Source organism: Rhodococcus sp. IEGM 27 (assembly GCF_033142305.1).
Taxonomy (GTDB): domain Bacteria; phylum Actinomycetota; class Actinomycetes; order Mycobacteriales; family Mycobacteriaceae; genus Rhodococcus_F; species Rhodococcus_F oxybenzonivorans.
On record NZ_JAWLSG010000001.1, the window covers coordinates 1,087,866 to 1,200,876 of the forward strand.

110 protein-coding genes and 5 pseudogenes (2 of these 115 only partly in view) are annotated in these 113,011 nt (G+C 65.7%); 59 read left to right on the forward strand and 56 right to left on the reverse strand.

What is annotated here, in order from left to right; translation table 11 throughout:
* Window positions 1–1,174: the 5' portion of a cytochrome P450 gene (locus R4P95_RS05110; RefSeq protein WP_109326883.1), read on the reverse strand. Its footprint begins 83 nt before the window's first position; only the first 1,174 of its 1,257 coding nucleotides appear in the window; it begins with the start codon at window positions 1,172–1,174; its stop codon lies beyond the left edge, outside the window.
* 160 nt (window positions 1,175–1,334) lie between these two features.
* Between R4P95_RS05110 and R4P95_RS05115 the strand changes: the two genes are divergently transcribed.
* The 3 genes from R4P95_RS05115 (at window position 1,335) to R4P95_RS05125 (ending at window position 3,762) form a co-directional block, all read left to right on the forward strand.
* Window positions 1,335–2,498, forward strand: a complete 1,164-nt coding sequence (locus R4P95_RS05115; protein ID WP_213573746.1) for a steroid 3-ketoacyl-CoA thiolase — start codon at window positions 1,335–1,337, stop codon at window positions 2,496–2,498.
* A gap of 8 nt (window positions 2,499–2,506) precedes the next feature.
* Window positions 2,507–2,998, forward strand: coding sequence for a nitroreductase family deazaflavin-dependent oxidoreductase (locus tag R4P95_RS05120; RefSeq protein ID WP_317743762.1), 492 nt, complete (start codon window positions 2,507–2,509; stop codon window positions 2,996–2,998).
* Window positions 2,999–3,099: 101 nt separating this feature from the next.
* Complete coding sequence (locus R4P95_RS05125; protein WP_213573750.1) at window positions 3,100–3,762, forward strand: GNAT family N-acetyltransferase; 663 nt, start codon at window positions 3,100–3,102, stop codon at window positions 3,760–3,762.
* 78 nt (window positions 3,763–3,840) lie between these two features.
* On the opposite strand, the gene R4P95_RS05130 is transcribed toward R4P95_RS05125, so the two are convergent.
* The 9 genes from R4P95_RS05130 to R4P95_RS05170 all read right to left on the reverse strand — a co-directional run bounded on the left by R4P95_RS05130 (window position 3,841) and on the right by R4P95_RS05170 (window position 12,750).
* The gene (locus tag R4P95_RS05130; protein ID WP_213573752.1) at window positions 3,841–5,460 is read right to left on the reverse strand and encodes an acyl-CoA synthetase; all 1,620 of its coding nucleotides are present in this window, start codon (window positions 5,458–5,460) and stop codon (window positions 3,841–3,843) included.
* 14 nt (window positions 5,461–5,474) lie between these two features.
* Window positions 5,475–6,731: a hypothetical protein gene (locus R4P95_RS05135; protein WP_397517659.1), complete on the reverse strand. Its 1,257-nt coding sequence runs from the start codon at window positions 6,729–6,731 to the stop codon at window positions 5,475–5,477.
* The gene (locus tag R4P95_RS05140; protein ID WP_397517669.1) at window positions 6,725–7,240 is read right to left on the reverse strand and encodes a nuclear transport factor 2 family protein; all 516 of its coding nucleotides are present in this window, start codon (window positions 7,238–7,240) and stop codon (window positions 6,725–6,727) included. The genes R4P95_RS05135 and R4P95_RS05140 overlap by 7 nt, the downstream gene beginning before the upstream one ends.
* 92 nt (window positions 7,241–7,332) lie before the next feature.
* Window positions 7,333–7,551, reverse strand: a complete 219-nt coding sequence (locus R4P95_RS05145; protein ID WP_213578301.1) for a ferredoxin — start codon at window positions 7,549–7,551, stop codon at window positions 7,333–7,335.
* Entirely contained in the window at window positions 7,551–8,903 is a 1,353-nt protein-coding gene (locus R4P95_RS05150; protein WP_317743766.1) for a cytochrome P450, read from the reverse strand. Before R4P95_RS05150 ends, R4P95_RS05145 begins: the two co-directional genes overlap by 1 nt.
* Window positions 8,903–9,685, reverse strand: a complete 783-nt coding sequence (locus R4P95_RS05155; RefSeq protein WP_317743768.1) for an SDR family oxidoreductase — start codon at window positions 9,683–9,685, stop codon at window positions 8,903–8,905. Before R4P95_RS05155 ends, R4P95_RS05150 begins: the two co-directional genes overlap by 1 nt.
* Complete coding sequence (locus R4P95_RS05160) at window positions 9,678–10,904, reverse strand: cytochrome P450 (RefSeq protein ID WP_317743770.1); 1,227 nt, start codon at window positions 10,902–10,904, stop codon at window positions 9,678–9,680. The genes R4P95_RS05155 and R4P95_RS05160 overlap by 8 nt, the downstream gene beginning before the upstream one ends.
* Window positions 10,905–10,910: 6 nt before the next feature.
* A complete protein-coding gene (locus R4P95_RS05165) occupies window positions 10,911–11,471 on the reverse strand; it encodes a TetR/AcrR family transcriptional regulator (RefSeq protein WP_213578302.1) in 561 nt (186 codons plus the stop codon).
* Between the two features lie 64 nt (window positions 11,472–11,535).
* On the reverse strand, window positions 11,536–12,750 hold the full coding sequence (locus tag R4P95_RS05170) for a cytochrome P450 (protein ID WP_317743772.1): 1,215 nt from the start codon (window positions 12,748–12,750) through the stop codon (window positions 11,536–11,538).
* Window positions 12,751–12,835: 85 nt separating this feature from the next.
* On the opposite strand from R4P95_RS05170, the gene R4P95_RS05175 reads away from it, so the two are divergent.
* Window positions 12,836–13,438, forward strand: coding sequence for a TetR/AcrR family transcriptional regulator (locus R4P95_RS05175; RefSeq protein WP_317743774.1), 603 nt, complete (start codon window positions 12,836–12,838; stop codon window positions 13,436–13,438).
* 34 nt (window positions 13,439–13,472) lie between these two features.
* Here R4P95_RS05175 and R4P95_RS05180 read toward each other — a convergent pair whose 3' ends face one another.
* Together R4P95_RS05180 and R4P95_RS05185 are read right to left on the reverse strand one after the other, a co-directional pair.
* On the reverse strand, window positions 13,473–14,711 hold the full coding sequence (locus R4P95_RS05180; RefSeq protein WP_317743775.1) for a hypothetical protein: 1,239 nt from the start codon (window positions 14,709–14,711) through the stop codon (window positions 13,473–13,475).
* A 12-nt stretch (window positions 14,712–14,723) separates the two neighbouring features.
* Complete coding sequence (locus R4P95_RS05185) at window positions 14,724–15,533, reverse strand: hypothetical protein (RefSeq protein WP_317743776.1); 810 nt, start codon at window positions 15,531–15,533, stop codon at window positions 14,724–14,726.
* 176 nt (window positions 15,534–15,709) lie between these two features.
* Here R4P95_RS05185 and R4P95_RS05190 point away from each other — a divergent pair, with 176 nt between their 5' ends.
* Window positions 15,710–16,129 carry a hypothetical protein gene (locus R4P95_RS05190; protein WP_249354020.1) on the forward strand — a complete coding sequence of 140 codons (420 nt, stop codon included), beginning with the start codon at window positions 15,710–15,712 and terminating at the stop codon, window positions 16,127–16,129.
* Here R4P95_RS05190 and R4P95_RS05195 read toward each other — a convergent pair.
* Window positions 16,090–17,022 carry an SDR family oxidoreductase gene (locus R4P95_RS05195; protein WP_317743777.1) on the reverse strand — a complete coding sequence of 311 codons (933 nt, stop codon included), beginning with the start codon at window positions 17,020–17,022 and terminating at the stop codon, window positions 16,090–16,092. The genes R4P95_RS05190 and R4P95_RS05195 overlap by 40 nt on opposite strands.
* 113 nt (window positions 17,023–17,135) lie before the next feature.
* On the opposite strand from R4P95_RS05195, the gene R4P95_RS05200 reads away from it, so the two are divergent.
* From R4P95_RS05200 to R4P95_RS05220, 5 genes are read left to right on the forward strand one after another with little or no spacing between them, the layout of a single operon-like run.
* Window positions 17,136–18,605, forward strand: coding sequence for an aldehyde dehydrogenase (locus tag R4P95_RS05200; protein WP_213573770.1), 1,470 nt, complete (start codon window positions 17,136–17,138; stop codon window positions 18,603–18,605).
* A 47-nt stretch (window positions 18,606–18,652) separates the two neighbouring features.
* Entirely contained in the window at window positions 18,653–19,405 is a 753-nt protein-coding gene (locus R4P95_RS05205; protein WP_213573772.1) for an SDR family oxidoreductase, read from the forward strand.
* Window positions 19,406–19,410: 5 nt separating this feature from the next.
* Window positions 19,411–20,283: an NAD(P)-dependent oxidoreductase gene (locus R4P95_RS05210; RefSeq protein ID WP_317743951.1), complete on the forward strand. Its 873-nt coding sequence runs from the start codon at window positions 19,411–19,413 to the stop codon at window positions 20,281–20,283.
* Entirely contained in the window at window positions 20,280–20,672 is a 393-nt protein-coding gene (locus R4P95_RS05215; protein ID WP_213573774.1) for a carboxymuconolactone decarboxylase family protein, read from the forward strand. The genes R4P95_RS05210 and R4P95_RS05215 overlap by 4 nt, the downstream gene beginning before the upstream one ends.
* A complete protein-coding gene (locus R4P95_RS05220) occupies window positions 20,669–21,331 on the forward strand; it encodes a class I SAM-dependent methyltransferase (protein ID WP_213573776.1) in 663 nt (220 codons plus the stop codon). The genes R4P95_RS05215 and R4P95_RS05220 overlap by 4 nt, the downstream gene beginning before the upstream one ends.
* On the opposite strand, the gene R4P95_RS05225 is transcribed toward R4P95_RS05220, so the two are convergent.
* The 6 genes from R4P95_RS05225 to R4P95_RS05250 all read right to left on the reverse strand — a co-directional run bounded on the left by R4P95_RS05225 (window position 21,307) and on the right by R4P95_RS05250 (window position 27,199).
* Entirely contained in the window at window positions 21,307–22,395 is a 1,089-nt protein-coding gene (locus R4P95_RS05225) for a prenyltransferase (RefSeq protein WP_213573778.1), read from the reverse strand. The genes R4P95_RS05220 and R4P95_RS05225 overlap by 25 nt on opposite strands.
* On the reverse strand, window positions 22,392–23,132 hold the full coding sequence (locus R4P95_RS05230) for a class I SAM-dependent methyltransferase (RefSeq protein ID WP_159919249.1): 741 nt from the start codon (window positions 23,130–23,132) through the stop codon (window positions 22,392–22,394). The genes R4P95_RS05225 and R4P95_RS05230 overlap by 4 nt, the downstream gene beginning before the upstream one ends.
* Window positions 23,126–24,373, reverse strand: coding sequence for a glycosyltransferase family 4 protein (locus R4P95_RS05235; RefSeq protein WP_317743778.1), 1,248 nt, complete (start codon window positions 24,371–24,373; stop codon window positions 23,126–23,128). Before R4P95_RS05235 ends, R4P95_RS05230 begins: the two co-directional genes overlap by 7 nt.
* Before the next feature lie 87 nt (window positions 24,374–24,460).
* Window positions 24,461–25,324, reverse strand: coding sequence for an LLM class F420-dependent oxidoreductase (locus tag R4P95_RS05240; RefSeq protein WP_213573782.1), 864 nt, complete (start codon window positions 25,322–25,324; stop codon window positions 24,461–24,463).
* 151 nt (window positions 25,325–25,475) lie between these two features.
* Complete coding sequence (locus tag R4P95_RS05245) at window positions 25,476–26,390, reverse strand: SDR family oxidoreductase (protein ID WP_317743779.1); 915 nt, start codon at window positions 26,388–26,390, stop codon at window positions 25,476–25,478.
* Entirely contained in the window at window positions 26,387–27,199 is an 813-nt protein-coding gene (locus R4P95_RS05250; RefSeq protein ID WP_317743780.1) for an SDR family oxidoreductase, read from the reverse strand. The genes R4P95_RS05245 and R4P95_RS05250 overlap by 4 nt, the downstream gene beginning before the upstream one ends.
* A gap of 62 nt (window positions 27,200–27,261) precedes the next feature.
* On the opposite strand from R4P95_RS05250, the gene echA20 reads away from it, so the two are divergent.
* The 4 genes from echA20 to ipdC are packed head-to-tail and all read left to right on the forward strand — an operon-like array spanning window position 27,262 to window position 30,745.
* Window positions 27,262–28,038: a (7aS)-7a-methyl-1,5-dioxo-2,3,5,6,7,7a-hexahydro-1H-indene-carboxyl-CoA hydrolase gene (echA20, locus tag R4P95_RS05255; RefSeq protein WP_213573787.1), complete on the forward strand. Its 777-nt coding sequence runs from the start codon at window positions 27,262–27,264 to the stop codon at window positions 28,036–28,038.
* A 3-nt stretch (window positions 28,039–28,041) separates the two neighbouring features.
* On the forward strand, window positions 28,042–28,929 hold the full coding sequence (gene ipdA, locus R4P95_RS05260; protein ID WP_317743781.1) for a cholesterol ring-cleaving hydrolase subunit IpdA: 888 nt from the start codon (window positions 28,042–28,044) through the stop codon (window positions 28,927–28,929).
* A complete protein-coding gene (gene ipdB, locus R4P95_RS05265; RefSeq protein ID WP_317743783.1) occupies window positions 28,926–29,687 on the forward strand; it encodes a cholesterol ring-cleaving hydrolase subunit IpdB in 762 nt (253 codons plus the stop codon). The genes ipdA and ipdB overlap by 4 nt, the downstream gene beginning before the upstream one ends.
* Window positions 29,684–30,745 (forward strand): (3aS,4S,5R,7aS)-5-hydroxy-7a-methyl-1-oxo-octahydro-1H-indene-4-carboxyl-CoA dehydrogenase, encoded by a 1,062-nt coding sequence (gene ipdC, locus R4P95_RS05270; RefSeq protein WP_317743784.1) that lies wholly within the window; start codon window positions 29,684–29,686, stop codon window positions 30,743–30,745. The genes ipdB and ipdC overlap by 4 nt, the downstream gene beginning before the upstream one ends.
* A 96-nt stretch (window positions 30,746–30,841) precedes the next feature.
* Here ipdC and R4P95_RS05275 read toward each other — a convergent pair whose 3' ends face one another.
* Together R4P95_RS05275 and R4P95_RS05280 are read right to left on the reverse strand one after the other, a co-directional pair.
* Complete coding sequence (locus R4P95_RS05275) at window positions 30,842–31,123, reverse strand: DUF2277 family protein (protein WP_109326834.1); 282 nt, start codon at window positions 31,121–31,123, stop codon at window positions 30,842–30,844.
* A gap of 99 nt (window positions 31,124–31,222) precedes the next feature.
* Window positions 31,223–32,446: a glycosyltransferase family 87 protein gene (locus tag R4P95_RS05280; RefSeq protein WP_317743785.1), complete on the reverse strand. Its 1,224-nt coding sequence runs from the start codon at window positions 32,444–32,446 to the stop codon at window positions 31,223–31,225.
* Between the two features lie 222 nt (window positions 32,447–32,668).
* Here R4P95_RS05280 and hutU point away from each other — a divergent pair, with 222 nt between their 5' ends.
* From hutU to hutG, 3 genes are read left to right on the forward strand one after another with little or no spacing between them, the layout of a single operon-like run.
* Window positions 32,669–34,342 carry a urocanate hydratase gene (gene hutU / locus R4P95_RS05285; RefSeq protein ID WP_213573797.1) on the forward strand — a complete coding sequence of 558 codons (1,674 nt, stop codon included), beginning with the start codon at window positions 32,669–32,671 and terminating at the stop codon, window positions 34,340–34,342.
* Window positions 34,343–34,351: 9 nt separating this feature from the next.
* Window positions 34,352–35,557 carry an imidazolonepropionase gene (gene hutI, locus R4P95_RS05290; RefSeq protein ID WP_317743786.1) on the forward strand — a complete coding sequence of 402 codons (1,206 nt, stop codon included), beginning with the start codon at window positions 34,352–34,354 and terminating at the stop codon, window positions 35,555–35,557.
* Between the two features lie 2 nt (window positions 35,558–35,559).
* Entirely contained in the window at window positions 35,560–36,507 is a 948-nt protein-coding gene (hutG, locus tag R4P95_RS05295; RefSeq protein WP_213578307.1) for a formimidoylglutamase, read from the forward strand.
* Here the strand turns inward: hutG and R4P95_RS05300 are convergent.
* Complete coding sequence (locus tag R4P95_RS05300) at window positions 36,477–36,953, reverse strand: hypothetical protein (RefSeq protein ID WP_317743952.1); 477 nt, start codon at window positions 36,951–36,953, stop codon at window positions 36,477–36,479. The two genes, hutG and R4P95_RS05300, sit on opposite strands and share 31 nt — an antisense overlap.
* A gap of 5 nt (window positions 36,954–36,958) precedes the next feature.
* On the reverse strand, window positions 36,959–37,543 hold the full coding sequence (locus R4P95_RS05305; RefSeq protein ID WP_317743787.1) for a TetR/AcrR family transcriptional regulator: 585 nt from the start codon (window positions 37,541–37,543) through the stop codon (window positions 36,959–36,961).
* A gap of 92 nt (window positions 37,544–37,635) precedes the next feature.
* Here R4P95_RS05305 and R4P95_RS05310 point away from each other — a divergent pair, with 92 nt between their 5' ends.
* On the forward strand, window positions 37,636–39,033 hold the full coding sequence (locus tag R4P95_RS05310) for a cytochrome P450 (RefSeq protein WP_213573803.1): 1,398 nt from the start codon (window positions 37,636–37,638) through the stop codon (window positions 39,031–39,033).
* A gap of 43 nt (window positions 39,034–39,076) precedes the next feature.
* On the opposite strand, the gene lhgO is transcribed toward R4P95_RS05310, so the two are convergent.
* The gene (gene lhgO / locus R4P95_RS05315; RefSeq protein ID WP_317743789.1) at window positions 39,077–40,282 is read right to left on the reverse strand and encodes an L-2-hydroxyglutarate oxidase; all 1,206 of its coding nucleotides are present in this window, start codon (window positions 40,280–40,282) and stop codon (window positions 39,077–39,079) included.
* A gap of 42 nt (window positions 40,283–40,324) precedes the next feature.
* Between lhgO and R4P95_RS05320 the strand changes: the two genes are divergently transcribed.
* The 12 genes and pseudogenes from R4P95_RS05320 (at window position 40,325) to R4P95_RS05375 (ending at window position 49,907) form a co-directional block, all read left to right on the forward strand.
* Window positions 40,325–40,597 (forward strand): helix-turn-helix domain-containing protein, encoded by a 273-nt coding sequence (locus R4P95_RS05320; protein ID WP_208962680.1) that lies wholly within the window; start codon window positions 40,325–40,327, stop codon window positions 40,595–40,597.
* 80 nt (window positions 40,598–40,677) lie between these two features.
* Window positions 40,678–41,247, forward strand: coding sequence for an ATP-dependent Clp protease proteolytic subunit (locus R4P95_RS05325; RefSeq protein WP_213578309.1), 570 nt, complete (start codon window positions 40,678–40,680; stop codon window positions 41,245–41,247).
* A gap of 59 nt (window positions 41,248–41,306) precedes the next feature.
* The gene (gene hypF, locus R4P95_RS05330; protein WP_317743790.1) at window positions 41,307–43,613 is read left to right on the forward strand and encodes a carbamoyltransferase HypF; all 2,307 of its coding nucleotides are present in this window, start codon (window positions 41,307–41,309) and stop codon (window positions 43,611–43,613) included.
* A gap of 45 nt (window positions 43,614–43,658) precedes the next feature.
* Window positions 43,659–44,420, forward strand: coding sequence for a HypC/HybG/HupF family hydrogenase formation chaperone (locus tag R4P95_RS05335; RefSeq protein ID WP_317743791.1), 762 nt, complete (start codon window positions 43,659–43,661; stop codon window positions 44,418–44,420).
* Entirely contained in the window at window positions 44,417–45,088 is a 672-nt protein-coding gene (locus R4P95_RS05340) for an SIS domain-containing protein (RefSeq protein WP_109326813.1), read from the forward strand. Before R4P95_RS05335 ends, R4P95_RS05340 begins: the two co-directional genes overlap by 4 nt.
* Window positions 45,085–46,185, forward strand: a complete 1,101-nt coding sequence (gene hypE, locus R4P95_RS05345) for a hydrogenase expression/formation protein HypE (RefSeq protein WP_213573811.1) — start codon at window positions 45,085–45,087, stop codon at window positions 46,183–46,185. The genes R4P95_RS05340 and hypE overlap by 4 nt, the downstream gene beginning before the upstream one ends.
* A 25-nt stretch (window positions 46,186–46,210) precedes the next feature.
* Window positions 46,211–46,483 carry a HypC/HybG/HupF family hydrogenase formation chaperone gene (locus R4P95_RS05350; protein WP_109326811.1) on the forward strand — a complete coding sequence of 91 codons (273 nt, stop codon included), beginning with the start codon at window positions 46,211–46,213 and terminating at the stop codon, window positions 46,481–46,483.
* Window positions 46,484–46,499: 16 nt separating this feature from the next.
* Window positions 46,500–47,627: a hydrogenase formation protein HypD gene (hypD, locus tag R4P95_RS05355; protein WP_109326808.1), complete on the forward strand. Its 1,128-nt coding sequence runs from the start codon at window positions 46,500–46,502 to the stop codon at window positions 47,625–47,627.
* 5 nt (window positions 47,628–47,632) lie between these two features.
* Entirely contained in the window at window positions 47,633–48,406 is a 774-nt protein-coding gene (locus R4P95_RS05360) for a DUF6390 family protein (RefSeq protein ID WP_317743793.1), read from the forward strand.
* Between the two features lie 242 nt (window positions 48,407–48,648).
* Window positions 48,649–48,948 (forward strand): annotated as a pseudogene (locus tag R4P95_RS05365) (ArsR/SmtB family transcription factor); the annotation flags it as partial.
* Window positions 48,949–48,966: 18 nt separating this feature from the next.
* Window positions 48,967–49,449 (forward strand): SRPBCC family protein, encoded by a 483-nt coding sequence (locus R4P95_RS05370; protein ID WP_213578311.1) that lies wholly within the window; start codon window positions 48,967–48,969, stop codon window positions 49,447–49,449.
* Window positions 49,449–49,907: an SRPBCC family protein gene (locus R4P95_RS05375; RefSeq protein WP_317743794.1), complete on the forward strand. Its 459-nt coding sequence runs from the start codon at window positions 49,449–49,451 to the stop codon at window positions 49,905–49,907. Before R4P95_RS05370 ends, R4P95_RS05375 begins: the two co-directional genes overlap by 1 nt.
* A 51-nt stretch (window positions 49,908–49,958) precedes the next feature.
* Here the strand turns inward: R4P95_RS05375 and R4P95_RS05380 are convergent, their stop codons facing one another.
* Together R4P95_RS05380 and R4P95_RS05385 are read right to left on the reverse strand one after the other, a co-directional pair.
* Window positions 49,959–51,257, reverse strand: a complete 1,299-nt coding sequence (locus tag R4P95_RS05380; RefSeq protein WP_213573817.1) for an MFS transporter — start codon at window positions 51,255–51,257, stop codon at window positions 49,959–49,961.
* Window positions 51,254–52,615: an MBL fold metallo-hydrolase gene (locus R4P95_RS05385; protein ID WP_317743953.1), complete on the reverse strand. Its 1,362-nt coding sequence runs from the start codon at window positions 52,613–52,615 to the stop codon at window positions 51,254–51,256. The genes R4P95_RS05380 and R4P95_RS05385 overlap by 4 nt, the downstream gene beginning before the upstream one ends.
* Window positions 52,616–52,702: 87 nt before the next feature.
* Here R4P95_RS05385 and R4P95_RS05390 point away from each other — a divergent pair, with 87 nt between their 5' ends.
* The 3 genes from R4P95_RS05390 (at window position 52,703) to R4P95_RS05400 (ending at window position 55,279) form a co-directional block, all read left to right on the forward strand.
* Entirely contained in the window at window positions 52,703–53,365 is a 663-nt protein-coding gene (locus R4P95_RS05390; protein ID WP_317743795.1) for a metalloregulator ArsR/SmtB family transcription factor, read from the forward strand.
* Window positions 53,366–53,443: 78 nt separating this feature from the next.
* Window positions 53,444–54,724: an MFS transporter gene (locus tag R4P95_RS05395; protein WP_213573823.1), complete on the forward strand. Its 1,281-nt coding sequence runs from the start codon at window positions 53,444–53,446 to the stop codon at window positions 54,722–54,724.
* Window positions 54,725–54,868: 144 nt separating this feature from the next.
* Window positions 54,869–55,279 (forward strand): RidA family protein, encoded by a 411-nt coding sequence (locus R4P95_RS05400; RefSeq protein ID WP_317743796.1) that lies wholly within the window; start codon window positions 54,869–54,871, stop codon window positions 55,277–55,279.
* Between the two features lie 166 nt (window positions 55,280–55,445).
* Here the strand turns inward: R4P95_RS05400 and R4P95_RS05405 are convergent.
* The 3 genes and pseudogenes from R4P95_RS05405 to R4P95_RS33515 all read right to left on the reverse strand — a co-directional run.
* Window positions 55,446–55,691: pseudogene (locus R4P95_RS05405) on the reverse strand (transposase); the annotation flags it as partial.
* A gap of 87 nt (window positions 55,692–55,778) precedes the next feature.
* Window positions 55,779–56,210: a hypothetical protein gene (locus tag R4P95_RS33510; protein ID WP_397517657.1), complete on the reverse strand. Its 432-nt coding sequence runs from the start codon at window positions 56,208–56,210 to the stop codon at window positions 55,779–55,781.
* Window positions 56,211–56,329: 119 nt separating this feature from the next.
* The gene (locus R4P95_RS33515) at window positions 56,330–56,743 is read right to left on the reverse strand and encodes a hypothetical protein (RefSeq protein ID WP_249354690.1); all 414 of its coding nucleotides are present in this window, start codon (window positions 56,741–56,743) and stop codon (window positions 56,330–56,332) included.
* On the opposite strand from R4P95_RS33515, the gene R4P95_RS33520 reads away from it, so the two are divergent.
* Window positions 56,648–56,875: a hypothetical protein gene (locus R4P95_RS33520; RefSeq protein ID WP_397517676.1), complete on the forward strand. Its 228-nt coding sequence runs from the start codon at window positions 56,648–56,650 to the stop codon at window positions 56,873–56,875. The two genes, R4P95_RS33515 and R4P95_RS33520, sit on opposite strands and share 96 nt — an antisense overlap.
* Before the next feature lie 17 nt (window positions 56,876–56,892).
* Here R4P95_RS33520 and R4P95_RS05420 read toward each other — a convergent pair.
* The 13 genes and pseudogenes from R4P95_RS05420 to R4P95_RS05480 all read right to left on the reverse strand — a co-directional run bounded on the left by R4P95_RS05420 (window position 56,893) and on the right by R4P95_RS05480 (window position 70,453).
* Window positions 56,893–58,076 (reverse strand): annotated as a pseudogene (locus R4P95_RS05420) (thiolase family protein).
* 128 nt (window positions 58,077–58,204) lie between these two features.
* Window positions 58,205–58,519: a Dabb family protein gene (locus R4P95_RS05425; protein ID WP_213573832.1), complete on the reverse strand. Its 315-nt coding sequence runs from the start codon at window positions 58,517–58,519 to the stop codon at window positions 58,205–58,207.
* A 93-nt stretch (window positions 58,520–58,612) separates the two neighbouring features.
* Window positions 58,613–59,260, reverse strand: coding sequence for a CoA transferase subunit B (locus tag R4P95_RS05430; RefSeq protein WP_213573834.1), 648 nt, complete (start codon window positions 59,258–59,260; stop codon window positions 58,613–58,615).
* A gap of 2 nt (window positions 59,261–59,262) precedes the next feature.
* A complete protein-coding gene (locus R4P95_RS05435; protein WP_317743799.1) occupies window positions 59,263–60,054 on the reverse strand; it encodes a CoA transferase subunit A in 792 nt (263 codons plus the stop codon).
* Between the two features lie 68 nt (window positions 60,055–60,122).
* Window positions 60,123–61,412: a phosphopyruvate hydratase gene (eno, locus tag R4P95_RS05440; protein WP_317743800.1), complete on the reverse strand. Its 1,290-nt coding sequence runs from the start codon at window positions 61,410–61,412 to the stop codon at window positions 60,123–60,125.
* Between the two features lie 2 nt (window positions 61,413–61,414).
* On the reverse strand, window positions 61,415–62,419 hold the full coding sequence (locus R4P95_RS05445) for an aminoglycoside phosphotransferase family protein (protein WP_317743801.1): 1,005 nt from the start codon (window positions 62,417–62,419) through the stop codon (window positions 61,415–61,417).
* Complete coding sequence (locus R4P95_RS05450; RefSeq protein ID WP_213573843.1) at window positions 62,416–63,423, reverse strand: C-terminal binding protein; 1,008 nt, start codon at window positions 63,421–63,423, stop codon at window positions 62,416–62,418. Before R4P95_RS05450 ends, R4P95_RS05445 begins: the two co-directional genes overlap by 4 nt.
* Window positions 63,420–64,277 (reverse strand): fumarylacetoacetate hydrolase family protein, encoded by an 858-nt coding sequence (locus tag R4P95_RS05455; protein WP_213573845.1) that lies wholly within the window; start codon window positions 64,275–64,277, stop codon window positions 63,420–63,422. The genes R4P95_RS05450 and R4P95_RS05455 overlap by 4 nt, the downstream gene beginning before the upstream one ends.
* A 62-nt stretch (window positions 64,278–64,339) precedes the next feature.
* Window positions 64,340–64,876, reverse strand: a complete 537-nt coding sequence (locus R4P95_RS05460) for a VOC family protein (RefSeq protein WP_213573847.1) — start codon at window positions 64,874–64,876, stop codon at window positions 64,340–64,342.
* Window positions 64,877–64,913: 37 nt separating this feature from the next.
* Window positions 64,914–66,119, reverse strand: coding sequence for an acyl-CoA dehydrogenase family protein (locus R4P95_RS05465; RefSeq protein WP_213573849.1), 1,206 nt, complete (start codon window positions 66,117–66,119; stop codon window positions 64,914–64,916).
* 134 nt (window positions 66,120–66,253) lie between these two features.
* Entirely contained in the window at window positions 66,254–67,534 is a 1,281-nt protein-coding gene (locus R4P95_RS05470) for a bifunctional 3,4-dihydroxy-2-butanone-4-phosphate synthase/GTP cyclohydrolase II (protein ID WP_317743802.1), read from the reverse strand.
* On the reverse strand, window positions 67,531–68,046 hold the full coding sequence (locus tag R4P95_RS05475; protein WP_213573851.1) for a flavin reductase family protein: 516 nt from the start codon (window positions 68,044–68,046) through the stop codon (window positions 67,531–67,533). The genes R4P95_RS05470 and R4P95_RS05475 overlap by 4 nt, the downstream gene beginning before the upstream one ends.
* Before the next feature lie 121 nt (window positions 68,047–68,167).
* Window positions 68,168–70,453, reverse strand: a complete 2,286-nt coding sequence (locus tag R4P95_RS05480) for an ATP-binding protein (RefSeq protein ID WP_213573853.1) — start codon at window positions 70,451–70,453, stop codon at window positions 68,168–68,170.
* Between the two features lie 222 nt (window positions 70,454–70,675).
* On the opposite strand from R4P95_RS05480, the pseudogene R4P95_RS05485 reads away from it, so the two are divergent.
* A pseudogene (locus R4P95_RS05485) lies at window positions 70,676–71,311 on the forward strand (Tn3 family transposase); the annotation flags it as partial.
* A gap of 166 nt (window positions 71,312–71,477) precedes the next feature.
* Here R4P95_RS05485 and R4P95_RS05490 read toward each other — a convergent pair.
* The 3 genes from R4P95_RS05490 to R4P95_RS05500 form a co-directional block, all read right to left on the reverse strand.
* Entirely contained in the window at window positions 71,478–72,476 is a 999-nt protein-coding gene (locus tag R4P95_RS05490) for an NADPH:quinone oxidoreductase family protein (RefSeq protein WP_213573855.1), read from the reverse strand.
* A gap of 192 nt (window positions 72,477–72,668) precedes the next feature.
* Window positions 72,669–73,409, reverse strand: coding sequence for an NADPH-dependent F420 reductase (locus tag R4P95_RS05495; protein WP_317743803.1), 741 nt, complete (start codon window positions 73,407–73,409; stop codon window positions 72,669–72,671).
* Window positions 73,410–73,565: 156 nt separating this feature from the next.
* Window positions 73,566–75,014 carry an MFS transporter gene (locus tag R4P95_RS05500; RefSeq protein ID WP_317758242.1) on the reverse strand — a complete coding sequence of 483 codons (1,449 nt, stop codon included), beginning with the start codon at window positions 75,012–75,014 and terminating at the stop codon, window positions 73,566–73,568.
* 152 nt (window positions 75,015–75,166) lie between these two features.
* Between R4P95_RS05500 and R4P95_RS05505 the strand changes: the two genes are divergently transcribed.
* Together R4P95_RS05505 and R4P95_RS33525 are read left to right on the forward strand one after the other, a co-directional pair.
* Window positions 75,167–75,769 carry a TetR/AcrR family transcriptional regulator gene (locus tag R4P95_RS05505; protein WP_213573861.1) on the forward strand — a complete coding sequence of 201 codons (603 nt, stop codon included), beginning with the start codon at window positions 75,167–75,169 and terminating at the stop codon, window positions 75,767–75,769.
* A gap of 23 nt (window positions 75,770–75,792) precedes the next feature.
* A pseudogene (locus R4P95_RS33525) lies at window positions 75,793–76,056 on the forward strand (hypothetical protein); the annotation flags it as partial.
* A gap of 354 nt (window positions 76,057–76,410) precedes the next feature.
* Here the strand turns inward: R4P95_RS33525 and R4P95_RS05510 are convergent.
* The 5 genes from R4P95_RS05510 to R4P95_RS05530 form a co-directional block, all read right to left on the reverse strand.
* Window positions 76,411–77,709 carry an aromatic acid/H+ symport family MFS transporter gene (locus R4P95_RS05510; protein ID WP_317743805.1) on the reverse strand — a complete coding sequence of 433 codons (1,299 nt, stop codon included), beginning with the start codon at window positions 77,707–77,709 and terminating at the stop codon, window positions 76,411–76,413.
* Window positions 77,710–77,791: 82 nt separating this feature from the next.
* On the reverse strand, window positions 77,792–79,024 hold the full coding sequence (locus R4P95_RS05515; RefSeq protein WP_317743806.1) for an alpha/beta hydrolase: 1,233 nt from the start codon (window positions 79,022–79,024) through the stop codon (window positions 77,792–77,794).
* Window positions 79,021–79,266 carry a hypothetical protein gene (locus R4P95_RS05520; protein ID WP_317743807.1) on the reverse strand — a complete coding sequence of 82 codons (246 nt, stop codon included), beginning with the start codon at window positions 79,264–79,266 and terminating at the stop codon, window positions 79,021–79,023. Before R4P95_RS05520 ends, R4P95_RS05515 begins: the two co-directional genes overlap by 4 nt.
* On the reverse strand, window positions 79,263–79,907 hold the full coding sequence (locus R4P95_RS05525) for a VOC family protein (RefSeq protein WP_159919199.1): 645 nt from the start codon (window positions 79,905–79,907) through the stop codon (window positions 79,263–79,265). Before R4P95_RS05525 ends, R4P95_RS05520 begins: the two co-directional genes overlap by 4 nt.
* A 22-nt stretch (window positions 79,908–79,929) precedes the next feature.
* Window positions 79,930–80,688: a maleate cis-trans isomerase gene (locus tag R4P95_RS05530; RefSeq protein WP_317743808.1), complete on the reverse strand. Its 759-nt coding sequence runs from the start codon at window positions 80,686–80,688 to the stop codon at window positions 79,930–79,932.
* 281 nt (window positions 80,689–80,969) lie between these two features.
* Between R4P95_RS05530 and R4P95_RS05535 the strand changes: the two genes are divergently transcribed.
* From R4P95_RS05535 to R4P95_RS05555, 5 genes are all read left to right on the forward strand, one after another.
* Entirely contained in the window at window positions 80,970–83,072 is a 2,103-nt protein-coding gene (locus R4P95_RS05535; protein WP_213573868.1) for a hydantoinase/oxoprolinase family protein, read from the forward strand.
* A gap of 11 nt (window positions 83,073–83,083) precedes the next feature.
* The gene (locus R4P95_RS05540; protein ID WP_317743809.1) at window positions 83,084–85,408 is read left to right on the forward strand and encodes a hydantoinase B/oxoprolinase family protein; all 2,325 of its coding nucleotides are present in this window, start codon (window positions 83,084–83,086) and stop codon (window positions 85,406–85,408) included.
* Between the two features lie 43 nt (window positions 85,409–85,451).
* On the forward strand, window positions 85,452–87,140 hold the full coding sequence (locus R4P95_RS05545) for a (2,3-dihydroxybenzoyl)adenylate synthase (RefSeq protein ID WP_317743810.1): 1,689 nt from the start codon (window positions 85,452–85,454) through the stop codon (window positions 87,138–87,140).
* 177 nt (window positions 87,141–87,317) lie between these two features.
* Window positions 87,318–88,901: an FAD-dependent monooxygenase gene (locus R4P95_RS05550; protein WP_317743811.1), complete on the forward strand. Its 1,584-nt coding sequence runs from the start codon at window positions 87,318–87,320 to the stop codon at window positions 88,899–88,901.
* Window positions 88,902–88,939: 38 nt separating this feature from the next.
* A complete protein-coding gene (locus R4P95_RS05555) occupies window positions 88,940–89,725 on the forward strand; it encodes a TetR/AcrR family transcriptional regulator (protein WP_213573876.1) in 786 nt (261 codons plus the stop codon).
* Between the two features lie 25 nt (window positions 89,726–89,750).
* On the opposite strand, the gene R4P95_RS05560 is transcribed toward R4P95_RS05555, so the two are convergent.
* From R4P95_RS05560 to R4P95_RS05570, 3 genes are all read right to left on the reverse strand, one after another.
* The gene (locus R4P95_RS05560; protein WP_317743813.1) at window positions 89,751–91,181 is read right to left on the reverse strand and encodes an aldehyde dehydrogenase family protein; all 1,431 of its coding nucleotides are present in this window, start codon (window positions 91,179–91,181) and stop codon (window positions 89,751–89,753) included.
* A gap of 216 nt (window positions 91,182–91,397) precedes the next feature.
* The gene (locus tag R4P95_RS05565) at window positions 91,398–93,005 is read right to left on the reverse strand and encodes an FAD-dependent monooxygenase (protein ID WP_317743814.1); all 1,608 of its coding nucleotides are present in this window, start codon (window positions 93,003–93,005) and stop codon (window positions 91,398–91,400) included.
* Window positions 93,006–93,045: 40 nt separating this feature from the next.
* Window positions 93,046–94,008 carry an MBL fold metallo-hydrolase gene (locus R4P95_RS05570; protein ID WP_317743815.1) on the reverse strand — a complete coding sequence of 321 codons (963 nt, stop codon included), beginning with the start codon at window positions 94,006–94,008 and terminating at the stop codon, window positions 93,046–93,048.
* 115 nt (window positions 94,009–94,123) lie between these two features.
* Between R4P95_RS05570 and R4P95_RS05575 the strand changes: the two genes are divergently transcribed.
* The 6 genes from R4P95_RS05575 (at window position 94,124) to R4P95_RS05600 (ending at window position 101,139) form a co-directional block, all read left to right on the forward strand.
* A complete protein-coding gene (locus R4P95_RS05575; protein ID WP_213573884.1) occupies window positions 94,124–94,660 on the forward strand; it encodes a MarR family winged helix-turn-helix transcriptional regulator in 537 nt (178 codons plus the stop codon).
* Between the two features lie 72 nt (window positions 94,661–94,732).
* The gene (locus R4P95_RS05580; RefSeq protein ID WP_213573886.1) at window positions 94,733–95,314 is read left to right on the forward strand and encodes a TetR/AcrR family transcriptional regulator; all 582 of its coding nucleotides are present in this window, start codon (window positions 94,733–94,735) and stop codon (window positions 95,312–95,314) included.
* Window positions 95,315–95,482: 168 nt separating this feature from the next.
* The gene (locus R4P95_RS05585; RefSeq protein WP_317743817.1) at window positions 95,483–97,441 is read left to right on the forward strand and encodes a primary-amine oxidase; all 1,959 of its coding nucleotides are present in this window, start codon (window positions 95,483–95,485) and stop codon (window positions 97,439–97,441) included.
* Window positions 97,434–98,867, forward strand: coding sequence for an APC family permease (locus tag R4P95_RS05590; protein WP_317743818.1), 1,434 nt, complete (start codon window positions 97,434–97,436; stop codon window positions 98,865–98,867). The genes R4P95_RS05585 and R4P95_RS05590 overlap by 8 nt, the downstream gene beginning before the upstream one ends.
* Window positions 98,868–98,875: 8 nt before the next feature.
* Window positions 98,876–99,397 carry a DUF5134 domain-containing protein gene (locus tag R4P95_RS05595; RefSeq protein WP_317743820.1) on the forward strand — a complete coding sequence of 174 codons (522 nt, stop codon included), beginning with the start codon at window positions 98,876–98,878 and terminating at the stop codon, window positions 99,395–99,397.
* 32 nt (window positions 99,398–99,429) lie between these two features.
* Window positions 99,430–101,139: an amidohydrolase gene (locus tag R4P95_RS05600; protein WP_317743822.1), complete on the forward strand. Its 1,710-nt coding sequence runs from the start codon at window positions 99,430–99,432 to the stop codon at window positions 101,137–101,139.
* Window positions 101,140–101,220: 81 nt separating this feature from the next.
* Here R4P95_RS05600 and R4P95_RS05605 read toward each other — a convergent pair whose 3' ends face one another.
* Both R4P95_RS05605 and R4P95_RS05610 read right to left on the reverse strand, forming a co-directional pair.
* On the reverse strand, window positions 101,221–101,490 hold the full coding sequence (locus tag R4P95_RS05605; protein WP_213578316.1) for a hypothetical protein: 270 nt from the start codon (window positions 101,488–101,490) through the stop codon (window positions 101,221–101,223).
* 97 nt (window positions 101,491–101,587) lie between these two features.
* The gene (locus R4P95_RS05610) at window positions 101,588–103,093 is read right to left on the reverse strand and encodes a PAS domain-containing sensor histidine kinase (protein ID WP_213573896.1); all 1,506 of its coding nucleotides are present in this window, start codon (window positions 103,091–103,093) and stop codon (window positions 101,588–101,590) included.
* Between the two features lie 198 nt (window positions 103,094–103,291).
* Between R4P95_RS05610 and R4P95_RS05615 the strand changes: the two genes are divergently transcribed.
* Genes R4P95_RS05615 through R4P95_RS05645 form a run of 7 tightly spaced genes read left to right on the forward strand, consistent with a single transcriptional unit; the run spans window position 103,292 to window position 108,926 of the window.
* Window positions 103,292–104,452 (forward strand): acyl-CoA dehydrogenase family protein, encoded by a 1,161-nt coding sequence (locus R4P95_RS05615; RefSeq protein ID WP_213573899.1) that lies wholly within the window; start codon window positions 103,292–103,294, stop codon window positions 104,450–104,452.
* A 28-nt stretch (window positions 104,453–104,480) separates the two neighbouring features.
* On the forward strand, window positions 104,481–104,858 hold the full coding sequence (locus R4P95_RS05620) for a hypothetical protein (protein ID WP_005255968.1): 378 nt from the start codon (window positions 104,481–104,483) through the stop codon (window positions 104,856–104,858).
* A gap of 5 nt (window positions 104,859–104,863) precedes the next feature.
* Entirely contained in the window at window positions 104,864–105,361 is a 498-nt protein-coding gene (locus R4P95_RS05625) for a nuclear transport factor 2 family protein (protein ID WP_317743824.1), read from the forward strand.
* Window positions 105,361–106,647, forward strand: coding sequence for an aromatic ring-hydroxylating dioxygenase subunit alpha (locus R4P95_RS05630; RefSeq protein WP_317743825.1), 1,287 nt, complete (start codon window positions 105,361–105,363; stop codon window positions 106,645–106,647). Before R4P95_RS05625 ends, R4P95_RS05630 begins: the two co-directional genes overlap by 1 nt.
* Entirely contained in the window at window positions 106,637–107,140 is a 504-nt protein-coding gene (locus R4P95_RS05635) for an aromatic-ring-hydroxylating dioxygenase subunit beta (RefSeq protein WP_317743827.1), read from the forward strand. Before R4P95_RS05630 ends, R4P95_RS05635 begins: the two co-directional genes overlap by 11 nt.
* Before the next feature lie 41 nt (window positions 107,141–107,181).
* Window positions 107,182–107,922, forward strand: a complete 741-nt coding sequence (locus R4P95_RS05640) for an SDR family NAD(P)-dependent oxidoreductase (protein ID WP_317743828.1) — start codon at window positions 107,182–107,184, stop codon at window positions 107,920–107,922.
* A gap of 44 nt (window positions 107,923–107,966) precedes the next feature.
* Window positions 107,967–108,926, forward strand: a complete 960-nt coding sequence (locus R4P95_RS05645; protein ID WP_317743829.1) for a PDR/VanB family oxidoreductase — start codon at window positions 107,967–107,969, stop codon at window positions 108,924–108,926.
* A gap of 16 nt (window positions 108,927–108,942) precedes the next feature.
* Here the strand turns inward: R4P95_RS05645 and R4P95_RS05650 are convergent, their stop codons facing one another.
* Window positions 108,943–109,563, reverse strand: coding sequence for a response regulator transcription factor (locus R4P95_RS05650; protein WP_007301658.1), 621 nt, complete (start codon window positions 109,561–109,563; stop codon window positions 108,943–108,945).
* A 223-nt stretch (window positions 109,564–109,786) separates the two neighbouring features.
* Here R4P95_RS05650 and R4P95_RS05655 point away from each other — a divergent pair, with 223 nt between their 5' ends.
* The 4 genes in view from R4P95_RS05655 to R4P95_RS05670 are tightly spaced (at most 6 nt apart) and all read left to right on the forward strand, a layout consistent with a single transcriptional unit that may run on beyond the window.
* Window positions 109,787–110,380 (forward strand): flavin reductase, encoded by a 594-nt coding sequence (locus tag R4P95_RS05655; protein ID WP_317743830.1) that lies wholly within the window; start codon window positions 109,787–109,789, stop codon window positions 110,378–110,380.
* A 2-nt stretch (window positions 110,381–110,382) separates the two neighbouring features.
* Window positions 110,383–110,676, forward strand: coding sequence for a DUF485 domain-containing protein (locus R4P95_RS05660; protein WP_317743831.1), 294 nt, complete (start codon window positions 110,383–110,385; stop codon window positions 110,674–110,676).
* A gap of 6 nt (window positions 110,677–110,682) precedes the next feature.
* Window positions 110,683–112,233 (forward strand): cation acetate symporter, encoded by a 1,551-nt coding sequence (locus tag R4P95_RS05665; protein ID WP_317743832.1) that lies wholly within the window; start codon window positions 110,683–110,685, stop codon window positions 112,231–112,233.
* Window positions 112,230–113,011: the 5' portion of an amidase gene (locus R4P95_RS05670; protein ID WP_317743833.1), read on the forward strand. It continues 496 nt past the right edge of the window; only the first 782 of its 1,278 coding nucleotides appear in the window; its start codon is at window positions 112,230–112,232; the stop codon falls past the right edge of the window. The genes R4P95_RS05665 and R4P95_RS05670 overlap by 4 nt, the downstream gene beginning before the upstream one ends.

Sequence of the window (113,011 nt, forward strand, 5' to 3'; positions counted from 1 at the left end):
GTCGCCGCGGATCTCCCAGCCTACTGATGTCGGGCAAGTGGTCTGCGATGGCATTGAAGATCAGGTCGATTTCGAGCCGGGCGAGGTTCGCGCCCAGGCAGAAGTGTGCGCCCGTTCCGCCGAAACCGACGTGCGGATTGTTCTCCCGCAGGATGTCGAACTTCTCGGGATTGTCGAAGGCGTCCTCGTCGAAATTCGCTGAGCCGTAGAGCATCACGACTCGCTGCCCCTTCTTGATCTGCACGCCGCCCAGCTCGGTGTCTTCGAGTGCGGTGCGCTGGAAGGAGTTGACCGGGGTGGCCCAGCGAACGATCTCGTCGGCTGCCGTCTTCGGGCGTTCCTTCTTGTAGAGCTCCCACTGATCGGGATGGTCGAGGAAAGCGATCATGCCGTGCGTGATGGCGTTGCGCGTGGTCTCGTTGCCTGCCACCGCCAGGAGAATGACGAAGAACCCGAATTCCTCGGGCGAGAGTTCGTTTCCGTCGATGTCCGCTTCGATCAGCGTCGTGACGATGTCATTGGCCGGGCACTTCTTCCGCTCATCGGCCATCTGATAGGCGTAACCGAGTATTTCCATCGACGCGGCCTGGGGATCGATGTCCAGTTCGGGATCGTCGTATCCGGTCATCTGGTTCGACCAGTCGAATACCTTGAGCCGATCTTCCTGCGGCACGCCGAGAAGCTCGGCAATGGCCTGCAGGGGAAGTTCACAGGCGATCTGAGTGACGAAATCACCGGCTCCCGATTCTGCGGCTTCCTTGACGATCTTCTCGGCGCGCTCGGTGAGTTCGTCCCGGAGGCTGTTGATCGCGCGAGGCGTGAATCCTCGGGCTACCAGCTTGCGGAGCTTGGTGTGCTCGGGTGCGTCCTTGTTGATGAGGATGAACCGCTGCATATCGATGTTCTCGCGAGGGATGTCGTCGGCGAAGCGGACGATCGCGGTGTTCTCGTGCGTGGAGAATACGTCACTGCGCCGCGAGACCTCCTTGACGTCGTCGAGTTTGCTGACCACCCAGTAGCCGTCGTCGTGGAAGCCACCGATCTCCGGCGGCTGCGGGTTCCACCAGATCGGCGCAGTCTTACGCAGCTCGGCGAACTCCTGGTAGGGGATGCGCTCTGCGTAGATGTCCGGGTCGGTGAAGTCGAAACCCTCTGGAAGATTGGGCTGCGCCACTGCTGTCTCCTGCCCTAGGCCATACACCACTTCGTGATGTGGAACACGTTCTACTAACATTGAAACACAAGCCAGGCGACTGGCAAAGGAAAGCTGGTCCGGTCCTTGCCACCATAGGAGAACCTGTTCTATTTTCTGAGGACAAGGAAAGGAGCCCGCCGTGGGCACACCAGTAATCGTCGAGGCAGTGCGTACACCCATCGGAAAGCGTGGTGGATGGCTGTCGGGATTGCATGCCGCCGAGATTCTCGGGGCCGTCCAGCGGGGAATCCTCGACCGCTCCGGTATCGACCCGGAATTGGTGGAGCAAGTGATCGGTGGATGCGTCACCCAGGCCGGTGCGCAGTCCAACAACATCACCCGCACGGCGTGGCTGCATGCCGGGCTGCCCTGGCAGGTCGGCGCCACGACGATCGACTGCCAGTGCGGATCCGCGCAGCAGGCCAATCACCTGATTGCCGGACTCATCGCGACCGACACCATCGACGTCGGAATTGCCTGCGGGATAGAAGCGATGAGCCAGGTCCCTCTCGGCGCGAACGTCGGCGAGAACGCTGGACCCCGCCGACCCGCCGACTGGGACATCGACATGCCCAATCAGTTCGAGGCAGCCGAGCGGATCGCCCGTCGCCGCGGGATCACGCGCGCAGACGTCGAGGCACTCGGTGTCCGTTCGCAGGCACGGGCCAAGCAGGCGTGGGACGAAGGCCGGTTCGATCGCGAGGTCCTGACGATGACGGCGCCCGTCGTCGACAAGGAAGGCAACGCCACCGGCGAAAGCCGAGTGGTCAGCCGGGACCAGGGCCTGCGGGACACGACCGCGGAGTCGCTGGCCACGCTGAAGCCCGTCCTCGAGGGCGGCATCCACACGGCTGGCACGTCCTCACAAATTTCCGACGGCGCGGCCGCGGTGATGTTGATGGACGAGTCCCGGGCGCGCGCGCTCGGACTGACACCACGCGCCCGTATCGTCGCCCAGGCCCTTGTCGGGTCGGAACCCGAGTTCCACCTCGACGGTCCCGTCCAGGCCACCGCGCGCGTGCTCGAACGCAGCGGGATGAAAATCGGCGACCTCGACCTGTTCGAGGTGAACGAAGCATTCGCCTCCGTACTTCTGTCGTGGGCGTCCGTCCACGGTCCCGACATGGACAAGGTGAACGTCAACGGCGGCGCTCTCGCGCTCGGGCATCCCGTGGGCAGCACGGGTTCCCGACTCATCACCACCGCGCTACACGAACTCGAGCGCACCGACGGGTCGACGGCACTGATCACGATGTGCGCGGGCGGCGCGCTGGCCACCGGCACCATCATCGAGCGAATCTAGGATCAGCCATGAACACACCTGCCCCTGCCCCAGCTCGACCGCGTGGCCTCGACTCCAAGTGGACGGTTTCCGTCATCAAGTGGATGTCGAAGATCAATGTCGTCCTGTATCAGCGGACGGGCGGGCGGCTGGGCAGCAAGTGGCGGGTGGGCAGTGCCTTCCCGCGCGGACTGCCCGTTTGCCTGCTCACCACAACCGGCCGCAAGAGCGGCGAACCCCGGGTCAACCCACTGCTGTTCCTCGAGGACGGCGAGCGCATCGTCCTCGTCGCCTCACAGGGTGGGCTGCCGAAGCACCCGATGTGGTACTTGAATTTGCGGAGCGATCCGGCGGTCACCGTTCAGGTGAAGTCGCGCGTGCTGCCGATGACGGCGCGTGTGGCCACCGCCGAGGAACGCGCGCAACTCTGGCCGCGGCTCGTCGACATGTATCCCGATTTCGACAACTACCAGGCCTGGACCGAGCGAACGATCCCCGTCGTCATCTGCAACCCACGATAAAACTGTATGTACCGCCGGGTAACGGATGCCATGTCCGGAGACTTCTTGCAGTATTGACCCCGTACGGAAGATGTACGACGGCCGAGGCGAGGAAAGCAGATATGACGACACAGGTTCAAGATCGGATACACGACCGTCGGGAGCTCACGGCAGCGCTTCTGCGCGCGCTCGAACGGCGACACGAAGTCCTCGATGCCATCGTCGACAGCAAGGATCATGCCGAGGCGCTCACCACCGTCGCCGGCCTCCTGGACACATCCGAGGCGTACGCGGAAGCCGTCCTCAATCTGACGTTCCGTCGCCTCACCAAGGAGGAACGCCTCCGCATCCAATCGGAACTCGAAGACCTCGACGCGAAGTTGGAGTGGACGGCGTCCGACCGCCCGGCGAGCACCGGGCGCAATTTCCGTCTGCGCCCGTTCACGCCCACCGACGAGGACGCCGAGTTGTTCCGCCGCCGCTGCGCCGAACAGGAGGAAGACGGCACTCCGTGGTCGCAGGAGCGGATCGAGAAGGAACGCGCGGAGGGTTTGAAGCGAATCGACGACGAGTCCGCAGCGTGGTTCGTCTGCGAGGACACCGCCGAAAATACTTCCGTCGGGTTGGTCTTCGGTGAGCTCACCGGACGCGAAGTCGACGTAGCCATCTGGGTAGCACCCGAGTGCCGCAAGAAGGGGTACGGCACCGCCGCCGTGAAGCACAGCAGGCAGGAACTGGCCGCCGAGTTCCCCGGCACGGTTCTGGTGGTTCGCGCACCGGCCTGACCCTGCACCGATGGTGGCACAGCGCGCACGCGCGCCGTGCCACCATCGGGCCGGAAACCTTCGGCGCAATCCGCGTGGTCAGCCGGACATGACGCGGTGGTCGGGGTCCCGCTGCTTGGTGACGCCCTGCGCCCAGCGGTAGTCCGGCTTGCCGCTGGGTGTTCGCTGCACAGCGTCTTCCACCCACAGGAGCCGCGGAATCTTGTACCCGGCGAGGCTCTGCCGCACGTGGTCTTCGAGGCCGTCGAAGTCGATTCCGGCACCGTCGCGCGGCTGCACGACTGCGGAGACGCGATGCCCCCAGCGTTCGTCCGGCACACCGATGACGATGGCGTCGTAGACGTCTCGGTACGCCTTCACTGCGCTCTCGACCTCTTCGGCGAACACCTTCTCACCGCCGGTGTTGATCACCATGTTGCCGCGCCCGAGGAGGGTGATCGAACCGTCCTCCTCGATGCGCGCACGATCACCGGTGACCACGACGGACTTGCCGTCGACCTCCCGGAAAATTTCCCTCGTCTTCTCGGGATCGTTGTAGTAACCGCGCGGGACGTAGCCGCCCTTGGCGAACCAGCCATCCTTGCCGGATCCGGGCTCGATGGGGCGATCGTCGTCACCGATCACCATGGCATAACGTCCGGCGGGTACCCGCGGCCCGCCTACTTGCTTCTGCCCCTTGGTCGCGAACCCGATTCCACCGAAACCGGTTTCGGAAGCGCCGATGGAATCCGACACCACCAGATTCGGGAACTCCTCGAGGAACGCATCCTTGATCACCGGGGAGAACAGCGCGGCACCCGACGCGACCACCGCGAGGCTCGACGTGTCGGTGCGCGAGGATTGACGAGCCTCGATCAGGGGACGTCCCATCGCATCTCCGGTGATGATGAGGATCTGCACCCGGTGGCGCTCGACCAGTTCCCAGGTTCGGTGCGGATCGAATTTCGACTCCAAAAGCACGGTGTTGCCGCTGAACAGCGCGGTGAGGGTGGGCATCATCGCCGCGGCGTGGATCAGCGGCGGCAACGCGAACCACAACGTCGGCTCGCCGTCGGACCCCACCCTGGACTGCTGGTATTCGTCTTCGATGGCCTCACCGGTATAGAAGTCGAGGCCGCCGGCGAGCACTCGCCAGATCGACTCGTGCGTCCACACGACACCTTTCGGACGTCCCGTGGTGCCGCCGGTGTACATGATGAACACATCGTCGTTGCTGCGCTCGCCGAAGTCCCTACGGCCGCTGCCGGACAGCGCTTCCTCGTACGGCACCGAGTCGCTGTGCACCCCGGCGCCGCCGAGGTCGTCCTCGACGACCACGGTGTACCGGATCTTCGGCAGCGACGGCAGGACTTCGGCGATCCGCGGCGAGTAGACCCGATGATGGACGACGGCTTCCAAGTCGGCATTGCCGTAGACGTAGGCGAGTTCGTCGCTGGTGTAGCGGTAGTTGATGTTGATGGGAACGGCCCGGATCTTGAACGCGGCCAGCAGTGTTTCCACCGTCTCGATTGAATTATGCAGGTGCACACCGATATGGGAGCCGGCGGTCAGGCCGGCCTCGAGTAGGTTGTGCGCCAAGCGGTTGGCCCGGTCCTCGAGTTCGCGGTAGGTGATTCGCCGTCCGGCCGCAATCAGCGCAACCCGGTCCGGCATGGCGTCGACGGAGTGTTCGAAGAGGTCTGCAAGGTTGTACGCCATGGACTTGTCCTCTTTCAGACGACAGTGAGGGGTAGCGGTATGCCACGGTCGGTGAAGGCGAAGTCGGCACCCGTGCTGAATCGGGTGAGCGCCACCTCCGACGCCTCCTTCGCGGGCGCCTCCCCCGTGACGACTTCCACGGTGAGCGCCGTGTCCGTCTCCTCGATCACCCGTGCGGAGAAGCGCGGCGATACCCCGCGCAGCAGTGCGTCGAGCGGTTCCAGATGTGCGCCGTCGATCATCGAGGGCCAGGCACCGTCCGCGTCGGAACCGCCGGCGCGCCGAATAGTGAGGAAAAGGCGATCGACGAGGGTGGTCGTGACCTCGACGTACTGGCGAGGATTGAACGCCGGGTGAATGGCGAGCACCGCTGCGAGTCCCTCGAGGTCGCCCGGCAGCCCGAGCGCGTTCCGGATCCGCTCGGAGGTGAGTCCGGCGATACCGGTGAATTGTCTGCGCGCAATGGTCATCGCCGACTCCTCATCGGTACGCGACCGCACTGCCAACAGGAATCCGAGGGTGAGCAGGTGCTGTTGCAGGCACACTTCCTCGGCCATCCGGACGAGGGCCGAATGGGAGAAGTCGGAGAACCGCAGATCGCTCAGAAGCGCATCCGAGTAGTCGTGGCGGCCGGGCCCGCGAGTGTCGATCGGCGACAATTCGACCGCCGTGGCCCTCGACCTGCCCAGCGTCACCAGACCCTCGGGCACCGGCGGTGGGGTATGTGCGTCGTCGATGGTCACGGTCCACTTGCAGTGGGGCGTGCGATCCGCCGGGCGCCGGGGCGGACGGTGGACCGGTCGCACCTGCGCGTGCGGGTTGGTGGCCAGCGCGGTCGCGTCGAAGGTCGGGTCCTCGATGTCGTGGCACATGGAGGTGACGTACTCGTCGCCCATCGGTTCGACGTCCATGAGGGCCCCACAGTGGTCCAGCCAGAATTCGCCGTGATCGTGGTCGATCACGCGGTAGCGGAAATCCATGAACTGTGGGGGCGCGCCGATGTCGAGTTGCAGACCCTTGAAGATGGTCACGACGCCATCACCCTCGAACGCCAGCGCGCGCTGCATCCGCTTGGTGTAGATCGGGCTCGCCGCCATCCACTCCTCGATCGCGACCTGCGTCATCCCCTCGCGTCCGAACGCGCCGATCAGGTGCGGCATGCCGGAGCGATCGATCAGATGACCACACAGCAGCAGTTCCGGCACCAGTACCGCGAGATCTTCACGGGACAGGTCCGCGAACGACGTGGGGACCCGCACGGCACTCACCACAACGGAACCGGGGCCTGACCCACCGGATACCACCCCGGAAGCCGGCCAGAGGTCGAGCGCGCGATCCGCGCGTTCATACCGTCGGACATCGCGTTGTTCGTGATCATCTCGAGGAACAGGGCGGAGACGTTGCCGAAGTCGAAGAAGTCACGCTGCCAGGACCATTGGAAGTTGCCGCCGTAGCGAAACCAGCTGCCACCGATCCCGTACACCTGGTAATGGGAGCCGTCCTCGCGGGTGCGATCGGAGACCTGTTTCCAGAACCCGATGACGTCGCCGCTGCGGTCATCGATGACGACCTTCTGATAGGGGTACTCCCAGCCCTCCAACCCCTCCATCTCCTGTCCGAGCGCGAGGTCTCGAATCTCGTCGCGTCCGACGGCCATGAAGTCGTCCTTGGGGCCGTAGTTCCATCCGTACGTCGCGTCCTCGGTGTACATCTCGGCGAGCGGCTTCCAGTCGCCGAGCGATTCGCAGCGCTTGTTCTCGTCGATCCACCGCTGCACCATCTCATCGAGCTCAGCGCGATCGAACTGTACCGCCGGGCCGATCCCCCGATCGGACTGTACCGCCGGGTCGATCCTTCGATCGAACTGTGACATCAGGAATCTCCTTCAGAAGTTTCATTGTCTTCGACGATCCGCAAGGCCTGCGTGGGACAGAAGCGCACGGCGCTCTCCACACTCGCGCGCAGCGTCTCGGGCGGGGCGGTATCCACAATCTCGACCTTCCCGTGCTTCGGCACGGTGAACACCTCAGGTGCCTCGAGCTCACACATGGCGTGGCCCTGGCACAGATCGAGGTCGGCTTCGACTTTCATCACTTGCTGCGCTTCCGGTACCTCACCGCACAAGGCTGCTGCAGCTGAACCACCATCTTGCTGTGGTCGTTGCGATATGTCTCCGACGGCTGCGCCATCTCGAATTCCCAGTCCTGCAGGAGGATGGAGAAGATCGCTTTGAGCTGCATCAAAGCGAATGCCGCACCGACGCAGCGGTGCCGGCCCGCACCGAACGGGATCCACGTCCACCGGTTGACGATGTCTTCCTGGTTCGGATCGATGTATCGCTCGGGGTCGAACGCGTCCGGGTTCGGGAAGTCCTCGGCCAAGCGGTTGGAGATCGCTGGTGTCGCGGCAACGAGGTCACCCTGCGTAATCTGGTATCCGCCTACCTCGAAGTCTGCCTGCGCGACCCGCAGCAGGATGATCAGCGGCGGATGCAGACGCAATGTTTCCTTCAGCACCGCCTCGAGTTTCGGGATCTGCCGCAGCGCCCCGAAGCTGATATCGGAGCCGTCGGCGTACAGATCGTCGAGCTCGCCCACGACTTGCTTGGCGTAGTCGGGGTGGCGAAGCAGTTCGATCAGCGTCCACGCCGCTGTGCCGGAAGTCGTGTGGTGGCCGGCAAACATCATCGAGATGAACATGCCCGTGATCTCGTCGGCACTGAACCGCTCGTTGCCGTTCTCGTCCTTGATCGAGACGAGGACGTCGAGCATGTCCCGGTCCTCCTTGCCCTGCGGAGGGTGGGCGATCCGGTCCGTCATGATGTCCTGGACGAGGGCGACCAGCTGCACCCGGGCCTCGTCCCGTCGCCGGAAGCTGTCGATATCTGCGTAGGGGTCGACGAACGCGATCGCGTCCGTTCCCTGCTCGAGTTCGTGGTAGAGCTGCGCGAAGCGACCGTCGAGTTGGTCCCGGAACTTCTTGCCGATGAGGCAGGCCGAGGACGTATAGATGGTGAGCTCCGCGAAGAACTCGAGGAGGTCGATCTCGCCCTCGTCGTCCCAGCGCGACACCATGCGATCGACCTCGTGGGCGATGGTGGCGGCGTGCCCCTTCATCTGCTCGCCGCGCAGAGCCTGGTTGTGCAGCATCTCCTTGCGTCGTTCGGGGCTGGCGTCGAACACGACACCTTCACCGAAGATCGGCTTCATGAACGGATAGGCCGCCTGCTGATCCAGGTCCTCGTCGCTCGAACGGAAGAAGAACTCGTTTGCTTCCGCCCCGGACAGCATGATGACGTTGCGGTCCACCAATTGGAAGGCGCCCACGTCGCCGCACTCCTCGCGCACCCGCCGCATCAGGGCGATGGGGTCGGTGCGCAGTTCCTCGAGGTGGCCGTGTTCGCGCTCTCCGCCGGAAACCCTCGGCGGCTGAGTCAGATTCATCAGGCATCCTTTCGCAGTGGCGCCTCGGGCTGGACTTCGATCAGCACCAGATGTGCTCCACGGGGCGCACTCACGGTGGCGACGACGGCATCAGCGATCGCGGACGCACGCAAGAAGTAGGAGTGGCGGGCGAAACCCCATTTCGCCCAGTCTTCGAGGACGGGTCCGATGACCTCCTCGGTGGTGTTCATCCCCATGGCGGTCTGGGTGGGCCCGGGACGCACGATCGACGCACGGATACCGGTGCCCTCCAGTTCCATCCGCATCTGCCTGCCCATCGCCTCGACGCCCGTTTTCGCAGCGTTGTAGGCGCCCATCCGCGGCCGTGGTGAGTCTGCGCAATCCGATCCGATCAGCACGAAATCACCGCGCTTGCGTTCGATCATCCCGGGGAGGATCCGATGTGCGAGTCGCTGCGCACCCACGAGGTGTACATCGACCTGCTTCAGGAACTGATCCGGATCCATCTCGTGGGCGGTGGAGAACTCGAGGTCCCCGGCGCCGGACAGCACGATCTCCGTCGAACCGAAGGTGCTCTCGGCCGCTGTCACGAAGTCGTTCACGGACGCCGTGTCCGTGACGTCGAGGAAGTGCGCGAAAGCCTCACCGCCGCTGCTTCGGATCTTGTCGGCGATGGCCTCGCATTCCGCCACTCGCCGCGCCCCGAGTGCCACGGGATGACCGAGTTCCGCAAGCGCATAGGCCGTGGCGGTACCTATCCCCGAAGAGGCACCGCTGATGATCGCAGGACGCCGCGGCGGATGGGGTTCGAACCTAGGCATGACGGACCTGCACTTTCAGTGGAAGCGAGGCGAAACCTCGAACGTTGGTCGAATGAACACGCACACAACTGCTTTCGTCCACCTCGAAGTTTTCGACCTTCTCGACCAGTTGCGTCAGAGCGATCTTCGCTTCGAGACGGGCCATGTGCGCGCCCAGGCAGAAGTGGGTGCCGCCGCCGAAGCTGGCGAGCTTGTTGCTGGTGTCCCGGCCGATCCGGTACTCGTCGGCATCCTCGAATACCGCGGGGTCGCGGTTCGCGGAACCGATGAGGATGAGCACCTTGTCACCCGCCGCAATGGTCGTGTCGCGGAAGGAGACGTCGACGGCCGCCGTGCGCGCCACCATCTGGCTCGAGGTGTCGTAGCGGAGTGTCTCCTCCACCCATTCCGGCACCCGGCTCGGGTCGCCGAGGACCTTGCGCGCCTCGTCCGGAAACCTCGAACCCCAGTACAGAGCATTGCCGAGCAGTTTGGTGGTGGTCTCGTTGCCCGCGACCACCATGAGGAACATGAAGGCGATGATCTCGTCGTCGGTGAGCCGGTCGCCGTCGATCTCCGCCTCGAGCAAGGCCGAGGTCAGATCGTCCGCGGGCTTCTTACGTCGCTCGGCGATCATGTCCGCGTAGTAGCCCACGAGGTACAGCGACGCCTCCATGGCTGCCTGGGGAACGTCCAGGACCCCTTCCTCCCGGTGCACCACCAGGTCGGCCAGTCGCCGCAATTCGGAACGGTCCGTCTCGGGGACACCCATCAGTTCCGAGATGACGTCCATGGGAAGCATGCCCGCGAACTCCGAGATCCAGTCGAATTCCCCGGATGCAAGGGCCGGGTCGAGGTACTTCGTCGTCAATTCTTCGATACGCCCGTGTAATTCATTGACACGCCGCGGAGTGAATCCCCGGGAGACCAACTGGCGCATCCGCATGTGCCGCGGATCGTCGAGCGCCAGGAACGACATCGTCTTGTACGCCTTCGGTCCGTAGGCCGCCGGATCGAGCGACACGCCATTGGCACTCGACAGCCGCGCGCTGTCCCGAAACGCCGCAACGACGTCCTCGTGACGCGAAAGAGCCCAGAAATCGAGTTCCGGGTTGTAGTAGACCGGCGCCTCTTCCCTCAGTCGGCGATAGGTGACGTAGGGATCCTCATGAAAGTCGTAATCGTAGGGATTGAACGTCACCGGATCGAGTGACGCTCCGGGGATCGACGCTGCGGTCATGTGCATTCACTCCAGGATCAGCTTGGCGGAAGTTTCCAGTCGATCTGCGAATTCGGTGTACGACCCGTAGCCCATTCCCGCGCGGACCAACCCACCCGCGTACAAGAGCTCCAGCGCCTCGAGTACATCCGGATCCGGGTCGCTGCCGAGCGCGTCGGCGAGTCGCTGCCGGATCTCGATGCCGATCCGCGTGCGCAGGTGCTCCACGTCGGGGTCACGGCCGAGCAGTGCGCTGGTGACGGCGCCGGCCAACTCGGGTTCGTCGGCGACCAACAGTGCGATGTGCCGCAGCACGGCCACCACACGTCCGGTCCGGTCGAGACCCGCGTCCGCCTCCTCGGGTGAAGCGGCGAGGCGGCGCCAGAACACCTCGGCGACGAGGTGCTCCTTGGAGGAGAAGTAGGTGTACGCCGTTGCCGGGGCGACGCCGGCGAGTCCGGCCACCGATCGAACGGTGAGACCGGCGAATCCCTCTGCCCGCAACACCTCGACTGCAGCCTTGGTCAGACGCTCGACAGTGTCTGCCTGCTTTTCGGTCAAACGGCGGCGGGTGGACTCGAAATTCATCTTACTGGACACGTGTCTGGACGCTACTACAGTTTGGTCGGCCTGGCAACGAAAAGCCCTGCATTTACTGCTCGCGCGGGAGAATACGTACGGGCATCTTCTTGATGCCGCTGATGAAATTCGACCGCAGCCGCGTTATGGGACCGGTCGGCTCCACGCGATCGATGCGGGCGGCCATCGTCTCGAACAGGATCCGCAATTCCAGCCGTGCCAGGTGCGCGCCGAGGCAGAAGTGGATTCCGCTACCCCCGAAGGCGACGTGCGGGTTGGGCGTTCGGGCGATGTCGAAACGGTATGGCGCGTCGAACACATCCTCGTCACGATTGGCACTCGGGTAATAGATGACCACCTTGTCGCCTGCGGCAACCGGTTGATCGCCGATCATTGCATCACGGGTGGCGGTGCGCCGGAAGTCCATCACCGGCGTGACCCACCGCAGGATCTCCTCGACCGCGGTCGCGGCAAGTTCCGGTTCGGCCTGCAACCGGCGCCACTGCTCGGGATGCTCGATGAAAGCTTGCATCCCGCCCGCGGTGGCGTTGCGTGTCGTCTCGTTCCCCGCGACCACGAGGAGAACGAAGAACATGTTGAATTCCATCTCGGTGAGGGTGTCACCATTCTCGTCCGGCTGGACCAGCTTGGTGACGATGTCGTCGCGCGGTTCGATGCGGCGCTGGGCCGCTAATTCGTTGGCGTACAGGAAGATCTCCATCGCCGCGAGCTCGCCGTCCGCCTGAGTGGTGGCGTACTCGGGATCGTCGAAGCCGATCATCCGGTTGGACCAGTCGTAGAGTTTGTCGACGTCCGACGAGGGCGCGCCGAGGAGGGCCGCGATCACCTCGAGCGGTAAGGGGGCCGCGGCGCGGCGCACGAAATCGACCTCTCCCGCGTCGAGTAAGTCGTCGACAATCTGCGAGCAGATGTCCCGGATGTGCGCCTCCAGCGACTTGACCATGCGCGGCGTGAATCCTCGGCTGACCAACTGACGCAATCGAGTGTGGTCCGGTGGATCCAGATTGACGAGCATGGCCGCTTGCTTCGCCCGGGTCTCGTCGTCGAAGTCGTCGATCTGCGTGGTGCCCACCGCGGAGGAAAACGTGGCGCTGTCCCGCGAGACGGCAACTACATCAGCATGTTTCGTCACCGCCCAATAACCGGCGCCATCCTCCTCGGGTTGCCAGTAGACGGGCTCGCTGTTACGCAGGCGGTCGAAAAATGCGTAGGGCACCCCCTCCGCGTAGAGGTCGGGGGATTTGAGATCAATCCGAGACGCGGTCATTCACTGCTCCTCGATCGACTAAATGAATGTGATGTGTATCAAACTACACACTTTCATTTATTATGGAAGCCCTTATGCTGAACCCATGGCGAGAGGGCAGAAAGAACCGATCCGGCGTCGCACACTGACGCGCGAGAAGGTCGTGGATGCGGCGATCGACATCATCGACGAGCTCGGGTGGGACCCCCTGTCGATGACGAGCCTCTCCGCCCGACTGGAGGTCGTCACCGCGTCGCTCTACAACCACGTCCGCAATCTCGACGACGTCCGCGGCGCTGTTCAGGTGCGCACCATGGCGGAACTCGGCGCGCACCTACGCGAGACCGCGATGGGCCGAACCGGTGTGGACGGCCTCCGGGCGCTCGTCGACGCGCACCGCGCCTGGGCGACCGAGCACCCGCATCGGTACCGGACACTCACCACAAGCCCGGTCGACAGGGACGCCTTCATCTCCGCAGCCCTGGACGCCAACATGGCACTGCGTACGATGCTGAAGTCGTGCGGTGTGCCGCCCGAAGACACTCTCGATGCGGCTGTCAGCATCTTCGCCGCCATGCACGGATTCGTCATGCTCGTGAACACCGATTTCCTCGGTGACGAGCTCGACCTGGACTCGATCTATGAATCCGTGCTGCGGGGAGCACTGTCCAGTATCGAGTGGCCGGAGCGAACGCGCACACCGTCCTGAAGGTGATCGGACGACGGCCCGACGTCCGGTTCCGTCAGGCGTCCTCCCACGGCTGGGTTCCCTGCCCGACCTCGTAACCGCGCTTCGGCCGGTTCAGGGTCTTGTCGGCCTGACCAACCTCGACCATGTCTTTCGCGATGGCCGTTCTCCTGGTGGCGTCGTCGACCCGACTGGTGATCGGGGAAAGTTTCTCGTCCAACGTCTCCTTCGCCTTCAATGCGGGATCGGACAAGAACTCCAGGTATTCCTTCAGCCGGTTGGTCAGCTCCTCGATCTCACGCACGAGAGTCATCACCAAATCGGCCACCTTGTAGATGGTGTGTGCGATCGATGCGACCTGCGCGGAAGTGCCGATGACCGGCACCTTCTTCACCAAGAATTTGAGTTTGTCCAAGACACCGTCCAAGCTCACCTCGGCCTCGAGTAGCTCGGCCAGCTTCTCGACCGCGGTTCTCACCGCATCCCTGATCTTGTCGGCCACCATCTCCAGGGCGAGGGCGAGGATGCGGCCGACGGGGCCTTCCCACTTCATCGCCGTACTCTGCAGGCGCGCATAGTCGTCGAATGCCACAGCCGCCTTACCGTCCCAGTACTCACCGACGCGATTGAGCCCGTCGTCCATGTTCCTGGCGGATGCTTCGAAAGCGTTCCCGGCGATCTTGTACGTCTCGCCGATTCGTTTCAGTTCGCTCCAGTTACCGCTGATCGGGGCCAGAACGTACTCGAGCGGATTCCATTCCTTTCCGGCGATCCGGGTGACGTTCTTGATGGATTCGTTCACATCCCCCAGCCAGCCCGCGGCCTCGGTGACGATCGCGCCGACATCCTCCTTGTTGGCCACCGGATCGTCCAGCTTGACTTCCTCGGGCTTGGGGTAACTGACCGGCGAACCGTAAGCCTCGGTGATACCGGGCATTTCGGCATACGATCCGAATTCGACCGTTCCGTCACCTACGTAACGGGTGTGGGCGTTGAGCGCGTCATAGTTCTTCGTTTCCTGGTCGTGGTACATCCAGGCGGCCTTGTTCAGCTCGACACCGGTGTCGACGTTCTGCTGCGCGATATCGGCCATGCGCGTTGTGGTGGCATCGGAAAGTACGCCGAACGGAGTCAGCAAGGAACTGATGATCGCACCCGAGAAGTCCGCACTCGGCGGTCCGTTCTTGCCGACGAAGTCGGCGATCCGCCGACTGTCCGCGCCGATCTCGTCGAAAGATTTGGCGAGACCTGCGATCTGACCCGGATTCGCATAGAAGAGTTCGGGCATGGTCATGTTCGCTACCTGTCATTCAGTCTTGTGCAGTGACGTGATGATCGTGTCGACATCCTGATCCGAGAGCGAATCGGGCAGACCCACATGATGTTCGATCATGAAGACCATCACCTCTGCGGTGGCATACGCCGGAGTGGCGACGATGTCGAATCCAGCCCGGGTGGGATCGCAGGAATGGTCTCGAGGGATGTCGGTGACTACGGCGGTGTAGCGGACCGCCGGACGGCCGGAAACCTGAAAGTCGACAGGACCCCGGATCTCAACCTTCGGCGTGCCGCCCGCATTATCAGAGAAGATTCGCTCCGCCTTACCGATCGCCTCTCGAGCGGCAGTGTCAGCATCCACACCATTGCGCCCAGTGGCACCGCTGATCGCTAGCCGAGAGCTCTTGTACTCCGGGCAATAGCGGTATCCGTAGTCGCTGACAGCTCCATAGCCGGCGATAGTTCCATCGTCGTCGCTCCAGCTCATTACCGAACTGTTGCTGGGACGCCAGTCGTCGGTGCCGGGGACGGTGTAGGTGAGTCCGAACTTGGTGGGAACCGGTTGGGGCTGACCGTCGGGCGCTTCGATCATCGGCGGCGGGAATTCCATCGATGGAAAGCCTGGCGGTAGCGGCGCGACCGTTCTGCTCGGGCCGGACGGGGGTGACGGCGCCCACGACGAAGCCGCCTCTTCCGTCGCCTGCGCGTCGTCGGCATACGGGTTGCCCACCCACATCACGATGGTCGTGACCGCAACGAGCGCGGCGACGGCCAGAACGATGTTCCTGAGCGGTTTAAGCACACCGTACTTCTCGAGAAGCTTGAAGAATCCCACCACCGGTGGAGGGTACCCTGTACGGGTTTGCCCGACGTCCCTAGCCTCAGCCGGGGTGACCGCAAGACGAAACGCTCATCGGTACGAGTCATATACCGCAGCAAGGGAAGTAACGATAAGCTTCGGCGCCGCGGTAACGCTGCGACATCATTTACGCGATCCAGCCAGGGGGGAAGAGTATGAAGGAACGGGATCTGGACCCCGCGGTGGAAGCGGCATTCCGCAAGCTGTCCGACGCGGCCGATCGCCTGGAATTTGTTCGCATCCGTACCGAACGCACAGAGGTCGCAGACCTTGTCGACGAACCAACCCCGGTCACCGACGGCCTGATGTTCGAGTTGGCCGCGATGCCGCATTCCTCACCCGAGCTGAAGACGTACGCCGCACGCGTCTACAACGGTGAATGCACTTGGCCCGAGATCGACCGTGCCTGGCCGCTGCCGCCCGAAGTCACCGAACTGAAGAACTCGCGATACTTCGCCTGGCTCTGGACGTCGTCGGCTCCGCCACCCGAGCCGAAGGGTGCCGCCGCCGTCGGCCCCAGCGACTGGCCCGACGACTACGACGAGTACCCGACGCCGAAGTCGTGGCTCGTGTGATTACCTGGATGCGACGAACCCACCAACTCCGCCAACTCGTCGAGCGACCACGGCGGCTCGGTCTCGTGGTCGCGGTAGGCCAGGACTTTCGGAGCCGGCCGGTCGAATCTGCCGACGAAACACCCTGATCCGGCGAAGATTCCGCCGGTGATTCCGGAAGCGAGATCGCTGGCCAGGAACACGTACAGCTGGGCGACATAGTCGGCGGGTGCCGGATGCAGCGAGCCGTAGCGGGTTGCGTCGTCGAGCATCCCGCGCCTGTGCAGTTCCTCGATGTGCTGCTCGTACTCCGCTCCCACGGACAGGCGGGTCTTGGCACCGGGGCACACGACGTTGGCGCGGACGCCGGACTCGGCCAGTTCGGCCGCGATGGCGAGGGTCAGGCTGTTGACCGCCCCCTTGCCGGCGGGGTATCCGGTTCCGCCGTAGTCGCCGAGGGACGCGAACGAACTCGTGTTCACGATCGCTCCGCGCCCCCGTTCGGCCATCAGGGGCGCCGCGGCCCGGCACGTGCGGAACGTCGCCGTCAGGTGCGCATCGACGAGTTCGCGCCACTGTTCGTCGGTGACGGTGAGGATGGACGACCCGGCAGGCTCCGCGACGCCGGCGCAGTTGATCAGCACGTCCACCTGGCCGAATGCACATTTCGCGGCGTCGACCAGCGCCTCCGCGACGCCGTCGGCGGCGGCCGAACCAGCCACCGCGATCGCCCGGCCACCGCCGAGCACGATCTCGTCGGCCACCTTCTCCGCCGCATCGGGATCACGGCCGTTGACCACCACGCCGGCCCCCTCGGCGGCGAGCGCGTGCGCGACGGCCCGGCCGATCCCCCGGCTCGAGCCGGTGACGACGGCGCCTCGCCCGTCCAGCCGTCTCTCCTCGCGTGAATTCATCGCACCTCCGTCGAACTTGTCATTGCGGCATCCAGTTGTTCAAACTATAGTCCAGACACATGTCCAGTTTTTAGGATCGCTGTGACACTCACCCGATTCGGAAGCGAAAATCCATGACTCTGCGCCCCACCGACAGCTCTGCTCTCCTGATCGACGGCAAACTGATTCCCGGTTCCGGCGGCACGTTCGAGGTGATCAACCCGGCCACCGAGGAGGTACTCGGGAGGGCCGCCGACGCCACCGCGTCCGACATGGACGCCGCGATCGCCGCGGCCCGGCGAGCCTTCGACGATACGACCTGGTCCCGCGACCACGCCTTCCGGGCGCGGTGCCTGCGGCAATTGCGCGACGCCCTGCTCGCCCACATCGAGGAATTCCGGGAAATCACGATCGCCGAGGTCGGCGCGCCGAGGTTCTTCACCAGCGGACCGCAGCTCGAGGGACCCGTTGCCGATCTCGGATACTTCGCGGGCCTGGCGGACAGCTATTCCTGGGAACAGGACCTGGGTGAGTCGACGACGATGGGAATCAAGTCGCACAGGCGGGTCCTGAAGGAGGCAGTCGGTGTGGTGGGCGCCATCACGCCGTGGAATTTTCCTCATCAAATCAATTTCGCCAAACTCGGCCCCGCACTGGCCGCGGGAAACACCGTGGTGCTCAAGCCCGCTCCCGACACACCCTGGTGCGCGGCGCTCGTCGGCACACTGATCGCGCAGGAAACCGATTTCCCGCCCGGTGTGGTCAACATCGTGACGTCGAGCGACCACTCCCTCGGTGCGCAGCTGTCGACCGACCCCCGCGTGGACCTCGTGTCCTTCACGGGCTCGACCGAAACGGGTAAGGCCGTCATGACGGCCGCCGCCCAGACCCTCAAGAAGGTATTCCTCGAATTGGGCGGCAAGTCGGCCTTCATCGTGCTCGACGACGCCGACCTGGCGGGCGCCTGCGCGATGGCGGCATTCACCGTGAGCACCCACGCCGGGCAGGGCTGCGCGCTCACCACCCGCTTACTCGTTCCGCGCGAAAGGTACGACGAGGCAGTCGAGGCCACCGCGCGCACCCTCCGCGGTCTTCCTGCCGGTGACCCCGACGAGCCCGGAACCATTTGCGGTCCAATCATCTCCGCACGCCAACGCGAGCGAGTCGAGGCGTATCTGCGTCTCGCGGTCGAGGAAGGCGGGACCATCGTGGTCGGCGGCGGCCGCCCCGGCAACCACGAACGCGGCTTCTTCATCGAACCCACCCTCGTCTCCGGACTCGACAACAGCGCGCGGGTGGCACGGGAAGAGATCTTCGGTCCCGTGCTCGTGATCATCCCCCATGACGGTGACGACGACGCCATTCGCATCGCCAACGACTCCCCCTATGGACTGTCCGGATCGATCTGGGGTACGGATCCCGCACGCGTGCAGCACGTGGTCGAGGGAGTGCGCACCGGAACGCTCGGCGTGAACGGCGGAATCTGGTACGCGGCCGATGCGCCGTTCGGCGGATACAAGCAATCCGGGATCGGCCGGGAAATGGGTGTCGCGGGCTTCGAGGAGTACCTCGAAACCAAGCTGGTCGCGGAACCGGCCCTGTAGTCCATCACCACACTTTCACCGCACTCAACTCAGGGAGACAAGACGATATGGGACGCTTCGACGGAAAGACAGCCATCGTCACCGGCGCCGCTCAGGGCATCGGCGAAGGATATGCCCGGGCGCTGGCAGCCGAGGGCGCCAACGTGGTGGTCGCGGATCTCAACGCGGAACTCGGCGAAACCGTGGCAAAACAGATCACCTCGGACGGCGGGGCGGCGGTATTCAAGGATGTCGACGTGTCCGACGAGGAGTCGGCGAAACAACTCGCCGAGTTCACCGTCGAGAAGTTCGGCGGCATCGACTATCTGGTCAACAACGCCGCCATCTACGGGGGCATGAAACTCGACCTCCTCATTACCGTGCCGTGGGACTACTACAAGAAGTTCATGAGCGTGAACTTCGACGGCGCCCTCAACGTGACCCGCGCGGTGTGGCCGCACATGAACAACGGCGGCGGCGGTTCCATCGTCAACCAATCGTCCACGGCGGCTTGGTTGTACTCCGGCTTCTACGGGCTCGCGAAGGTCGGAATCAACGGCCTCACCCAGCAGCTCGCCCATGAGTTGGGTGGCATGAACATTCGGGTCAACGCCATCGCGCCCGGACCGATCGACACCGAAGCCACCCGCACCGTCACCCCAGGAAATATGGTGGCAGACATGGTCAAGACCCTGCCCCTCAAGCGCATGGGAACACCTGAAGATCTCGTCGGGGCGTGTTTGTTCCTGCTCTCCGACGAGGCGAGCTGGATCACCGGGCAGATCTTCAACGTCGACGGCGGACAGATTTTTCGGGCATGAGCGCGATGGAGAACACGGCCCTGCTGTCCGTCGGCTACATCGGCCTCGGCAACATGGGCGCGCCCATGGCGAAGCGGCTGCTGGACCGCCCCGGCGGACTCATCGTGTGCGACACCCGGTCCGAGGCGCTGGAACCGTTCGGCAAGGCGGGCGCGAAGGTGACGTCGAGTCCGCGGGAGGTGGCCGAGAACGCGGACGTTATCTCCGTGACCGTGTTGAACGACGAACAGGTGCGGGACGTCGTCGTCCAGATGCTGGAGGTGGCCCGGCCTGGCACCGTCGTGGCGGTGCATTCGACGATCAGCGACGTCACTGCCGTCGAATTGGCGCAGTTGTGCGGTGAGCAGGGCGTCGAACTGGTGGACGCCCCGGTGAGCGGCGGCGCACCGGGCGCACACAAAGGCAAGCTCGCCGTGATGGTCGGCGCGAGTGACACGGCGTTCGAGAAGGTGGGGGAGCCGTTCGGGCACTGGGCGGAACTCGTCGTGCACGCGGGCGACGTGGGCGCGGGTACGCGCATGAAGCTCGCCCGCAACCTGCTGCACTTCGTGTCCTTCACGGCCGCGGCCGAGGCGCAGCGACTCGCCGAGGCCGCCGGTCTCGACATCACCGAACTCGGGAAGGTGGTCCGGCACACCGACGCGATCACCGGTGGCGCCGGCGCGATCATGCTCCGCGACAACACCGCCGCCCTCGACGAGAACGACAACTGGTACCCGATCATGTCCCACGTCCGAGACCTCGGCGAGAAGGATCTTCTCCTGGCGATCGGCCTCGGCGAGCGCCTCGACGTCACCCTGCCGCTCGCCCGGATCGCCCTGACCGGACTGGGGCCGGGGCTGGGCGTGGACAGCACAGCGACGAAGGAGCAGCGATGACCGACGACACCCGCACCCGCGGCCTGGCCATGATGGAGAAGGTCTACGGATTCGAGATGCAGGACGGTCCCGGCGCGCACTTCGCCGTTACCGCCGACCACCTCTTCGCCGACATCTGGGCGAGGCCCGGGCTCAGCATCCGCGACCGCAGGCTCCTCCTCCTCGGTGCGCTCACCGCGCAAGGTCTGGTCGATGTCGCGGAGATTCAGGTGGGCGCCGCCCTGCACAACGAGGAACTCGACGAGGAGCAGTTGCGGGAGATCGCCCTGTTTCTGTGCCACTACGTGGGGTGGCCGTTGGGTACGAAACTCGACGCCATGATCGGTGGGGTGCTACACAAGCGGAAGAAGGCAGCCAGAGCGGCCGCCCCGGATGCAGAGGCGACATGAGCACCGAACACCTGACACGAGACCTTCTCCGACTCGCCGAATCCACGCCCGGTTTCATGCCGGAGGACGAGGGCACCGCCCTCCACGAGGCCGCGATGCAGTACCTGACTCCGGGCGGGACCGGAGTCGAGATCGGTACCTACTGCGGTCGCTCCACGATCTACCTCGGGGCGGCCGCGAAGGCCCGAGGCGCTCGGGTGGTCACCATCGACCACCATCACGGCTCCGAGGAACACCAGCCGGGCTGGGAATACCACGAACCGGCCTTCGTCGACCCCCACACCGGTGTGCTCGACACCGTCGGCCGGTTCCGCCACACCATGGCCGACTCGGGGCTCGAAGAATACGTCGTCGGGGTGCTCGGCCGCTCCTCCACGGTGGCAACATTCTGGCGCACCCCCGTCGACTTCGTCTTCATCGACGGCGGACACACCTCGGAGGCCGCGAACGCCGACCTCGAGGGGTGGGCACCCTGGGTCGTCGTCGGCGGTGCACTCATCATCCACGACGTGTTCCCGGACCCCGCGGACGGTGGACGGCCGCCGTTCGAGATCTACGAACGTGCTCTGGCGACAGGTCAATTCAAGGAGACGTCCGTCACCGGGTCACTACGCGTTCTCGAACGGGTGGGCGGTCAGACGGGCGACCCGCTGGCGTGACAGTAGTCGCCACACCGATCTGCACCGATCGGTAGTCCCACCGGCGCCGCCGCGTCCCGGAAGATTCCGTGTCCGGGCGTGGTGCGCGACAGTGCGTCCGCCGCGAGAATCATCGCTCCACCCGTCCATGTGGTCTGTTCGACCGGCCAGCGTTTGCCGTCGCTGTAGACGAGCCCGGTCCAGTACGACCCGTCGGGATCACGCAGATGCTGCATGGCCGCGAACTGCTCGAGAGCGCGGGTGCGCTCGCCCATCGCGTCGAGGGCCAGCACCAGCTCGCACGTCTCGGCTCCGGTCACCCACGGCCGGTGGTCGACACACCGGATGCCCAGACCTTCGACGACGAAGTCGTCCCACCGCGACTCGATGCGCGCAGCCGCCGCCGCACCCCGCACGGCTCCCCCGAGAATGGGGTAATACCAATCCATCGAGTATTCGTCTTTGAGCGCAAACGACTCCGGATGCTGCCGGATCGCGTGGCCGAGGGTGTATTTGGCGAACTCCCACTCCGGTTGGGGGTCGTCGACCAGTCGCGCCAGCAACAACCCGCACAGCAGGCTGTGGTGGATGCTGGAGTTGCCGGTCAGCAGCGCCTCGGGGCATGCTTCGCCGCCGATTCCCCGGGCCCAGAAAATTTCACCACTCGGTTCCTGCATCTCTACGACGAAGTCGAGTCCTGCCCGCACCGAGGGCCACATGGAAACGGCGAAGTCCCGGTTACCGGTGATCAGGTAGTGATGCCACACTCCGACCGCGAGATACGCGCAGAAGTTGCTGTCGGAGTCGGCATTGTGGACCACACCGTCCCGGAACTCCATCGGCCACGAACCGTCGGGCCGCTGAGTACGGCGCGACCACTCGTACGCGGCCTCCGCCTCCTCGCGCAACCCGGCAGCGCCCAGCGCCATTGCGGATTCGACGTGGTCCCACGGGTCGGTGTGACCACCGGTGAACCACGGCAACGCGCCCGACGATTCCTGGGCAGCGGCGATCGACTTCGCTGTCTGCAGTACCTGGCTCTCCGACAACACGTTCGGCACCGACGGAACGTCGGCCGCTCTCACCGCGGCGCCCTCACCGCGCTCGGCCGGTTCGGCTTCTCCAAATAGAACACCACGCTCTTGCCGACCACGGGGTTGAGTACCTTCTCCGCGGTGCGAGTGAGCCAGGGCGCTTTCATCATGTCCCACACCAGCACCTGGTGGTAGGCCTTGGTGAGGGGATTGTCGTTGTTCTCCACTCCCACCGCGCATTTGAGCCACCAGTACGGTGAATGCAGGGCGTGGGCATGATCGCGGCCCTGTACTTTCAGCCCGGCCGCAGTGAGTTTGCCCGCCAACTCGTCGGCCCGATAGATCCGCACGTGCCCGCCTTCCACCTCGTGGTAGGCGTCGGACAGTGCCCAGCAGACCTTTTCCGGCAACCACCGCGGAACCGTCACTGCTGCAACACCACCGGGCTTGAGGATGCGCACCAACTCGGCGATGGCGCGATCGTCCTCGGGCACGTGCTCGAGAACCTCGGAGATGAGCACAGCGTCGAACGTGCCGTCCTCATAGGGCAGGTTCAGCGCGTCACCCACCTGAATACGCGCGTCGGCGCCCGCGGGCGCCTCCCCCACTTCGGCCATGGCCACGAACATCTTCTCGACGTCGGCCAGCTCGTCGGCGTTCTGGTCGAAGGCGATGACGTCCGCCCCTCGCCGATACAGTTCGAACGAGTGCCGTCCGGCTCCCGCACCGATGTCGATCACCTTGTCGCCGGGCTTCACGCCCAGCCGGTCGAAGTCCACGGTCAGCACAGTCGTTCTCCTCCACGGGTCTGCTGGATGGCATCGGCATAAGTCTCCGCGGTCTTCGCCGCCACCGCAGACCAGCTGTAGCGCTCGAGCGCCCGGCGACGGCCGCCGTCGCCCAGCCTGACGCGCCGCTCCGGGTCGTCGAGCAGCGCGCCCAGCACGTCCGCCAGTTCCTGCGGATCACCGGGCGTCACCAGGACACCGGCTTCTTCCTGAGTTCCCACGACTTCGGGGATGGCACCGGCGCGACTCGCGACGAGCGGCGTTCCGCAGGCCATCGCTTCAACGGCGGGCAGTGAAAAACCCTCGTACAGGGACGGGACACAGGCGACGTCTGCCGAGGCCAGCAGCGAAGCCAGTTCGGAGTCGTCGATGCCCGAGACCGTGCGCACCACGTCACCGATGGCGAGTTCGTCGATCAGCTTCTCGGTGACCCCGCCGGCCGCCAGTTTGGCGACGATAACCAGCTCGACGGAGCGTTCGGTGTGCACCTTCGCAACGGCTTCGAGCAAGGTCGACACGCCCTTGAGTGGCATGTCGGCGCTGGCGACACACACGATCCGCCCCGCGACCCGTGCATCGGCGCGCGGCTGGAACACCTCGGTGTCCACGCCGAGCGGAATGGTCCGCAAATGAGCAGGGGGCACGTCGAACTCCGCGCTGATGTCGTCGGCCGAAGACTGCGACACCGTCACCAGCACGGGAATCCGGCGGGCGACGCGCTTCTGCATACTCAGGAAGCCGTACCAGCGCCGGACTGTGACCTTGCGCCACCACTTGGCGGCCGCCAGGTCGAGTGCGCGGTCGCGGGTGATCGGATGGTGAATGGTCGCGACGACGGGCAGGCCGGCCTTCTGGAGCTGGAGCAGCCCGTAGCCGAGGCACTGATTGTCGTGCACGACGTCGAACTCGTCGGCGCGCTCACGCAGCAGTCGCGCCGCACGCAAGCTGAATGTGAGCGGCTCCGGAAAGCCGGCCGTCCACATGGTGGCCACTTCCAGCACATCGATGCTGTCGCGGAACTCCCGCGGGTGCGGCGTCCTGAACGGATCAGGCTCGCGGTAGAGATCCAGACTCGGGACCTTGGTGAGGGTGACCCGGGGGTCGACATCCGGGTACGGCTGACCCGAGAACACCTCTACCTGGTGTCCGAGTTCGACCAGTTCACGGCTGAGATGACGGACGTACACACCTTGCCCACCGCAGTGGGGCTTACTTCGATACGACAGGAGTGCGATGCGCACGGACTCCGACCTCTCCTCGAGCAGCAGACGGCAATACTAGAACACGTTCTCACATCTGAGTGTCCTCGTCCTATCCAACCGCACTACTCAGCGCAGCGCCGCCGACTCGCGCAAACCTTCGATCTTTCCGGCGAGTCGCCCGAGGTACGCGAGTACCTCCTCCTCGCTACGATCCGGAACTCCGTAGACGACCTCACTGACGCCGAGGTCTCGCCACCGGTGCAGCTTGTCGACATCTGGCTTCCCGTCGAGCACTACGATCCGCGGTTCGCCCGCCCGGCCCGCCTCACGCCACATTCGCTGAAGAGACCGGACACGATCGTCGATGTCCTGCTCGATCGGGGTGGTCATCCAGCCGTCGGCCGAACGCACGATCCACTTGAAGTTCTTCTCGTTGCCGGCCGCACCGACAACGACCGGCGGCACACGCGTCGGCTTGGGCCACGCCCAGCTCGGCCCGAAGGTGACGAACTCGCCGTCGTAGGAGGCTTCCTCCTGCGTCCACAGGGCCCGCATGGCCTCGAGGTACTCGCGCAGCATCGTGCGACGGCGGCCCGGCGGAACATGATGATCGGAGAGTTCATCCAGATTCCAGCCGTATCCGACACCGAGGACGACGCGGCCGCCGCTCAGATGGTCGAGCGAGGCGATCGTCTTGGCAAGCGTGATGGGGTCGTGCTCGACGGGCAGAGCCACCGAAGTCCCGAGCTCGATACGCTGGGTCACCGCGGCGGCCGACGCGAGCGCGACCCACGGGTCCAGCGTGCGCATGTAGCGATCGTCCGGAAGCGAAGCGTCGCCCGTCTGCGGATGGGCCGCATCACGTTTGATCGGAATGTGCGTGTGCTCGGGCACGTAGAAAGAGTCGAATCCATTGGCCTCGGCCCCCCGCGCGGCGGAGGCCGGTCCGATTCCGCGATCACTGGTGAACAACGTAATGCCGAACTTCACGAAATCTCCTAAGCCGGGAGGCATTTGCTTCTTGGGAGAGTAACTTCTGGACACCTGTTTAGCAAGGTGTCCAAACAGGATTCCGGATCTGCTGGCACCGGGACGATCGTTGCGTCTGACACAACGATCGTCCCGTTCGTACAGCTACAGATCAGGCGCCGTAGACCGGGACCGGGGTTTCGGCCTTGGCGAGCAGGCCGGTGACGACGGGGCCGATTTCCTTCGGCTCCCACCGCGCGCCCTTGTCCTGGGTGGGACCGTGACGCCACCCCTCGGCGACGGTGATCTTGCCGCCCTCGACCTCGAACACACGCCCGGTGACGTCCTTGGACTCGGCGCTGCCCAGCCACACCACCAGAGGGGAGACATTCTCCGGGGCCATCGCATCGAACCCGTCCTCGGGCGCCGCCATCGCCTCGGCCATGGCCCCGCCGGCGCCGATGGTCATCCGGGTCCGGGCGGACGGGGCGATGGCATTGACGGTGACGCCGTAGTTCTTCAGTTCCGCCGCCGCCTGAATGGTCAGCTCCGCGATACCCGCCTTCGCCGCCGCGTAGTTGCCCTGCCCGATCGAACCCTGCAGTCCGGCACCGGAACTGGTGTTGATGATCCGGGCGTCCACGGAACGCCCTGCTTTCGCCTCACCGCGCCAATACGCGGCCGCGTGCCGCAGGGTGGCGAAATGGCCTTTGAGGTGCACGCGCACCACGGCGTCCCATTCCTGCTCGCTCATCCCGACGAGCATGCGGTCGCGCAGGAAGCCGGCGTTGTTCACCAGCACGTCGAGGCGGCCGAAGTGCTCCAGTGCGGCCTTGATCAGATTCTCCGACCCGGCCCAGTCCGCGACATCGTCACCGTTGACGACGGCCTCGCCGCCGGCGGCCACGATTTCTGCGACGACCTGCTCGGCGGGACTTTCTCCCGTCGCCGAGCCGTCGAGTCCGGCGCCGATGTCGTTGACCACTACCTTGGCACCTTCCGCGGCGAAGGCCAGCGCGTGTGCGCGTCCGATACCGCGGCCGGCGCCCGTCACGATGACGACGCGACCGTCGACCAGTCCACTCATGTTCTCTCCTCGTTGATATTCGCCGCCGCTCCGGCGGGATCGGGGTCTGCTGCTGACAGGAAGGCCGGGCGCTCGCCGCCGCCGTGCACGGTCAAGGTCGATCCGCTGACGTAGGCGGCCAGTGGTGAAGCCAGGAACATCGCACAGTTGCCGACGTCCTCGGGGCAGGCCATGCGGCCCAGCGGGATCGTCTCCGCAACCGCCGCGAGTCCCGACTCACCGCCGTAGTGCAGATGTGCCTGCTCGGTGCGGACCATCCCGACGACGATCGAATTGACCCGCACCTTCGGCGCCCACTCCACCGCCAGACTGCGGCCGAGGTGATCGACACCGGCCTTGGCCGCCCCATAGGCAGCCGTACCGGGTGAGGGCCGTGAACCGCTGACGCTCGAGATGTTGACGATCGCGCCGCCTGAATCCTGGTTTTGCATCACCGCGTTGGCCACCTGCGACACCAGCAAGGGCGCGAGCAGGTTCAGTTCGACGATCTTGGAGTGGTACTTCGGGCTGGCCTCCGCGGCGAGTGCGTAGGGCGCACCTCCCGCATTGTTGACCAGAACGTCGAGGCGGCCGTGCCGTTCGACGATCCGGTCGACCATGCCCTGTACCTGCTCCGGGTCGCGGATGTCGCAGGCGATGAACTCCGCGATGCGACCGTCCGCTTCGACCGGGCCGTCCGCCGGCCTCCGCGCACAGGTCACGACCGTGGCGCCCGCGCGCAGGAAGGTGCGGCTGATGCCTGCACCTACTCCGCGAACGCCGCCGGTCACGAGCACCACCGTTCTGTCCATAGTGAAACGCGTTTCCATCGTGCTACCCTACCAAGCAATTGCTTGGTGCAGTAGCGAGGCCGCTCAAATGGAGGAAACACATGGGAATCCGGACTGACGACGAGCCCGGGGGCATCACGACAGTGACGGTCGACTACCCGCCCGTAAACGCCATCCCGTCGCAAGGCTGGTTCGAACTGGCCGACGCGGTACTGGCGGCGGGCCGCAACCCGAACACGCACGTGGTGATCCTGCGAGCCGAGGGCCGCGGATTCAACGCCGGCGTCGACATCAAGGAGATGCAGGCCACCGACGGCTACGACGCCCTCGTCGACGCCAATCGTGGGTGCGCTGCCGCGTTCGCCGCCGTCTACGACTGCGCCGTTCCCGTGGTGGTCGCCGTCAACGGGTTCTGCGTCGGCGGGGGCGTCGGCCTGGTCGGCAATGCCGATGTGATCGTCGCCTCGGACGACGCCGTCTTCGGACTGCCGGAGGTCGACCGCGGTGCACTCGGCGCCGCGACACACCTGGCGCGTCTCGTCCCGCAACACATGATGCGCACCCTGTACTACACGGCGCAGAACGTGACGGCACAACAACTGCAGCACTTCGGCTCGGTATACGAGGTGGTACCGCGCGAGAAGCTCGACGCCGCCGCCCGCGACATCGCCGGCAAGATCGCCGCCAAGGACACCCGCGTGATCCGGTGCGCCAAGGAGGCGATCAACGGGATCGACCCCGTCGACGTGAAGACCAGTTATCGACTCGAACAGGGCTACACCTTCGAACTCAACCTGGTGGGGGTCTCCGACGAACATCGAGACGAGTTCGTCGAGACCGGTAAGACCCGCTCCAACTCGAACAACAGGGAAGGCTGATACATGGCCACCAAGCGTGACAAGCGAGTGTCGCTGGACGACGTCATCGGCGAACTACGCAGCGGAATGACCATCGGCATCGGTGGCTGGGGTTCTCGGCGCAAGCCGATGGCTCTGGTGCGCGCGTTGCTTCGCTCGGATATCACCGACCTCACCGTCGTCACCTACGGCGGCCCCGACCTCGGCCTGCTGTGCTCAGCGGGCAAGGTGAAGAAGGCGTACTACGGATTCGTCTCACTCGACTCGGCGCCGTTCTACGACCCCTGGTTCGCGAAGGCCCGCACGGGCGGCGAGATCGAGGTCCGGGAAATGGACGAGGGCATGGTCAAGTGTGGCCTCGAAGCCGCGGCGGCACGGTTGCCGTTTCTGCCGATCCGCGCGGGTCTCGGTTCCGACGTCCGCGCCTTCTGGGGCGACGAATTACGCACCGTCACCTCCCCCTACCCCGACGCCTCGGGCAAATCCGAGACACTCATCGCGATGCCCGCACTGAATCTCGATGCGGCGCTGGTACATCTGAATCTCGGCGACAAGCACGGCAACGCCGCATACACCGGTGTCGACCCCTACTTCGACGACCTGTACTGCGCCGCGGCGGAGAAGCGGTTCGTCTCCGTCGAGCGAGTGGTGGAAACCGAGGAACTGGTGAAAACCGTTCCGCTGCAGAATCTCATCCTCAACCGCATGATGGTCGACGGTGTCGTCGAGGCACCCAACGGTGCGCACTTCACGCTCGCCGGCGACAGTTACGGGCGCGACGAGAAGTTCCAGCGGCACTACGCCGAATCGGCGAAAACGCCGGAGTCGTGGCAGAAGTTCGTCGACACCTATCTCTCGGGCAGCGAGGACGACTACCAGGCCGCCGTGAAGAAGTTTGGAGAACACGCATGAGCGAGACGATCACCGAGGTGACTCGCGCAGAATACTGCGCCATCGCCTGCGCCGAAATCTTCTCCGGTGCAGGAGAGATCATGGCCAGCCCCATGGCGATGCTGCCACTGATCGGGGCCCGGCTCGCCAGGCTCACCACCGAACCCGACCTGCTCATCACCGACGGTGAAGCCCTGATCTTCGCCGACACCCCGGCTGTCGGCGCCAAGGCACCGATCGAGGGGTGGATGCCGTTCCGGAAGGTGTTCGACGTCGTCGCATCCGGACGACGCCACGTCGTCATGGGCGCCAACCAGATCGACCGGCACGGCAACCAGAACCTGTCGGCGTTCGGTCCGCTACAACACCCCACGCGCCAGATGTTCGGTGTCCGCGGCGCACCCGGCAACACCATCAACCACCCCACGAGCTACTGGGTGGGCAAGCATTCGTCCCGGGTGTTCTGCGACAAGGTCGACATCGTTTCCGGAGTCGGCTACGACCAGGTCGATCCCGAGAACCCGGCGTTCCGCTTCCTGCACCTGCACCGCGTGGTGAGCAATCTCGGCGTGTTCGACTTCGGCGGACCCGGCCACACGTTCCGCGCGCTGAGCCTCCATCCGGGCGTCACCGCCGACCAGGTCGCGGAGAACACGTCGTTCGAGGTGGCCGGATTGGACGAGGCCGGGGTGACGCGCGAACCGACCGAAGAAGAACTGCACCTGATCCGCGAGGTCCTCGATCCTCGCAGCCTGCGCGACCGGGAGGTGACGGTATGAGCACGCTCCGAACGGCGTTGACGGAACTCGTCGGTGTCGAACATCCGGTGGTCCAGACCGGGATGGGCTGGGTGGCCGGACCGCGACTCGTTGCCGGTACCGCGAACGCCGGCGGACTCGGAATTCTGGCGTCGGCGACCATGACGTACGAGGAACTCGAGGCGGCCATCGCCAAGACCAAGACGTTGACGGACAAGCCATTCGGGGTCAACATCCGTGCCGATGCCACCGACGCCCCGCAACGCATCGACCTGCTGATCCGGGAGAAGGTGCGCGTCGCGTCGTTCGCGCTCGCCCCCAAACAGGAACTGATCGCGAAGCTCAAAGCGGCCGGCGTGGTGGTCATACCGTCGATCGGCGCGGCCAAGCACGCGAAGAAGGTGGCGTCGTGGGGCGCCGACGCGGTGATCGTGCAGGGTGGTGAGGGCGGCGGCCACACCGGACCGGTCGCCACCACCCTGCTGCTGCCCTCGGTGCTCGACGCCGTCGACATCCCCGTCGTCGCCGCGGGCGGCTTCTACGACGGCCGCGGACTGGCTGCGGCGCTGGCCTACGGCGCAGCAGGGGTCGCGATGGGCACCCGCTTCCTCCTCACCCAGGAATCGACCGTGCCCGACTCCGTGAAGCAGGAGTACCTGGCCAAGGGACTGCAGGACACCACGGTGTCGCGGAAGGTCGACGGCATGCCGCACCGGGTCCTCAACACCGAACTGGTCAACAGCCTCGAGCACTCCGGGAATGTGCGCGGACTCGTGGCCGCAGCCCGCAACGCGTCCAGATTCAAGGCGATGACCGGCATGAAATGGTCGACGCTCGTCAAGGACGGCCTCGCCATGAAGAAGTCCAGCGACCGCACCTGGCAGCAGATCATCATGGCCGCCAACACGCCGATGCTGCTCAAGGCCGGGCTCGTCGACGGCAACACCGCCGCCGGTGTCCTGGCGTCGGGTCAGGTAGTGGGGTTACTGGACGATCTGCCCACCTGCAAGGACCTCATCGACGGCATCGTTGCGGATGCCGTCAAACGCATCGACGCCCTGGGCGCACTGAGCTACTGACGTCGGCCTGCGGCGGCCTCTGCTCCAGCACGAACGGGACGTTCGTTCGATCCAACGCAACGTACGTCCCGTTCGTGCAGGTGAAGGGGGAAGGGATCAGCCGGCCGACGCGGCCTTCGCCTCGATCCGCGCCCGGACCTCCGGCCGTCGCAGCGGCGGCACGGTGGGGGGCGGCTGCTTCCGAGGTGGCAGCGCGGCCAACAGTGTGGTGGTGGCAGCGGTGACTATTGCCACGGCCTCCTCGAAGGGCTCGCGGTTGGCGTCCGACACTTTCTGAATCCCGCTGACCTTACGTACGTATTGACGCGCCGCCGCTTCGATCTCCTCCGCGGTGGCTGCCGGTTCGAGTCCGCGCAGTTCGGTGATGTTTCGGCACATGTTTCGACGATAGCGCGGCGCCCTCGACACCGGGCGAATGTACCGTTCGACGCATCTGAGGCGCTGAACGGTACATTCGCCCGCCGTCGGTAGGGGACTTCAGGGCCGGGCGGGTTCCAACGCGTCCTCGGACGCGGGCTCGACCGTCGCGATCGGGCTGACCGCGGTACGCGACCGCGCCGCCACGACTGCGGCGCAGAGAAGGACCACCCCAGCGAGGCATTGCGAGCTTCCGACCACCTCACGCACGGCCGACTCCACCCAGCCCGACGACGAGGACTGCAGTACGTAATTCGGACCGATCAAGAAGACGAGGGTTACCGTGCCGACCACCGGCCGCCAGCTGCGGTAGCGCGGCGCGACGAGGATCGGGATGAGAAGGATGCTGTACGCCCAGTGATGAGTGACGGCGAACGGCGCCGCGAGCAGAGATCCCAACGCGACGATGGACAACGCGATCACATGTTCCCCCGACCGGGTGAACCGGTGAGCCGACCACGCGACAGCTGCGACCACCACGACGACGCACGCCATCCACAGGACACTGGCGAGCCGGCCCTCGACTCCCAGCCGGGCGATCAGACCGGTGAGGGCCTGGTTGCGGAAGAAGTCCGGCGGGCCTGCGCGGCCGGTAGCGAAGAACTCGGTGGTCCAGAACCACACCGACGACTGGGGGAGGAGCCAGAAGCCGAGGCCGATGGTCGCGAGGATTGCAGCGAATGCACGCGCGATGGAGCGGTAATCCCGGCGGACCAGGAGCACCAGGAGAAACGCCGCAGGGGTGATCTTGACAGCCGCCGCCAGACCTATCGCGATGCCACGAAATCGGCGTGGGATCACGCCGGTGCAGTCGGCGACCACCAAAGCCATCAGGATGATGTTGACCTGCCCGAAGCCGAAGTTCGAGCGCATCGGCTCGAGCAGCAGGACCGGACCCAGCGACATCAGTGCGAGGAGGTCCGGACGCCGCATGTCGAGCTTGGCGAACACCACTCGCAGCATCCACCACACGAGCCCGATATTCAGGGCGCACCACAGCACCTGCAGAACCGCCGGGTCGAGTTCTGCCATCGGCGCGAAGAGGATGGCCGCGAAAGGCGCGTAGATGAATCGGAATCCGGAGCTGCTCGGGAAGTCCGCAGAGTAGAGCGGAAGGCCGTTGAGGAATGCGTAACCGGCGTCACGGAACACGGAGAGATCCATGAGGTAGCCCGTCGCCGCCTCGTACTCGCGGTAGGCCACCAGCGCGAGCGAAAAGACGGCTGCAAGGACCGCGACGGCGTGAAAGCCATATGTCCTGAACTTCGAGTCACTTCGTAACAAGGATCTGTTCTCTCATGATCGGCGTCGTCGTCAATGTCCTACCGTAGCGGTCCGTGACTCAATCGTGACAAAGTCAGGGTGATGGCGCCCGAAATGCCCGCTTCCGGCCACGTGCGCGTTCCGCCTCGCTCAGCAGAAACCCGTCCCCTTCGTTGCCCAGCGGGAGCACACTGCTTCTAGACCCACACTGACTCGAGACCATCGAAAGCTGGAGGGTGGACAGTGACGACGACGCCTTCGACTGCCGGGCCACGACGGGTGTCGGCACCCCGCGGGCCGGAACTCACCACGCTCGGCTGGCCGCAGGAGGCCGCGTTGCGGATGCTGATGAACAACCTCGATCCCGAGGTTGCCGAGCACCCCGACTCCCTCGTCGTCTACGGCGGGACCGGCAAGGCCGCGCGCAGCTGGGACGCCTTCGAGGCGATGGTCAGGACGCTCCGGACCCTGAAGTCGGACGAGACGATGCTGGTGCAGTCCGGGAAACCGGTCGGGGTGTTCCGCACGCACGAGTGGGCGCCCCGGGTGCTCCTCGCCAACTCCAACCTGGTGGGTGACTGGGCCAACTGGGAGGAGTTCCGGCGGCTCGAGGCACTCGGGCTGATGATGTACGGCCAGATGACAGCGGGTTCCTGGATCTACATCGGCACGCAGGGCATCCTTCAGGGCACGTACGAGACTTTCGGCGCGGTGGCCCGCTCCCGCTTCGGTGGCACGCTCGCGGGAACGATCACCCTGACCGCGGGCCTGGGCGGGATGGGCGGCGCGCAACCGCTCGCGGTCACGATGAACGAGGGCGTGGCGATCTGCGTCGATTGCGACGTCACCCGCATCGATCGCCGGATCGCACTCGACTACCTCGACGTCAAGGCCGCAGACATCTCGGAGGCGCTGGCTCTCGCGGTGGAAGCCCGCGACGCGAGGCGTCCCCTGTCCATCGGTCTGGAGGGCAATGCTGCCGAGGTGCTCCCCGAGTTGCTGGCCAGAAAGGCACCGATCGACATCGTCACCGACCAGACCTCCGCGCACGACCCGCTGTCGTATCTGCCGCTCGGAATGGACTTCAGTGACATGAAGAGGATGGCGGAGAAGGACCCGGTGACGTTCACCGAGGACGCCAGGGCGTCGATGGCCCGCCATGTGGCCGCGATGGTGGGGTTTCTCGATCGGGGCGCCGTGGTGTTCGACTACGGCAACTCGATCCGGGACGAGGCGCGCAAGGCCGGTTACGACCGCGCATTCGACTTCCCCGGATTCGTTCCCGCGTATATCCGGCCGCTGTTCGAGGAGGGGCGGGGACCGTTCCGCTGGGCCGCGTTGTCCGGTGATCCCGCAGATATCGCCGTCACCGACTCCGCGATCCTCGATCTCTTCCCCGACAACGAGCACCTGCGCCGGTGGATCACACTGGCCGGGCAGCGAGTGGCCTTTCAGGGTCTGCCCGCCCGCATCTGCTGGCTCGGGTACGGCGAGCGGCACCTCGCGGGTGTGCGGTTCAACGAGATGGTGGCCTCCGGTGAGGTGTCGGCGCCCATCGTGATCGGCCGCGACCACCTCGATTCGGGGTCGGTCGCCTCGCCGTACCGCGAAACCGAAGCGATGGCGGACGGCTCCGACGCCGTCGCCGACTGGCCTTTGCTCAACGCACTGCTCAACACTGCGTCCGGTGCGTCGTGGGTGTCGATCCACCAGGGCGGCGGCGTCGGGATGGGGCGGTCCATCCACGCCGGGCAGGTCTGTGTCGCGGACGGCACCGAACTGGCGGCGCAGAAACTGACGCGGGTGCTCACCAACGACCCCGGAACGGGAATCGTCCGGCACGTCGACGCCGGGTACGAACACGCCGCCGACATCGCCAGGGAGCGCGGTGTGCGCATACCGATGTCCGAAGGGTGAGGGTGCGTCGTGACGACGAACGCCGCCCGCTCGACGGTCCTCACCAACATCGGCATGCTGGTGACCAACGACCCGGGCGCCGGAGCCGGTCCGCTCGGACTGATCCGCGACGCGGCCGTCGTATTCGACGGTGGCACAGTGGCGTGGGTGGGGCCCTCGGGAACCGCCCCGAGCGCCGATACCGGACACGATCTCGGCGGCCGGGCCGTCCTCCCGGGTTTCGTCGAGAGCCACGCGCACCTGGTCTTCGGCGGCGAACGTGCCGAGGAGTTCGCCGCGCGCATGGCCGGGCACGCGTATGCCGCGGGCGGGATCCGCACCACGATCGAAGCGACACGATCCGCGACCGACGAAGAACTACAGGCGAATTCGCGTCGCCTTCTCGCCGAAGCGCTGCGGTCGGGCAGCACCACCGTCGAATGCAAGACCGGGTACGGCCAGACGGTCGGACACGAACTGCGCTGCACCCGGATCGCGGCGTCGCTCACCGACGAGGTCACATTGCTCGCCGCGCACGTGCCGCCGCCCGAATACGAAGGGCGCACCGACGACTACGTCACCATGGTGTGCGCAGAGATGATCGACGCGTGTGCAAGCGAGGCGAAGTGGATCGACGTCTTCTGCGAGAGAGGGGCATTCGACCGGGACCAGGCACGCGCGGTCCTCACTGCCGGGATGGAGAGAGGCCTGATCCCGCGGGTACACGGAAATCAGCTCGGCCAGGGACCGGGCGTCCAGTTGGCAGTGGAGCTGGGAGCCGCGTCCGTCGACCATGTCTGCTACACCACGCAGTCCGACCGTGACGCCCTGGCCGGAAGTTCCACAGTGGCGACTCTCCTTCCGGCAGCGGACTTCTCGACCCGGAACAAGTACCCCGACGCCCGCGCCCTGATCGACGCCGGGGTGACAGTGGCACTCGGCGCGGACTGCAATCCCGGGACGAGCTACACCACCAGCCTGCCGTTCTGCATCGCCCTCGCGGTGCGAGACATGCACATGACACCGGACGAGGCCGTCTGGGCTGCCACAGCCGGGGGTGCACGGGCACTGCGACGAGACGACGTCGGGGTGTTGCGTCCCGGCGCCCGTGCCGACGCCCTGGCCCTCGATGCACCGTCGTATCTGCATCTCGCCTATCGCCCGGGCGTCCCCCTGGTCACCGACGTGTGGCGCCGCGGCGTCCTCGCATACTCGGCCACCCGGTGCCGGCCGTGAACGTGCCCATTCCGGTGTCCACTCCCCCGCCGACCTGGTCGGGGCGAGTGGACGGCTCCACGTCGGAGCACCTGCGCTGGCATCAGGTGGTCACACCGTTCGATCCCGCAGCCGAACCGGGGGCGACCGTGCTTCTCGGTTTCGCGAGTGACGAAGGGGTGGCACGAAACAAGGGGCGGCGGGGGGCGGCGGGCGGACCGGACGCGTTGCGGTCCGCACTTTCCTCCATGGCGCTGCCCCACCCGATTCGGGCGTACGACGTCGGCACCATCGCAGTCGTCGATGATCGGCTCGAGGCCGGGCAGGAGGCGCTCGCGGCGGCCGTCGTCACCGTTCTCGACGCGGGTCACTTCCCGGTCGTCCTCGGCGGCGGGCACGAAATGGCGTACGGGACGTACCTCGGTCTGGCCCGGTCCGCGCTGAGAACCCCGGATCGGCGAATCGGAATCCTCAACGTGGACGCGCACTTCGATCTCCGCCCCGGTCCAGTGGCGACGTCGGGAACGCCGTTCCGTCAGATACTCGAGCGCGAAGGTGCCGCCGGAACCTCAGTGCAGTACTCGGTGATCGGCATCGCCCAGCCGAGTAACACGACAGCGCTGTTCGACACCGCCCGGCGACTCGGTGTGCGCTATCTGTCGGACGACGACTCGTTCGACCGGACAGCTTTGCGAGCGTTTGTCCTCGAATTCCTGGCGGGCGTGGACCTCGTCTACCTGACCATCGATCTCGACGCTCTGCCCGCTGCAGTCGCACCGGGAGTGAGTGCGCCCGCCGCGTTCGGCATTCCGGCCGAGACGGTGCAGTTCATCTGCGACACCGTTTCCGTCAGTGGAAAACTCGCCGTCTGCGAAGTGGCCGAACTCAATCCTGTCTACGACATCGACCAGCGCACCGCACGCACCGCGGCACGGCTGATTCACCGACTGGTGATCGGTCGGTCGAAATGACGCCGCAGGCGACGGTGCCGGTGACCGAAGAGGGCGTGCACCACGCGACCGATCAAGGGCGCCATCACGGCCATCGGAGTACGAAGTTCGAACGTGATCCGATCAGAAATCCGAGTACGACCGTCCTCGCACGGAGTAAGAGTGCGTTCGTGCTCCCAACGACGCATGCTGAGCATCGTCGACTTCTCGTGGAACCGTCGTCCCCGATCGAGCTCGGCAATGGTCAGGGCGTCGTAGTCGAAGGGCAGAATGCCGAACAGCTTGAGCCAGGCGCGGCCGATGGGGTCGCCCACGGGAACAGTGTCGATGGTGATCGACCCGGCGCCGCGGGGCAGACTCATCGTCAACCAGGGCCGCAACTCGTCGTTGATGCCCTCGGGGCTCACCACCCGGCCCCAGACCCGGTCCATGGGTGCATCAACAGTCGATTCTCGCTCGATGATCACGGGATTCATTCCGGCAACCCACCGAGCATGCCGGTCAGCGACCGCAGACAGAGGTCCCGAAGCTCGCTTTCGCGGATCGACGGATGATCGAGCCAATCCATACACACCGCCCGGACGAAGGCGATCCAACCGCGCACCGCGACACCGATGAGCTCACGGTCCTCCGCCGGTGGGTCGAGGGCGTCGACGATCCGGCGTTGCTGCGCGTCGAGTTCGCGCTCGACGATGGCCCGGATGTCGGCATCCGCCGACAGGGCACCGAAGTTGACCGCCCGCACGCCGTGTCGATGGCTGGCGACATGCTCGAGATACGCGTCGAGGCCCGCCGCCACCTGCTCTTCGACGGGTAACGACGGGTCGGGGGCAGTGGCCGCCAGAAGCCGTTCGGACTCGCGCTCGACGATGGCCGCGAAGAAGTCTCGTTTCGTCGGGAAGTAGTGGTACATCAACCCACGCGACACCTCGGCGAGCTCGGCGACCTCCTCGATCCACACGTCCTCGTACGGCCGGTCGGCGAACAAACGCGCGCCGATGTCGAGTAGCTGCGTCCGCCGCTGTTCGGGGTCGAGGCGGCGGCGGGCACTGGTCATGCTGACTCACGCTACTACTTGACACCGATTCAGTAAGGCGTACCTTGCGTACTAGACATCAATTCAGTAGTGCGTGACACACCGGGGGCAATATGAGCGTCGAATCACTTCGCGAGCGCGACACCGCGGCCATTCCTCATCCCCGCTGGCGACTACCGGTACTCGGTGACGTGCTCGGCATCAACATCCGCACTCCATTGCAGAATTCGATGGAGATCGGGAAGACGCTCGGGCCCATCTTCGAACGCGACGTCCTCGGTAACCGCTTCGTGTTCGCCTCGGGCGCTGACATGGTGGCGGAACTGTCGGACGAGTCCCGTTTCGCCAAACACCTCGCTCCCGGCGTCGCCTCCTTACGGGAGTTGGGCGGAGACGGGCTGTTCACCGCCTACAACCACGAGCCCAATTGGAGCAAGGCACACAACCTGCTCGCGCCGGCTTTCACGAAGCCGGCGATGCGCTCGTACCACCGTACGATGCTCGACGTCGCCGACGAGTTGACCCAGTACTGGGACCGCCGCACTGACGGCACACCCGTGGACGTGTCTTCGGACATGACCAAGCTGACCCTCGAGACGATCGGCCGCACGGGCTTCAGCTATTCGTTCGACTCGTTCGAGCGTCCACGTCCGCACCCATTCGTGCAGGCCATGGTGGGCGCACTCAGCCATTCGCAGCGGACGACGTTCGTGAAGACGTCCGCGCTCGGGCGTCTCCTGACGCGCCGGGCGGATCGCCGCAATGCGAGGAATCTGGAGTATCTGGCCGAAGTGGTCGACGAGGTGATCCGGGCCCGCCGAGGCAGCGGCGACGCAGGCCCTGAGGACCTACTCGAACTGATGTTGCGGGCGGCCAGGGAAGATCACCCCGACAAGATCGACGAGTTGAACATCCGTCATCAGGTGGTCACCTTCCTCGTCGCGGGACACGAGACGACTTCCGGCGCGCTGTCTTTCGCCCTCTACTACCTCTCTCGTCACCCCGAGGTGCTTGCGAAGGCCCGCGCCGAGGTCGACGAGGTGTGGGGCGAGGAGACACCGGAGTTCGAGCAGATCGCCAAATTGCGATATGTGCGACGAGTGCTCGACGAGTCACTGCGCCTGTGGCCCACGGCGCCCGCCTACGGCAGGGAGGCCACCGTCGACACCACTCTCGTCGGCAAGTATCCGATGAAGGTCGGCGACTGGGTCCTCGTTCTCATCCCCGCGCTGCACCGCGACCCCGTCTGGGGGGACGATCCCGAGGCCTTCGACCCCGACAACTTCTTGCCCGAACGCATCCGGTCGCGTCCCGCGCACGTATACAAGCCTTTCGGCACCGGCGAGCGTGCCTGCATCGGAAGACAATTCGCGATACACGAGGCCGTGCTCGTTCTCGGGACCATTCTGCGCCGCTATGACATCGTGGGTGATCCGGACTATCAGTTGAAGATCGCCGAGCGGCTCACCCTCATGCCCGAGGGCTTCACGCTCCAGCTGCGACGCCGCTGACCCTCCGACTGCCGCGGTGTGACGATCGGAGGGTCCGGCAAGCTCACCCCGTTGCGCGCGCGAGCGCCTCGTCGACGACATACTCCGCGATGGCAAGCGAGGACGTCGCACCCGGGGAGGGCGCGTTCCGGACGTGAATGACGCGGTGCGCCCCGGTGATGACGAAGTCGTCCTCGAGGCTTCCGTCGGCGTTCATGGCCTGGGCCCGTATCCCCCGGGGACCACGGGTGACGTCCGCGCGACGCACATCGGGCACGTACTTCTGCGCCTCCCGCACGAACGCCTCCGCACTGAGGACGGTGCGGGCTTCACGCACGGCTGCCGCTACGTTCCCTCGGGCGAACCGCCAGAACCCCGCGAATCCGATCGCCGACGCGGTATCGCGCACCGACCAGTCCCGCCGCGTGTACGCCTCCCTTCCTGGTGCAAGGAAAGCGTTCGGGCCGAGCATGATCCGGCCGTCGATCCGTTTCGTGAGATGGACGCCGAGGAACGGATAGCGAGGGTCCGGCACCGGATAGATCAGTCCCTTCACCAGCGACGAACGCTCAGGTTGCAACAGGAAGTAGTCGCCGGAGAACGGGACTACGCGCGGTGATCTCGACTCACCGGACAGTACCGCGACTCGGTCCGACTGCAAGCCGGCGCAGGTGATCACCAGATCGAACGACTCGGTCCCGCGGGAGGTGGTGACCACGGCCTCCCGCGCCCGGCTTTCCAGCCCCACCACTTCGGTCCCTAGTCGTACCCGCCCACCGGCCGCGCCGATGTCTCCGGCGAGCGCCTCCGCCACCGCGACGTAGTCGATGATCGCAGTTCTCGGGGAATGAATTGCGGCGACGCCGCGTGCGTGCGGTTCGATGTCCCGAATCGCGCCGCCGTCGAGCAACCGGACGTCCGGCACCCCGTTTGAAACGGCACGCTCGAAAATGGCGTTCATACGAGCGATCTCACTGGAATCGTGGGCGATCACCACTTTGCCGCATTCCTCGTAGCGCACACCCTTCTCCTGTGCATACTGCCGGAGCAGGGTGACACCACGCAGACACAGCCGGGCCTTGAGGCTGCCGGGAGTGTAGTAGAGACCGGCGTGGACGACTCCACTGTTGTGGCCGGTCTGATGGGCCGCGACACAGGTCTCCTTCTCGAACAGCGTCAACTCGAGGCCGTCGATCCGGTGCAGAAGTTCCCGGGCGACCGCCAGACCGATGATGCCGCCGCCGACGACGGCCGCACGAACTTTCGCCATGAGCACCCCTCCATATACCGCATTCGAGATATCATCGATGGTATGTCGACCGAACCTCGGCGCACTGCCTTTCCCGGATTGGAACACCTGTCCGGCCGGCGTCGAGCGCTCCTGGACGAATTGGTCGCCACCCGGCTCGAGCACGGACTGACCCAGACCGACATCGCGGCACAGATGGGCACGTCGCAGTCCGCGATAGCCCGCCTCGAGCGCGGTGACATCGATCCTCGGCTCTCGACGCTCGAACGGTATGCAGCGGCCGTCGGCCGGACTGTCGATTGGACGATCTCTGCACAACGGGAGTCATCACCATGATCTGGCCACCACCCTCACCGCCGCCCGTCCCGCCGTTCCACACACCGTGGCAACCGGATCCGCGGCAGCCACCCGCGCCGATGCACGTCACGTCGGTCCCCGCTCCCAGTTCCGACTGGCTCACCGAGCGCCTGTTCGATCAACGAATCGTGACGTTGACCGGCCGGCTCGACAGCGAGGCCACCAACCGCGCTGCTGCGTCACTCGCCCTGCTCGACGCATCCGACGACGGGCCGGTACAGGTGTGGCTGCGCAGCGTCGACGCCGATGTCGACGCGGCCGCCGCGCTGCTCGACACGTTGGATCTGATGAGCGTGCCGCTGCACGTCCACTGCCAGGGCGCCGTCGCGAGCGTAGCGGTCGCGCTCCTGTCTCCCGCCGAGAGGCGGACGGCAGCACCTCATGCCACCTTCCACCTCCGCGAACCGCGGACCACGTGTGCCGGCTCGGCATCGGACATCGCCACTGCCACCGAACACCACTCGCGGCAGCTACGCCGACTGCAGGGTCGTATCGCCGAATCCTGTGGACGTCCCGTCGACACGGTGATCGACGACATGCGCGCACACCGAATCCTCTCCGCGGACGAGGCGCGGGACTACGGGTTGATCGACATCGTCACCGGCGCTCGCGCCGCCGAAGAGGAGTAGCCGGGCGTCGCCACGCAGGCCTCTTGCGCCCGGGACCTCGACCGGAGAATCATCCGAGGATGACGGTCGAACGATCGCGCATCACGGTTCACGGGGTCGTGCAGGGCGTCGGGTTCCGCCCATTCGTCGCCCGCCTCGCCGATGACCTCGGTGTGAGCGGCCACTGCGGCAACGACGACGTCAGCGTGTTCATCGAGGTGGAAGGTCCCGCCGCGTCGCTGTCGGAGTTCACCCACCGGCTCCGCGCGGACGCGCCGCCGATGGCGGTCATCGTGGACGTGGCCGTCGAAGCGGTACCGCTGCGGGGCGACGACTCGTTCCGGATCATCGACAGCCGTCACGTCGCCGGTGCGAGAACCCTTGTCTCACCTGACGTGGCGACGTGCGCGGATTGCCTCCGCGAGCTGGGTGATCCGCAGGACCGCCGGTACCGCCACCCGTTCATCAACTGCACGAACTGTGGACCTCGTTTCACCGTGATCACCGACCTGCCCTACGACCGGCCCAACACGACGATGGCCGAGTTCCCGTTGTGTGAGCGGTGCTCGGCCGAGTATCGCGACCCCGGTGATCGCCGGTTCCACGCGCAGCCGGTCTGCTGCCCCGACTGCGGTCCGCACCTGTTCGCCGAAGTGGACGGTGAACGTCTCACGGGCGATGACACCGTACTGCTCGCCGTGCAGCGGGCGCTGCAGGGCGGGAGGATCGTCGCGGTCAAGGGTCTCGGCGGGTTCCATCTCGTCTGCGACGCTTCCGACAGCGCGGCGGTCGCGACCCTCCGCAAGCGCAAGCATCGGCCGGACAAGCCGTTCGCGGTGATGACGGCCGACCTTTCCGTGGCGCGGGAACTGTGCCGGATCTCCGAGTTCGAGACTGCCCTGCTGCAGCATCCGGCCCGGCCGATCGTCCTGCTGCGCAAGCACGACTCGACTTCCGTGTCCGAGGGCATCGCTCCCGGCATCGACGACCTCGGTGTGATGCTCCCCTACACGCCGCTGCACCATCTGCTGTTCGCGCGCATCCCGGGCGGCCGGGTGGCACCGCCGCGGACGCTGGTGATGACCTCCGGCAATCTCAGCGGTGAACCGCTGTGCTTCGACAACGACGATGCGCGCACGCGGCTTCGGAGTGTCGCGGATGTGTTCCTGATGCACGACCGCCGCATCGCCGTGCCGTGCGAGGACTCGGTGCTGTCGGTGGACGGGGACACCGTCCTGCCGATCCGGCGATCCCGCGGCTATGCACCACTGCCGGTCGTACTCCCGGAGCACAGTCCGGAGGTGCTGGCGGTCGGTGCCGAGATCAAGAACACCTTCTGCCTTACCCGGCAGGACTACGCCTTCTGTTCGGCGCACCTGGGCGACATGGGCAGTCTCGAAAGTCTGCGGGCGTTCGAGACGTCGGTGCAGCAGTTGACGCACCTCCACGGAATCTCGCCCGAGGCAGTGATCGCCGATGCGCATCCCGGATACTCGACCCATCACTGGGCGCAGCGGTACAGCGAGCTGACCGGCACCCGTCTGCACACCGTCCAACACCATCACGCACACGTCGCGTCACTGATGGCGGAACAGGGATTGCTGGGCACAACGGTGCTGGGTGTGGCCTTCGACGGCACCGGATACGGCTGCGACGGCACGGTGTGGGGCGGTGAAATCCTCCGCGTCGGCCCCGACGTGCTGAGCACCCGGCGTCTGGGACACCTGCAGCCCTTCTCCCTCCCCGGCGGTGATGCCGCCGTCCGCAACCCGGCGCGGGTGGCACTCGCCCTCCTGCACGAGGCCGGGATCGGGAACCTCGACGGACTCCCCTGCACAGACGCGCTGCCGGCAGCAGAACGCGCGGCGGTCGCGTCACAACTGGTGTCGGGCAGGGGCTGCGTCAGGACCACCAGCGCGGGCCGTCTGTTCGACGGGGTCTCCTCCCTACTGGGTGTTCGTCACCGCGTCACCTACGAGGGGCAGGCCGCCATCGAACTCGAGGCGCTCGCTCGCACCACCACTCACCCCGCCCCGCTCACCATGGACGTGGACGGCGACCAGATCGGGATCCATTCACTTCTGTCGGGCCTGATCGCGGGTGTCCACGGGGGGACGCCTCCCGCGGAACTGGCACTCGGTTTCCACCATGCCCTGGCCGAGGCCACCGCCACGCTCGTCGACCTCGCCGTCGCCACCACCGGCATTACCACGATCGGACTGACCGGTGGAGTCTTTCAAAACCGTTTATTCCTCGGTCTGTTGAGAGCACACTGGAAGAGCAGCGGTTATCGAGTCCTCACCCACCACCGGGTGCCTCCCAACGACGGAGGGCTCTCCCTCGGCCAGGCGGTGATCGGTGCCGCGGCGACCATGCGCGGACCGTGACGTCGGTAGCCCCGACCGACCGGCCCGGGGACGGGAGCGAAGTCAATGACGACAACCGAAGCGGGCGGCCACCTCGTCGACACGGACCTGTCGGCAGACCTTGCCGCCGCATCACTTGCCCTTGCGCGCAGATTCCACGACGGTGCGACGCTCTGGGTCATCTCACCTCAATGGGAGCCGCACGCCCACCACGTGGCGGTCGAATTCGTGCACCCGGTGATCATGGGAAAACGCGCGTTGCCGTCGGTCGCTCTCGTCGAGCCCGACCCCGTGGCGCAGTCCCGGGTGGCGAGCCGGCCCGGTGACGTCCTGCTGGCGGTCGCGTCGGCGGACGAACCTGCCGTCGTGGACGCGATGCGCCGCGCCCCCGCGTGGGGCGTCGAAACCCTGTGGATCGGGGCGGGACCGCGCCCACCCGCCGGAGCGGCGAACCACATCCTGTGGGTCGATTCCGACGACCCGATGGTCCCGGCCACCGGGCGATTCGTCCTGATGTACCACTTGTTGTGGGAGCTCACGCACGTCTGCTTCGAGCACTCGGGGCTGCTGAAACCCGACACCGAAGGGTGCACCCAGACCGGCTGCGTCACCTGCAGCGACGAGGGCCGTCTCGGCGAAGTGGTGCTGGAGCCCGCTGACGCACTCGGCCCTGCCCTGGTGCGCACCGCCACCGGTGAGGAATGGGTGGACGTCAGCGTATTGCCCGACGTGCGGCCGAACGACCTGGTCCTCGTCCATGCGGGCGCAGCTATCACCCGACTCGACGGCACAGAGCCCCGCCAAGCAGATCAGGAGAGGGAAGGATGACCACGCACGACTCCGAGAGCACCAACTTTCTCTACCCCTTCATCGACTCCGAGGAGACGGACGCGAAGAGCCTCCTCGACGACCTGGCTGCCTCGGCGCGTGGAAAAGCAGCTGAAAGCGCACGGCTGCAACGGGCCTCACTCGAGGAGTACGGCGAAGGCCTGACAGCGGCCGGCATCGAGATGGCCGACAGGTTTCGGCGCGGCGGCCGCCTTTACACGTTCGGCAACGGCGGCAGCTCCACCGATGCCGCGACCCTGGCGACCCTGTTCAGTCGTCCGGCGCGGGGACGCCCCGTCGCGGCCTGGTCCCTCGCCGCCGACCAGGCCGTGGTGACCGCATTGGCCAATGATGTCGGGTTCGATCTGATCTTCAAGCGGCAGATCATCGCCCACGCCCGGGATCGGGACGTGGCCATTGCGTTGTCGACCTCCGGCAATTCCGACGATCTGATGACGGCGCTGACCGAGGCGAAGAGCAGAGGTCTTCTGACCATCGGATTCGCGGGACACGAAGGCGGCCGGATGGCGGTTGCCGACTACTTGGACTATTGCTTCACCATCCACTCGCAGAGCATTCATCGCATTCAGGAAAGCCACGCGATGCTCGGGTACCGGTTGTGGTCCGTCGCCCAGGAACATCTCGCGAGACCGGGAGCGTATGCATGAGCACCACCGAACCCGCCACCTCGGCTCAGCGCGAAGACCGCGTACTCGAACGCATCGACAAGTTCCGTCAGCGTCGGCCGCGATTGCTGGACGAGGTGGTGACCCTCGCGCACGGGGCAGGCGGCAAGTCGTCGGCCGCGCTCGTCGATGCCGTCTTCGTGGAGGCGTTCCGCAACGAAGAACTGGAACAGCTCGGGGACGCCGCGGCCCTGGCACTGCCTTCCGGTGAGCGGCTCGCCTTCTCCACCGACTCCTACGTGGTGCAGCCGCGGCGCTTCCCGGGTGGATCGATCGGTCACCTCGCCGTCCATGGCACGGTCAACGACCTTGCGGTGTCGGGTGCGCGGCCGCAGTGGCTGTCGGCGGCATTCGTCATCGAGGAAGGCTTTCCCATCGCGGAGCTGAAGGAGATCGTCGCCGACATGAGTGAGGCGGCGATTCTGTCTGGAGTGCAGATCGTCACCGGCGACACCAAGGTGGTGGGCAAGGGTGCCGCCGACGGCGTGTACATCTCCACGGCGGGCGTCGGTGTGATCCCCGACGGCCGGCGGTTGTCGCCGGACCTCGTCCGGCCCGGCGACAAGGTGGTGCTGTCCGGCACCATCGGAGAACACGGAATGGCGGTCATGCTGGCGCGGGGTGACCTCGCGATCGAAGCGGACATCGCCTCGGACACCGCACCGGTGAACGGAGTGGTGGAAGCGCTCCTCGCGGCGGCGCCGTCGACACGGTGGATGCGCGACGCCACGCGCGGCGGTGTCGGAACCGTCTGCAACGAACTCGCCAAGGCCGCCCAGGTCGCCGTCATCGTCGACGAGGAAACCCTGCCGATCCAACCGCAGGTGCTCGGTGCCTGCGACATGCTCGGCATCGACCCCCTGTATGTCGCGAACGAGGGCAAGTTCGTGGCCGTCGTCGCGGCGGAGGAAGCCGAGGCCGCCGTGACGGCGATGCGGGCGCACCCCCGCGGAGCGAATGCCGCAATCGTGGGCGAGATTCTGAGGGAACCCCCAGGAATCGTCGCGTTGAGAACATCATTCGGCGGCAGCCGGATCGTCGACATGCTCGTCGGTGACCCACTCCCCCGGATCTGCTGAGAACCTCCCGGAGAGGAGAAACCCGATGTGCTTGGGAATACCCGGTCAGGTGGTCGACATCGTCGACGCCCAACAGCATCTGGCCAAGGTGGACGTGAACGGCGTCCAGAGAACGATCAGTGTTCGACTGCTCGCCGAAGACAACCTGGTGGTCGGTGACTGGGTGCTCGTGCACGTCGGGTTCGCGATGGCGAAGATCGACGAAATCGAGGCGCAACTCACCCTGGACCAGGTGCAGAAGATGGGCGCCGACTATGTGAACGAGATCGACGCGTTCAACTCGTCCGAGATCGCCTGAGAGTCAGAGGTAAGTGATGAAGTTCGTCGACGAATTCCGCGACCCCGCAGCGGCGCGAGCCCTGGTCAAGTCCATCACCGAGCTGGCCCGCGGTGACGAGTTCAAGTTCATGGAAGTGTGTGGCGGCCACACCCACACGATCTATCGTCACGGTATCGAGCACCTGCTGCCCGAATCGGTGGAGTTGGTGCACGGGCCCGGATGCCCGGTGTGCGTCATCCCCATGGGCCGCGTCGACGACGCGATGTGGCTCGCGGAACAGCCCGGTGTCATCTTCACCACCTTCGGCGACATGATGCGCGTGCCCGGCTCGAAGGGCAATCTCATCGAGGCCAAGGCGCGGGGCGCGGACGTCCGGTTCGTGTACTCACCGCTCGACGCCCTGAAGGTGGCCATCGACAATCCGGACAAGCAGGTGGTGTTCTTCGCGGTCGGCTTCGAGACCACGGCGCCGTCCACGGCCGTGACCCTGGTGCGGGCGCGGGCACTCGGGGTGACGAACTTCAGCGTGTTCTGCAACCACGTCACGATCGTTCCGCCCATCAAGGCGATCCTGGAGTCGCCGGACCTGCGGCTGTCCGGGTTCCTCGGCCCGGGGCACGTGTCCACGGTGGTCGGACTGCGCCCGTACCGCTTCGTGTCCGAGGTGTATGGCAAGCCGATGGTCGTCGCCGGCTTCGAGCCCCTCGACATTCTCGCCTCGGTGCACATGCTGCTCCAGCAGATTCGGGAGGGACGCTGCGAGATCGAGAATCAGTACAAGCGGGTGGTGCGCCCGGAGGGCAACGTGCAGGCGCTGAAGTTGATGGCCGAAACGTTCGAGCTGCGACCACATTTCGAGTGGCGGGGCCTCGGGTTCATCTCGCAGAGCGCACTGAAGGTGCACCGGAACTACGCGGAGTTCGACGCCGAGGAGAAGTTCTCGATGCCGGGCATCCGCGTCGCCGACCCGAAGGCATGCCAGTGCGGTGAGGTACTCAAGGGTGTCATCAAGCCCTGGGAGTGCAAGGTGTTCGGGACAGCCTGCACACCGGAGACACCCATCGGTACCTGCATGGTCTCCCCCGAGGGCGCCTGCGCCGCCTACTACAACTTCGGCCGGTTGCACCGGGAGACCGCGCAGCTGCTCGGGCAGCGAGCCTGACTGCCATGGTGTCGCTCGAACATTCGGTGCTGCCGGGGCACCGCCTGTTCGCGCAGTACGCGCACGCCCCGAATGCGCTCGGGTATTGCGGCCCTCCGGGTTCCGAGCGACTGCAGGCGCTCGCGTGCGGTCAGGCCACCGACGTCGATGTGCTCTCGCTGGCACGGCAGTTCAGCGGCGCCTGGCCGTATCAACAGGTGATCGCGGAACTTGCGGGCATCGCCGACCCCCTGGACGAGCGGGTGGTCCGTGCCTACTGGACGGCCGACGACCTGATCGACCGCATAGACCGAGCCCAGTTCGGCGCAACCCTCCTCGCGCGGCTGGCGTCGACAGCGGGACACTACTGGAAACACCTGACCGGGGAGCTCCTCGTCGAAGCGGCTCCGACTCACAATTTCCATGTCCTCGGCGTCTACCCGTGGTCGCGGCTACTCGACACGGGGATGCCGCAACCGCTGCACGTTCTCGACTCGTGCCGGATCAGCTGGGGCGACGTAGTGGGGTTCACGGCAGACCGGGCAGTGGTCCGTTCACGACCGCTGATGTTCGAGCACGGGCAGCTATTCCTCGGACCCGACCGGGAAGTGCCCGCCGACTACACGGTGCCCGAGGGAGCCTTCGTCCCCGATCTCGCCGTCGGCGATCGTGTGGCGGTGCACTGGAATTTCGTCTGCGACCGACTCCGCGCCGCCCAGCTCGACCGCCTCGAGCAGCAAACGGAATGGCAACTTGCGCAGACCAACCGGAGGTTGAGCACGACTGGTCACTCCGGGTAGCAGTCTCCTCTGTCGGTGAGGCATCGACTCGACTGAGTGGACCGTGGTCAACCGCGCGCCCCGCTCCTCTCCGCAACGAAAGCAACGGTGTTGTATATCGGTGCAAACGTAGCAAGGAGTGCTCATGTCGACCCACCGCTGCAACGCCGCATGAGCGTGTGCGCCCATCGGCGGTGCTGCGGCCGCCAGGTCACGGTGGATACTCTTGACAACCACGCTTCGTAAGCGAAGGCTTACCGTTCGTAGATACTTACCAAGCTGGAGATGAATGGGGCGCGCTCGCTGATCGGACGAGGCGCACGATCCTCGAGCGTCTGGCCGAGGGGCCGTGCGCGGTCGGTGAGCTCGCACGGGAGTTGCCGATCAGCCGGCCGGCGGTTTCGCAGCATCTGAAGGTGCTCAAAGACGCTGGGCTGGTCCGTGATCGGGCAGTCGGAACACGCCGCATCTATCACCTCGACCCGGCCGGTATCGGCGTGCTGCGCTCGCAGCTCGACCGGTTCTGGGTACAGGCCCTGACCGCATTCAAGGATGCGGTCGAACAACCCGCAGGAGAGGTCATGACACAAACACACGAGTCGGTGCGCAAGCAGGTCGTGGTGAACGCAGGTGTGGAGCGCGCGTTCGCGTTGTTCATCGAGCGATTCGATGCGATCAAGCCGCGTGAGCACAACATCATGGCGGTCCCGATCGCCGAGACCGTGTTCGAACCGAGGGTGGGCGGCCACATCTACGACCGCGGTGTGGACGGCACCGAATGCCGGTGGGCGCGGGTCCTTGCCTATGAGCCGCCGAACCGGGTGGTGTTCAGTTGGGACATCAACGGGCACTGGCAGATCGAGACCGACCCGGCCAAGACCAGCGAGGTGGAGGTCCGGTTCATCGCCGAATCCGATGATCGCACCCGGGTCGAGCTCGAGCACCGCAACCTCGAGCGCCACGGTCAGGGTTGGGAAGCGGTCCGCGACGGTGTCGAGCACGACGCCGGGTGGCCGCTCTACCTGCAGCGCTACCGTGGCGCCGTCGACAGTGAGCGGCACTGATGGCGCCGATCACGACCAGCATCGACATCGACCGTCCACCGGCGCAGGTGTTCGGCTACGTCACCGACCCGACCCGCTTCGCCGAGTGGCAGAAGGGCGTGGTCGGCGGTCACATGGACGCGAACGGGACCCCGCGGGTCGGCGAGAAATGCCGCACCACGCGCCGCATCGGGTTCGCCGAGCGCTCGGTGACCGCCGAACTCACGCACATCGACCCGCCGAGAACCTGGGGTGTGCACGGTGTCGACGGCCCGATCCGTGCCGTGGTGAAGGTGTCCGTCGATCCGCTCGATGCCGGGCATCGCTCGCGGGTGACGATCGCGGTCGACTTCGAAGGCCATGGGATCGGGAAGATTCTCGTGCCACTTGCTGTGCGCCCACAGGCCCGCAGGGAGATGCCACGCAATCTGGCCACCCTCGAGCAGCGTCTGGAATCGCAACCGGCACAGCCGAATTAGTGCGGACCCGCACTCGGCGGCTGACCCGAGGCGCATTTTCCGGTGAGGCGGTCAATCCTTCGACGCACGTCCGGTGCTGGTGTTGATGGGTCTGGGGTGGGTTTCGTACATGCGGGCGGCGACGGCGAGGGCGCAGGCGGTGCTGACGGCGGCGGCGGCCCAGAGGGCGGCGTGCATGCCCATCAGGTCGGCGACGATGCCGCCGGCGATGGCGCCGACGGCGTAGCCGCTGTCGCGCCAGACCCGGTAGATCCCGACGGCGCGCCCGCGCCAGGCTGGGTGCGCGACGTCGCCGATCACGGCGAGCAGGGTGGGGTAAACCATGGCGGTCCCGGCTCCGAGCAGCACCGTCCCCGCGGCCCACCCGAGGAAGGCGTCCGAGGTGGCGATCAGGGCGAGGGCCGCAGCTTGGAGGGCCATGCCGGTGGTGATCAGGTGTTTGCGGCCGATGCGGTCGGACAGGGCGCCGGTGACCAGCTGTCCGGTGCCCCACACACCGGGGTAGAGGGCGAACAGCAGCCCGATCTGGCCGGCGGGCAGGTCTGCGGTGGCGAACAGCAGCGGGAACAGACCCCAGGACAGGCCGAAGTTGAGGTTGTTGACCAGGCCGGCCTGGCTCGCCGAGGACAGCGCGGGTTCGGTGAAACTCGTTGCCGCGGCGATCTGCCGGTCGGTCAGGTCCGCGTGCAGGTGATCGTGCGCACCGTCCGCGCGGGGGATGTGCTGGGCGGCCTCGAGGCGCGCGTGGTCGCGGGTTTCGTGGATGAACACCCCGGACAGCAGCAGCGCGAGGGCGGTGTAGGCGAGTCCGAGCAGGAATGGGGCGGGCCGTAGCCCGTACTGTTCGGCGAGGTAGCCGGCCAGCAGTGAGCTGACGGCCACGGCCCCGTAGCCGGCGGCCTCGTTCAGGCCCATGGCCAGGCCGCGGCGGGCGGGGCCGACCAGGTCGATCTTCATCACCACGGTGGTCGACCAGGTCAGGCCCTGGTTGATACCCAACAGCACGTTGGCGGCGACGATCCACCACCAGTTGGGGGCGGCGATGAGCATCAGCGGGACGGGGATGGCGAACAGCCAGCCCACCAGCAGGACCGGTTTACGGCCGTAGCGGTCGGAGAACGTGCCGGCGACGTAGTTGGCGGCGGCCTTGGTGATCCCGAACGCGGCCACGTAGGTGAAGATGAACGTGTAACCGGTGAGGGCGAATTCGTTCGCTGCGAGCAGCGGCAGCACGGTCTGTTGCTGGCCGACCATGCCACCGACGAGGGCATTGACGGCGACGAGCAGGCTGAACTGGGCAAGGTTGGCGCCCAGGCCGAGTCGGATCGGCCGGGGCGAGGTGGGGCTCATGTGCCGGTCTCGAGGGTGCGGCCGGTGGCGGCGGCCCAGTCGTCGGGTCCGCCCTCGAGCACCGTGAGGTTTCGGTGCCCGGCGCGTTCGAGCAGGCTCGCGGCGCCCATCGCGCGTTCGCCGTGCCCGCACATCACCACGGTCGGTTCTCGGGGCAGGTCGTCGACCCGGCCCGGGAGGGCGCCGAGTTCGATGTGGACGGCGCCGGGCAGGTGCCCGGCCAGGTATTCGGGGCGTTGACGGATGTCGAGGACCCGAACATTGCCGACCCGGTCGGCGCCGGTCAGCGCGGTGGCGGTCACCTCGAGTTCCGCGGCGGTCCAGGCGGCGAGGCCGCCATCGAGTTCGCCGATCAGGTTGTCGTATCCGATTTTCAAGCCCTGCCATACGATCTCGTTCACGTCCTGGTCGGGGTCGCGGACGATGATCAGGGGCCGGTCGGCCGGGGCGAGCCAGCCCAGCCAGCTCGCGAACACCGGCCGCAGCGGGATCGAGAGGGCGCCGGGGATGTGGGCGGCCGCGAAACGGGCCAGCGGGCGCACATCGATCAGGGCGGCACCTTCGCCCAGTCGGGCCCGGACGGTGTCGACGGTCAAGGCCGGCAGCACCGGATCCTGGTCGAGGAGTGGAGGACCGACCCGGTTGATCTCGCCGAGCCGGAGGAAGTACGGCGGATAGCTGCCCAGGGACCCCAGCAATTGGTCGACGAAGCTGTCCTCGTCCCGGGCGGCGAGCAGCGGGTTGGTGGCACGCTCGCGGGCGATGGTGCTGGTGCGCTCGGCGCCGGGCGGGGCCGAGCAGAACGACCCCGCCCCGTGGGTCGGCCACACCGCGACCTCGTCGGGCAGCGCAGCGAGGCGCTGCAGCGAGGCGTACTGGGCGCGGGCGAGAACTTCGGTGCGATCCGGGCCGATCAGATCGGTGCGGGCGGCCGAACCCACGATCAACGATCCGCCGGTGAACACCCCGACCTCCTGCTCGCCGTCGAGGAGCAGGAACGACAGGTGCTCGTAGGTGTGCCCGGGCGTCATCAGCGCCCGCAACCGCAAACCGCCGAGGTCCACCTCGTCGCCGTCGCGCAGCCCGGTATGCGGAAACTCCCGGTCCCCGGCCGCCGAGGCCAGCACCCGCGTTCCGCCGGTGGCGCCGAGTTGATGGGCGCCGGAAAGGAAGTCGGCGTGCAGGTGGGTGTCGGCGGCGAACGCGACGGTCAACCCGCGGCGGGCGGCCGCGGCGTGGACCGCCCGCAGGTCCCGGCTGACGTCGACCACCAACGCCCGCCCGTCCCCCAGATCCACCAGATACGCGGAATTGCCGAGCCCCTCGTCGACGAGCGGCACCAGATCGATCCCGGCCATGGTCTTCTCCTGCCTCGACATGAGGGCATTCCGGGCGGAACACCCGATCCATGTTCTACACTATTCCAAAGATGATTGGAGAATGCTATGGGTGATCGGATCGCGAAGACGGAACTGTTCGACCAGTTCGCCCGGATCGGCAAGGCGCTCAGCAGCGGTAAGCGGCTCGAGCTGCTGGATCTGCTCGCCCAGGGCGAGCGCACCGTCGACGGGCTCGCCCGCGCAGCCGAGTTGGGTCTGACGACCGCGTCCGCGCATCTGCAAACCCTCAAGCAGGCCAATCTGGTCGCCACCCGCCGCGAGGGCACCAAGGTGTTCTACCGGCTCGCCGGTGCGGATGTGGCGCAGCTGTTCGCGCTGGTCCGCACGGTCGCCAACGACCACCTGCCCGATGTCGAGGCCGCCCGCACCGCCTACCTCGGCCCCGCCGACACCGAACACGTCAGCAAGGACCAACTACTCGAGCGGGCCCGGTCCGGGAAGGTGACGGTCCTCGACGTGCGTCCCCGCGAGGAATACCAGGCCGGGCACATCCCCGGCGCCGTGTCGATTCCGTTGGACCAGTTGGCCGATCACCTCGCCGACCTACCTGCGGATCAGGAGATCGTCGCCTACTGCCGCGGCGCCTACTGCGTGCTCGCCCACGACGCGGTCCGGCTCCTGACCGACCACGGCCGCCGCGCCTCGCGGCTGGCCGACGGCATGCTCGAGTGGCGGCTGGCGGCCCTGCCGGTCGACTCCCTGACCTGACCACACACCCGGCATCACCGAAAACTCCTGTCCCGGCCGCGTCTGTGCGGGCCCACCCCGAAACCTCCGAGGTGATCGATGAGTTCGCAGCAGAACCCGCAGCAGCGCCGCACACTGGCGGTCCTGGTCGGCGCCCAGGTGCTCAGCGGCGCCGGCCTGGCCGCCGGTATCACGGTCGGGGCGCTGCTGGCGCAGGACATGCTCGAGACCACCAGCCTCGCCGGGCTGCCCAGCGCCATGTTCACTATCGGCTCCGCCGCGGCCGCGGTCACTGTCGGGCGCATCTCGCAACGCCTCGGCCGTAGGACGGGCCTAACTCTCGGGTACGCGGCCGGCTCCCTCGGCAGCCTCGGGGTGGTGGCGGCCGCGGTCCTGGGCAACATCGCCCTGCTGTTCCTCGCCCTGTTCGTCTACGGCGCGGGCACCGCGACCAACCTGCAAGCCCGGTACGCCGGAGCGGATCTGGCGAGCGCGCACCACCGCGGCCGGGCGGTGAGCACGGTGCTGGTGGCCACCACCGTCGGTGCCGTCGTGGGCCCGAATCTGGTGACCGTGATGGGCGATCTGGCCACCCGGTGGGGCATCCCGGCGTTGTCCGGGCCGTTCGTGCTCTCCGCCGCCGCCTACGCCCTCGCCGCGCTGGTGCTGTGGGTGTTGCTGCGCCCGGACCCGCTGCTGCTGGCGCGGACCCTGGCCGTCGACACCCCCAACGCGGCCGTCGACGAGACCGCCCCCGCTGCGGAGCGGACCTGGTCCCCGGCAGTGGTACTCGGGGCGACGGTGATGGTGGTGACCCAGCTGGTGATGGTCGCGATCATGACGATGACCCCGATCCACATGCAGCACCACGGCCACAGTGTCGGTGCCGCCGGGATGGTCATCGCCGTCCACGTCGGCGCCATGTACCTACCGTCCCCGCTGTCTGGGTTGCTCGTCGACCGCCTCGGACCCCGGCCGGTCGCCGCCGCCTCAGCGCTCACCCTGCTCGCCGCCGGGATCACCGCAGCCGCGGTACCGGCATCGTCGGTGCCCGCCCTCGCCCTCGCCCTCGGCCTGCTCGGCCTCGGCTGGAACCTCGGACTGGTCAGCGGCACCACGATCATCACCGACGAGGTCCCGCTGACCACCCGGGCCCGCACCCAGGGCACCGTCGATCTGTGCATCGCCGTCGCCGGGGCCGGGGGCGGGCTGACCTCCGGGATGATCGTCGCGGCCACCGACTACACCGTCCTCGCCGTCACCGGCGGAGTGATCGCGCTGAGCATCGTGCCCGCCCTCGCCCTGTCAGCCAGAATGAAGACGAAGACGAATCCGCTGACACCGGCGAACGAAACGGCAACCGGCAGCGCGCCGCGGTAACCGGTGGGCGGGCCTCAAGTGGCGTCGAAGTTCGATCCCCTTTTTATCGACATCACTTCTGACCGGCGGATTCGGTACGTCGCAAGCGTCGACAACTCGTGTCGAGAAACTATGTCGAAACCTGCGCTCTGCGAGACTGTGACCATGAGCGACGACATGCACATCGAGCTGATTCGACCGTCGGCGTTGACGGCCAACGTGCCCTACGCGTACGCGGCGAGGACCCAGCAGCCATCCAGGCTCGTATTCACCGCTGGTGCCTGCCCGCTCGATGAGGCCGGCGCCACGGTAGCGGTTGGGGACATCGCAGGTCAGGCCGAACAAGTGATGCTCAATCTGCGCGCCGCGCTACACGCCGCTGGTGCCAATCTGCCCGACGTGGTCAAGACGACGGTCTACGTCGCCAGCAACGCACGAGCGGACCTGGTGACGGCGTGGGATGTCGTCAGCCGCCACTTTGGCGATCACGACGTGCCCAGCACACTGCTCGGCGTTGCTGTACTCGGCTACCCGGACCAGCTTGTCGAAGTCGAGGCGATCGCCGCGCTTCAATAGCGGAACGCTCACCGGCACGTCCCGAAAGCCGGCCCCTGACCGAAACTCGCTGACCAGCACAAACCCGATAGCCCCGTCCGGTGCTGATTTCGCTTTCGGGGCGGGCAGATTCTCACTGTCGTTGCAACACAAGCCTATTGAAATCTGGGTCTTCCCAGCTCACGGGTTACGTTACCGCAGTCGGCATCGCGAGTTCCAGCGCAGTGCGTCGCCGGTGAGCGGTGGCCCGTCGCTCGGCATTGAATACCGTGGCGGGAGTTGCGTACTCCAGGTTCTTCCGTGGGCGAGTGTTGAGCTCACGTGTTACCGACCGCACATGAGCGTGACTGTGCACCGAAAGATCGGTGCCCTTCGGGAAATACTGTCGAGTGAGCCCGTTGAAATTCTCGTTCGCACCCCGTTGCCACGGACTGGAACGTTCGGCTGATCAGCGCCGCCACCGAAGCCCGGAACCGGTTCGAGGGCATGTTCCTGACCCCCACACAGGCCCGCGCACTGCTCAAAGTTCCGCAGTTCCACGTTCACGACAAACCCCGAGGCGTTCCTCACCTGCAACTACGATCCAGCTAAATCGCTCTGCCACCCGGATCGCGCTCACCCGTCCGGCCGGTCGAAATCCCCGGCGATCGACCGGTGCGATCCGTCCTGCGCGAACATCGCGCGCACCGACACCCACATCGCCGCACTGCGCAGCGAGATCGCCCGACTCCGCGACGAAATCGTCGAGCCGGCCACCCCGATGCCGCTGCGTGAACGCCTCCGTCAACGAGCAGCCCACCTGAACAAACTCGTCGAACAGCACGAGAAGACCCGCATCACGAACCGCGAGGAGACCGACGTTGACCGATGACGACGACCGACGTGCCATCACCGCGGCCATGCAGCGCCTGTTCGCGGGAACACCGCTGCGGTCGTCGGGCAAGCTGGACATCGTCACCCTCGCGCAAGAAGCGGGGGTGAAGCGAAACAAGCTGACCCACAAGCACACCGACCTCAAGGATCTCTTCTACGCGCAAAGACGAACCCGCGACGGCATCCCCGACAACGAGGTCAAGCTCCGCGAGCAGATCGCCACCCTGCAGAAGTCGAACCAGTCGCTGCGAGACGAACGGGACCGCTACCGCCTGACCAGCGAAACTTTCGCTCGCGCATTGCACGTACTGACCATCGAGAACGACAACTTCCGGCGAGACGCACGCAACCGGTCCCCCCACGCATCGCGCCGCTCGGGCCATCCGCGCCTGGTCGATAACCTCGAGCCTGGAACGTCGCAACCAGGTACGAAGTAACCACAGAGTGCTTGTCGGTGAGGCGGCGACGGTTCGGGCGGTGCCGTGTGCTCCGATCGGGCTTCTTTCCCGTGCCTAGATGCCCATACACGGTGGTGCGCGGCACCTTCAGCATGTCCGCGATCTGCGCGACGGTGTGCTCGCCCGCGTCGTAGAGGCGCTGTGCGAGTTCGATCTGGTCGGGCTGAGCTTCGAGGGCCGGCCCCCTTACCGCCGACAACATGCCGTACATGGCGCAGTCCTCGGCGGTGGCAGTGTCGCGTTACCCACATGTGTCAATCAACGTGTTGCCGGGCCAGGCGTCTGAGCTGGATTCGCAGCACATCAGTGCACACGACGTAACAGCGCGGCGAGGGCTTGGCCGCCGCCGATGCACATGGTGACAATACCTAGCTCTAGATCGCGTCGCACCAGATCTTTGGCAACACGCAAGGTCAGAATGGCGCCGGTGGCGCCGACGGGGTGGCCAAGTGCGATCGCACCCCCATAAGGATTAGTCTTCTCCGAATCAAGTTTGGCGTCGCGGATTACCGCGACCGCCTGAGAGGCGAATGCCTCGTTCAACTCGATGGTATCGATGTCGGCGGCGGTGGTGCCGGTCTGCTCGAACAGTTTGGCGAGCGCCAACGCCGGTGCTAGCCCATCAGCTCCGGCTCGAGGGCAGCGGTCGCGACCGACTCGATCGTTGCCAGCCCGCCCAACCCCCTCTCCCGGGCAACGGATCCACGAGAAAGTACCAGCGCACCTGCCCCGTCGTTGATGCCCGAAGCGTTGCCGGCGGTGACGGTCCCACCGGCCTCGAAGGCAGGGCGCAGCGTGGCCAAGGTTGCGACAGTGGTGCTGGACTTGGGATGTTCGTCGGTGGTGATGGTGACAGGATTGCGACCTCCGACCTGGACTGGAGTGATCTCCTCGTCGAACACGGCTCGGGCACGAGCGGTAGCGGCGCGGCGCTGCGATTCGGCCGCGAACTCGTCCTGCTGTTGACGGCTGATTCCGTACTTGCGTGCAACGTTCTCGGCGGTGATACCCATGTGTATGCCGTCGAAGGGGTCGGTGAGCATGCCGACGGTGCCGTCGACGAGCGTCCGATTCCCGAGTTTGTAACCGGTGCGGGCCCCGAAGTCGTAGAAGGGCATGCGGGACATGTTCTCGTTACCCCCGGCGACGGTGAGATTGGCTCCACCCCAACGTATCTGCATCGCAGCGGACCATACAGCCTGCAACCCTGAGCCGCACAACCGGTTGACGGTATGGGCAGGGACCGAAACCGGCAGTCCAGCGGACAGAGCGACACGGCGAGCGTTGTAAGCATCCGCCCCCACCTGACCAACACAGCCCATCACCACTTCGTCGATGTCCTCGGGCGCGACGCCCGCGCGGACAAGGGCGAACTTGGTGGCGGTGGCGCCGAGTTCGTGGGCGGGTACATCGACGAACACGCCACCGAAGCTGCCAACGGGGGTGCGGGCACCGTCGACGATGACGACAGATTCCTGAGTGGTCATGTCTAGTATCTTCCGATCTTGTTTGTTGCAGGTGTATCCGCCGGAGCCCGAGCTGTTCGGGCATCCGACGTGCTGAGTGCTGTGAGTCGATGACGTGAGTTACGGTATGTAACCGTCCGAGGTCGTCTTTACGGGTGGGTGGTCGCCGGAACGTCGAACTGTACCGATGACTTCTCTGCGAGGTAAGGCTGGACGAGTTCCGCATTGAGCCGGACGTGTGCTGGTGCGGCGAGGTATGCAGTGAAGGCGTCGTGGTCCCGGAATATGGCGGTGACGGCGTAGTCGGCGGTGGTTTCTCGCAGTCTTAGATCCTTTCCGTGCCAGTAGGATTCGATTCCCTGGCATGCTGACGCGAGTTTGTCGAGGGACGCGGACAGTGCGGTGAATACATGCTCGGGAGTGTCGTGGGTGAAGGTCAGTGTGATCACGTGGCCCATCGGCATTTTGCGGTCCTTGTCTGGAGAAAGTGGGAGGAGGGAGATGCCCGGATCGGCCCGACTCGGGCATCTCCCTCGGTTCGCGCCGGCGACCGTCGCCTAGGACAGCGGCGCACCGGTCGCGGCACGAACCTGTTCTGAGGTGACATCGGGGGCGCATTCGCGCAGCGCCAGCCCGGTGTCGGTGATATCGAGGACCGCCAGGTTGGTTATGATGCGGTTGACCACGCCCTCGCCCGTGAGTGGCAGGGCGCATTCCTCGACGATCTTTGGGTTGCCGTCCCGGTCGGTGTGTTCCATGAGCACGATGACCTTGCGGGCACCGTGCACCAGGTCCATCGCCCCACCCATGCCCTTAACCATCTTGCCCGGGACCATCCAGTTCGCCAGGTCTCCGGATGCAGAGACCTGCATTCCGCCGAGTACTGCGGTGTCGATGTGTCCGCCGCGGATCATCCCGAACGAGGCGGCCGAATCGAAGTACGACGCACCGGGGTTGACGGTAACGGTTTCCTTGCCGGCGTTGATGAGATCGGCGTCGACGTGCTGCTCATCCGGGTAGGGCCCGGTACCGAGAATTCCATTTTCGCTGTGCAGGGTTACTCGTACACCCGCCGGCAGAAAGTTCGGGATCAGCGTGGGCAGTCCGATCCCGAGGTTGACGTACTGTCCCGGCGCGAGTTCTTGGGCCGCGCGGGCCGCCATCTGTTCGCGGGTCCAGCCTTGGGTTTGCACTACTGCGGTCATGGTCAGTCCTCCTTGCCGGCACGGACGGTACGTTTTTCAATGTGTTTGTCCTGCGGGCCTGTGTGCACGATCCGGTCGACGTATATGCCCGGCAGGTGCACCTGAGCAGGGTCGATGACCCCAGGTGCGACGAGTTGCTCGACCTCGACAATGCAAAGTCGTCCGGCCATCGCTGCGAGGGGATTGAAGTTCTGTGCTGCCTTGTTGAAGACCAGGTTGCCTTCGGTGTCCCCGATGAGGGCGTGAACAAGCGCGTAATCCGCGGTGATCGACTCCTCGAGAACGTATCGCTTTCCAGCGAACGTCCGGGTTTCCTTCGGCGGGGAGGCGAGCTCAACTGACCCATCTCGTGCGTAGCGCCACGGCAGTCCGCCGGCAGAGATCGGGGTTCCGACTCCGGCCGGTGTGAAGAAGGCTGGGATGCCAGCGCCGCCGGCTCGGAGTTTCTCGGCCAGGGTGCCTTGCGGGGTGAGTTCCACCTCGAGTTCTCCGGAGAGATACTGGCGGGCGAACTCTTTGTTCTCGCCCACGTATGAGGCGATCATCCGCCGGATCTTGCCGCGGGTGAGCAACAGATCCAGTCCGTGTCCGGTGGCTCCGCAGTTGTTGGATATCACCTCGAGATCGGCGACGTCCGTGTCCGCGAGGGCGGCGATCACCGTGTCCGGTACCCCGGCGAGACCGAATCCACCGACCGCGAGCGAGGCTCCGGAGGGGATGTCGGAGACCGCGTCGGCCGCGGACACCACCACCTTGGGTCCGGTGAGTACTGTCGTTGATCCTTGTGCAGCCATTGTGTGATTTCCCTTTCCGGTCGAGCCGGGACGTTTGCGTGGTAGGCCCTTCTTGTGCTGACAGTCGGTCACACAGGGTCCGGCGCCAGCGCTCCAGCCCCCGCGTACTGGGCCGATGACCCCAGTTTCGCTTCGATCTCGAGTAACCGATTCCATTTGGCGGTTCGCTCCGAGCGGGTGGTCGATCCGACCTTGATCTGTCCCGTGCGCCAGCCCACCGCCAGGTCGGACAGCCACGAATCCTCGGACTCACCCGATCGGGCGGAGAGCACCGTGGCGACGTTGTGTTCTCGTGCGAAGTCGACGACCTCGCGCGCCTGCGAGAGGGTGCCGATCTGATTGGGTTTGACCAGAACAGCATTTGCTGCGCCGCGGTCCACTCCCTGTGCCAGTCGCTGGGGATTGGTCACGAACAGGTCGTCACCGAGGAGCTGGGTGGAGGGAAGAGCTGCTTGTGCCTTGGGCCAATGGTCCCAATCGTCTTCGGACAGGATGTCTTCGATGGACACGATCGGGAAGTCCGACGACCATGCTTCGAGTTCGGCGATGAGTTCGCTGGAGCTCAGGTGCCGGTTCTCGGAGGCGAAATGGTAGCGGGCCGAGTTCACGTCGTAGAACTCGGTGGCGGCGACATCGATCGCGATCGCGGCCTGTGCTCCGAGATCGAGGCCGGCCTTGGCGACGCCGCGCGCGAGAAACTCCAATGCCGCACGGTTGGACGGCAGTCTCGGGCCCAGTCCGCCTTCGTCGGCGACGAGCGCGACATCGTATCCGGCATCCTCGAGCACCTGGGCGGTGCCGCGACGCACTCGCCAGGCGAATTCGATCGCCTCGTGGAAGCTGTCGGCGCCGACCGGGACGACGAGGAAGTCCTGGATGTCGACCGCTCCGTCGGCGTGGGCGCCACCGGAGATGACGTTGACCATGGGCAGCGGAAGCAGGGGGTCGTTTCCGATGTGGGCGTAGAGGGGCAATCCGGCGGCTCGGGCAGCGGCTCGGGCTGAGGCGATCGACACCGACAAGACGGCATTCGAACCCATCGTCGACAGGTGGGGTGTACCGTCTGCCTCGCGCAGAGCGGCGTCGACGGCTCGTTGGTCGGTGGCGTCGATCCCGCAGACGGCGTCGCGCAGTGTGGTGTTGGCGTTCGCGACCGCGTAGGTTACGCCTTTTCCGCCGTACCGGATCCCGCCATCGCGTAGTTCGACGGCTTCGTGGGTGCCGGTGGAGGCACCCGACGGCACGATCGCCGTGGCCGCGGTCCCGTCGTGGAGGGTGACCTCCGTGGCCACGGTCGGATTGCCGCGGGAATCGAGGGCCTCCCAGGAGAACACCGATTTGATTCGGGTACCGGACATGGTCAGTTCCTCCAGAGAAGGTCGAAGGTGGGGCGGGGATGAAGTAGTACCTGCCGAGCGATCTGGAGCGCCTGCGCCCGGGCGGCCGGGGACAGGTAGGTCGCCGGCGACTTACCGTCGACGCGGGCGAGCAGGAGGCACCCGATCTGCCGCAGCAGGTGGTCGCGGTCGAGTTCGGGCAATCGAGGCTGGGGGTGGGTGAGGTAGGCATCGAGGAATGCTCGTGCCAAATCCCGGAATTCGTGGGCTGCGGACGGAGTGTGCAGTGCCTTGCACACGAAATGCGCCAGCATGAAGGCCACGTCGAAGGTCGGGTCACCGATGTGGGTTACCTCCCAGTCGATGATCCACAACCCGTCGGCACCGGTGAGGATGTTCTTCGGCGAGAAGTCCCCGTGGACCAGACACATCCGGGTGGCGAGCATATGGTCGACGGTGGCCTCGATCGCTGGGGCGAGGTCGTGATGGTGGGCGCTCGTCCATCGGTAGAACGGGTCGACTCTGAGTTCAAGGAAGGCGTCGGTGTCGGCGAACGTGTTTCGCATGACCGGGTTGTCGCTGGACTCCGCGTGGAGGGTGGCCGACAGTCGTCCCAGAACTGCGCCGATGTGGGGCGCGACCTGTCCTGCGAGCAGGTCGGTCTTCCATTCGGTGAAGTCCCGTGGGGCTCGGGCGAGGGCCATCAAGTGTCTGTCCTCGTCCAATGCCAGCATCGGCGGCACGTGGTGCGGCAGTAGCGTGCCTGCGGCGTCGATCGCGTGTGCCTCGGTGATAAGGCGTTGTGGGGAGGCATACCAGTCGGCCTCGACGCGAAGTTTGGGAAGCGCACGCTTGACGACGACGTCTACTCCAGGACCGGAGACGGCCAGGACGTCGTTGGACACTCCCCCCGACAGCGGTGCGATGTCGAGAGGCGTGTCCTCGTTGGCGAGGCCGCGGTCGATCAGGAAGGCCGTCACCTCGTCAGCAAGCCCGGTCGTGGTGTTATCGATGGGGTGAATGGTCATGTCAGCGCCGTGTTCCGGGTCGAGAAGCGTGCGTGTGGGGAGTCGATCACCTGGGCGTTGACCACATGCGAAGGTAGTTCGCCGCGCAGCACGGCGGCGACATTCGTTGCTGCCGTGCGTTGCAGGTCTGCGACGGCTTCGTCGGAGATGAATGCCGCGTGTGGCGTCAGGATCACGTCCTGTCGATGGCGGAGCGGATGGTCCTTCCCGGGAGGTTCGGTGGCCATCACATCGAGTGCGGCTCCGGCCAGGGTATTGCGTTCGAGCGCGTCGAGCAGGGCTGATTCGTCGATGAGTGCACCGCGTGAGGTGTTGATCACCACGGCGCCGGCGGGAAGCAACCCGAGTTCGCGGGCTCCGATGATGCCTGTCGTGGCCGGGTTCGCCGGCAGATGGAGGGACAGGATGTCGGCGCAGGCGAGAAGCTCGTCGAGCGTACGGGTGAACGTCACCCCGGCGTCTTCCCTCTTGCCGGCCTGTGACGGTGAGAACGCCACGACGTTCATCCCGAAGGCCTGGACCCGGTGGGCTACAGCCCGCCCGATGGCTCCGAAGCCGACCAGCCCGACAGTTCTGTTTCGGAGCCGTTTGAGTGCGCCGAATTCTTTGTTGTCCCAACCACCGGTGGCGGTTTGCTGCGCGAACTGCGCGACTTTACGTGTGTGTCCGAGGATCAGGGCGAGGGTGTGGTCGGCGACTTCTTCGGTGCAGAACTCGGGAACGTTGGACACGATCACGCCGAGCCGGGTGGCGCATTCGACGTCGATGTTGTCGAGTCCGACCCCGTAGCGGCCGACGGTACGGCAGGATCGTGCTGCTTCCAGGACTCGAGCGGTGACCGGCTTCCAGCAGGTCAAGATCGCGTCGACGTCGGCTGCGAGGTCGACGAGCTCGTCTTCGGTTCCGGTGTCGGCCACGACGAGCTCCGCACCTACCCGGGCGAGGATCTCACGTTCGATGTCGAGGGTGGGCCAGGAGTAGTCCGTGACCAGGATGGTGCTCATGCGTGCGCCGGTTCCGGTCCGGAGAAGGTGTGGCTCATCTGCCCGATACCGGTGATCCAGCTTTCGATGACGTCGCCCTCGCGCAGGAAACGTGGCGGGTTCCAGGCGGTGCCGACGCCGGAGGGTGTTCCGGTGAAGATGAGGTCACCCGGGGTGAGGGTCACGATTCCCGAGATGTATTCGATCAGCTGGCCCACCGGGAAGATGAGGTCGCTGGTGCTCGAGTTCTGTACCTCTTTGCCGTTGAGCAAGCTACCCAGGGCGATGTTGTTCCGGTCGTCGAATTCGTCAGGAGTGACCAGGACGGGGCCGATCGCGGAGTATCCGGGGAAGGACTTGCCGAGGCCGAATTGCGGGTGCGATTCGGGACGCTGCTGCACGTCCCGGTCGGAGAAGTCCTGGCCGATGGTCACTCCGGCGACATAGTCCCACGCATCGTCGGCGGAAACCTTGTGGGCTTCGCGGCCGATCACGATGACTGCTTCGACTTCCCAGTCCACGCGGGGTCCGGACAGTGCGATGGTGGTGCCCGGTCCGGTCACCGAGGTGGGGAACTTCGGGAACACGAGCGGGTATTCGGGGACGGGCCAGCCCGCCTCGGCGACATGCTTGGCATAGTTGACGCCGATACCGAATCCCTGCAACGGTGTCGGGCTCGGTGCCCCCAACTGGTCCTGACGAAGGTCACCGGCGGACGCGAACGATGCGGACTGTGCCCATTCGCTGAATTCCTGCCACACGTGGAAGAGGGCGGCGATGTCGGCGGGGAATCGGCCGCTGCTGGCTTGTTCGATGTCGAGTGCTTGGTCACCGGAGATGAGTACGGCGCGGTTGTTTTGGTTCGCGATCTTCATGAAGTGCCCTCTGAGCAAAAGTTGGATAGGGAATAGGTACGCGCGTAGGCGCAGTGAGACGGTTACGACGTCGCTGTCGTCGTCGGTCTCTTGATCAGTTCGGAGTCCGGTTCGCCGGCCTTGCGGCGGGCGATCAGGTCTTCCATGTTGAACTCGATGCCGATGGGGTTGGCGGCGAACTCGGGGCCGAACATGAACTCGTTCGCCTCGTCGACGGTGTCGTACACGTCGACCTGCATCTCGGCTTGGTTTCCGTCCGGATCCCGGTAGTACAGCGACAGGGTCGGTCCATGGTGGATCTGCCACCAGGGGGTGATGTCCTCGTCGCGGAGTCGTTCGTAGGTGGCGATCAGGTCGGCGAGGGTGGCATAGGTGAATGCCACGTGGTGCATACCGAGCGTGTCGGGATCGTGCGGTTTGTACCCGTCGGCGAGGTTCGCCAGGGCCAGCCGGTGGTGTTCGTCGTCGTAGGCGAGGAAACAGATGCGGTCGTTTCCGTACTGGACCTTGGCCTCGAGAACGTTGAGCCACCAATCGCGGAGCCGGGGAACGTCGTTGGTCTGGAACACCACGTGGGCCAGACGTTCGGGCGAGGGCATGAGGACCTCCTGTATCGGGATGGAATGGAATGGATTGTCAGAGAAGCGTTGTGGGGAGCTCGTCGACACCGAGCAGAACCTTGCCGTGCACCTCTGCGGCGGTCTCGAACAGCGCGAAGGCGTGCCGGCTGGCGGCTTCGCTGTCGCGCCAGATCCGCTGAAGGGGGTTGGCGTTCGCGAACGATGAGGCGCCGTGCGCAGAGACCAAGGTGCGGATCGCTTCCCGTGCGGTCTTGATGGCGTAGGCATTGGCCACCCTAATGCGGGTCCGGTCGGCGAGCTCGAGTGTGCGTCCGGCGGCGACAGTGGTTGTGACCTCGTCGCAGAGGGTGTAGACGAGTGCGCGGGCGGATTCGATCTGCGCGGCGGCTTCCGCGACGGCCAGCTGCACCGTCGGCGCGTACGTCTGCTGTTCGTAGCTCGAGTACGCGATGCCACGGCGGCCGGCTTTTTCGATCACCAGGTCGAGGGCGGCCCGTGCCAATCCCAGTTGTGGGCCGGCGAGGATCAGACATCCGGGAGCGAGGAACGGGGCCTGGTAGAGAGATTCGTCGGTGAACGGAGTCGGCAATCCGTGCACGGCCGAGGCGCCGAGGGCAAGGACGCGGTGTTCAGGCACGAAGACGTCGTCGAGAACGACGGTGTTGCTTCCGGAACCGGACATCCCGGCGACGAACCACGTCTCCTCAATCGAATAGTCGGACACAGGAATCATGCCGAACCCAACATCGGGGTTGCCATCGCTGTCGGTGAGCGGAAATCCCACCATGGCCCAGTTCGCGTGCCAGCTGCCCGAGGCGAAGCCCCACTTGCCGGTCACCCTCCAGCCCCCATCGACCTTGGTGCTCGATCCGGAGGGGGTGAACACCCCACAGGTGCGGGCGCCGCCTGCCGTGCCATAGATTTCCTCCTGGGCCTGTTCGCCGTACAGTCCGACGAACCAGTTACCGATGTTGAGCAGGCTGAACGCCCATGCAGTCGACCCGTCACCGCGCCCGAGCGCTTCTTCGATCGCGATCCAGGTGCGGAAGTCGGCTTCGAATCCGCCGTGACGTCGGGGCACCGAGACCCGGAAGAGCCCGGCTTGGTCCATGGCATCGATGTTGTCCTGGTCCACGCGACGGTGTTCTTCGGTGGAGACCGCGTTCTTCTGCAGCAGCGGGATCAGAGCTTCCGCGCGGGAGACCAGTTCGGTGTGATCGATAGCGTTGTCAGAGGTGGTGGTTTCGACGACGGTGGTCATGGTTTTCTCCAGGGTGGGGCGGCGAGGGACGCCGGAGGGGATCTGTTGGGAGCCGTGTCGGTTACTGCCGCCGCGGGTGGCGACCGATGGCCGGCCAGTGTGCTGTCGGTGAGACGGTGCAACAGGGTGCAGGGTCAGAGCATCGAGAGTTCGACGAGTGGTCGCGGGCGTGGCGCCAGGCCGGTCGGCCGCATCTCGAGGTGGTGGCCCAGCCGATCGCGCTTGGTGCGCAGGTAGTCGATGTTGTGGTCAGTCTCGGCCGTGGGAAGTTGGACTCGTCCCGCGAGTTCGAGCGAGTGCCCGTCGAGGCCGTCGTACTTGGCAGGGTTGTTGGTGATCAAGCGCAACCGGCGCACTCCGAGATCGATCAGGATGTGGGCGCCGACCTCGTAGCTGCGGGCGTCCACGGGAAGACCCTGCGCCAGGTTGGCATCGACGGTGTCCAGGCCCTGGTCTTGAAGGTCATAGGCGCAGATCTTGTGTGCCAGACCGATTCCTCGACCTTCGTGTCCGCGGAGGTAAACCAGGACACCGCAGCCCTCGTCGGCGATGGCCGCCAGAGCTTGCTCGAGTTGTGTTCCGCAATCGCAGCGCAGCGAGCCGAGGACGTCACCAGTGAGGCATTCGCTGTGTACCCGTACGAGCACTCCAGCATCGGTCCGCCCGGCGGCGGCGACATCACCCATCACGAGAGCCAGGTGTTCGATGCCATCGAAACTCGACCGATATGCCACGGCCCGGAACTGCCCGAATGCGGTGGGCATCGACGACGTGGAGACCTGCTCGACCTGCGACTCGGTGGCGTTGCGGTAACGCACCAGGTCGCCAATATGCAGAACCGGGAGCCCATGAGCGTCGGCGAAGGCCAACAGGTCCTCTCCGCGCCGCATCGATCCGTCGTCGGCGACAATCTCGGAGATCACCGCCACCTCGCCCGCTCCTGCCAGCCGCACCAGATCCACGGAGGCTTCGGTGTGGCCGGAGCGGACGAGGACGCCACCCGGACGGGCGCGGAGCGGAAAGATATGGCCGGGTCGTCGGAGGTCGGCGGGGGCAGTGGAGTCATCGGCCAGCGCGTGCACGGTGGCGGCGCGGTCGGTCGCCGACACCCCCGTTCCGGTATCGACGTGGTCGACCGTCACGGTGAAGGCCGTCCCGTACGCATCGGTGTTGTCCTCGACCATCAGCGGAAGCCGCAGCACCGCGGCACGCTCGACGGTCATCGGGGCGCAGACGATTCCAGTGCTGTGCCGCACGATGAAGGCCATCTGCTCGTCCGTGACGGACGAGGCGGCAACCACCAGGTCCCCCTCGTTTTCTCGGTCGGCATCGTCGATGACAATGATCATCCGGCCTGCAGCGAGCGCCGCGACGGCGTGGTCCACGGCGTCGTGGGGGTGGCGAGAAGACATCATGGTTTCACCTCCACTGCAGAATGGGTGCCGAATGTGCGTGCGTGATAGGTCAGCGGAGCCACAGAGGACTTGACCGCTTCGACGATGCCGCCGTAGGCGATGACATGGTCGCCGCCGTCGACAAGTTCCACAAGATCGCACGCCAGCCAGCCTGAGGTTCCGTGCAGTCGAGGAAGCCCACTGGAACTCGTCCACGATGTTCCCTCGAACTTGTCCGGCCCCTTGCGGGCGAACTGCATAGCGGTTCCTGACTGGGTGTGAGACATGATGTTCACTCCGAAACGTCCGGTCTGCCGCACCACGGTCAACAGAGCCGATCCGCGGTCGAGTGATATCAAGACCATCGGCGGTCTCATCGACAACGACGCGAACGCGCTGACGGTGGTGCCGTGGGGTCGAGTGCCGTCCATGGCGGTCACGACGGCCACCGGAGTGCACACTCCCGCCATGACCTCTCGAAATTCGGTGGCCACGGACTCAGCCGACCTACCATCGGCCAGTCGTACGTCCATTGGTTGCCTCCCACGTCCAGTCGGTCAGTCACACAAACGATTGTGTGTGACTTCTGTCATACACAACTGTGCGTGAGCCACCGAGCAGATGAACCGGGCAACTACGTAGACGACTACGTATCTAATTCTCGGTGTTCGTGTGGTACCAGCTGGCGACCTGAGTGCGGGATGTGAAACCCAACTTGACCAGGATGTTTTCCACGTGCGTTTCCACCGTACGTAGGGCGATCACCAAGTCGGCAGCGATCTGAGCATTACTTGAGCCCGCGGCGATCAGCGCCGCCACCTGCCATTCGCGGGGAGTGAGCACTCCAGCCGCTTTGGGGCGGCCGCGACTCGGTCCCCCGATGTTCCTTGTACCGGCACCTTCGGGGCGAGCGAGGCCCGAGCCCTGCGCGGGCGAGGAACCTGCCGATGCGCGGTCCGGTGCACTCAATACCAGGTCGAGGACCTCATTCACCTTCATCTTCGCGCCGCGGGCAAGTTCGGCATCGAATCTCTCGATGCCGAGGTCCTTTTCGAGAATGTCGACATGCTCGTGGTGAATTTCGAGGTACTGGTCGAAACCGAACAAGGGGTTTCCGATCGGCCCCCAGAGGGATCGATTCGCCCCGAGTAGCCGTGCGGCGCGCACCCGATTCCCGCGATCACATTCGAGCCAACCGAACACTTCGAGCGCGAACGCGATACCGGTGAGGTCGGCAAGGGACCGCTTCGACCGGATGCTCCTACGCAAGAGTTCAGCACAAGTGTCCGTTTCTCCCGTTTGCCAGAGGTCGACAGCGTTGACCCAGTCCCCCCAGCTTCGCGCCCACACTTCGCCGATCTCGTCACTGCGACGCCGAAGGATGACCCCCAACGAGCGTGACCGCTCGAGATTTCCGAGGACCAAATGAATCCACGACTGCTGAGCGAGCGCCAACAGATGAACCGAGTCCCACAGCTCAACGGTGTCGAAGATCGACACTGCCTCCTCGTACAGGCGGGCCGACTCGTCGAAACGCCCGGTGAACATCGACGCCGATGCCCTTGCTTGGGTGACATAGCCGGTCAAGATTGGGTCGTCATCGGCATCAGCTCGCTCGGCCGCTTCGTCGAGGACGGGAATCGCCGCCCGAGGGTCGCCCTGCGCCAACGCGATCCACCCCTTGACCCACAGGGACTTTGCTGAAAGTTCCGCAGGAGAGGTTGACAATCGACCGAACCAATATTGGCCCTCTCGTGCCAGTCCCGAGATCCACCGATGCCACAGGCCGGTAATCATGTCATCGGCCACCGCTGCGTGGGTATCTCGTTCGAGGCCGTTACGGATTGCTTGCCGGATGTTCGGAATTTCCGACATCACTGAGTTCGCCGCATCGACCTGCCCCGCTCCCGAACGCCACGCGCGCTCAGCGACGGCGACAATATCTGCGTAGTGGCGAAGATGGCGTAGCGCCAGCTCCGATTCGTCTACTACGCGCTCGTCGGATGACGCGGACAAGAGCCGCCGCCCGAATTGCCGGATCGGTTCGAGCAATCTGTACCGGTTTTCATCGTCGAGGCGATCAACGACAGATTTGGTGATCAGTCCGAGAATCCATTCCCGCACCTGCGTCTCATTCACACCGCCGAAAGTGCAAATGGTGACCGCGCTGTCGAGGGTGAAGCTGCCAGCGAAGTACGACAAGCGGATCCAAATCTGCTGCTCACCGGGCGTACACAGGTCATAGCTCCACTTCATTGCCGCTTCGATAGTCTGGTGACGCACGTCCACCCCCCGCACTTTTGCCGCCAGCAACCCCTCACTCGATTCGAGACGATGCGCGATCTCGGCGATGCTCAGGTTCCGGACCTGCACAGCAGTCAGTTCAATCGCCAGAGGAATTCCGTCCAGCCGCCTGCACAGCCGGACAACGTCGTCGATGTTGCCGGCGTCGACGACAAAGCCTGGAGATGCAGCGGACGCACGCTGCTCGAACAATTCCACTGCTTCGAAGCCGGCAGCGTCGTCGCTGACAAGACCACCATCATCAAGCTCGGGGACCGCGAGAGGAGGAACCGACACCACATGCTCGCCCGCCACCGCCAGTGGCTCGCGGCTGGTCACAATGATCCGCAAATCGCGGGCACGTCGAATCAGGGAGCCCGCCAGATCTGCCACCGCGTCGACCAGGTGTTCACCGTTGTCCAGAATCAGCAGTGCCCGACGATCAGGCAGATGTCTGAGGACCACTTCAACGGTGTCTGCGCTCGATTGATCAGCAATCCGCATCGCCTCCGCAACTACCATGGCAATCGCCGTTGGGTCCGTCACATCCGCCAGTTCGACGAACCACACCCCGCCAGGAAAAGAACGAGCCACCCGCCGCGCCGCCTGAATTGCCAGTCGCGTTTTCCCCACCCCGCCAGGACCGGTAATGGTCACAATCGGTGCTGTCGCCAACGCCGACTTGACCGCAGTGACCAACGCTCGCCTCCCGACGAAACTCGTCGGGCTTTCCGGCAAGTTCCGCTCCTGAAACGGGGACGTTCTCGTCGACATAGCCCTACCTCATCGTTCGCCACCGGATCGATCGGACACCAAACCTACATCCAGACATCCGCGCTCAACTCAGCCTGAATACATCGATCAGATGGTGGCAGCGCCGGTCCGCGTACCGAGGCCGAGGCCGAGGCGAGGTTCCCGCGGACAGGGCCGTTGATGACCCGGAAGCTGAATCTCGAGTTGATCGCCGAGCACTGGAACGACTTGCTCCGGCTGGCGGGGTCGTTGAAGTTCGGGCACGCCACCGCCTCGCTGCTGGTCGGAAAGCTCTCGGCGTCGGGTCGTCAGAACGCCCTGGCTGCCGCGTTGAAGGAGTACGGGGCGCTGCGGCGCACCATCTACGCCGCGAAGTACCTGTGGGATCCGGACTATCGGCGCAAGATCTCCCGCCAGCTGAACAAGGGCGAGTCCCTGCACGCGCTGCGCCGCGACCTGCTCTACACCCACGAGGGCATGATCTCTGCCCGGCACCTGGACGGGCAGACCGAACAGGCCTGGTGCCTCACGTTGGCGACGAACACCGTGATCGCCTGGACGACAGAGTATTACGGCCTGGCGGTCGAGCAGATGCGGCGTACCGGCCGTCGTATCGATCAGGACGTACTGGCCCACATCAGTCCAGCGCACAGCGAGAACATCAATTTCTTCGGCGCGATCGAGGTCGATATCGACGCCGAACTCGCCGCGTTGGGGCCGACCGGGTACCGGCCGCTGCGGGTGCGCGACACCCTGTTCTAGAGAGTGTCAGCGTGCTCAGCAGGTGGATAGCTGGGCGGAGGTCGTCGCGGCTGGCAGTGTTCCGGCTTCGATGCCGGCCAGGGACCGGATGCCATACAGGCGGTCGCGTAGAGCAGACCCTCGGGCAGGCTGATCAGGTTGTGCCCGCCGCTGCGCCCCAAAGTCGTCACGGCTGCGGGACGATCGCTGGAGCAACAGTGACGACGGCCTGGCCGACGGCGCCTCCGCTGCGGCTGGTGATGGCGGCGGGGACGTCATCGAAGTCGTAGGTCTCGGTGACGGGCGGGGTGATCGATCCGTCGCGCAGGAAGGCGGAGAGGGCTTCGCGGGTGAGGTCGCGTTCGGTGTCGGAGCGGAAGAGGGCAAGGGCTCCGCTGACGGAGTAGTCGTTGAAGACGATGTGCTGGGGGTCGGGTTGTCCCCACGTGCCGCTGGCGAAGCCGACCAGCAGAATGCGTCCCCCACGGCTGACAGCCGAGGTGGCTTGCTCGTATGCTTCACCGCCGACCGTGTCGTAGATGACGTCGGCGCCATGACCGCCGCTGAGTTCGAGCACTGTCTCGGCGAGGTCGTGTTCGCTGAGGTCGACGACGTGGTCGGCGCCCTGGAGACGGCAGAAGCGCGCCTTGTCCTCGTGGCGGGCGGTGGCGATGACGGTGGCACCGAGGGCTTTGCCGAGCTGGATGGCGGCCGATCCCGTGCGCCCTGAGCCACCCAGGACCAGGAGGGTCTCGCCTTCGCGGAGCGTGGCCCGGTGGGCGAGGCCGACGTGGGCGACGTGGTATGAGCCGGGGAATCCGGCGGCTTGCGCGTCGGTGAGTTCGGCGGGGGCCGGCGTCGCCCCGGTAGTCGGGCTGAGCGTGTATTCGGCGAGTCCACCGATCGCGATGTCGGCACGGCTGTTGCCCATGATCCGGGTGCCCGCGGAGAAGGGGTATCCGGGGCCGGGTTTGTCCACGATGCCGACGATTTCCTGGCCGGGAGAGACCGGGGCCGAGGGGACCAGCGGGTAGCGGCCCTGGACCATCATGAGGTCGGGAAGCGCGACACTGGCGGCCAGGACGCGCACGCGGGCCTCGTTCGGGCCGGGTTCGGGAAGGGGGACTTCCACCTTCTTCAGGACGGTGTTGGGCGCGCCGAACTCGTTTGCCTGCCAGCGTTTCATGAATGCGTTCCTTTCGGTCGGGGACAAGCGCCGAGCCGTTTGAGGTGGACCCTGTATTCGGGTCGGGCCGCCCAGCCGGCGCGGCCGGTGAACGATCTCTTACTCGTAGTCGAGGACTCGCCCGGTACGTGGGGCACGACTGTGCCACACATACCGGCGGGCTCGTCGGTGGTGTCGGTGACGGAATCGGCGTCAGCGGTGAAGGGAGCGGTTGAGTTCCACCACGTCGTCCAGCGCGGGCGTGGAGGGGAGACCCGCTAGGTACTCCAGCTGGCGGTCACGGATGCCTGGGGTCCGCTCCCGGTCGGCCGCCTGCAGGGCCGGCCCCAGCTCGTCGAGGCTCAGCTCGGTGCAGTACGCGGGCGTTGCCGGCTGCTGACGCCAGGAGTCGGCCAGCTTGCCTGCGTCGAAGGGGTCGAAGCCGCTCTCGTCCACCAGGCGCATGGCCACTTGCCGCGCCTCGTCGGAGTCGGCCGCGACCGGAAGCGCGATCCGGCCTGGTGTTCCCGCGGGAACACCCTTGGTCTTCAAGGTGCCTTCCAGGACCGCGTTCCACGCCTTGACCACCGGTCGTCCCAACTGCTCGGCCACCCACAGGCTCTCGACCTGACCCTGCCCCACCCCCTCGATAGGAACGTTCCACGCCCGGAAGGGGACGTAATTGGTGGTGTCGATGACGACGGTCTCCTCGGGCACGGCAGTGAAGAGTCCGGCCACCTCCGGGACCTTGAAGAAGGGGACGGACAGGATCACGACGTCCTTGCCCTGTACGGCGTCGGCAGCCGTCGCCGCTCGCGCCCCGAATTCCAGCACGTCCGCATCGATGGTCTCCGGCCCCCGGGAGTTCGCGACGGCGACCTCGTGCCCGCCTGCACTGAAGATGCGCGCCAGGTGTGCCCCGATCGCCCCTGTACCGATAACACCAATTTTCATGATTCGTCCTTACTGGAGATGTGCCTCTCCTGAGAGGGGGGAGACGGGATGTGATGACTGTGGGCTTGCGTGGTTGTTCCGGACGTCCTGCTCGCGGTATCCGCTTTCGATGAGAGATCTTCCCTGTGTCTTTCGACCAGGCAGTGAGGGGCAGGGCTAGTGCACGACGACGGGTGCGTCAGCCTGCTCGGGGGCGGGCGTGATTTGGTCGCGGGCGCGCCGGACGAGCAGTCCGCACACGAGTGCGACCGCGACGAGGGCGACGGCTGAGACGGCGAAGATCACGTGGTAGCCGTGTACCGCGGCGGCGTCGGTAGCACCCTTGGTCTGGTCGCGGCCGGCAAGGTATTGCGCGACCGCGCCGCCGTAGATGGTGCTCATCAGAGCCGTTCCGATGGATCCGCCGACCTGCTGCACCATATTGACCGCCGCCGAGGCAACGCCCACGTCGCCGGGCTCGACGCCCAGGGTGCTCGTCGAGATGGCCGCGGTGAAGATCAGTCCCATGCCGAATCCCATCACGGCCAGCGCGGGCAGGACCACGGCGAGATAGGAGCCGTCGACGGAAAGGCCCTGCAGGATCAGCAGGCCCGCGGCGGCGATCAGCGCGCCGACGGTGAGCATCACCCTCGGCCCGACCCTGGGCAGCAGCATGCCGCCCACGAAATTCGCGCTGATGATGACCGCCAGTGGGAAGGGCAGGAACGCGACACCCGTCATCAGCGCGGAGAACCCCAAGGTGCTCTGCAGGTAATAGGTCAGGAACAGAAACAACCCGAACAGGCCGATGTTGGCCAGGACCAAGGCGAGCAGGGCGCCGCCGCGGTCACGGTCGAGGACCACACGAAGCGGGAGCAGGGGGTGTGCCGCGCGCCGTTCCACGAGCACGAACAGGGCCACGAGCGCGACACCGACGAGCAATGAGGCCAGGGTCAGCGCATCGCTCCACCCCTCGGTCTCCGCGCGGGCGAACCCGTACACGATTCCCACGAGACCGACCGTCACCGTGATCGCCCCCAGCACGTCGAGGCGGGGGCGAGCAGTGACCACGATGCGGGGCAGCAGGGATGCCGCGCCGACGAGCGCGACGACGGCGAACACCACGTTGACGAACAGGCACCAGCGCCAGGACATGTACTCGGTCAGCACGCCACCCAGGAGCATGCCGATCGCACCACCCGAGGCGCCGACGGCGCCGAAAATACCAAACGCTTTCGCCCGCTCCCTGCCATCAGTGAAGATCATCGAGATGAGGGACAGCGCGGCCGGGGCCAGGAGCGCGCCGAACACACCCTGCAATGCTCGCGCGCCGACCAGAAAACCGAACGACGGCGCAATACCTCCGAGCACCGACGCCAGAGCGAACCCGGCCAGCCCGATGATGAAAGCGCGCTTTTGCCCGACAAGATCCGCGATGCGACCGCCCAGGAGGAGCAGGCTGCCGAAGGCGAGCGAGTAGGCAGTGACGATCCACTGCCGATCCTCGTCACCGAACTGCAGATCGACCTGGGCGGCAGGCATCGCGATAGTCACGATCGTGCCGTCCAGTATCACCATCAGCTGCGCGATGACGATGAACACGAGAACAAGCCATTTTCGCCTCATCGGCGCGGTCGGCTCGGCACCGCGATCTGTTGACTGAAGCGTTTGCACGCATGCCTCCGGTAGAAACTTGAAACGGAACAGTGAGTCCGGATGGCGACGGTAGCAGAAACGGACTGATGATTCCGAATCGGTGTGCTGGGTAGGATCCCTGTGTGACCGACACGACGAGCCCCCCGACCAGAAAGGATGCCGCGCGCAACCGCGCCCGGTTGCTCGAGGCTGCGGAACAGCTGTTCGCCAGCGAGGGGCTGGATGTGACGTTGAAGGACGTCGCCCTCCGGGCAGGGGTGGGCGTCGGCACCGTCTACCGGCACTTCCCGACGAAGGACGACCTCCTGGATGAGATCTTCGCCGACCGGTTGGCCTCCGCGACCGACAGTGCCCGAAGGGCGGCGGCGGACCCGGATGGGTGGCGCGGTCTCGTCCGCTACCTCGAGGACTCGATGCGCACGCAAAGGGACAACTGCGGCCTGCGCGGACTGGTGATTGCGACCGTCCCCAGCTGCCCGATGGTGGTCAAGTCCCGGACGGAAATTGCCCCGCTGGTGCGGCAGATGGTGGCAAAGGCGCAGAAGCAGGGCACGCTCCGTCCCGACTTCGACGCCACAGACGTCACGTACATCCAGGTGGCGTTGGCGGCGATCATGGAGGCGACCCACGACACCTCGCCGGACCTGTATCGCCAGCACCTCAAGCTGTTCATCGACGGTATGCGTGCGGAAGGACCCCCGGGAGCTGCCTTCCGAGACACCTGACTCCCAACAGGATGATTTTTAAGATGGTGGGCTCGACCCAGGAATGGCAATCCATCGCGGAACAGTTCTCCATCCGCACACGAGTTCTGACTCGAATTGGGGTTGTGGCGAGCTGCGGTTTCGCAACACCGGTATGCCGGATCGGATGTGGGACAGTAACGACCGTTTTCGTCTCATCGTCCGGCACCACCACCCCCGCCGGGCGGTTCCTGTTCCACGTCATCGCCGCCATGGACGAGATGACCGCCGACCTCATCAGCGAAGGCACCCTCGAAGGACTCGAATCCGCCGCGCACGCGGACGAGTCCGCGGGCACCCAGCGGACTAGACCACCTTGCAGACGCTCAAGGCACGCCAGATGTACGACGAAACCGACGACCACGACCAACACCGCTACACCGTCGCCCAGATCGTTCCCATTGCCCCGTGCCGAAGCAGGGCCATGTCAGTGATGCTGTCGGCGCCGACCATGCCCGCGATCAACATGCCGACACAACACCACTACTTTCTGGGGAACGTTCGACCTCGTCCGTCGCGAACCAACCCCGAAAAATCGGGCCTGAGCAGCAGAATCCGCATCTTCGCCATTCCAACACCACCTCGCCGAAGGTGTTGCAATGACCGATATAACCCTGGGGCCGTCAAACGGGACATCTCCGAACAGTCGGGATCACGCCGTCGGCTGCGGTATGGCGCGGTACGAGCAGCGTCAGTACGGCGCCGACGACGGCGGGGACGGCGAAGGCGAGCAGTTGCCAGGTGGTGCCGGCGCCGAGTGCGACGAAAAGTCCCCCGTAAGTGGGGCCGATGATCGCACCGATCCGGCCCACTCCCAATGCCATGCCGAGCCCGGTGGCCCGGCAGGACGCCGGGTAGAAGGTGCCGACGAAGGTGTTGAGCACGATTTGGGTGCCCGTGGTGCCCACACCCGCGAGCAGTACCAGTAGATAGATGACCGCGAGCGGCGGGGCGGTGGCGACGAGCAGCAGAGAGACTGCGGCAATGACGAAGAACGTTGCGGTGACGGGTTTTATGCCGTACCGGTCGGCGAGTACGGCACCGATGAGTGCGCCCGCCGCGCCGCCGACGTTCAGGGTGAGCAGGAACGACAAGGCGGCGCCCAGCGGGTAACCGGCCGACTTCATGAGCGCGGGAAGCCAGGTCGCGACGCCGAACAATACGAGCAGGCAGACCAGGGTCATGCCCCAGAACAGCAGCGTCGCGACAGTGCGGTCCGCGCCGAACAGTGCTCGCAGCCCGCGTCGGGGGCTGGGCTCGGCCGGAGCGGAGCTCGCGGCGTGCTGGAGGTGATAGCGGTCGACGATCGCCGCCGCGGCCTCATGTCGGCCACGAGCATTCAGATAGGCCGGTGACTCCGGCAGGTATCGGAGCATCACCGGAAGGAAAACGAGTGCCGGCACCATCCCGGCCAGGAACATCGCCCGGAACCCATACGCGGGCACGAGCCACAGCGACAGCACTCCGGCAAGTATTCCGCCGATGCTGGTGCCGACGAACCCGAGCGCCACCGACCGGGCCCGAGCACCCGGTTCGGCGAACTCGATCAATGTTGCTGCCGCAGTCGGCATCAGGACACCGGCCCCGAGTCCCACCGCAACACGCCCGACCCCGAACACTTCGGGGCTGGGTGCGAACGCGCACACCCCCATCGCCGTGGAGAAGACGAGGACGGCTGTGAGGAGAGTGCGGCGGCGGCCCCAACGGTCGGCGACGGCCGCGGCGAGCAGGGCGCCGACGAGCATGCCGACTCCGGCGAGGGAGCCGAGCATTCCCACCTGGGTGCCGTCGAGGTTCCAGGAGTCGTAGCTCAACAGTGAGGGGACCACTGTTCCGTACATCAGAAGGTCATACCCCTCGAGGACCAGTGCCATGAAGCAGAGTCCGACGACGGGCGCGGCAGGGGTGATACGGGCAGACATCGGTGTCTCCGCTCGAAGTGACATGACCACGCTGTCCCACCGGAGGCAGGTCAGGGTGAATGCATCGGTGGCTAGGGACGCGTTACGTGCAGCGGGTTTCGAGCCACGCGCCGATCTCGGCGGCGGCCAGGCTGGCGCCGGTGGGGGCGCCGTCGCGGATCGGCCCTCCGAAGTGGGTGCCGGCGACGCGGACGTGCGTTGTGTCGGTCGATCCGAGGGCGTCGACCATCATTGTGGCGTCCTCGGGGAAGCACGCCTGATCACCGGTGAGTTCGACGAACAGTGTCGGGGCGGTGACTGCGGGAGCACAGCGGAGGAAGTCGGCGTTGCTGCTGAGGCCCGACCAGGTAGACAGCCAGGCGTCCGGGGTGGCGAACCGTCCGAAGCCCACGAGTCCGTAGTTGGTCAGGTCGGGTCGCCGGCCGAACAGTGACCCGTAGGGACGCTCGTTCGGGCTCAGGGACAGGTCGGTGAACCTCAGGTCCGCGTCGGTGCGGTACACGGTCAGGACGCGGGGCGCCAGCGCGGCGCGTCGATCCGCCGGGTCCGCGGTGTGCTTGTATCGGCGACGCGCATCGGCGGCTTCGTCGACTCGTGCGCGGGCGATCGCGTCGAGGCGGGCGATCCGGTCGTGCTGCGCTGCCCGGTAGCGGGTGACGAAATCCGGTAAATACGAGGAACTGTGCGGCGGTTCGGCGAAACCGTTCGCAGGATCGAAGGGGTTGAGGTCGGGATCGGCAGCGAGGGGGTCCGACTCGTCGGTGACCGACGGGTCGATCAACCGCAACAGCAGTGCCCCCTGTCCGGGGTGCGGGGCCATGAAAATCGCCGCGTGTGGCAGCGGCATCTCGGCGCCGGGGAGATCGATCGGTCGTCCCGCCGGGGTACGGGTCAACCGCTCCTCTGCCGGTAGTGCGGCCTGCTGGTGATAGAAGGCGAAGAGGGTCCCGCCTCCAGAGTGCCCGAGACTGACGACGTACTCGAACCCTTTCTCCCGCAGGAACACCTGTCCGGCCGCGGCATCAAGCAGCGCCTGCTCGTGCACCAGGGCGATGTCGTTGTTGACCGACCGGGTGCCCTGCGTCCACACCGCGAATCCACGGGCGAGCAGTTCGGGAACGAGCACATGATGAGTCAGATCCTGACGCGGGTGCATCAAGGTGACGACGGTGCGCGCACCGGGAACGACCCGCAGCACGCCGGAGACCTTGGCACCGTCGGCGGTGGCGAGTTCGTGCGTCGACGTCACCGTGGCCTCCGGAGCTCGAGCAGCGTCGATATACCGGCCGGCGCCCAACCGTGAGTTCTCGGTCATCGCGGCTCGACCCGCATGACGTCCTTGTCCCACTGCGTAATTCGAGACTGCGTCAGCCCGGCGACACTGCTGTACCAGACGGCGTGGCGGCAGCCGGTGGCGCGGCGGTCGATGACGATGGCCGTCTCGGAGACGATCCGGAAGTAGGGACCGACGTGGTCGACGGTGACCGCCGGATCCTGACCGGCGACTTCGGCGACCGCCGTGTTCTCCGGGACGTCGAGGACGAACAAGGTCGTCATCGGGTCACCACCTCCTTCGATTCTTGTTCCTGCTGCCAGGCGGCCGCGCGTTCGGTGATCAGTTCCGCCTTGCGAGTCAGCAGGGCGGCCATGCTGGGATCGGGGCCGGTCACCACATCGACGAGGGCGTCGATGGTGAGGTTCGCGTCGAGATCTTCCTGCGGGGTGACCGGACGCAGCGCCCGGGTGATCTCGATCATGTACCCGTTGGGGTCATGGGTGTAGATCGACTCGATCGTCTCGTGCTGGATCTGCATCTCCACCGGCCATGCGCTGTGGTCCAGTCGCCGCCGATATTCCGTCAGGTCCTCCTCGCTGTCGACGTGAATGGCCAGATGACGCGAGCGGATGAAGAAGATGGGCACGTCGTCATCGAAGCGGGAGTACGAGTCGCCCTGTGGTCCACCGTCGAAAGGTTCGAGGCCGAAGTAGTAGAAGAAGGCGAGCCGGTCGTCGTTGCCGATGTCGAAGAAGAAGTGAATGAAGTCGGGGTGTTTTTCCGGTCCCCAGCCGGCGGCGCAGATGGAGTGTACGACCGGGAACCCGAGAACGTCGCGATAGAACTTCACGGTGGCGGCGGGATCGAAGGTCGGGTAAGCGACGTGGTCAACGCCTCTGACGGTGTGCTGCAGTTCGGACATGTAAATTCTCCCAAGGGTTCGGTTACTGGCGGGCGGCAGCCGGCGCGTCGGCGCGCAGCAGACTTCCGGCTCCGGGAATGTCTACGTCGAGGTCGAGTGCGCGCAGTAGGCTGTAGGCGCCGGCGGTAGCGGCCGACAGCACCGGCAGGTCGAACTCGTCTTCCGCGCCTTGGACGAGGTCGAGTGAGGGCATCTGCACGCAGGCGGAGATCACCATGGCATCGGCTCCGGTGCGGTCGAGCGATCGTGCCGCTTCCATGACCCTTTCGCCGGGGATGCAGCCGACCTCGGCGTTGTCGGAGACCTCGAGAGCGCGCCAGTCGGACACCGCAATGCCTTCCTCCTCGATATAGGCGACGACCTGCTCGGCGAGCGGAAGCATGTAAGGCGTGACGAGGATGATCCGTTTCGCGTCGAGGGCGCGGAGCGCTTCGACGAGAGCACCCGCGCTGGAGCGGACCACTGCGTCGGAATCACCGGTCGCCAGTTGCTCGGCGACCAGACTTTCCACGCGTTGGTGCTCCCCGGGTCCCACTGACATCAGGGCGACCAGGCATGCGTAGAGGATGGCGTCGACGCCTGCGTCACCGAGTTCGAGGATGCACCGCTCGCGTTGAGCGTTCATCGCTCGCAGTTGTTCCGGAGACACCGCCTGCATCCGCATGCGGCTCGAGTGGAATGAGAACTGGGCCTTAGCATGTCGGCCGAGCAGGGCCGGCATTTCCGTTTCGACGGTCACATTCGAGCTCGGTACGACGAGTCCGATGCGGTGAATGCCCATGGCGTAGTCCTTCTGATTGGAATGGCAGCTGGGAGCGCGGTCGGCCCTGCCGGATATTTACATTCATGACGATTATTCGACGCGAATGACGATTCGTCAACCCGCGGGTTGGCGCGCCTCACGAGCAACGAGGCCGACTCGAGCCACGTTCGTGTCCGTCCTCACATTCAACACTTGACAGGTCGTCAGTCACGTCGAATACTCGACATTGACGTAAGGAGGTGTTCGAGGATGACCTCACACCCCGTCGCATACCCCCGGCACGAAGGAGCACAGCGGCAATGGCATATGTAATCGGAGTGGACGTCGGTGGCACGTTCACCGACGCGGTGTTGGACGACAACGCCGGCACTGTTCTCGCCGCCAAGGCTCCCTCGACCCCGCCCGACTACTCACGCGGCGTGATCGACGTTCTCGAGGTGCTCGCCGAGCAGCTGGGATGCCCGGTCGAGGAGATGCTGGCAAACACGCACCACATCGCTCACGGCACCACCTCGTCCCTGAACGCCCTCGTCATGGGCAACGTGCCCCCGGTCGGCTTCCTCACCACCAAGGGCCACCGCGACTCGATCTACATCATGAACGTCGAAGGACGTTATCTTGGCAGCTCACCTGAGCAGCTCCAGAACGTGATGGGACAGAGCAAGTCCCACGGTCTCGTCCCGAAGAAGCACGCCCTGGAGGTGACCGAGCGGCTCGACCGGGACGGCAACGTCGTCGTAGCCCTCGACGAGGACTCCGCCCGCGAGTCCATCCGCGAGCTCCTCGCCGAGGAGGTGTCGGGGATTGCGGTCTCGCTGTTGTGGTCGTTCCGCAACCCCGTGCATGAACAGCGCATTCGCGAACTCGTCCACGAAATCGACCCGACGATGTTCGTTTCCCTGTCGAGCGAGGTGAGTCCCCGCATCCGCGAGTTCGCCCGCAACGCGACGACCATCATGAGCACCCAGATCGGGCCCGGGCTCCGAGACTACCTCGGCGAATTGGAGTCCCAGCTGCGCAAGCTCCAACTCGCGGGACCTCTGCTGGTGATGCAGAGCAACGGCGGCGCTGTCGCCGCCGCGGAGGCACCGAAGAACGCGATCAGCACAGTCGGATCAGTGCTGACCGGCGGTGTGGTGGGCGCCGTCTCCCTCGGCAAGCAACTCGACCACCGCAACATCATCGCCACCGACGTCGGCGGAACCACCTTCCTCGTCGGACTCGTCGTCGACGGGGAGCCCGTCCGGTCCTCCAGCACGATCATCAACCACCATCCGATCAACGTGCCGACCCTCGAGGTCCACGCAATCGGCTCCGGCGGTGGCGCCATCGCCTGGATCGACGCCGGTGGCAACCTGCAAATCGGCCCGCACAGCGCGCAGGCCGTCCCCGGCCCGGCCTGTTACGGCCAGGGCGGCACCGAACCGACCAACGCCGACGCCAATCTGGTGCTGGGAATCCTGCCCGAACGTGGCCTCCTCGGTGGGCGTAAACCGCTCGACAAACACCTTGCGCGCGAAGCGATCCGCACCAGAATTGCAGAGCCCCTGGGCCTGTCGATCGAGGACGCCGCCGCGGCCATCTACGCGGTCCAGAACGCCCAGACCGGCGACCTGCTTCGCAAGACCGTGGTCGAGGCCGGCCACGATCCCCGGAACTTCGTCCTCTACGCCTTCGGCGGGTCCGGCCCAGCCCACTGCGCGGCCTACGCCGCCGAAGTCGGTGTCCGGGAGGTCATCGTTCCGCTCGGCCAAGTCGCTTCGGCCTTCTCGGCGTACGGTCTCGCGTCGTCCAACATCGTCCTCGCCGCCGAACTGTCCGACCCGGCCGCCATGCCCCTCGACCCCGCCCGCGCCGAGCGCAACTTCACGCAGCTGGAAAACCAGGTGCTCGAACAGATCAACCGACAGGGCTTGACCTTCACGAGCGTCGAGATCGAGCGTGAGATCGACATGCGATACACCATGCAGCTCGCCGAGGTCGCCACCCCGATCCCGGCCGGAGACCTCGACGCAGTCGGGATCGCGCAGGCGTCGGATCTGTTCGAGCAGCGGTACGCCGAACTCTACGGAGAGGACAGCGGATTCCGGGAAGCCGGCATTCAGGCAATTACTTACCGGGTGCGCGCGACCGGCATTCTGCCCTTCTCCCCCACGCTTCCGGAACTGAAGTCCGCGGACTCCGCCGATGCATCCGCCGCCAGGATCGGCACCCGCAAGGTCTGCCTGAACGGCCGGATCGGATACGTGGACACCGACGTCTACGACTACAGCAAGCTGCTCGCCGGACACGTACTGTCCGGCCCGGCGATCGTCGAGGTCCCGACGACCACCGTCGTCGTCCCCCACGGCACCACCGGCACCGTCGACCGTCTCGGCAACCTCAACATCGTCGCCCACTAGGAGCACCGAAGATGACCATGCAAATTCCCGGCGCCGAGGTTTTCTCGAGCCGACCCGTCGACCCCGACGCGCTCTCCCGATCCCTTCCGCCGAGGCTGGAAGTCCACACGGTCACCGACGAACAGATCGACAACCTCGACCCGCTTACCTATGAGGTCATCCGGCACCGTCTGTGGTCGGTCACCGACGAGATGGGTGAGGCACTCAAGCGAATGTCCGGTTCCCCCATCGTCACCGATGCAAACGACTTCGACTTCGCCATCAGTGACGAGCTCGGCCAGGAAGTCCAGGTCGGCCTCTACAACACCATGCTCGTCGGCGCCGTCGACCTCGCGATCTACTGGACCCTGCAGCACCGCGCCACCAATCCGGGCATCACCGAAGGTGACATGTTCTTGTGCAACGACCCCTGGGTCGGGGGCGGCTTGCACCAGAGCGACGTGATCGTCTATCAGCCGATCTTCCACGAAGGCAAGCTGTTCGCCTGGACCAGTGCGATCTGCCACGAGCCCGATCTCGGCGGATCCGGCCTCGGGTCCTTCGACCCCGCAGCCAAGGATGTGTTCTCCGAGTCGCTGCCCACCCCGCCGATCAAGGTGGTCCGCGACTACGAACTGCAGCGCGACGTCGCCGATGCCTGGGTACGGCGCTCGCGGGTCCCGATGCTCGTCGGACTCGACCTGCGGGCGAAGATCGGCGCCAACACGGTCGGCCGCAATCGGCTTCTCGCCGTGATCGAGCAGTACGGTGCCGACACCGTCAAGGCCGTGATGAAGCGCATGATGGCCGACGCCGAGAGTCGGCTGCGGGGCAAGCTCACCTCACTGCCCGACGGAACCTGGAAGGCCACCGGCTACCAGGACCAGTCACACACCGGGGACCGCGGCGTCCACAAGATCACAGTCGCGATGACCAAGACCGCCGATCACCTCACTTTCGACTTCACCGGCACCGACCCCCAGACCGGCGTCATCAACTGCACCTACGCCGGCATGCGCGGCGGCGTCATGCTGGCTCTGCTGCCGATCCTCGCCGGCGACATTCCGTGGTCCGCGGGCGGGCTGATGCGCTGCTTCGACCTCGTCGCCGAGGAAGGGACGATCAACAACGCCACCTTCCCCGCCGCCGTCAGCCGCGGCCCGATCGGACCGGCGTGGCTCACCGGCACCCTGATCGCCGAATGCCTGTCCCAGATGCTCGACCGCTCCGTCGATCTCGGCACGAGTGTGCAGGCCGCCTGCTGCGGCACCTGGGACACCGCGGTGATCGCCGGTCTCGACGAGCGCCCCGAACAATCGGTACCGTTCCTCAACATCATGATGGAACCCATGGCGGGCGGATACGGTGCGCGCCCAACCGCCGACGGCATGGACACCGGTGGCCTGTTCTGCATCCCGATGGGCCGCATTCCGGACACCGAGATGACCGAGTTCCTCTATCCGCTGCTCACCCTGTGGCGCCGCGAGGAACCCGATTCCGGCGGACCGGGACGTCACCGCGGCGGTGTCAGCGCCTCCATCGCCATCACCCCCTACGGCACCAGCCTGCCGATGGGCCTTGTCCTGGCATCCGCCGGCAAGGCCGTCGCCCAGAACAACGGACTCGCCGGCGGATACCCCGGAAATACCGGGGTCGAGGTGCTTGCCCGCGGCACCGACATCGTCGAGCAATTCGCGGCCGGCCGCATTCCGGGGTCGCTCGACGACCTCGGCGGCGGTCGTGAACTCGGAGCCTGCTACGCCGAGAGCTATGTCGCCCCCGGCGAGGTGTTGTACATGCACTGGCAGGGCGGCGGCGGATACGGCGACCCCTTGCTGCGCGACCCGGCCGCGGTGGCCGCCGACTTCCGCGAGGGCAAGGTCACCGCATCCGGTGCCGAGACCGTGTACGGCGTCATCCTCGGTGACGGCGCCGTCGACGAGACTCGAACCTCGGATCGGCGAGACGCGATGCGCACCGAGAGGCGAGAGCGCTCCGGTGCCGCACCGATCGACGCCCCCACACTCGATCTGACCGGCGCTCGCCGACTCGACGACAACCTCGCCGAGGTCACCATCGGAGACACCCGCGCCATCGCCTGCGCCCAGTGCGGACGACTTCTCGGAGACGACAAGAACAACACGTCGCTCGATCTGGCACGGTTCGAAGGTCCGTCGTCGACCGCCGGACCACAGGTCACGTCCGACCCGGCCGAGTACGTCGACACCCCCGTCGTATTCCGGCAGCTGTGCTGCCCGGGCTGCTGGACCGCCATCTACTCCGGCATCGTGCCTGCCGATCACCCGGACCACGCCCTCGAGCTGGCACGGCTTCTGCCTGCCGTCACGGAGCGGTGATGTTTCCCGCCGCCACAATCAGGACCAGCAGAGGAGATCGACCGTGACATTCTCGGACTGGGGTGGGCGCCTGGTCCCGTTCCCGGAGGATCGGGCCGATCACTACCGCGCAAGCGGTGCGTGGAGTAGTGATCCCACCGGGCAGCGACTGCACGAGATCGCCACCCGCTTCCCGGACCGATCGGCCGTGATCACCGCGGAACGGGAGATCAGCTTCATCGAACTCGACCGGCGCACCGACCAGATCGCGGCCGGGCTGATCCGGCTCGGTCTCCAGCGACTCGACCCGGTCATCTTCCAACTGACCAACCGACTGGAAACCGTCCTCGCCTGGTACGGCTGCGTCAAAGCCGGGCTGATTCCGGTGGCGACGTTGGCTGCGCACCGCATGCACGAAATCGGGAATATCAGTCGCAAGGTCGGTGCCGTTGCGCACATCGTCGAGGCGAGTCTGCCGACTTTCGATCTCGTCGGGTTCGCCCGCGAACATGCCGCCGACCATCCCACTATTCGCCATATCCTCACCGTCGCCGGCGCCTCCGACGGCGCCGAACCGAGACTCGAAGAACTGGGGCTGGACATCCCGGTCACGTCGGCGCGAGCGATCGTCGAGCAGACCGAGGCACAGACCGACCCACTCGACGTCGCGGCGTTCCAACTTTCCGGCGGCACCACCGGGGTCCCGAAGGTCATTCCACGCATTCACGCCGAATACTGGAACAACGCCCTGCTCTACGCGCGGCGACTCGGTTGGGACGAACACAGTCGTGTGGCACATCTGATTCCGATCATCCACAACGCCGGGATCACCTGTGGTTTGCACGCAGCGCACTCGGTCGGTGCCTGCCTGATCCTGGCCACTGCCGACGCCTCCTCGGCGTTCGAACTGATGGCACGGGCCCGGGCAACCGAGGTCCTGATCGGGCACGGTCACTACCAGGCCGTGCTGAGCCCGGACTTCGACAAGGCCCGCGCATCACTGTCCCGCGTCGTACTGTCCGGTGCCAAGGTTCCACTCGAACTGTTCGAGCGTGTCGACGACGGTGCCGGCCACTGGGCCGGGCAGCTGTTCGGCATGTCCGAAGGCCTGTTCACGGTGACTCCGCCCCGTGCCCCCACCCAGGCGCGACTGAGGACAGTGGGCACCCCGGTCGCCGCGGACGATGAAATCCGCATCCTCGAGCCCGGCACCGAGAACGAACTCGGCGACGGAGAGGTGGGAGAACTTTGTTGCCGAGGCCCGTACACGATCCCCGGTTACTTCGACGCCCCGGACCACAACCGGGAAGCCTTCACCTCCGACGGCTTCTACCGCACAGGGGACCTCGCCGCGATCACGATCATCGACGGTGAGCGGTACCTGTCGATCGAAGGCCGCATCAAAGATCTCATCAACCGTGGCGGGGAGAAGATCAACGCCGAAGAACTCGAACTGCTCCTGCTCGCACACCCCGGAGTCGCACACGCGGCGGTCGTCGCCATGCCCGACCCGCGACTCGGGGAAAGAACCTGCGCGTACCTGGTAGCCACTGACGGAGAACCGCTGCCACTCAGCGATATTCAGGCCCATCTGATGCAACTCGGTGTGGCCAAGTTCAAATGGCCCGAACGGCTCGAATGGGCCTCGTCGTTGCCGCACACGAACGTGAACAAGATCGACAAGAAGCGATTGCGTGCCGAGATCGCAGCGAAAGTGGCCGCCGAGGCAGAAATGAGTCACACGGTCGTGTAAATCAAAGGTTCAACACCTTTCGGGGCATGCCTCAGCGAGGCATGCCCCGAAACCCGTGCGGGGCCGTGGCGTCGCGAAACGCAACACCGGAGCTACTTCCGAGATCGCCACATGTCGGATTGACGATTCGACAGCTGCGTTGAATAATCTACTTAAACGTCACAGACTGGAGTTGTCATGAATCTCGAGCGAGTCGCAGTACTCGGCGGCGGGCCTGGTGGCCTCTACGCCGCGAGACTGCTCAAACGCAGCCACCCGAACGCCGAGGTGACGGTCTACGAACAGAGCCCCCCGGATCAGACATTCGGCTTCGGCGTCGGTCTCGCCTCGCGCACTCAGCGCAACCTCCGGGACGCCGACCCGGCGTCACTCGAGGCGATCGTGGCAGCGGCCCACCCCCACGAAATGTCGATGCAGGTCGGCGATCAGATCGCACGGCTGGCACACGGAGACCTTCTCGCCATCGCGCGCACCACCCTGCTCCACGTCCTCCAGCAGCAAGCGGAGAACGCCGGTGTGCGACTACATTTCGGCGAACGACGCGACGCAACAGAACTCGACGCAGACCTGATCGTCGCTGCCGACGGGATCAACAGTGCCACTCGCACCCAGATGGCCGACACACTCCAGCCCCGCATCGACACCGGCGCCGGCCTGTATCTCTGGTGCGGAACAAATTTCGCGCTTCCCAGCGCCATCTTCATCCCCGTGACCACCGAACACGGAACCTTCGTCGCGCATGCCTATCCCTACGCCCCGGACCGCAGCACCTTCCTCATCGAGACCGACGAGGAAACGTGGCGGCGGGCAGGTTTCGACGTCTCCACCGACAAGACCGCACCGCAGGACAGTGACGACTTCGCGCTGCAGTACCTGCAGGATGCGTTCGTCGACACGCTGCAACATCACCCGCTCATCGGCAACCGCACCCGCTGGATGCGCTTTCGGACCGTCTCGTGCGGGCGCTGGCACAGCGGCAACGTTGCCCTTCTCGGCGACGCCGCCCACACCGCGCATTACTCCATCGGCTCGGGAACCAAGCTGGCGATGGAGGACGCCATCGCCCTCGACCGCGCACTCACCACGGCCCCGACCCTCGAAGACGCCCTTGCGGAGTACGAGCGGGTACGGCGTCCCGCCGTCGAATACCTTCAGCAGATCGCGCACCGCAGCGAACTCTGGTGGGAATCCTTCCCGCGACGCATGAACCTTCCCGTCGAACAGCTGATGATCGCCTACATGACCCGCGCCGGAAAGGTCAGCGTCAGCAGATTCCACGAGTCCGCACCCGACCTGGTTCGTAAGGGGCTGGCCAGCTACGCGAACGCACCCGTCGACTCTGTCCCCAGCACGGCCATCGCGGACTGGATTTTCGAGCAACCGCTCGACCACGACAACGACCGGTTCGAGCACCGGATCGCAACGCCAGAGCTGCGGGAGTCGGCGACCACCGTCGTACTCGATGTCGATCTCGACTCAGCTCTAGACGCCGAAGCCACCGACCTCGTCGCGTCCGCACCGAACGCGCGTCTTCTGTGGCTCGCCGGCCCCCCTACCAGGGCGGCCGTGCTCACCCGGCTCGATCTCGCCGAACGACTCCGCCACCACACCGATGCCCTGGTCGTCGTCGAAGCCCCCACCTCATGCCGCGAAGATATCGCCGCCGGTCTGGCCAGCGCACGCATTGACCTTGCTTTCTTCGATGAGCCCGCATCGACACCGGCCGATCCCGTGTTGGCCAGATTCGGGGCCTCGGGATGAGCACCCGGCCCGTGTCGGGCTCCCGTTATCCTTCGGGCATGACACGCGAGGAAGCTGCACCCGGGCGCCGACCCCGTGGGCGGGGTAAGTCGACCACCGCAGATCAGGCCACGGTCGAGAGCACAGCGAGCCGCAGCAACCCTCGTCGTGAGCTCGTGGAGAAGCAAATGATGGAGCAGGCTACTCGGCTGTTCGCCGAGAAAGGCTTCGCCAGCACCACGCTCCAGGACATCGCTGATGCGACCGGCCTCACCCGGCCCGCTCTCTACCACTACGTGGCCAACAAGGACGAGCTCCTTTCGCGCCTGGTCAGTGAGAGCACCGAGACGCCCGCCGCTCTCCTGCACGAGATCAACGAGCGTCCCGAAGTCGGTCCGACCGAGAAGCTTCGGCAAATGGCCACCGCCATCGCCCTGCACCAGGCGGAAGGTCCGGACAGATTCCGGCTGATCATCCGATCCGAAGCCGAACTTCCGGAGGAGATCGCGTCCACGTACCAGCAAAGCCGCCGGCACGTGCTCAAAGAGTTCATTCGAGTCATCGAAGACGGAATCCGACTCGGCGAGATGCGTCCCGTCGATCCCCGAACTGCCGCACTCGGCGTGATCGGCATGATCAACTGGATCGCGTGGTGGCACCAACCCGGGAATGCCGAGAACGACCGGGCTATCGCCGGCCAACTCGCCGACATGGCAGTACGTTCCCTGGTTCAGGAGAACCCACATCCCGTCACACCCGAAGGTCCCGCCCGCGCCATTGCGTTACTCCGCCAAGATCTCGACTATCTCGAGCGTCTCATCGACGAATCTGCGAAGTCGGACTGACCGATGAGGCTGCCGCCCGTCCCGATCACTGTCCTTTCGGTGGATGGTTGACCACGCGGGGGGCTGCGACGGCCTTCAAACCCTCGACCCCGTGCTCGAGTCCGTAGCCGGAGCCTTTTACTCCGCCGAACGGGACGGCCGGATGCGGAACGGCGTGGGAGTTGATCCACACGGTGCCGGCGTCGAGACGATCCGCGACCTGCGCCGCGGCGTCGAGGTCGGCCGACCACACGGACGCGCCCAGTCCCACGTCGAGCCGGTTCGCGCTCGCGACGGCGTCGTCGATGTCGGTGAACCTGATGATCGGCAGGGCAGGGCCGAATTGGTCCTCGTCGACCAGTCGATCGCCGTCTTTCATGTCGGCGACCAGGGTGATCGGGTAGAACAACTCGCCGAGATCGGTCGCCGGAATGCCGCCGGTAACGATGCGTCGGCCGTGTGCCTTTGCGTCGTCGATCAGGTCGGCGACGATGTCGAACTGCTTCTTGTTCTGTAACGGGCCGAGCATGCTGGACTCGTCGAGGCTTGGACCCATGGGCGCCGACGCCGCGACCGCGGCAAGCGCGTCGACGATGCCCTCATACGCATCCTCGTGCACGTACAGGCGCTTGATCGCTGCACACGTCTGGCCGGTGTTCACGAACGCACCCCAGAAGAGTCCCTCGGCGACGGCGACCGGGTCGACGTCGCCGAGCACGATCGCAGCGTCGTTGCCACCGAGTTCGAGTGTCAGCCGGGCCAGGTTGCGGGACGAACTTTCGACGATGGCCCGGCCGGTCGGGGTGGAACCGGTGAACATGACCTTCGCGATCGTCGGGTGCTCCGACAACCGTGCCCCGACCTCGCGGTCACCGGAGAGCGCGACCAGCACGGACGGGGGTAGTACCCCATTCATCACCTCGACCAGAGCGAGCGCGCTGAGCGGGGTGAACTCGGATGGCTTGACGATCACGGCGTTGCCCATACGCAGAGCCGGTGCGATCTGCCAGATGCCCACCATCATCGGGAAGTTCCACGGTCCGATCGCCGCGACCACGCCGAGGGGTCGGTACTCGAGCGTGGAGTAGCCCTGTTCGTCGTCGCGCACGACCTGGGGTTCGAGCGGGGTGTCCGCAGTAGCACGAATCCAGGCGATCGTCGCGCCGACCTCCGCGCGAGCGCCACCGCCCGGACCGTTCAGCGGCTTTCCCTGCTCGCGGGCGAGCAGTTCCGCCAGACCCTCGGCCACCGACTCGACCCGGTCGGCCGCGCGGTGCAGGATCGCCGAGCGCTCGGCGTGGCCCAGCGCTGCCCATGCCGGCTGCGCGGCCCATGCCGAGGCGATCGCACGTTCGAGATCGTCGACGGTGTGCACGGGCGCGTACCCGACGACCGCGCCTGTCGCGGGCTCCCTCATCTCGCGTCCCTCGCCGGCGGGTGCGCCTACCTTCGTCAACAGATCTTCGAACTGGGACATTGCCTTCTCCTCGAGATTGGGTGTGGTGCTGCGACGGCTCCAGCCGTCGCTGCATGACCGTGGATCGGGTTCGCCTCGGGCAGTGTGGAACCCGATCGAATCCTGAAGGTGCTGTATCTATCTCACAGCTAATGGTTGGATCTACGCTTGTAGAAATAAACTGATCGTCGAAACGTACATCGCGACGGCGGGGCTGTAAAGACCCTTCCTGCGTTATCAGGCAATACACCCGGTGACCCGGCGTATCGCCGAGCGCAAGGCGGCCGCGTCCGGACCGTCGACGACCGCCGCAACGTAGGCATCCGGCCGGATCAGCCATACCTCCTTCGGGCCCGGCGACAACGCCAGGGTCAACGCGCCGTCGCCGTCGACACTCTCGATGTCGTGTATCCGAGTCGGGGCGGTGGTCGCGTCGGCGGCAACTTCGCGCACCGCAGTGACATCGACGGCCGAGCCGCACAAGAGGAGGAAACCGGACCGGGCAACCTCGCGCACCCGGACAGCAGACCGGTCCGGCATCTGCACGGGCACGTCGGGGATCAGGATTCCCGGGCCGGCGTCGGGGACACATCCCCGCGCGGGCCGACCCGCGAAGGGCCGCAACGGATCTGTGGTGGTCAATGTCGAGTCGACATACCAGAACGGCTCCGCCAACCGTCCCGAATCGACCAGGGCGCGGGCCCGCACATCGCCGACCGCGGCTTCGAGGATCGTGCGGCGACGCCGACTCCTGGACTCGTCCTGGGGGACGAGAAAGTCCATCGTGGCCGTGGTGATCGCGATGTTCTCGAGTGCGGCGGCGTGCCGCTCGCCGTGGTAGCTCTCGAGCAGTTCCTCGTCGGCCCAGCCGTGGATGACGAAAGCGAGCTTCCATGCGGCGTTCTCGGCGTCGGCCACCCCGGAATTGAGGCCCCGGGCACCGAACGGCGACACGATGTGGGCGGCATCTCCCGCGAGGAGGACCCGGCCCACCCGCACTCGGCTCGCGACCCGCGAATGGAAGCGGTAGACCGATTTCCACACGATCGAGTACTCGGTGTCACCGATGATGCGGCGGATCCGGGTGTCGAGGGCCCCCGACGCCACCTCGTCGTCGAGGTCGTACTCGCCGGGAACCTGCCAGTCGATGCGGAACGTGGAGTCCGGGCAGGGGTGGATCAGCACCTGCCTGCCTGGGTTCCAGTCGGGATCGAAATAGAAGCGGCGTTCGTTGGCCCACCCCGGGATATCCGCGCGGATGTCGCAGATCAGAAACTTGTCGTCGAACGAGCGGCCCTCGAACGTGACACCGAGCTGCTCGCGAATCCGGCCGGCTCGTGAACCGAGTGCCACGACGCTGTAGTCGGCGCGCACCACGGCAGGCCCGTCCGGGGTCTCGCAAGCAATGGTCACCCCGTCACCGTCCTGCTCGACCGCGCTCACACAGTGTCCCCACCGCACGTCGACGAGCGGAGTGGCCCCGATCTGTTCGTCGAGTAGCTGCTCCGTCCGGGCCTGTGAGATGTTGACGAACGGCGGGAACGCCGAACGTCCCCGATCGACGAAGGTCTGCGCGAACAGTTCCGCACCACGGTGGAAAGTCCGGGCGCATTCCCACGTCACACCCTCCTCGGCGAGCTGGCGGCCCACCCCGACGGCGTCCCAGACATCGAGGACGTCACGCTGCTGGCAGATCGCCTTGGAACCGACCGGGTCCCGCTCGGCCCGCGCATCGAGCAGGATCACGCGGATTCCCCAACGTGCCAACAACAGCGCCGTCGTCTGGCCGACTGGCCCGTTGCCGAGCACGGCGACGGTGCCGGCAGGCGTCTTCTTGATTGTCATGAGATCCTCTGAAACAGTGATAGCGGCGACGTCGGCTCACTCAGTCCTGCAACTGATTCCACACCTCACGGTCGCGTTCGGCAGTCCAGATGACCGGACGTTCGATCCCCGACAGCTCGTCCCACACACGGGAGACGTCGAAGGGCAGGCAGTGCTCGAAGATCGGCCAGTGCCCGTACTGCTCGTGCAATGCGGCGTGCGTGGCCTCGAAGGCCTCTTTCAATGTGCCGCCCCGCTGCTGCACCGCGGCGACCTCACGCAGCATCACTTCGATGAAGTGCCGGGTCTGCCCGATCGCGGCATCGACCTCCGCGCGCCCGCGTGAGACCGCGCCGCGACCGCCGACGAGCGCCTCGGCGTTCAGCGCCGCGAGCCCGTCCAATGTCCCGGTCGACCAATCACGGTGGAATGCGTCGCCGGTGTACAACGCCGCCTGGGCCTCCACGAGATCACCGGCGAAGAGGATGCGGTGCTTCGGCAACCACGCCACGATGTCCCCCTCGGTGTGGCCGCGTCCGTGGTACTGCAACTCCAGCGCGCCCCGGTCACCCCCGAGGTCGATGGACAGTGTGTCGGAGAAGGTCATGGTGGGCCAGGTGAGACCGGGCACGGAGTCGGCGCCCTTGGCCAGTCGCGGCATGCGACCGAATTCGCTTTCCCAGTCCTGCTTTCCGCGCTCATGGATCAGCGCCAACGTGTTGTCGTGGGCGATGATGGTCTCCGCGTCGAACGCAGACGCCCCGAGCACCCGAACAGCGTGGTAGTGCGAGAGCACCAGGTACCGCACCGGCTTGTCGGTGTGCTCACGCAGCTTCGTCAGCCAGCTCTGCGCAGCGACGGGAGTCGCCAGCGCCTCGAAGCAGACGACGAAATCCTCGCCCTCGATCGCCCCGATGTTCGGATCACCCTCGGCGGTCAGCGCATAGACGCCGTCCGCCAGCACTTCGAGGGTCTGTTCCTTCTCCCCCAGGTCCGCCGAAGATGCGAAGGATGTTGTCGCCATGGAAACCACCTCAATAGTCAAAGCATTGATCATCTGGTCCGTCCAATGTAACCGTCCTCACAGAAAAAGCAAAGCTTTGATAATTTCGCGGCGGATCGGCGCTATCGTGACAGCCATGACCTCGACAACTCCGCCCGCCGACGAACTCGACTTTCTGTCCTTCGTCGATTTCGCCGTGAAGCAGACGGCCGCGGAACTGCCCGAGGTCGACCCCGTCTCCATGCGCCTGGTCCTCGCTCTCCACCGGGTGACCAGCGCCCTGGTGTACGACCTCGAGTCGAGCGTGCACCGGCCAAGCGGGTGGAGCTGGCCCGGCTTCCGAGTGATGTTCGTGCTGTGGCTCGCCGGCCCCTGCGAGTCCAAACGGGTCGCCCAGTTGTCCGGCATGAGTCGCGCGGCCGTGTCCGCCCTGGTCAACACGCTCGAGCGGGACGGACTGCTGAGGAAGGAAACATCCGCCGCAGACCGGCGAGCGGTCCAGCTGAGCCTCACCGACGCCGGGCACGACGCGATCGTCAGCACCTACACCATCCACAACCAACGCGAGCAGCAGTGGGCGAATGCGCTCACCGAGCGCGAGCGCCTCACACTCATCGGACTGCTGGAGAAACTCGCCACGGGTACCGCCGCCCGGTCGGCCGCCCGACGGTAAGCGCTGCCTCGGTACTCGGTGGAGCGCATTGATACCGTGGTCGCATGATCGCCGACAGGGCAGGTACGCGTCGTGCCTAAGCTTGTAGATCACGACGAGCGGCGGCGAAGTATCACCGCCGCCGCCTGGCGGCTGATCGCCGCCCGCGGTATCGATGCTGCCAACATGCGCGACATCGCCGCCGAGGCCGGATACACCAACGGCGCCCTGAGCCACTACTTCGCCGGCAAGGACGAGATCCTCCGGACCTCGTACGAACACATCTCCGAAGCCACCGACCGCCGCATCAGGGAAGCCCTCGGCGACGCGACCGGACTCGATGCCCTACGCATCCTCTGCCGCGAAGTGATGCCGACCAACGAAGAAAAACTCCTCGAAGCCCGGATCGCCGCCTCGCTGTGGCCGCGCGCCATGTACGACGAGCAGATGGCTGCGACCAACCGACAGACTATGGACAACTGGCGCGAGCAACTGGCGATCTTCCTCGAGCAGGCGCGCGAGGAGGGCACCGTCGGCGACATCGACGTCAGCATCGTGGTGGAGCAATTGCTCAACATGATGATGGGCATGCAGATTCTGGGCGTCCTCACGCCGGGCGAAACGTCGCCGGACCGTCAACTGGAGATGCTCGAGCAGTTCGTCGCCGCACTCTGAGCCTTCCGCCGCTCAGCGAAAACCGTTGCTGCGAAATCTGATAGAGAAGCTTTTGACCGAACGGTCAGTTTGCCGGGCGCGAAACTCACTGTTTACACGAGGACACCTCGGCTGTAACGTACGTCACTAAGCTTTTATTCAACATCCGTAGAACCAAAGGATCGCGACATGCCCACCCTTTCCCCTGCGCGAATCGACCACCCGCTGTCGCTGCCGACCGTCGAAGAAATCGCCTCCCTCCGCGAGATCCTCGAGGCCGCCGACACGCTGACCGAGCAGACCAGATTCGTCTATGTCGGCCTCGAGGAACCGGACAAGTCGACGCTGTACACGGCGGCTGGCACCGAGGCCGATCGCCGATTTCGCGTTCTGCTGCACGACATCTCGTCGCCGAACGCGGTGGACGTCGTGGTGTCCGTGACCCAGCGGTCGGTGATCAGCTCGGTGACCCTCGACGCGGTCCGCGACGGTCAGATGCCGGTTCTGGACGAGGAGTTCGAGCTCGTCGAACAGGTGCTGGCCGCTGACGAACGCTGGCTCGCCGCGCTCGCGGCCCGCGGCCTCGACGTCGCCGACGTCCGGGTCGCTCCCCTCTCCGCCGGTGTCTTCGACTACCCCGGCGAGACGGGCAAGCGGATCCTTCGGGGGCTCGCGTTCCGCCAGGACCACCCGAAGGATCACGCCTGGGCACATCCGATCGACGGGCTCGTCGGATTCGTCGACGTCATCACCCGAACCGTCACCGACGTTCTCGACCTCGGCGCCGTCCCGATCCCCGAGGAGTCGGGCAACTTCGACGACCTCGCCGTCACCGGCCCCCTGCGCACCACCCAGAAGCCCATCGAGATCAGCCAGCCCGAGGGACCCAGCTTCGTCGTCGACGGCAACCGCGTCGACTGGGAGAAGTGGTCGTTCCGAGTCGGTTTCGACGCACGCGAGGGTCTCGTTCTCCACCAGCTCGGATTCGCCGACGGCGATCGGGTGCGCCCGATCATCCACCGCGCGTCCATCGCCGAGATGGTGGTGCCCTACGGCGATCCCTCGCCGGTCCGGTCGTGGCAGAACTACTTCGACACCGGCGAGTACATGGTGGGCCGCTACGCGAACGCCCTCGAACTCGGTTGCGATTGCGTCGGCGACATCACCTACTTCGACGCCGTCATCGCCGACGAGTTCGGTACTCCCAAGACGCTGAAGAACGCAGTATGCATGCACGAGGAGGACTTCGGGGTGCTGTGGAAGCACACCGACCTGTGGGCCGGCTCCGCCGAGACCCGCCGTCAGCGCCGTCTCGTCATCTCCTTCTTCACCACGATCGGCAACTACGACTACGGCTTCTTCTGGTACCTGTACCTCGACGGCACCATCGAGTTCGAGGTAAAGGCCACCGGCATCGTCTTCACGTCGGGTCACCCGGGCGGCGACTACCCGTACGCCTCGGAGATCGCTCCCGGCCTCGGCGCCCCGTACCACCAGCACCTGTTCAGCGCCCGCCTCGACATGATGATCGACGGCGACCGCAACTCCGTCGAGGAGGTGCAGACCAAGCGGGTGAAGATGGGCCCCGGGAACCCGCACGGAAACGCTTTCACACTCGAACGCACGCCGCTGACGAAGGAATCCGAGGCGCAGCGCCTCGCGGACAACAGCGTCGGACGCGTGTGGCACATCAGCAACCCGAACAAGCTGAACCGTCTGGGCAAGCCGGTGGCGTACGCACTCCACCCGGAGGGGCAGCCGGTCCTGCTGGCCGACGACGACTCCTCGATCGCGGCGCGGGCGACGTTCGCCACCAAGCACCTGTGGGTCACCCAGTTCGATGAGAAGGAGCGTTACGCTTCAGGGGATTTCGTGAACCAGCACGCGGGTGGTGCCGGGCTGCCCAGCTTCGTTGCCGGTGATCGCGATTTGGAGAACGAAGACGTCGTCGTCTGGCACACGTTCGGCCTCACGCACTTTCCGCGTCCGGAGGACTGGCCGATCATGCCCGTCGACTACACCGGGTTCACGTTGAAGCCCAACGGATTCTTCGACCGCAACCCCGCTCTCGACGTTCCGCGCACGACGTCGAAGCACTGCGCGACCGGAGCCGGCAGCTGCCACTCGGACGGGGGGACAGATGTCTGACACCACAACGGGAGCCGGCAAGTTACGCGGATCCATCGGCGTCGTCGGAATCGTCTTCCTGGTCATCGCCGCGGCGGCGCCGCTGACCGCGATCGGCGGCGCTCTGCCCGTCATGATCGCGATCGGCAACGGCGCGGGCGCCCCGACCGCCTATCTCATTGCCGCATTGGTCCTGCTCGTCTTCAGCGTCGGATACGCGGCCATGAGCAGCCACATGGTCGACACGGGCGCCTTCTATGCCTACGTCGCCAAAGGACTGGGCGAGTCCTGCGGGCTCGGCGCGGCCGGCCTCGCTCTGCTGACCTACACCGCCATCCAGGCCGCCGTGTACGGCCTGGCCGCCGCAACGATTCAGGGTCTCGTGGTCCAGTACGGCGGACCCGACCTGCCGTGGTGGATGTGGGCGCTGGTACTCATCGCTCTCGTGGCCGTGCTCGGATACCGCAGCATCGACCTCGGCGCCAAGGTCCTCGGGGTGCTCCTCGTGCTCGAGATCGGCATCATTCTGGTGCTCTCGTTCGGCGTGCTGGTGCGGGGCGGGGCCGCAGGTATCGACTTCGCGTCGTTCACCCCGACGTCGTTCTTCAGCGGATCCCCCGGTGTCGCGTTGATGTTCGCGATCGCGTCGTTCATCGGCTTCGAGGCGACCGCGATTTACGGAGAAGAAGCCCGCAACCCCCGGCGCACGATTCCGATCGCGACGTACGCCGCCGTGATCGTCATCGGACTTGTGTATGCGCTGGCGAGCTGGGCGGTGGTGCTCGCGTTCGGCAGCGACAACGTGTCCACCGCAGCCGCCGCCGACCCTGCCGGGCTGACGTTCGCCGCCGCCGCGCACTTCCTGGGCGGTCCCGCGGCCGACGTCATGGCGATCATGCTCGTCACGAGCCTGTTCGCCCCGCTCCTGGCCTTCCACAACGCCATCTCCCGGTACGTGTTCGCCCTTGCCCGCAAGGGCGCGGCTCCGCGTGCACTGTCCCGCACCCACACCAAGCACGGTTCCCCGCATATCGGCTCGGTCGCCCAGACAATCTCGGCGACGGTGGTCGTCGGGGTGTTCGCGCTCGTCGGCGCGGACCCGGTGCTGGAACTGTTCACCTGGATGGCTGGTCTGGCCACCGTGAGCATCCTGGTGCTGATGGTGCTCACCAGCGTCGCGATCGTCGCGTTCTTCGCCCGCACCCGGCTGGATACCCGGCTCTGGCACACGCGCATCGCCCCGCTGCTCGGATGCGTGGGTCTCGTGGCCGTCACCGGGCTGGTGCTCGACAACTTCACCACGCTGATCGGCGGGTCGGAACTACTCGCGGACATCCTGCTGGCCGTCATCGCTCTGTTCTTCGTCGCCGGACTGGCCGTCGCCCGGGTCACCCGGCAGAGCCGGGCGGGCGTCGAGCGTGACCGCGAACTCACCCCCACAATCTGAGTCCGACGATGTTCGAGATCCCTGCCGTGCACGCGGCGATGCTCGTCGGAGCGGTCGGCGCGATGGTGCCGATGTGGCGGGCGCACGGAACGGATTGCCGGGTGCGGATCGCGCACGGCGCGATGGCGGTGTCCATGGTCGCGATGCTGATCCCCGGCCTGCCGGCGGGCATTCACCTGCTCGAGGGTGCCGTCCTCATCGGTCTCGCCGTCTTCGTCACAGGTGAGACGATGCACCGCCGAACCGCCGTGCCCTGCGCGGTGGACCTCACCGCCATGGGGGTGCTGCTGATCCTGGCCCCGACGTCCGCTCCCACCCCGGCGGCGTCGGCCTCGGTGACGCCGGGGCATCATCACGGCGGCGCCGGAATCTCGACGGGCTGGCTGCCCGTCGTCGTCCTCGTGTGCTGGGTCCTGGTGGCACTGCACCTCTTTCGATCCACACCTCCCCGCGAACGCCGGTCCGGCGTCAGGACCGCGGCGGCGGGATCCGCATTGATGATCCTCGGAATGGCCCCGATGGCCGTCTGACCGCTCTCCCCGACAGCAACCTGGAGGAACCGATGACTTACGCCGATGCCGTCTACACCCACGGCAAGGTCTTCACCGTCGACGAAAACTTCACGATCGCGTCCGCCCTGGCGGTGCGTGACGGACTCGTCCACAAAGTGGGCAGCGATGCGGAGATCGAAACCCTGATCGGACCGGACACGGTGGTCACGGATCTCGGTGGGAAGACGATCCTCCCGGGAATCAACGACTCACACCTGCACGCCATCGCGTACGGGCTCGACACCCCGCCGCTGTCGTTGGACGTGTCGTTCCCGACGGTCCGGTCGATCGCGGACGTCCGTGAACTCGTGCGGGAGGCCGCCGCGGCGGCAGGGGACGGCGAGTGGATCATCGGAACCGGCTGGGACGACGGGTATCTCGACGAGTGTCTCACCGAAGACGGACGGACACCGACCCGCTGGGACCTCGACGAGGTGTCCCCGAACAATCCCGTATTCCTGCAGGACTTCTCGCGGCACACGTCGTGGGTGAACAGCGCGGCGCTGGCGCTCGCCGGGGTGGACGAGACCACCCCGTTGCCGCCGGGCAGCCTCATGCCCGTCGGTGAGGACGGCCTGCTGACCGGCATCGTCATGGAGGGTGCGCAGGCCCTCGTGCAGCGTGTTCTCCCGGCCCTCACCCGGGAGCGCCGGGAGGAGGCACTCCGCTCGGCGATCTCGACCCTGCAGAGCGAGGGGATCACCAGTTTCACCGATCCCGCGATCGGCCCCGGCGGCGAGGCCCTCGCCGGTGGCGCAATGGGGGCGGAGGGCCTCGCGGTGTATGCCGACCTCGCCCGCCGCGGCGAACTGGGCGCCCGCGTCAACCTTCTCCTCCTGCCCACCGGAATGTCCGGATCTGCTGAGGATTTCGGGCAGAACCTCGCCGAGATCGATGTTCCGGAATCGGTGGATCCGCGGATGTTCCGGGTTCTCGGGGTAAAAGTGTTCGCCGACGGCATCCCGCCGAGCAAGACCGCGTGGATGCACGAGGAGTACGTCGGCGGCGGCTGCGGCTCACTCTGCGTCGGTGGCGACACCGACGAACGTCAGGTGTACGAGGTGACCGAGATGGTCCGCATCGGCCACGAGGCCGGCTACCAGGTCGGTGTGCACGTCACCGGTGACCGTGCCATCGACACCGTCGCCGACGCGATCATCGCCGCGCAGAATGCGCACCCCCGCGAGGAGGCCCGGCACTACCTGATCCACGGCGACTTCATCAGCGAAGCCACCCTGAAGCGCTTGGCCGAGAACGGCATCGGCGTCAACATGAACCCGACGATCAAATGGACGATCGCCGACCTGGAGGTCGGGGTGGTCGGGACCGAGCGAGCCGCCTACGAATGGCCGTATCGCAGCGCCGTCGAATCCGGGGTGCACCTGATGAGCAGTTCCGATGCACCGGTCACACCACCCGATTGGCGCCAGGGCATCTCGACGATGATCCTGCGCGAGAGCAAGGCGAGCGGCGCGGTGAGCGGGCCCGACCAGTGCATCGGGCTCGCCGACGCAGTCCGCACCTACACGATCAACGCGGCCTGGCAGGACTTCGCCGACGACTGGAAGGGCTCCCTCGAGGTCGGGAAGGTGGCCGACCTGTGCATCCTCGACGGCGACCTCGAGACCATCGACCCACACGACATTCCGGCAATGCAGGTCGTTTCCACCGTGCTGGGTGGGGAGGTCGTGTTCCAGCGCGTCGCCGAAAGCGTCGCGTAAGCCCGGTACCGATACGTCAGAACAGCCGGTTCGCCGCTTTGTCGGCGAACCGGCTGTGGGGCGCCTCCCCGATCCTCCGGTTCACTGAGCCCATGCCGCCTCGGCGATCCAGTACTCGCTGCCGTCGGCGCTGATTCCGTGTTGCCAGTCGGTGGTCCGTCGCAGGTTCGGTTCGACGCGCGCGGTGGCCGCGTCGGCGCCGTCCGGTCCGTCCTCCCGGGTCTGCCAGTGGACCCAGTTCACTTCGTTGCCGTCCTCGTCGTGCACGAAGAGGTCGACGTGGTGCCAGCCGTAGCGGTGGGTATCGGCGTAACAGGTCAGGAATGTCCGGTGATGATGCGAATAGTCCACGAGGTACCTCCGGGCCGCGGTGGTGTTTCCCACCAGGCTAGAACCAGATCGGGCGCAACGGAATCCAAGAAACCTTTACCCGCGTGGGGTCGTCCGCTCAGTGGTTCGGATCGGCGGGCAATGTGAACGTGAAGACGGCCCCGTGCGGCTCGTTCTCGCGCGCGGTGAGTGTCCCACCCTGGCGGGTGATGATGCGGTGGCTCAGTGCGAGCCCGATTCCGTGACCCGTGGACTTCGAGGTGAACACGCCGTCGAAGATTCGGCCGTCCGGGATGTGCGAGAGCCCCTTGCCGTGGTCCTCGACGCTCACGACGCCCTCCGTCTCGGTGACGTCGGTGCGTACCGTCACGATGCGATCGGCCGCCGGCCATTCTGCCATCTCGTCGATGGCGTTGAAACACAGATTCAGGATGACCTGCCCGGTGAGCACACGTTCGCACACGACGGCAACGGTGTCGTGCACACGGACGTACTCGACCCGAACTTCCTTCTGCCGCGCCCGGATGTTGATGAAATACGCGCATTCGTCGACGATGTCGTTGAGATCGACGATCTGCTGTGACTCCTCGAGTTGCGTCACGTACTCACGCAGACTCCGGACGATCTGATTGGCCCGGTCGATCTGTTTGCGCGCCTCCCCCAGGCCCCAGCTCACCTCGTCGTGATTGCTCTGGCCGTCGTCGAGGCGGCTCTGCGTTCCGGCGATGAAATTGGTGGCCGCCGCCAGCGGCTGGGCCAGCTCGTGAGCGATGGCCATGGCCATATCGCCCATCGCGTTGTACCGGGCCAGGTAATTGAGGTACTGCGAGTCCCGTTCGTGCTCCTGCTCGGTGCGGACGTGTTCGGTGACGTCGTGGAAGAGCAGGAGGTGGCCGCTCAGATCGTTCTCGATACCTATGTTCTGGCAGCTCCCCGCATGCCACCGGCGCTCTCCGGCTGTCAGCTCCACCTCGTAGCGCAGGCTCTGGGAGCCTCCGTCAGCGGTTGTCAGTTCCAGGGCGCGCCGCACGCTCTCCCGTGACTGCCCCGCCCGGCAGAATTCCGTGAAGTGTTCGCCGACAAGCGATGCCACCGGAACCTTCAGGAGCTGCGACGCCGCCTCACTCGCGTACGTGATACGGCTGTCGTCGTCCAGGACGAGGATTCCCTCGGCCATGTTCCGTAGGAAGGCGGCCAGGCGGGCCTCGGTGCGGGTGAGGTCGGCCTCGGTGCGGGTGAGGTCACGGCGCATCGACGTCTCCTGCTCGATGTCGCGGAACTGCACCATCACCACGGTCCGGGCGCTCAACTCGACCCGGACCGCTATCGCCTCCGTGAGGACTTCCCTCCCGCTCTTCGCGCGATACGCCCATTCGATGACCGCCGCCCCGTTGTCGACAGCGTCCTGCAGCCACCGCCGTCCCACCGACCGGCGGTAACGCTTCGCCCGGGAACTCATATCGGGCGCCTTGAGCGGTTTGAGTTCCTCGACCGTGAACCCCAGCAGTTCCGACGCAGCCCTGTTCGCCCAGAGGATGTCCTTGGTGGCCGCATCATGGACCAGGACGCAGTAGCGGAGGGACTCGACGAGTTGTTCGTAGTCGGACGGCGCGAGATCGGACAATGCGGCCTCCTTCGGCTCACGTCGAGTCTACTGAGCGGACAGACAGCGGACACGATAGGGAAATCCTTTACTCCGAGGCGACATCTCTGCACGTCGGCGGAAGGAAGCACCGATTGAGTGATGCCCACCACCGCAATAGCGTGAATTCGACACGAAACACGCCACACCCCTTCTACTTCGCGTCGATCGGAGTATTTGATGACCAACGCACCGACCCTCGACACGACGGACGCCGCCGCGAACGGAACGCTGTCGTTCGAGGACGTCCTCGAGCACGTCGCACTACGGCGGGAAGAGTTCGCTCGCCAGAAGTTCGTGCCTCGCGACATGATCGACGAGTTCAAGCAGATCGGCATTTACCGCGCGGCGACCCCTCGCCGATTCGGCGGTGACGCACTGCCCCCGAGCGAGTTTCTGCGGATGATCGAACGAATCTCCGCGGTGGATGCGTCGGCGGGCTGGGTTGCGAGCTTCGGCTCCGCGCTCGTCTACCTGGCGGCACTGCCGCTCGCGACTCAGGCGGAGCTGTACAAGGACAGCCCGGACCTCGTCTTCGCCGGCGGATTGTTCCCGGTCCAACCCGCGCAGCAGGTGCCGGGTGGTCTGAAGATCACCGGGCAGTGGAAGTTCGCCAGCGGTTGCAAGGGCGCCGACATTCTCGGTGTCGGAATTCGCGGCGGCGACTCCACAGCCGGAAAACCCCGCACCGCACTGCTGTGGCCGAAGGACGTCGAGATCGTCGAGAACTGGGACGTGGTCGGCCTGTCGGGTACCGGAAGCCACGAACTGAAGGTCGACGGCGTCGTCGTCCCCGAGGATTGGACGTTCATCCGGGGCGGAACCCCGACCGTCGACGAACCCCTCTACCGCTACCCGTCCATCGCGTACGCCGCCCAGGTCCTGGCCGTCGTCAATCTCGGAGTGGGCCGCGCCGCGCTCGATTACGCGATCAAAGTCGGTGCGGGACGCACGGGAATCACCGGAGCGCCCAAGCTCGCCGATCGGGCCTACTATCGCATCGACCTGGCCAAGGCGGAGGCGACGCTGAGGTCCGCCCGTGCCTTCTTCTACGAGGTCACCGACGAGGCGTACGCCACGGTGGTCGCCGGCGATCCGGTTCCGGACAAGCTTGCGGCACTTCTCCGTCTGTCCTCGACACACGTGGCCAAGGCGGGCTCTTCCGCCGTGCACACCGCCTTCCAGTTGTCGGGCACGGGGGCAATCTACGACGGCAACGCGATGCAGCGATACATGCGCGAGGCCCTGGTCCCGCCGCAGCACGCCTTCCTCGGCGACGGTATCTACGACAGCGCCGGTGCGGTACTCATGGACATCCCGCCGTTCCCCGGCTTCATCTGACCACCCCGTTCGAATCGAGGAGATCATCGTGAGTGACACCAAGACCGCACCGCTGCGAGTCCTGTTCTGCATCGGCATCAATCAGAACTTCTTCGACCTCCCGACCGGCCAGGGCGGGCTGGTGTGGAAGGCGTTCTCCGGAATGATGGACGCGGTGGCCGAGACACCGGGAGTCCGGGTGATCGGCGACATCGACGACGACAGCCATCTGGTCGGACCGTCGGACGGCTGGCCCTGGACCTGCTACATCCTCGCCGACGTCGACACCCAGGAGACCGTCAAGGCCGTCTGCAACCTCTTCCGCACCACACCGGTCGGCGAGTACACCTTGTGGCGATACGCGAAGATCGAGGCCCGCATCGGCCGTGCGCTCACCGTCCGCGAAGACGTCGACCTCGGCGTGTGAGCGGAATGCACTCTGCGAACGCGGCCGAGCGCATCGAAAGTCGTGAGGCCGTGCACCGCGTGATGTGCCGCTACATGGAACTGTGCGATGTTCCCTCCGTGGATTTTTCGGTCGAAGAACTCGCCTCGCTGTTCACGCCCGACGCGGTGTGGGAAGGCATCGGCGAGTATGCGCACAAGTTCGGCACGCGTCGGGGCCGGCCGGAGATCGTCGGAATGCTCACCGCGTATCTTCCACCGAACTCCCATTTCCGGGGAAATGTACACCTGCTCGGGAGTGAGCAGATCGAGGTGGACGGCCCTGCGGCGCGGGGGCGGTGGATCATGCAGCAGCTCTCGCGATACGAGGACGAATCGGCCGAACTGCTCGCCGCACGCATCACCGCCGAGTGTGAGGTGCAGGGCGGTGTCGCCCGGATCAAGCACTTCACGACCGAGAAGCTGTTCGTCACTCGCCTCGACGAGGCGACACGACTGCTCGAATCGAATGGAAAAAGGAACTGATGACCACTTCCCTGGATCCCACCACCACCGACACCAACTTCGCGGACCTCGCCACGGGCGACCGCGTGGACGGATCGCTGTACACCGACCCCGACATGTTCGAGGCGGAACTCGAAAGGATCTTCTACCGCACCTGGGTATGGGTTGCCCACGAGAGCGAGATCCCCGAGGCCGGAAGCTACAAGATGGCGACCATCGGCCGGCAGCCGGTGATCGTCAACCGCGACCGCAAGGGGAACTTCAATGTCCTGCTGAACCGGTGTCGCCACCGCGGGGCCAGCGTCTGTGAGGTCCCCAAAGGCAAAGCGAACGGATTTACCTGCCCCTATCACAGCTGGTCGTACGCCCTCGACGGTCGTCTGCGCGGAATTCCGTACCCCGACGGATACGACGAGAACCTCGACAAGAAGGACCTCCCCCTCCAGAGCCTGCGGGTGGAGTCCTACGCCGGGATGATCTTCGCCAGCTTCAACCCCGAGGTCGAACCCCTCGACGACTTCCTCGGTGACGCCAAGGTGTGGATCGACCTGTTCATGAAGCAGGGCGCCGGATACCCCATCAAGACGCAGGGCGAACATTGCTTTCGCTTCCGCGGAAACTGGAAGATCCAGTTGGAGAACACCACCGACGGGTACCACTTCCCGATCGTGCACCGGTCCTGGATGTCCTCCGTCGACGCCGAGACCGCCGACATGCTCTCCTTCATGACCGACGACAACGCCGTGACGCACGCTCTCGGAAACGGCCACAGTGTCGCGATCATGGTCCCGGAGCACGTCGACCTGGACCACGACGACGGCACCGAGAAGATTCAGGCCCGTTTCGACCACATCGTCGAGGAACTGTCGAAGACGATGCCCGCCGACAAGGTCCGCCGCATCGTCCGCTCGATGCACGGCGCCGGATTCAACCTCAACATCTTCCCGAACGTCGCGATGTCGATGTCGTTCTTCCGGGTCCTACGCCCGATCTCGGTCGACGAGACCGAGATCCGGCACATCGCCCTCGGCATGGACGGCGGCCCGGAGATCGTCAACCGCGAACGCCTCCGCATCCACGAACATTTCCAGGGCCCGTTCGGGTTCGGCAGCCCCGACGATTCCGAGGCCTGGGATCGGGTACAACGCGGATCCCGCGGCGCACCCGGAATGCCGATCATGGTGAACCGCGGCCTCAATCGGGAAGCGCTCGACAGCAACGGACACCGCACCTCGCACGTCACCGACGAAACCGGAATGCGCGAGGCCTACGCAATGTGGAAGAGGATGATGACCGATGAGCACTGATCTGATGACCGCCCAGTTCGCCGACACCCGCGTACTACAGGCGATCGAACTCATCTGGCACGAAGCGGCCCTCCTCGACGCCAAGGACTACCAGGCGTGGGACGCCCTCTGGACCGACGAAGGCCGGTACGTCATTCCCATCGACCCGGACACCGACGACTTCGACGGATCGCTGAACATGGTCAACGACGACACTCGCATGCGCCGCATGCGTATCGAACGTCTGACCTCCGGCTACTCGATGTCCGCACTCGCCGCCGCCCGGACGGTCCGCACCGTCTCGCGCTTCACGGTCGAGGATCGGAGCGAGGACTCGATCACCGTGAGGTCCGCGCAGATCCTCGTGGGTTTCAAGCGCGACGATCAGCAGACCCTCGCCGCCGACGTCACGCACCGCATCCGGTACACCGAGAGCGGACGGCGGTTGGATCTCAAGGTCATCCGGCTGGTGAACTCGCAGGCAGCGGTCAACGCCTCCGGCTACCTGCTCTGACCAGCATTTTCCGAACCTCATCGATCGAACAGGAGCTCGACGTGGATTCTGTCGCAGTAGTCACCGGCGGCGGACGCGGCCTCGGTGCCGCGATCGCACACCAATTGCACGACCGCGGGTACCGCGTCGCGGTCGCGGACATCGACAGCGGTGCCGCGAAAGAGACCGCGGCGAAGCTGGATCCGGGCGGTGACACGGCCATCGGCGTGGAGTTGGACGTCCGGAAACGGGAGAGTTTCGAAGCCGTCCGTGACCGGGTGATCCAGGAGTGGGGCGGCATCGACGTCCTCGTCAACAACGCCGGCCGGTCGCAGACGGGCTCGCTGATGGACATTGCGCCGGAGGAATTTTCCGACATCGTCGAGATCAACCTCAATGGCGCCTTTCTCGGCTGCCAGGTGTTCGGAAGCTACTTCGCCGAGAAGCGATACGGCAGAATCATCAACATCGCGTCGCTGGCGGGGCAGAACGGTGGCACGGCGACCGGCGCGCACTACGCCGCGGCCAAGGGCGGCGTCGGCACACTGACCAAGGTCTTCGCACGCGAACTCGCCCCGTCGGGTGTCACGGTGAACGCCGTCTCCCCCGGGCCGCTGGATCTACCGGTGGTGCGGGAGACGGTGCCCGCGGACAAGCTGGCCGCCATCCTCACCACGATTCCGGTGGGCACCCTGGGCTCGCCTGATTTCATAGCCGAGACCGTCGCCCTGCTCGCATCGCCGACGGCCGCGTCGGTGACGGGAGCCTGCTGGGACGTCAACGGCGGCCTGTACATGCGCTGACCCCGCCCGCGGGCGACGGTCGCAGCACCGGAGGAAGAATCACCATGAGCATGTTCACTGTCACTGTTGCGGACATTGTCGACGAAACGCCGGACATCAAATCGTTCCGGCTTGTTCGGACGGACGGTTCACCGTTCGACCCGTACCCTGCCGGCGCCCACATCGACATCCTCGGCCCCACCGAGGTCCTCACCCAGTACTCGCTGTGCAGCCCGCCGCACGAGTCCGAATCGTATGTGGTCGCCGTCAAACGCGAGACCGGTCCCCGCGGCGCCTCGGCCGCACTGCACGATCGTGTGACGATCGGCAGCGAGTTGCAGATCAGCCGGCCGCGCACACTGCTCACGCTCGCCGAGGGCGCCGATCGGCACATCCTCGTCGCGGCGGGGATCGGGCTGACCCCGATGCTGAGTCTGGCGTTCGCGTTGCACCGGCGGGGACAACAGTTCGACCTGCACTACTTCGCGCGGACGAGGGCTCAGGCCGCGTTCGTCGACCTGCTGGAGAGTGCGGATTTCCGCCGGGACGTGCACCTGCATTTCGGCCTGACGAGGGACGATCAGCTCTCCGCCCTCGAGAAGATCCTGGCGGATGCGTCCGCCGCAACGCACGTCTACACCTGTGGCCCCGAAGGTTTCATGGATCGGGTGCGCGGGTTGGCGGAACCCGCGGTCGGTGAGGACGCGGTCCACTTCGAACACTTCGAGGCGGCGACGCCTACAGCGACCGGGTCGGACACGGCGTTCGAGTTGGAACTCGACACGGGCGAGGTGTTCGAAGTGCCTGCCGGGAAGTCCATCGCCGACGTACTCGAAGAGAACGACATCGAGATCGACACGTCCTGCAGGGAAGGCATCTGCGGCACGTGCGTCCTGGACGTGCTGGAGGGCGAGCCCGACCACCGCGACAATTGCCTCACCAAGAGTGAGAGAAAGGCGGGAGACAGAATTGCCGCGTGTGTGTCGCGCGCAAAATCCGGGCGGCTCGTCGTCGAACTCCCCTGAAAAGTGCCGAATTATTTCAGGTCACGGCAATTCCGGCCTGCAGAATATCGCGTACGAGAACGGCAATGCTTTCTGCTCCGGTCTTTTCCTTGATACGGGTGCGATGCACGTCGACCGTCTTCACGCTGATTCCCAATTCTTTCGCAATGTTCTTGCTGGGCAATCCGTCGAGGACGAGGGCGAGTATTTCTTTTTCTCGCACCGTCAGCGTGTCTATTCGGCCCTGCAGTTCCGTTCTGTTGCGTCGCTCGCCGAATCGTTGACGCGCAACCCGGAGCGCGTCCTGAATGACGTCGAGCATGTGCTGCGGATCGTAGGGCTTCTCGATGAATGTCAGCGCACCCCGCTGGAGTGCCCGCACCGACATCTTGATGTCACCGTGTGCCGACACGAAGATGATCGGAATCGGGGATTCGTCGGCGAGGAGTGCCTCCTGGAGCTGGAATCCCCCGACTTCCGGCATCCGGACGTCCAGAACGAGGCAGGCCGGGATGTCACGGCGGTACTCGTCCAGGAAGGACTGCACCGAGAAGTAGTACTCCGACGTGATGTTGACCGAATCGAGTAACCACGCAAGCGATGCGCACAACTCCTGATCGTCGTCGACGATGTAAACCCGTGTTTCTTGCTGATCCATCGAATCCTGCCTCGCACAGATGGCTTGCTTCCTCGTCCAGTGAACACCGACCGTAACGGAAGCGGTAGGTAACTGAAGGAATCCCCTACCCGGGTAGGCGACTTACTGCAAGAAAGTAGCGTCGCCGCCAATGTTCCAGTGCATGACGCGCGTCATATCCTTCTTTCAGGAACGCCGGCGCAACGTGGTGACACGACTTCTTGTTCCAACTCATGGAGACGAAATGCCCGAACTCACAACCATGCAATCGACCTTCCGCACCGCCATGGCGAATCTGCCGGCCGCGGTCAACATCGTGACGACCGACGGCCCTGCCGGGCGCTGCGGAATGACGGTGACCGCCGTCTGCTCGGTAACCGACTCACCGCCCACCGCACTCGTATGCGTAAATCAGAACAGCGCCATGCACAACGTATTCCAGAACAACGGCAGAGTCGGTATCAACGTGCTCTCCGGCGACGACGAAGAACTGGCCATGCATTTCGCGGGCGCAACACACGTCGCGATGGCCGACCGGTTTCAGTGGGACATCTGGGAAGACGACACCGACGACGGTGTGCCGATCCTGCGCGCCGCCCACGTGGTGCTCGCCGGCCGGATCGCGGACAGCAAGACCGTGGGATCGCATTCGGTGATGTTCATCGAACTGGACCGCGTGCAGACGCGCGAACACGGCGACAGCCTCGTCTACTTCCAACGCAAATTCCACCGCTTGTCGGTTCCGGTCGAGTCCCCCGACTGGCTGTTCTACGACGAATGGTCCGATCCGATCACCGTGACACCCGCCCTCGTTCCCGCCGCAGCCGGAGGTAAATAGCCATGGTCACCTCTTCACCGCCCGAACAAGTCCCACAAGAATCCGACCTGCAGGCGCTCGCAGACACGCGTGCCGCCCTGACGTTTCGTCTCAGCGCCTTGGTCCTCGCACTGTTTCTGCCCCTGCCGATCCTCGGCGGGTTCACCTCGCTGCTGGACGGCGTCGTCTTCAGCGGCGTCACCGTGGCGTGGCTCTACGCGGTCGCGCAATTCGTCGTCGCCATCGTCGTGGCCCGGTATTACATGGCGCGGGCAGCCGAACTCGACTCCCGGACCGTCTCGCCGGCGAAAGGATAATGCGCCATGAACCTCGTCTCCGCTGCACTTTTCGCGGCCCTCGTCGTTGTCACCCTGATGATCACCGCGTGGGCTTCCAAGAGGAACAAGTCCGCCGCCGATCACTACGTCGCGGGCGGCAGCCTGACCGGCAGGCAGAACGGTGTCGCCATCGCCGGCGACTTCATCTCTGCCGCCTCGTTTCTCGGAGTCACCGGCGCGATCGCGCTGACCGGTTTCAACGGGTTCTACCTCGCGGTATTCGTGCCCGTCGCGTTCGTCCTCGCGATGCTGCTGATCGCGGAACCCCTGCGCAACCTCGGCCGCTTCACGTTGGCGGATGTTCTCGCCACCCGGTTCCCCGGCAAGGACGTGCGGTCGATGATGGCGATCAGCACTGTGGTGATCAGCGTGGTCTATCTCGTGTCGCAGCTGGTCGGTGCCGCGCTTCTGGTGTCGTTGCTGTTCGACCTCGACTACGCCGTGGCCGTGTTGATCATCGGAACACTCACCACGGCGTACACGTTGGTGGGTGGCATGCTCGCCACCAGCTGGATCCAGATCATCAAGACCGGTCTCCTCATGGTCTGCGCCGTCGTGCTGTTCGTTCTCGTGCTGGTGCGGTTCGATTTCAATCCCTTCGGCCCGTTCAGCACCGCGCTCGCCGAGTTCGGGCAATCGTTCGTCGCGCCGCAGCGTACGTCCGGTGCCGCCTCCTTCGACCAGTTGTCGCAGACCGTCGGGCTCGTCCTCGGCGTGCTCGGCCTGCCGCACGTCATGATCCGCTTCCTCACCGTTCCGGACGCGAAGCAGGCGAGAACGTCCGCCTACACCGCGATCTGGATCTTCTTCGCCTTCTACCTGCTGGTTCCCGTGCTCGGTTACGGCGCCGCCAAGCTGGTCGGTGTCGAGGTGATCAAATCCGAGAATCGGGGCGGCAACCTCGCGGTGGCGCAGCTCGCCGAGACGGTCGGCGGCGGTGTCCTGCTGGCGTTCGTCGCGGCCGTGGCGTTCGTGACCATCCTGGCCGCGCTGTCCGGCCTGGTGATCGCCACCTCCGGTGCGATCGCACACGACCTGTACGGGCAGGTGATCAGGAACGGATCGGTGTCGGCGAAGGCCCAGCACCGCGCGGCCCGGGTCGCGACGGTGGCAACCTGCGTCATCGGTGTCGCCATTGCCTTCGCGGCGCAGAAGCAGAACGTCGCGTTCCTCGCCTCACTCGGGATGTCGATCGCAGCATGTGCGAACCTGCCGGCACTGCTGCTGACCATGTACTGGAAGCGCATGACGGCGCGTGCCGTCATCTCCGGCATCGTGGTCGGGCTCGTCCTGTCGGTCACCGTCATCCTGCTCAGCCCGGTCGTGCAGGGACCGGACTCCATCCTCGGATTCTCGAACCCGGCACTCGCCGTGGCACCCCTCTCGCTGGCGGTGTCCATCATCGTCGCGCTGTTGTCGGTGCCGTCCGGGGAGACGAAAGCACGAGCCGACCGCCTCTTCTCGGTGATGCGCACCCGAGCGCTCACCGGGCAGACCGAGACGACGAGCGACGACACGATGGTAGCGATGCGATGAAGGCGGAACTACGGTCACCGAGCCCACTCCGGGACCTGGCTGAGCAGCTGGCGACGGGCGCGACAACGCCCATCGATGTGGCAGAGGCGGCACTCGCACGAATCGCGGACCTCGAGCCGGAAATTCACGCCTGGGCCCACCTCGATGCCGATGCGGTGCGGTCCGCGGCCGCCCGAATCCAGGACAGCGGCCCGGACGGCGCGCTCTGGGGCCTGCCCGTCGGAGTCAAGGATCTCATCGACGTCGCGGGTATGCCGACGCGCTGCGGCAGCGAGCTGCGGAGTGCGGATTCCGCGACGACGGACGCCTACTGTGTGGCGCGTGCGCGTGCCCTCGGCGCACTCCCGTTCGGTAAGACGGTGACCACCGAGTTCGGGTACTTCAAGCCCGGCCCGACCCGTAATCCCCGCGCCCTGGATCACACCCCCGGCGGGTCGTCGAGCGGCTCGGCGGCAGCGGTGGCCGCGGGCATGGTGCCGCTCGCATTCGGTACACAGACCGCGGGGTCACTGACGAGGCCGGCGTCGTTCTGCGGAGTCGCAGGTTTCGTCACCGCTCACGGCGAATTTCCGACCGCGGGCATCACCGGGCTGAGTCCCAGTCTCGACACGGTGGGGCTGCTGGCACGAACCGTGCCCGATCTCCACTTCGCGTGGACAGCACTGCGCGACGGCACGCGAACGCCCGCTCTCGAACCTTCCGCTCCGCACCGGCTGCGGCTATGGAGCGGATTCGAGCTCGGCGAGGTGTCCCGAGAGATGACAGCGGCGCTCAGGAT

Bases quoted from the DNA above. Each gene is read 5' to 3' on its own strand.
- ipdC (WP_317743784.1), top strand. From the start codon at position 29,684: ATGAGCACGCTCCGAACGGCGTTGACGGAACTCGTCGGTGTCGAACAT.
- R4P95_RS05435 (WP_317743799.1), bottom strand. From the start codon at position 60,054: ATGGCTGCACAAGGATCAACGACAGTACTCACCGGACCCAAGGTGGTG.
- R4P95_RS05665 (WP_317743832.1), top strand. From the start codon at position 110,683: ATGAACCTCGTCTCCGCTGCACTTTTCGCGGCCCTCGTCGTTGTCACC.
- R4P95_RS05375 (WP_317743794.1), top strand. From the start codon at position 49,449: ATGGCGCCGATCACGACCAGCATCGACATCGACCGTCCACCGGCGCAG.
- R4P95_RS05520 (WP_317743807.1), bottom strand. From the start codon at position 79,266: ATGACGACCTTGTTCGTCCTCGACGTCCCGGAGAACACGGCGGTCGCC.
- R4P95_RS05595 (WP_317743820.1), top strand. From the start codon at position 98,876: ATGTTCGAGATCCCTGCCGTGCACGCGGCGATGCTCGTCGGAGCGGTC.
- R4P95_RS05305 (WP_317743787.1), bottom strand. From the start codon at position 37,543: ATGACCAGTGCCCGCCGCCGCCTCGACCCCGAACAGCGGCGGACGCAG.
- hypE (WP_213573811.1), top strand. From the start codon at position 45,085: ATGAGCACCACCGAACCCGCCACCTCGGCTCAGCGCGAAGACCGCGTA.
- R4P95_RS05560 (WP_317743813.1), bottom strand. From the start codon at position 91,181: ATGTCCCAGTTCGAAGATCTGTTGACGAAGGTAGGCGCACCCGCCGGC.
- R4P95_RS05390 (WP_317743795.1), top strand. From the start codon at position 52,703: ATGGGTGATCGGATCGCGAAGACGGAACTGTTCGACCAGTTCGCCCGG.
- R4P95_RS05630 (WP_317743825.1), top strand. From the start codon at position 105,361: ATGACCACTTCCCTGGATCCCACCACCACCGACACCAACTTCGCGGAC.
- R4P95_RS05635 (WP_317743827.1), top strand. From the start codon at position 106,637: ATGAGCACTGATCTGATGACCGCCCAGTTCGCCGACACCCGCGTACTA.
- R4P95_RS05490 (WP_213573855.1), bottom strand. From the start codon at position 72,476: ATGAAACGCTGGCAGGCAAACGAGTTCGGCGCGCCCAACACCGTCCTG.
- R4P95_RS05325 (WP_213578309.1), top strand. From the start codon at position 40,678: ATGCACGTCACGTCGGTCCCCGCTCCCAGTTCCGACTGGCTCACCGAG.
- R4P95_RS05200 (WP_213573770.1), top strand. From the start codon at position 17,136: ATGACTCTGCGCCCCACCGACAGCTCTGCTCTCCTGATCGACGGCAAA.
- R4P95_RS05465 (WP_213573849.1), bottom strand. From the start codon at position 66,119: ATGACCACCGTCGTCGAAACCACCACCTCTGACAACGCTATCGATCAC.
- R4P95_RS05565 (WP_317743814.1), bottom strand. From the start codon at position 93,005: ATGACAATCAAGAAGACGCCTGCCGGCACCGTCGCCGTGCTCGGCAAC.
- R4P95_RS05250 (WP_317743780.1), bottom strand. From the start codon at position 27,199: ATGGAAACGCGTTTCACTATGGACAGAACGGTGGTGCTCGTGACCGGC.
- R4P95_RS05210 (WP_317743951.1), top strand. From the start codon at position 19,411: ATGGAGAACACGGCCCTGCTGTCCGTCGGCTACATCGGCCTCGGCAAC.
- R4P95_RS05585 (WP_317743817.1), top strand. From the start codon at position 95,483: ATGCCCACCCTTTCCCCTGCGCGAATCGACCACCCGCTGTCGCTGCCG.
- eno (WP_317743800.1), bottom strand. From the start codon at position 61,412: ATGTCCGGTACCCGAATCAAATCGGTGTTCTCCTGGGAGGCCCTCGAT.
- R4P95_RS05645 (WP_317743829.1), top strand. From the start codon at position 107,967: ATGAGCATGTTCACTGTCACTGTTGCGGACATTGTCGACGAAACGCCG.
- R4P95_RS05455 (WP_213573845.1), bottom strand. From the start codon at position 64,277: ATGAAGATCGCGAACCAAAACAACCGCGCCGTACTCATCTCCGGTGAC.
- echA20 (WP_213573787.1), top strand. From the start codon at position 27,262: ATGGGAATCCGGACTGACGACGAGCCCGGGGGCATCACGACAGTGACG.
- R4P95_RS05400 (WP_317743796.1), top strand. From the start codon at position 54,869: ATGAGCGACGACATGCACATCGAGCTGATTCGACCGTCGGCGTTGACG.
- R4P95_RS05530 (WP_317743808.1), bottom strand. From the start codon at position 80,688: ATGGGCATTCACCGCATCGGACTCGTCGTACCGAGCTCGAATGTGACC.
- R4P95_RS05350 (WP_109326811.1), top strand. From the start codon at position 46,211: ATGTGCTTGGGAATACCCGGTCAGGTGGTCGACATCGTCGACGCCCAA.
- R4P95_RS05275 (WP_109326834.1), bottom strand. From the start codon at position 31,123: ATGTGCCGAAACATCACCGAACTGCGCGGACTCGAACCGGCAGCCACC.
- R4P95_RS05430 (WP_213573834.1), bottom strand. From the start codon at position 59,260: ATGACCGCAGTAGTGCAAACCCAAGGCTGGACCCGCGAACAGATGGCG.
- R4P95_RS05320 (WP_208962680.1), top strand. From the start codon at position 40,325: ATGTCGACCGAACCTCGGCGCACTGCCTTTCCCGGATTGGAACACCTG.
- R4P95_RS05550 (WP_317743811.1), top strand. From the start codon at position 87,318: ATGAATCTCGAGCGAGTCGCAGTACTCGGCGGCGGGCCTGGTGGCCTC.
- R4P95_RS05615 (WP_213573899.1), top strand. From the start codon at position 103,292: ATGACCAACGCACCGACCCTCGACACGACGGACGCCGCCGCGAACGGA.
- R4P95_RS05140 (WP_397517669.1), bottom strand. From the start codon at position 7,240: ATGGTGCAGCGGTGGATCGACGAGAACAAGCGCTGCGAATCGCTCGGC.
- R4P95_RS05495 (WP_317743803.1), bottom strand. From the start codon at position 73,409: ATGAAAATTGGTGTTATCGGTACAGGGGCGATCGGGGCACACCTGGCG.
- R4P95_RS05570 (WP_317743815.1), bottom strand. From the start codon at position 94,008: ATGGCGACAACATCCTTCGCATCTTCGGCGGACCTGGGGGAGAAGGAA.
- R4P95_RS05535 (WP_213573868.1), top strand. From the start codon at position 80,970: ATGGCATATGTAATCGGAGTGGACGTCGGTGGCACGTTCACCGACGCG.
- R4P95_RS05475 (WP_213573851.1), bottom strand. From the start codon at position 68,046: ATGGACGTACGACTGGCCGATGGTAGGTCGGCTGAGTCCGTGGCCACC.
- R4P95_RS05160 (WP_317743770.1), bottom strand. From the start codon at position 10,904: ATGACCGCAGCGTCGATCCCCGGAGCGTCACTCGATCCGGTGACGTTC.
- R4P95_RS05170 (WP_317743772.1), bottom strand. From the start codon at position 12,750: ATGACCGCGTCTCGGATTGATCTCAAATCCCCCGACCTCTACGCGGAG.
- R4P95_RS05120 (WP_317743762.1), top strand. From the start codon at position 2,507: ATGAACACACCTGCCCCTGCCCCAGCTCGACCGCGTGGCCTCGACTCC.
- R4P95_RS05175 (WP_317743774.1), top strand. From the start codon at position 12,836: ATGGCGAGAGGGCAGAAAGAACCGATCCGGCGTCGCACACTGACGCGC.
- R4P95_RS33520 (WP_397517676.1), top strand. From the start codon at position 56,648: ATGCCCATACACGGTGGTGCGCGGCACCTTCAGCATGTCCGCGATCTG.
- R4P95_RS05445 (WP_317743801.1), bottom strand. From the start codon at position 62,419: ATGACCATTCACCCCATCGATAACACCACGACCGGGCTTGCTGACGAG.
- R4P95_RS05145 (WP_213578301.1), bottom strand. From the start codon at position 7,551: ATGAAAGTCGAAGCCGACCTCGATCTGTGCCAGGGCCACGCCATGTGT.
- R4P95_RS05395 (WP_213573823.1), top strand. From the start codon at position 53,444: ATGAGTTCGCAGCAGAACCCGCAGCAGCGCCGCACACTGGCGGTCCTG.
- R4P95_RS05205 (WP_213573772.1), top strand. From the start codon at position 18,653: ATGGGACGCTTCGACGGAAAGACAGCCATCGTCACCGGCGCCGCTCAG.
- R4P95_RS05650 (WP_007301658.1), bottom strand. From the start codon at position 109,563: ATGGATCAGCAAGAAACACGGGTTTACATCGTCGACGACGATCAGGAG.
- R4P95_RS05195 (WP_317743777.1), bottom strand. From the start codon at position 17,022: ATGAATTCACGCGAGGAGAGACGGCTGGACGGGCGAGGCGCCGTCGTC.
- R4P95_RS05215 (WP_213573774.1), top strand. From the start codon at position 20,280: ATGACCGACGACACCCGCACCCGCGGCCTGGCCATGATGGAGAAGGTC.
- R4P95_RS05525 (WP_159919199.1), bottom strand. From the start codon at position 79,907: ATGTCCGAACTGCAGCACACCGTCAGAGGCGTTGACCACGTCGCTTAC.
- R4P95_RS05360 (WP_317743793.1), top strand. From the start codon at position 47,633: ATGGTGTCGCTCGAACATTCGGTGCTGCCGGGGCACCGCCTGTTCGCG.
- R4P95_RS05220 (WP_213573776.1), top strand. From the start codon at position 20,669: ATGAGCACCGAACACCTGACACGAGACCTTCTCCGACTCGCCGAATCC.
- R4P95_RS05190 (WP_249354020.1), top strand. From the start codon at position 15,710: ATGAAGGAACGGGATCTGGACCCCGCGGTGGAAGCGGCATTCCGCAAG.
- ipdA (WP_317743781.1), top strand. From the start codon at position 28,042: ATGGCCACCAAGCGTGACAAGCGAGTGTCGCTGGACGACGTCATCGGC.
- R4P95_RS05155 (WP_317743768.1), bottom strand. From the start codon at position 9,685: ATGCCTAGGTTCGAACCCCATCCGCCGCGGCGTCCTGCGATCATCAGC.
- R4P95_RS05625 (WP_317743824.1), top strand. From the start codon at position 104,864: ATGCACTCTGCGAACGCGGCCGAGCGCATCGAAAGTCGTGAGGCCGTG.
- R4P95_RS05245 (WP_317743779.1), bottom strand. From the start codon at position 26,390: ATGAGTGGACTGGTCGACGGTCGCGTCGTCATCGTGACGGGCGCCGGC.
- R4P95_RS05425 (WP_213573832.1), bottom strand. From the start codon at position 58,519: ATGCCGATGGGCCACGTGATCACACTGACCTTCACCCACGACACTCCC.
- R4P95_RS05380 (WP_213573817.1), bottom strand. From the start codon at position 51,257: ATGAGCCCCACCTCGCCCCGGCCGATCCGACTCGGCCTGGGCGCCAAC.
- ipdB (WP_317743783.1), top strand. From the start codon at position 28,926: ATGAGCGAGACGATCACCGAGGTGACTCGCGCAGAATACTGCGCCATC.
- R4P95_RS05150 (WP_317743766.1), bottom strand. From the start codon at position 8,903: ATGAATCTGACTCAGCCGCCGAGGGTTTCCGGCGGAGAGCGCGAACAC.
- R4P95_RS05340 (WP_109326813.1), top strand. From the start codon at position 44,417: ATGACCACGCACGACTCCGAGAGCACCAACTTTCTCTACCCCTTCATC.
- R4P95_RS05600 (WP_317743822.1), top strand. From the start codon at position 99,430: ATGACTTACGCCGATGCCGTCTACACCCACGGCAAGGTCTTCACCGTC.
- R4P95_RS05500 (WP_317758242.1), bottom strand. From the start codon at position 75,014: ATGAGGCGAAAATGGCTTGTTCTCGTGTTCATCGTCATCGCGCAGCTG.
- R4P95_RS33510 (WP_397517657.1), bottom strand. From the start codon at position 56,210: ATGTCCAGCTTGCCCGACGACCGCAGCGGTGTTCCCGCGAACAGGCGC.
- R4P95_RS05385 (WP_317743953.1), bottom strand. From the start codon at position 52,615: ATGGCCGGGATCGATCTGGTGCCGCTCGTCGACGAGGGGCTCGGCAAT.
- R4P95_RS05180 (WP_317743775.1), bottom strand. From the start codon at position 14,711: ATGACCATGCCCGAACTCTTCTATGCGAATCCGGGTCAGATCGCAGGT.
- lhgO (WP_317743789.1), bottom strand. From the start codon at position 40,282: ATGGCGAAAGTTCGTGCGGCCGTCGTCGGCGGCGGCATCATCGGTCTG.
- R4P95_RS05660 (WP_317743831.1), top strand. From the start codon at position 110,383: ATGGTCACCTCTTCACCGCCCGAACAAGTCCCACAAGAATCCGACCTG.
- R4P95_RS05370 (WP_213578311.1), top strand. From the start codon at position 48,967: ATGACACAAACACACGAGTCGGTGCGCAAGCAGGTCGTGGTGAACGCA.
- R4P95_RS05460 (WP_213573847.1), bottom strand. From the start codon at position 64,876: ATGCCCTCGCCCGAACGTCTGGCCCACGTGGTGTTCCAGACCAACGAC.
- R4P95_RS05165 (WP_213578302.1), bottom strand. From the start codon at position 11,471: ATGAATTTCGAGTCCACCCGCCGCCGTTTGACCGAAAAGCAGGCAGAC.
- R4P95_RS05510 (WP_317743805.1), bottom strand. From the start codon at position 77,709: ATGTCTGCCCGTATCACCCCTGCCGCGCCCGTCGTCGGACTCTGCTTC.
- hypF (WP_317743790.1), top strand. From the start codon at position 41,307: ATGACGGTCGAACGATCGCGCATCACGGTTCACGGGGTCGTGCAGGGC.
- R4P95_RS05335 (WP_317743791.1), top strand. From the start codon at position 43,659: ATGACGACAACCGAAGCGGGCGGCCACCTCGTCGACACGGACCTGTCG.
- R4P95_RS05310 (WP_213573803.1), top strand. From the start codon at position 37,636: ATGAGCGTCGAATCACTTCGCGAGCGCGACACCGCGGCCATTCCTCAT.
- R4P95_RS05655 (WP_317743830.1), top strand. From the start codon at position 109,787: ATGCCCGAACTCACAACCATGCAATCGACCTTCCGCACCGCCATGGCG.
- R4P95_RS05590 (WP_317743818.1), top strand. From the start codon at position 97,434: ATGTCTGACACCACAACGGGAGCCGGCAAGTTACGCGGATCCATCGGC.
- R4P95_RS05470 (WP_317743802.1), bottom strand. From the start codon at position 67,534: ATGATGTCTTCTCGCCACCCCCACGACGCCGTGGACCACGCCGTCGCG.
- R4P95_RS05125 (WP_213573750.1), top strand. From the start codon at position 3,100: ATGACGACACAGGTTCAAGATCGGATACACGACCGTCGGGAGCTCACG.
- R4P95_RS05450 (WP_213573843.1), bottom strand. From the start codon at position 63,423: ATGAGCACCATCCTGGTCACGGACTACTCCTGGCCCACCCTCGACATC.
- R4P95_RS05540 (WP_317743809.1), top strand. From the start codon at position 83,084: ATGACCATGCAAATTCCCGGCGCCGAGGTTTTCTCGAGCCGACCCGTC.
- R4P95_RS05515 (WP_317743806.1), bottom strand. From the start codon at position 79,024: ATGACCGAGAACTCACGGTTGGGCGCCGGCCGGTATATCGACGCTGCT.
- R4P95_RS05555 (WP_213573876.1), top strand. From the start codon at position 88,940: ATGACACGCGAGGAAGCTGCACCCGGGCGCCGACCCCGTGGGCGGGGT.
- R4P95_RS05130 (WP_213573752.1), bottom strand. From the start codon at position 5,460: ATGGCGTACAACCTTGCAGACCTCTTCGAACACTCCGTCGACGCCATG.
- R4P95_RS05575 (WP_213573884.1), top strand. From the start codon at position 94,124: ATGACCTCGACAACTCCGCCCGCCGACGAACTCGACTTTCTGTCCTTC.
- hypD (WP_109326808.1), top strand. From the start codon at position 46,500: ATGAAGTTCGTCGACGAATTCCGCGACCCCGCAGCGGCGCGAGCCCTG.